The organism is Paenochrobactrum gallinarii (genome assembly GCF_014205685.1).
Classification (GTDB): domain Bacteria; phylum Pseudomonadota; class Alphaproteobacteria; order Rhizobiales; family Rhizobiaceae; genus Paenochrobactrum; species Paenochrobactrum gallinarii.
Genome location: NZ_JACIIU010000002.1, coordinates 173,014 through 288,356, shown reverse-complemented (window position 1 = coordinate 288,356; position 115,343 = coordinate 173,014). Strand labels below are relative to the sequence as shown.

Here is a 115,343-nt window from a genome sequence, read left to right as displayed (position 1 = left end):
TAGGAATTTTTGGCATTGGCAGCATTTTGATTAATGCGGCGGTGATTTTGTTTGGGTTAAGACCTCTGGATCGAGTGCGCCGCTCGCTGGCGGATATTCGCGAAGGCCGAGCACCTCGTTTGACCTCTGATTTGCCGATTGAAATTGCGCCGCTCGCGCAGGAAATGAACGCGCTCATTGAAAATAACGTGCGTATTATGGAGCGTTCACGCACCCAAGTGGGCAATTTGGCTCATTCACTCAAAACCCCATTAACCGTTTTGATGAATGAAGGCAGAGCTCTTGGAGGTGAACAAGGGCGCATTGTGACCGAACAATGTGAAGCTATGCAATTGCAAATCCAACATTATTTGCAACGCGCTCGTATTGCAGCCCAGCGCGACAGCGTGGTGTTCAGGACGCCGGTTACACCCGTTTTAGAACGGATTGACCGCGTAACGAAAAAGCTTAATCCACAGCTCGACGTTCGTTTTTCTAATCAGTTTTCTGGTGCTGTCTTTGCCGGTGAAAAAGAAGATCTGGAAGAAGTCATCGGTAATCTGATGGAGAATGCGGGCAAATGGGGGCACTCACAAATTCTGATGAGTTTGCAGAAGGCTGTAAATGATGCGGAGTTCATGATTATCATTGAAGATGACGGTCCCGGATTAGCAGCTGAGAAAATGGCTGAAGCTATGCAGCGCGGCCGCCGGATTGATGAAACAAAGCCGGGAACCGGCCTGGGACTTGCGATCGTGCAGGATACGGTGAAGGAATATGGTGGTCAATTTGTGTTGAAATCGTCACAGCTTGGAGGGCTTCGGGCGCAAATCACGCTTCCTCTTGTTAAAAATTGAATATTACCTGTTGTTTAACAAGATTAAGGCGCAATCTCTGCTATATAGAAAGCCATTGTCGTGCTTTGCTCTGTAAAACTTAGTGGCGGGCTTACGGGTTGTAAGTGGTAGGTGAAAGTCGGTGGTTATGAAAACTACGATGTCGTTCTTTAAGCCGTACTCGGGAAAGATCTTTTCCGTTATCATGCTTGTTGGTGCTTCTGCTGCGCTGAGCGCCTGCGGAACTGCTGGTAAAGCAGTACCTGATTTGCGCTTGCCAAGCACGGGCTTTCAAAAAAACGACACCGGCGTCCTGAGCGAACTGGGTAATGGTCTGCTCGGTTCAAATGCATTGCAATTGGCTGGTGAAGATCGCCGCAAGGCGCTTGAAGCTGAATATCGCGCGCTTGAATATTCTGCTGCCGGCAAGGCTGTTTCATGGAAAGCGACCGGCGCTTCGGCATCCGGTGAAGTGGTGGCTGCACAGCCTTATCAGGTTGGCTCGCAAAACTGTCGCCAATATACACATAGCTTCAATATGAACGGCGTGCCGCAAACGGTGCGTGGCACGGCTTGCCGCAATCCGAATGGTAGCTGGACACCGCTAACCTGATCATATCGGTACATTTATCTTAATTTGCGGCGAATTGACCTATTCGGTTAAAATCGCACAGTTAAGGTTGGATTTTATTATTGTTCAGCATAAGTCTGCATTATGGAATTTTGGCTTTTTTCTGCATGTTTAACCGTTATTGCGACACTGGTAGTTCTGATACCACTCTCGCGTAGCACTCACGCGTCTCAAACTGCCGATCAGAATGATCTCGAAGTCTATCGAGATCAGATGACGGAAATTGAAGCAGACGTTTCCCGCGGTATGATTGATATACAAAGTGCAGAGCAGGCGCGACTTGAAATCGCCCGCCGCCTTTTGAAGGCTGAGAAAAAAACATCTCTTGCACAAACAGTCAGCGACAATATCAAAGCGCATAAACTGATAGCTTTTATCTCGGTTTTGCTGGTCCCTTTATTGTCATGGGGGATTTATTCCTCCGTTGGTTCACCTGATCTGCCGTCACAACCTTTGGCACAGCGCGTGGCCAGCAATCCGGAACGTGCACCGGTTGAAGAGCTCGTTTCGCAGGCTGAAGCACATCTGGCGCAAAATCCGCAAGACGGACGCGGCTGGAATGTTCTGGCGCCTATTTATTTGCGCCTTGGTCGCGTGGATGATGCAATTAATGCATATCGAAATTCGATACGTTTGAACGGTGAGGATTTCGCCCGCAATTTAGGTTTGGCTGAATCGCTGGTGTTGAAATCCGGTGGATTAGTCACGGCTGAAGCCCATGCTTTGTTTGAAAAAGCCGCCGCCCAAAATCCGGATGATTATCGCCCGCAATTTTTCCTTGCGCGTACTTTGCTGCAAGATGGTAAAAATCAGGAAGCCAAACAATTATTGAATGCATTTTTGGAGCGTTCCAGTGCTGATGCGCCGTGGCGGGCACAGATTGAAGATGCCATTCGTCGTATTGATGGTGAAACTGCATCGGCACAAGCGCCTGCTACTGCAACACCACCTGCCAAAGGGCCAAGTGCTGCTGACGTGGAAGCCGCGGCATCTATGAGTAATGATCAGCGTAAAGAAATGATCGAGGGCATGGTTGCAGGCTTGCAAGCCAAACTGGAAGCCCAGCCGGATGATCTGGAAGGCTGGAAACGCCTGATCAGTTCCTATATGATTATGCAAAAAGGTGATGATGCAAAAGCTGCCTTGCAACAGGCGCTGAAATTGATGCCTGATGATAAGCGCAGTTTGCTGGTCGAGCATGCTAAAACATTAAATCTTGAAGTTGAGGGTGTTGAGCCATGAGTGATATTGCAGGGCGTCAACCATCTGCGGCAAAAGCTCAGTCAATTGCAAAGACAATGAGCCAGCGTAAGAAAAAGCGTTTGTATCTGGTGCTGGGGGCTTTGGCTGTTCTGGGCGTTGCTGTGGCGCTGATGCTGGTGGCCTTTAGTCAGGATATACGTTTTTTCCGTACTCCGGCCGATCTGACTGAAACTGATATGAGTTCCGGCTCGCGCTTTCGTCTTGGCGGGCTTGTGGAAGAAGAAAGTGTCCAGCGCAATGGCACTCAGTTGCGCTTTGTGGTGACCGACACCATTAAAACCGTTCCGGTGTTTTTCGATGGCATTGTGCCTGATCTTTTCCGTGAAGGGCAGGGCGTTGTCATTGAGGGGCGCTTTGACCAGAACAGAGTTTTTCAGGCTGATAGTGTGCTTGCGAAACACGATGAAAATTACGTGCCGAAAGATCTGGCTGATAGCCTGAAAGCTAAGGGCGTCTGGAAAGAGACTGAGTAGGAATAAAAAATGAGCGTCGAAATCGGACATTTTGCGCTGGTATTAGCACTGGCTCTTTCTATCATTCAATCATTTCTGCCGATCATTGGCGCACGTAAAAATGATACCCGTATGATGGCGGTGGCAGCTCCCACTGCCATTGCTGCTTTTGGTATGGTGGCACTGTCTTTTGCTGTGCTGACACAGGCTTATGTAGTCTCCGACTTTTCTGTCTTGAATGTTTTTGAGAACTCCCATTCAGCCAAGCCACTGATTTATAAAATTAGTGGCGTATGGGGAAACCATGAAGGCTCAATGCTGCTTTGGGTGTTGATTTTGACATTTTTTAGCGCATTGGTTGCAGCTTTCAGTGCTAATCTTCCCGATACACTGCGCTCCAATGTGCTGGCAGTGCAGGGTTGGATTGCTAGCGCCTTCCTGTTGTTCATTATTTTCTCTTCAAATCCGTTTATCCGCGTTTTTCCGGTGCCGATGGAAGGTAATGACCTTAATCCGCTGTTGCAGGATTTTGGTTTGGCTGTTCACCCGCCAATGCTCTATTTGGGTTATGTTGGTTTCTCGGTCTGTTTTTCTTTTGCGGTAGCGGCTCTTATTGAAGGGCGCATTGATGCTGCTTGGGCGCGCTGGGTTCGTCCCTGGACATTGACTGCATGGATTTTCCTCACCGGCGGAATTTCGATGGGCTCTTATTGGGCTTATTATGAGCTTGGCTGGGGTGGCTGGTGGTTCTGGGATCCTGTAGAAAATGCATCTTTCATGCCTTGGCTGGTGGGCACTGCATTACTGCACTCAGCACTCGTCATGGAAAAACGTTCTGCCTTAAAAATCTGGACTGTTTTGCTGGCATTGCTGACATTCTCATTGTCATTGCTCGGTACTTTCCTTGTTCGTTCAGGCGTGCTGACTTCAGTTCACAGCTTTGCAACTGATCCAAGCCGTGGTTTGTTTATTCTTGGTATTTTGACGTTCTTTATCGGTGGTTCATTGTTCCTTTTTGCACTTCGTGTGCAAAGCCTGACATCGGGAGGACTTTTCCAGCCTATTTCCCGTGAAGGTTCACTGGTCTTTAACAACCTGTTTCTAACGACAGCAGCTGCAACTGTTCTGATTGGAACGCTCTATCCGCTTCTTTTGGAGGCGATGACCGGTGACAAAATATCAGTTGGTGCTCCATTCTTTAATATGACGTTTGGCCCGCTGATGATCCCGCTGCTGATTGCAGTGCCTTTTGGGCCGTTACTGGCATGGAAGCGCGGTGATATTTATGCTGTGTCGCAGCGTTTAATGGCGGCTTTTGCCATTACTCTGGTTGTGGTTGCAATCGTGATTTGGTTCACCCGTGGTGAATCCGTTATGGCAGCCTTCGGTATAGGTTTGGCATTCTGGGTTATCTTTGGCAGCCTGACTGATCTTTACCTTAAAGCTGGTATTGGCAAAGTTGCACCAAAAGTTGCTTTCGCGCGTTTGGTTGGATTGCCACGCTCGGTTTATGGTACAGCATTGGCACATATTGGGCTTGGGATAACTTTGCTTGGTATTATTGGTGTCAGCACTTTCGGCACTGAGCGCGTGCTGACAATGGCGTCTGGTGATGTGACACCTGTTTCCGGCTATCAGCTTCGTTTTGAAGGTGTGACGCCGGTTAGCGGTTCGAACTATACGGAAAATCAGGGACGCTTCACGCTGCTCAACGAAGACGGCAAGCCTTTAAGCACCATTATTGCTGCTAAGCGTTTTTATCCTGCACGTCAGATGCCAACGACAGAATCCGGCATCAGTACTCGTGGGTTTAATCAGGTTTATGTCTCTCTTGGTGATGATGCGGCTGATGGTTCGATCGTCGTTCGTATCTGGTGGAAACCATTCGTAACGCTGATCTGGCACGGAACATTGGTGATGATGTTGGGTGGCTTTATTTCCCTTCTTGATCGCCGTCTGCGTGTTGGTGCGCCTGCTAAAAGCAAGGCTAAAAATAAAGCAGGCGGCAAAACAGCTGTGCGGAGTGCCTGATGGTTTTCTTTAGACATAAAAAAACGACAGCATTTTTTATCAGTCTGTTTTTGTCTTTGCAGATGGCGCCAGCTTTTGCGGTTAATCCGGATGAGGTTTTGTCTGATCAGGCATTGGAAAAACGTGCCCGCACACTCTCTGCGGGTTTGCGTTGCATGGTCTGTCAAAATGAATCTATTGATGATTCCAATGCAGAGCTTGCCCGTGATTTGCGCATATTGGTGCGTGACCGGCTGACTGCCGGTGATAGTGATCAGGACGTATTGGATTATGTCGTTGATCGCTATGGCGAATTTGTTTTGCTTAAACCGCGCTTGAATACACGCACGGTTTTGCTGTGGGGCTTTCCGGTAGTATTATTGCTGATTGGTGGCAGCAGCTTGCTGGTGCTTTCCAGACGTAAGAAAGTTGTATCCGTTAATGATGAACCATTGACGGAAGCTGAAGAGAAACGACTTAAGCAGATCTTAAAAGAGAATAAGTGAGATTTTTGCAAACCTTACCAAAATTTCATCTGTTGGAAATTGAGTGGTAAGGTTCTGCTACCTATATTGACTGACATAAGATTAAATCGGGATCCCTCCCAAGGAGAAGATTATGTCCATAGTCAAAAATTCTTACTTTCGTAAAAGCGTTGCCGCCATTGCACTGACTGCAACTGTGACAGGCGGCATTTTTGCTCTTCCTCCGGTCATTTCTGCCTACGCTGAACCAGTGACAGTTACCGCTGCTGCGCAGCCCGGCTTTGCTGATCTGGTTGAAAAAGTACGCCCTGCTGTTGTTAGTGTACGGGTGAAAAGTCAGGTTCAGCCAGTAGATAATTCCGGCCCTCAGTTTTTTGGTCAGGGCTTTGACCAGTTGCCAGACGGCCATCCGTTGAAGCGCTTCTTCCGTGATTTCGGCTTTGGCCCGCAGGGTGAAAAGCAGCGTCCGGACCAGCGTAAAGGTAAGCGTGGTGAAGGTCGCCCGGGTCATGCCCGACCTGTTTCACAAGGTTCAGGCTTCTTCATCTCTGAAGATGGTTATGTTGTCACCAACAACCACGTTGTGACATCCGGCGACTCTTTCTCCGTTGTTTTGGATGATGGTAAAGAGCTGGATGCCAAATTGATTGGTACGGATCCGCGTACAGATTTGGCAGTGCTGAAAGTTGATGAGCCAAAAACTAAATTTACCTATGTCGCTTTGGGTGATGACAATAATGTTCGTGTAGGCGACTGGGTTGTCGCTGTCGGTAATCCATTTGGTTTGGGTGGTACTGTAACTGCCGGTATCGTTTCGGCGCGTGGCCGCGATATTGGTGCCAGCGTTTATGATGACTTCATTCAGATTGATGCAGCGGTGAACAAGGGTAATTCCGGTGGTCCGACCTTTGGTTTAAATGGTCAGGTCATTGGTATTAATACTGCGATTTTCTCACCATCCGGCGGTAATGTTGGTATTGCTTTCGCGATCCCTGCGTCAACGGCCAAGCAGGTTGTTGACCAGCTGATTAAGTCCGGCTCAGTAGAGCGTGGCTGGATTGGAGTGCAGATACAGCCGGTCAATAAAGAAATAGCTGACTCTATTGGTCTTTCCGAAGCTAAAGGTGCCATTGTTGCTGTGCCGCAGCCTGATGGCCCCGCAGCTAAGGCCGGTATTCAAGCTGGTGATGTGATCACAGCAATCAATGGCGAAACCGTTGAAGATAGCCGTGATCTAGCACGTAAAGTTGGCAATATTGCACCAAAGGAAGTTGCTGAGTTCACCATCTGGCGCAACCAGAAAGCGCAGACCATTAAGGTAACCATCGGTGGTATGCCGGATGATCAGAAAAGCTCAGATGGTGCAGCAACACAAACGCCAAGCGAAGGTGAAACCCTTGATAGCTACGGACTGACTGTTGTTCCGTCTGAAAATAATGATGGTGTGGTAATTACTAATGTCGATCCGGACAGCGCTGCTGCTGACCGCGGCATTCGCTCTGGTGATGTGATTGCTTCTGTTAATAATAAGCCGGTCAAAACGGTTAATGATATCAATAATGCCATTGCAGAAGCAGTGAAATCCGGCAGAAAGGCTGTTTTGCTTCAGTTGCAGAACAACGATCAGAGCCGTTTTGTTGCGCTGCCTGTTGATCAGGGTTGATTGAACTGAAAATCAAATTGGCGGGCTTAAGTAGTCCGCCAATATTTTATGGGGATGTCTGGATATGAAAATTTTAGTCATTGAAGATGACAGTGAAGCTGCGCGTTATTTACAGAAAGCTTTTTCTGAAGCCGGACATGTGACTGAAATTGCCGGAGACGGTGAAACCGGTGCAGCTTTAGCTGAAACCGGCAATTATGATATTTTGATCGTCGACCGTATGTTGCCGCGTCGTGACGGATTATCGGTTGTTGCAGGCCTGCGGGCACAAGGCAACAAAACGCCGGTACTTATTCTTTCTGCCCTTGGACAGGTAGATGATAGGGTTACCGGACTACGTGCCGGTGGTGATGATTATGTCACTAAGCCATATGCTTTTTCTGAACTTCTTGCCCGCGTGGAAGTGTTGCAGCGTCGCTCCAATCCGCGTGAAGCAGAAACAATTTATCGCGTTGGTGATCTGGAACTGGATCGTCTCTCGCATAGTGCTTGCCGTGGCGGCGTTGATATTGCTTTACAGCCACGCGAGTTCCGCTTGCTTGAATATTTGATGCGTCATGCCGGACAGGTGGTGACCCGTACGATGCTGCTTGAAAACGTGTGGGATTATCACTTTGATCCGCAAACCAATGTGATTGATGTCCATATTTCACGCTTGCGCAGCAAGATTGAAAAAGGCTTTGATCAGCCTTTACTTCATACAATTCGTGGTGCCGGATATATGCTGAAGGCCGAAAACGCCTCACGTACAAAAGCGAAGTGATGATTTAAAATGAGTTGGTTTTCCGCGATTATGAAAACAACGGCTGCGCGTCTTTCTGCGCTTTATTTGCTGCTGTTTTTTGTCGGATCCGTTGTGATTATTCTTTATATGACGACGCTTTCAGCGTCTCTGCTTGAGGGGCAGACGCGTCAGGCATTGAATGAAGAAGTCATCAATATCGGCAAGACCTATAATCGCGGTGGTATTCCAGCCCTTGTTCGCAGTATTGATTATCGTTCGCGCCAACCGGGTGCTTATCTTTATCTTGTGGCTGATGTCAGTGGTCGCATTCTTGCCGGCAATGTGGAAAGCATTGAACCGGGGGTGTTGGATACGGACGGCTTTGTTGAGCGTTCATTCCTTTACAATCGGTATGGTGATCAGCTGACCGAGCGTCAGCATCGTGCCATTGCGGTGGTGATTGCATTGCCGAATGGCATGCGTGTGATGGTCGGACGTGACTTAAGCGATTCAGATCGTATCCGTGACATCATCCAGCGCTCGCTTATGCTCGCATTGGCGATCATGGGGATCGGCGCTGTTCTGATATGGTTCTTTGTCGGACGACAAGCACTTAAGCGGATCGGTGATGTTTCAACCGCGTCCCAACGCATTATGGATGGTGATTTGTCTGGCCGCTTGCCGGTGAATGGTTCCGGCGATGAATTTGATCGCCTTTCCGGCAATTTAAATATCATGCTGGCACGTATTCAGGAGCTGAATGAGGGGCTGAAACATGTCTCAGACAATATTGCCCATGATTTGAAAACACCGCTGACAAGATTGCGCAACCGTGCGGAGGCTGCACTTTCTGGCAAGAAGAAAACGCAGGATTATCGTGAGGCGCTGGAATCCATTATTGTTGAATCAGATCAGCTGATTTTGACCTTCAATGCTATTTTGATGATCTCGCGCCTTGAAGCTGGCTTCTCGGCAGAAAACCTTGCCGTTCAGCCGGTGGCTCCAATATTACGCGATGTGGTGGAAATGTATGAACCTGTGGCAGAGGATGCCGGTGTTCATCTGGCACTTGGTGATCTGAGCGAGGCACCTATTCGCTTTAACCGTGAACTTATAGCGCAGACCATCTCCAATCTTGTCGATAATGCGATTAAATATGCATCCTCCGATGATAGATCTGCCAAAGTGCATGTTGGTATGGATGTCGATGATAAGCTGTTGCGTATTTTTGTCGCCGATAATGGCCCGGGCATTGCCGCTGATATGCGTGAAAAGGTGACAGAGAGATTTGTGCGCCTGGAAGAAAGCCGCACACAACCAGGTTCCGGTCTTGGATTAAGTCTTGCCAAAGCGGTTATGAAATTGCACGGTGGCAGCCTGACACTTGAGGATAATGTGGCATCTGAAAGTGAGGGCGGATTGCGTGTGGTTCTGGAGTTTCCGCGTCACTCCGAAGGCTGAATCTTTAGCATAATTTGGTGATGAATGGCGTCAGACACGGCAGGGCATTTATTTTTTCAACGGTTACAGCGAGTTCTGACACCGGTAGATGAGCAGGCAGCGCAGCAATATTTAAATGAGCTGCAAAAGCGTGCGGAAGAAGAAAACCTTGTTGAGCTGAAAGCATTACTGGCCGATGAAATCGCTACAGGTTTTATTGGCTCGGTGCTTGATCTGTCCCCTTATATTCGGGACTATTTGCTGCGTTTTCCTGAAATTTTAGCACAGTTGGCAACGACATCGCCGGAGCTGATTTTGAGCGATGTCTTTGCTGATATTAAACAATGCGGCCGCGGTGAGGGGGCGACTGAAAACAGCCTGATGGCTGGCTTGAGACGGGGGAAAAATAAAGCGCATGTATTGATCGCACTTTGCGATCTGGCCGGACTTTTCAATACTGCGACAACAACCCGATGGATCACTGATTTAGCAGAAATGTGCCTTGGTGCAGCAGTGCGTTTTTTGTTGCGGGATGCCGCGGCCAAAGGCAAAATCACACTCTTCGATCCGGAAGATCCGGAGAAGGACTGTGGCTGGATCGTTTTGGCGATGGGTAAGTTTGGTGCTTGCGAGCTTAATTATTCATCCGATATTGATCTGATTGTCCTGATTGATGAGCAAAGCCCTTTTATCGGTGATCCGTACGAGTGTGTCGAAACATTTTCACGCCTTGCGCGCCGTTTGCTGCGCATCATGCAGGAGCGCACAGTTGATGGTTATGTTTTTCGCACGGATTTAAGATTACGCCCGGATCCGGGTTCCACGCCGCTGGCCATTCCGTTTGGCTTTGCCCTTCATTATTATGAAGGGCGCGGGCAGAACTGGGAACGTGCCGCGATGATCAAAGCGCGTCCTGTCGCGGGCGATATCAAAGCAGGTAACGCTTTCTTGCAAGAGCTTTCCCCTTATATCTGGCGCAAATATCTTGATTATGCGGCGATTGCAGATGTTCATTCCATCAAGCGGCAAATCCATGCCCATAAAGGGCATGGCCATATTGCGATCCACGGACATAATGTAAAATTGGGTCGTGGCGGTATTCGAGAGATCGAGTTCTTTGTACAAACGCAACAGCTGATTGCTGGCGGACGCTTTCCGCAATTGCGTGGCTCGCAAACTATTGCGATGCTGCAAACTTTAGCAGAATTCGGCTGGATTACCTTGCAGGCACGAGATGATCTGACAGCGCAATATAGCTTCTTGCGTGATGTGGAGCATCGCATTCAGATGGTGAATGATGAGCAAAGCCATACATTGCCGGAAGATGATGAAGGGTTGGCACGCATTGCCCATCTGATGGGGTATTCTGATGTTTCGGCCTTTACCAAAAACCTGCTGCATTGTCTGAAGACAGTTGAGAAACATTATGCTGTGCTTTTTGAAAAAGCTGCTGAGCTTGGCAATGACGCGGGCAATTTAGTTTTTACTGGCGAGGATGATGATCCGGGTACGATTGAAACCCTGTCGAAGATGGGGTTCCAACGGCCATCAGACATTTGCCGAATTATCAGGGGCTGGCATTTCGGGCGCTACCGCGCCACGCAATCGGCAGAAGCGCGTGAGCGTTTGACAGAACTCACTCCGGCCCTGTTGCAAGCTTTTGCTGAGACCAAACAAGCCGATGATACATTGGTGCGCTTTGATAGTTTTCTGCAAGGCTTACCTGCTGGTATTCAGCTTTTTTCACTTTTACAAACCAATCCGCGTTTGTTGAACCTGTTAGTTTTGGTGATGAGTGTTGCGCCGCGCATGGCTGATATTATCACGCGTAAGCCACATGTTTTTGACGGGCTTTTAGATCCGGCAATTTTTGCTGAAATGCCGACGCTGAACTATCTGGAAACGCGGCTCAAAGCCTTTTTGGGTTCAGCCAGTATCTATGAAGATATCTTGGATCGTTTGCGCATTTTTGCCGCCGAGCACCGTTTTTTGATTGGTATTCGCTTATTAACAGGTGCCATTGATGGCGTGCGCGCCGGTAAAGCCTTTTCTGATTTGGCAGAGCTGATGATTACGCGCGCAATGGAGGCTGTTGCGGAGGAGTTCGGCAGACGACATGGCAAGATTGCGGGTGGGAAAACCACTGTACTTGCTATGGGCAAACTTGGCAGTCGTGAATTGACCGGTAGCTCGGATGTCGATTTGATCTTGCTTTACGATCACCCCGAAGAGGTTGAATATTCGGATGGTGAAAAGCCATTGCATGTTTCACAATATTATATGCGTATGACACAGCGCTTGGTAGCGGCCTTATCTGCGCCGACTGCGGAAGGCATTTTATATCAGGTGGATTTGCGTTTGCGCCCATCCGGCAATAAGGGGCCCGTCGCAACACATGTGAGTTCTTTTGATAAATATCAGCGACAGGAGGCGTGGACATGGGAGCATATGGCACTCACCCGCGCGCGTCCTATTGCAGGTGATGAAGAGCTGACCTTACGGGTTGAAAACATCATCAGAGATGTTTTGTCGATGCCGCGTGATGGCGCTAAAATTGCTGAAGATGTGCAGAAAATGCGCCGCCTAGTGGAGGAGGAAAAACCTGCACGTCACATTTGGGATTTTAAATTAAAAACCGGCGGTATGATGGATTTAGAGTTCATCGCCCAGTATGCCGTATTAACGGGGCAGGTGACTGTGAAGCCGTCTGGCATGACAACACAGGCCATTTTACACCACATGAAGCTGGAGTTTGCCTCTGCGGATATGCGCGAAAAGCTTACGGAAATCTGTCAGCTTTACACCAATTTAAGCCAGACCATTCGCCTGTGCTTAGGCGACGATTTCAACCCTGAAGAATTCCTGCCCGGCATGGTCGAGCTTTTGTGTCAGGTCTCGCAATTGCCGGATTTAAGGGTGCTGGAATATCAGCTGAATGAATATTCAGCTGATGCCCGTGCAGCTTTTACGCAGCTTGTGTGATTTCGCTCTGAGCTGAACGGTCAGGGATACGCACGCAAACAATGGTGCCGACGCCTTGAGTGGAGCGGATACGAAGCGTGCCGCCATGGAGCTCGGCCAGTGAACGAGAAATCGCAAGACCAAGGCCAGAACCTGTGTGAGATTTTGTGAACTGGTTTTCCACCTGTTCAAATGGCTGACCGATTTTCTTCAATGCAGATTTCGGAATACCGCAGCCGGTATCTTGAATGGTGATGAAAAGAGCCGCCTGTGTTTGATGTGCGCGCACAGTGATATGGCCGTCATAACCGGTAAATTTGACCGCGTTGGACAACAGGTTAATCAGAATTTGTTTAACAGCGCGCCGATCAGCATGAAGTGCAAGACGATCAGCAATTTGGGTGTGAACCTGAATATGCTTCTCTTCTGCCTGTAGCGAAATCATACGAACGGTTTCGTTAATCAACGGGCAGAGATCAATCTTTTCATGGTCAAGCGAGAACTGACCAGCTTCAATTTTCGACATATCCAGAATGTCGTTGATCACGTTTAGCAGGTAGTTACCGCTTGAATGAATATCATTGATATATTCTTCATAGCGGTCAGAACCCAGCGGGCCGAATGTGCCAGCCTGAATCATTTCTGAGAAACCGATGATGGCATTCAAAGGTGTGCGCAGCTCGTGAGACATATTAGCAAGGAACTCGGACTTGGCGCGGTTTGCGCCTTCTGCACGTTCCTTTTCAGCGGCATATTTGCGTGCCAATTCAGACAATTCGCGGACACGGTCTTTTTCGCCTTTACGGGCAACTGAAAGATCGTGAATTGTCGCCATCAGCCTTCCTTCACTTTCAACCATGCGCTCCTGATGCAGCTTCAACTGGGTAATGTCAGTTGCGATTGAAACCAGTCCGCCATCTTGTGTCGGGCGTTCGTTAACCTGTAGCCAGCGGCCGTCACTCAATTGACGCTCATAGGTTTCGGCACCAGCACGATTATGTTCGTTGGCCATACGGCGTTCAAATGCGACTGGGCGGATTAATGGTTCGATTTGCTGGCGGATTACGCCAGGTCGCAAAGCTGAAGCCTCAAGTCCGGCATATTCATTATATTTGGAATTGGACATCACCAGACGGTCTTTAGCGTCCCAGAGAACGAAGGCCTCGGAGATATTTTCAATCGCTTCACGGATGCGCATATCTGCTTCTGCAGTAGCTTGCGCAAAGCGATGCTGTTCGCTGACATCAAATGCGATACCAACCAGATGCGGATCGCCTTCGGTTGCAACTTCTGCACGCACACGCATCCACACCCAAGAGCCATCGGCATGGCGCATACGCAAGACTTTGTCGACTTGCGAAATTTCACCGGCTACAGCTTGTTTGGCAATATCATAAAGATCGCCGTCATCGGGATTAACAATTGCTGCTACGGCACCAAATGCCAAAATGCTGTCTTGCGATTCATAGCCGAGCATCTCGTACATGGAGCGCGACCAATAGATGCGTCCGCGCACCATATCCCAATCCCACAAGCCACAACGTCCGCGAGCAAGCGCCATATCAATGCGCCACTGGATCTGTTGAGAAAGATCATCAGCTTCACGTGCGCGCGCTGCCTGACTGAAATAGGCATAAAGAATGGCAAGCATAACACCGGACGTGCCTGCAAAAAGTGTCAGGTTCAGCGAAGCTGTTTTACGCCACTCTGCAAAAATGGTTTGCTTTGGCTCATAAGCCAGCACGGACAGGTTACGCATGAAGGTTGGATGGGTGAGGGAAGCAAAGCTGGCCTCACCATCAATGCCGACTTCCATGACGCCGGCTTTGTCGCCAAAAAGCAGCAAAGGTTGCCCTTCGGATATTTGCTCCGCAATGTTTTTTAAGCCTTTGTTATGGATGCCTGAGCTGGTCAGTACCTGATTATTTTCATCAGCCACCACCAAATCAATCGCATTGCTGATATGTAGCGCGGAACGCGCTTCATCGAGCATTGCCTTGATTGAATTTGAATCAGGGGCGTCATGCGACTGACTGAGAAAGCTAGCGCGGTCAATATGCGCACTGACCTGCAAGCTTGCCAGCGCGATGGCAGAGCGACTGCTGCGCTCGATGTCATCGCGCCACGCCAGCAAGGAAAACAAGCGGGCAACTGCAAGAATAATCAGGAAAGAAATAATCAAGACGGGAACGACGCGGCGCAGCGTTGGTTCAAAGGATGCAAATTTGCGATAGGCAGGACCTGCCAGCAAGCTGACATGAGCGGAAAGACCACCTTTTTTTAGTTTCGGCCGTGCGGAAGAATTCTTCCCCATCGGCTCGCCATAGGCGTCCGTCCTAGCCATCGAGGCTCCCCATAATAACAACAACACTGAAAGTGATTCGCGACGCAACACACTCGCTAACCTAATGAATCAAAAGTGATTCGCGCTGTCCAGTCCTTTTGCTAATTATTTCTTAAATTCGATTCGTTTTTTGAGAATCGGTGCTGAAATGATTCTCTCTTGAAGCCCGCGATGCATATATGCTTCAGCCCATGCTCAACCGTTGTAATAAACCCTTCATCAACCATAGAGCGGATTTGATAATATATTTTTAACGCTTCCGGCGAAGGCACCAAAAAATACTCAATCAGAGGCATATCGAACTGGTTTTCGGTTAGAATCAGGCCTATGAGTGAAAAGGTTCTGAACTTGTTTTCTGTATGATTATAAAGGATTCGCGTATTGAGCGCCCCTTCGCAACCGTCCGTGAGCCCCGATCTAGATTACTCCCGCCCGATGTTGGGCATTGGGTTTAAAATAGCATCGGTTTCGGTTTTTGTTGCGATGTCTACTTTGCTGAAAGCAACGGACGATATTCCTGTTGGTCAGTTGGTTTTCTTTCGCTCCTTCTTCGCGATATTTTCTATTCTGTTTTATTTGTGGTGGCGCGGACAGCTTCAGGGTGCCTTTAGAACCAAAGAGCCAGCCAGCCATGTTTGGCGTGGTTTGGTTGGTGTGTCAGCTATGTTTTGCAGCTTTTTTGCGCTGACAAAACTGCCGCTGCCTGAATCTGTTGCCATCAACTATGCATCTCCTTTGATTGCCGTGATGCTCAGTGCTGTGGTTTTGAAAGAGTTTGTCGGCGTTTATCGCTGGAGCGCGGTTTTTGTTGGCCTCATTGGCGTTTTGATCATCATCTGGCCGCGTATGAGCATTTTTACGACAGGCCAAATAGGGCAGGAGGAAGCGTTTGGCGCACTTGCGGCGCTAGCAGGCGCAGCATTAGCGGCTGTTGCTATGGTGCTTGTCAGACGTCTTGTTAAAAAAGAACGCACCTCGACCATTGTGATTTATTTCACCCTGACCTCAACCGTTGCTGGCCTTTTGACACTGCCATTTGGCTGGGTGATGCCTAATTTACATCAGTTGATCATGTTGATCTGTGCAGGTTTAGCCGGAGGAATTGCGCAAATCTTGCTGACAGAATCTTATCGTCATGCGCCGATGTCGACGATTGCACCGTTTGAATATACATCGATGGTGCTTAGTCTCATCATCGGTTTTTTGATTTTTGGCGATATACCAACCGTCACTATGCTGATCGGCAGTGCTATTGTAATGATGGCCGGTATTTTCGTGATCTTGCGTGAGCGTAAATTGGCGCTTCCACCGCAAAAATCAAACTCACCGCAAACCATTCCATGATTTGCGTAACTGTTTGATCTTACGCGCCCAACTCTTGTAATTTGGCTTTAACGCTTAATAAGTCCTGCCATGCAAAGCGCTTTTGTGCAGGACTGCGTAACAGATAGGCCGGATGCAGGCTTGGCATAACAGGTATTTGCACGCCTGCCGCCGTTGCATGTGACAGCCAGTTCCCTCTTACCCGCAAAATCGTATCGGCAGCATTAGTGAGTAATTTGGTGACAGGGCCGCCAAAGCTGACAATAATTTTTGGATTTGCCAGTGCAATCTGCCGTTCGATAAATGGCTGGCAGAGTTCAATTTCCAATGGTGTAGGAATGCGATTGCCTGGTGGCCTCCAGCAAATCATATTAGCGAGGTAGGTTTGTTCTCGGGTGAGGCCGATTGCACTGAGCATATTGTCAAACAACTGACCGGTACGCCCTGCAAATGGCAGGCCTTCCATATCTTCATCGCGCCCCGGCACATCACCGACAAACATAATCGCAGCATCGGGGTTGCCGTCTTCAAAGCACAGATTTTTGGCTGTGAACTTCAGTCCGCAACCATCAAAAGCTGCAAGGCGCTCGCGCAACTCCTGCAATGTATTGGCACTGGCCGCACTTTCGCGCGCCAGAGCAATTTGCTGCGCGTCCGGCACTGCTTGGCTTGTGCTGGGCGCAAATACCGGCGTTGGTGCTGCTCGGGTTGCTGGTGCAGCATTTGCTGGGCGTTGATTTGATTGCGCTTGACGCTGCGCATTTTGCGGCTGTCTTTGTGCCGCCATCTGACTGAGCTGTTCTTTGCGCAGTCTTTCAGCCTTTTCGGATGCTGCAAACTGATCCACTGGCTCTTCAGACAAAGCTATGTCCAAGCCGGATTCTGCATAAAAATGCAGCAGCTCATCCATATCATATGTGATTTGTCCGGCAGTCATCAGTTTGGATCTCCAAAGCTGTCTATAGACAGGGGGTGGCAAATTCTGTGCGTTAATGCAAGTGCAACCTGTCTGTTGAGAGAAAAGTAATATCTTTAGTGAGACATGAGGTAAATGTGTCTGTACTGTTTAATACGGACGTTAGGACGCATAGGCGATTAATTCTAATTTTGCGATACCGTTAGTACAAAAAAACAAAAACAGCCTGACGAGGCAGCCCGCGCAGGGCGCAGACGACAAGAAAATAAATCGGAGGCGTAAATGACCGAAGCTGCTGAACTGCCTGAACGCGAGAGCATGGAGTTTGATGTTGTTATCGTGGGGGCAGGGCCTGCCGGATTGGCTGCGGCTATTCGTTTAAAACAATTATCGCCTGATTTATCTGTTGTCGTGCTGGAAAAAGGTGCCGAAGTTGGCGCACATGTTTTGTCCGGCGCGGTGGTTGATCCTGTCGGTATCGAAAAGCTGATCCCTGATTGGCGCGATGATCCTGATCATCCGTTTAAAACACCTGTGACAGCTGATCATTTTCTTTTGCTTGGGCCAGCAGGTTCGGTGCGTTTGCCTAATATGCTGATGCCGCCTTTGATGAATAATCACGGCAATTATATTGTTTCACTTGGCAATGTCGCACGTTGGCTGGCATCACGCGCCGAGGCGCTGGGTGTTGAAATCTATCCGGGCTTTGCAGCAACGGAAGTGCTTTACGATGAAAATGGCGCGGTCAATGGTGTTGCGACCGGCGATATGGGCATTGAAAAAGATGGCACATATGGGCCAAATTATACCCGCGGCATGGCCTTGATGGGCAGATATGTGCTCATTGGTGAAGGTGCGCGCGGTTCACTTGCAAAGCAGCTGATCGAGCATTTCAAACTGGATGCTGATCGCGAGCCTGCCAAATACGGCATTGGTTTGAAAGAGCTGTGGCAAGTTGATCCATCCAAACATAAATTGGGCTTGGTACAGCATTCATTCGGTTGGCCGCTTGATATGAAAACCGGTGGCGGCTCTTTCCTTTACCATCTGGAAGATAATATGGTGGCAGTGGGTTTTGTTGTTCACCTGAATTATAAAAATCCATATCTTTCGCCATTTGAAGAGTTCCAACGCTTTAAAACGCATCCTGCCATCAAAGATGTGTTTGAAGGTGCCAAGCGTGTTTCTTATGGTGCCCGCGCAATAACCGAGGGTGGCTGGCAATCCGTGCCAAAACTTTGCTTCCCGGGTGGTGCATTGCTTGGTTGCTCGGCAGGGTTTGTGAATGTGCCACGCATCAAAGGCAGCCATAATGCAGTTCTTTCAGGCATACAGGCAGCAGAAAGCGTAGTGGCGGCACTTGAAAATGGCCGAACCAATGATGAGCTAGTCGATTATGAAAATAGCTGGCGCAGTAGTGATATTGGCAAAGATCTGAAAAAAGTGCGCAATGTTAAGCCGCTCTGGTCGAAGTTCGGAACACTTGTTGGTGTCGGTCTTGGTGGCTTGGATATGTGGACGAACACATTGTTTGGTGTTTCTTTATTTGGCACGTTGAAGCACGGTAAAACCGATGCTGCTTCTTTGGAGCCTGCGGACAAGCATAAGAAAATTGATTATCCGAAACCTGATGGTGTGCTGACATTTGACCGTTTGTCATCAGTGTTTCTTTCGAATACCAATCATGAAGAAAATGAGCCGGTGCATCTACTGGTGCAGAATATGGCTTTGCAGGTGACATCGGAGCTCGGCGTTTATGACGGGCCGTCGGCACGTTATTGCCCTGCTGGTGTTTATGAGTGGGTGGAGAAGGACGGGCAGGAGACTTACGTGATCAATGCGCAGAATTGCGTTCATTGTAAAACCTGCGACATCAAAGACCCGAACCAAAATATCAATTGGGTACCGCCACAAGGCGGCGAAGGACCCGTCTACGCCAATATGTAAATATTGGCCGGAGATGGTGTCCGTCCCGACCGCCGTAAGATAATGTCGGCGAAGGACCCGTCTACGCCATTATGTAGATATTGACCGGAGATAGTGTCCGTCTCGACCGCCGTAAGATAATGTCGGCGAAGGACCCGTCTGCGTCATATGTAGATATTGACCGGAGATAGTGTCCGTCTCGACCGCCGTAAGATAATGTCGGTGAAGTACGCGTCTGCGTCATATGTAAATATTGACCGGAGAAGGTGACTGCCTCGACCGCCGTAAAGATAATGTCGGTGAAGTACGCGTCTGCGTCATATGTAAATATTGACCGGAGAAGGTGCCCGTCTCGACCGCCGTAAAGATAATGTGGCAGAAGGAACTATCTTCACGCTATTATAGTGTGGTTGACGGACTTATGCGCCATTGAACTATTAAATAAGCCGCGGTCAGGCGCTCTGACCGCGGCTTAGTTGTCATTTACGATAGCTTATGAGCTGGCTTTGAGACGTGCGTTGCAGAGACTGTAATAACCGCCGCCTTTTTGAATCCACTTCAGGCCATTCAAAGCGTTCTTATCTTTCAATGCATGATATTGTTCGAGGCAGGTATGCATACGTGCTTTACCCGCGCTTTCATGCGAAAACTTGGCAGAAACATTTCTAGGGAAAGTAACGCCGCGTGGTGCTGCGGTTGTTGGTGCTGGTGGCTCGCGCTCACCATCGGTGCTTAGAGCTGTTAAATCAGCACCCGGGCCACATTCAGCTTTGCGGAAATCATTCCATTTCATGCCATTATCAACACCGGCATCTTTAGCAGCCTGATATTTGGCACCACATTGCTGCATGGTGAGGCTTTTAGGCTCAGCAGCAGCTGCCGCTTTGGCAGGCTTTTTAGCTGGAGTTTCTTTTTTAGAGCTTGTTGACTTGGCAGGAGCTTCTGTGGCGGTGTCGCTGCCACACTCGGCTTTACGATACTGGTTCCAGTTAAGTCCGCCGAGGGTGCCTGCATCTTTAGCAGCCTGATATTTGGCGCTGCATTCTTGCATGGTCAGTGCATTTGCTGGTGCCGTTGTGGCCATTGCGGCAACGGTTGCCACCAGAGCTGTGCCTGCCAGACCTGCCAGTGAACGAATAAGCATAATAAAACTCCTGTTTTAAATTGCCGATATTATATGTACTTATCCTCAAGGACGACAAGATAGTCAGGTGTGAAATTCAATAATATATGCTGTTTTTCTATGAATTTTATTAAACAGAATTATGCATCTTGCACTCAACTATAAGTATTAAGCGTCTTTTATAAAATATATGCAGCATTCTTAATGCATTGTCATCCATTTGCGCGCTTCACGCAGTGCCGTTGCCAGTTCTGCTTTGGACATGGTGCCTGCCAGTTGTGTGCGCATGTCCGCAGCCTGTTTGTGGCCGCGAATGGCTGCAATATTCAACCATTTGTGCGCTTCAATAACATTAATATCGCAATCGCGACCAGTGGCGTACATGACACCCATTTCGAAGAGAATTTGCTCTTCCGTGACAATGTCATCTTCTTCAGCGGATTTTTCAAACTGTGCCATCGTTCTCAATTCCTGTTTTACAACAAAGCGTGGGGTATTGTTGTTTGACAGGCGGATCATAAAGGACAGGGTTTAAACTGGCGGTTAAATGACATGCTTAATACAAAGTGAGCAAAATTTCGTGGCCGGAAAGCCACAGCTCTTATTCAAGATAGGCGTGGTTGAAAAAAGCTGGTTTCGCTTCGGGCTGATAAAAAGCGCCACATGAATGTTCATATGGCGCTTTTAAAAAATCACGAAATCGCTGACGAATTATTTGGCTTTTTGCCCGAACAGAATGCTCTGTGCCTGTTTATCCGTGGCAAGATTGGATTTTTCACGCTCAGTTTTACCAAGTTCCATGCCGCGTTGAACCGCCGGACGGGTAAGCATCAGCTCATACCAACGCTTCAGGTTAGGGAAATCTTCCAGCTTCTGATCATAATTTTTGTACGCGCTAATCCAGCCGACACAAGCCATATCAGCGATGGAATAGTCACCTGCAATATAGTCTTTACCTTCCAGTTGACGGTTTAACACGCCATAGAGGCGGTTAACTTCATTGGTGTAGCGATCAATGCCATATTGTACTTTTTCAGGTGCATAAACGCGGAAATGACCTGCCTGACCGGACATAGGGCCAAGTCCGCCCATCTGCCACATCAACCACTCATCAACGGCCACACGAGCGCGTTCGTTCTCCGGATAGAAGCGGTTAAACTTACGGCCGAGATATTGCAGGATTGCACCTGATTCAAACACAGAAATCGGCTGACCATCAGGGCCTTCAGGATCAATAATCGCTGGCATACGGTTATTCGGCGCAATTTTCAAAAAAGATGGCTCGAACTGATCACCTTTGCCGATATTGATATATTTGACTTCATAAGGAATGCCCAATTCTTCCAGCATAATGCTGATTTTCCAGCCATTGGGGGTCGGCCAATAATAAAGCTCAATAGGTTTGGTTTGCGTGGTCATAAGGAACTCCCGATTATGGCGGTGATATAGCTTGAACATATGCCTTGTATTTTATCCTGCAAGGGGCGCTCGCAAGTTTTTAGACTTATTAATCAATATGAATGCTGCATGAATGGCTGCCTCAGGGAAGGTTCAGTCCGATTTTCTATGATGGTTCCATATCGTCAAAGAAGGGGATCAACATGCTCAACAAATCTGTTATCGCCATATTGTTATTTGCAGGGATTGTGCTGGTTTCGCTCAGCACTGTCGGTAAATTTGATCAAGGTATTCAGCATCTCGCCATGAACACTGCGAAGGTGCTGCCATGATGAGCTCTGTCTTCGCTTATTTTGCCCTGATGGTTCGCATGTTGATTTTTTGCACGGTCTTTATCGGCCCGCCAGCATCGTTCGCTTTATTAAATTCCGCTTATCCGCCCAAAATCAGCGCTGCCGGATTGGTTATTTTTGTTAGTCTGCAACGTGCAGCGTAAAAATATACTTCTATATACTCCCAGTTGTCATTCGACTCGCTATATAGTGAGCTATGACAAACAAAACCGATCTCCCTTTTCTTTCTGAAATCATGACGCCGCCTCTGGCAGCAGCAGAGAATTTTGACGATGCCCGTGCCGCCGTAGCGGCACTGCGCAAACTTTATGAACGTAATACTGCCTTTTTGCGTGATGCTTTTGAGAATGTAGCCTTGGGGAAAATGGAAGCGCGCCGTTATCGTGCCTTCTATCCGGAGCTGAAACTCTCAACCACCAGTTTTGCGCATGTTGATACGCGTTTGGCTTATGGTCACGTGTCTGCGCCTGGTGATTATACTGCAACCATCACACGCCCTGATCTGTTTGAGCACTATCTGATTGAACAAATCCGCCTGTTAATGCGCAATCATAATGTCAGCGTTACAGTGCAGGAATCATCAACACCTATTCCGCTTCATTTTGCTTTTCTTGAAGGCACTCATGTCGATGGTGCAGTGGCCAATGCTTTTGCACATCCTTTGCGTGATTTGTTTGATGTGCCGGATCTCAGCAGCACCGATGATAAAATCGCTAATGGTGATATTGATCTGATACCGGGTGAGGCAATGCCGCTTGCGCCTTTTACGGCGCAGCGCATTGATTATTCCTTGCAGCGTCTGGCGCATTATACGGCTACCAGCCCTGCACATTTTCAAAATTATGTGCTTTTCACTAATTACCAGTTCTATATTGACGAGTTTTGTAATTATGCCCGCAAGTTAATGGCGGAAGGTGGCGGCGGTTACACCCGCTTTGTTGAGCCGGGCAATCTCGTGACACTTGCTGGTGAAACGGCGCCATCCCTTGGCACTGCTGCATCGCGGCTGCCGCAAATGCCGGCTTACCATCTGCAACGCGATGATCATTCCGGTATCACCATGGTCAATATCGGGGTTGGGCCATCAAATGCGAAAACCATTACCGACCATATTGCTGTTCTTCGTCCGCATGCATGGCTGATGCTTGGCCATTGTGCCGGCTTGCGCAACAGTCAGCAATTGGGTGATTATGTTCTTGCGCATGCTTATGTGCGCGAAGATCACGTGTTGGATGATGATTTGCCCGTCTGGGTGCCAATTCCGGCTTTGGCCGAAATTCAGGTGCCGCTAGAGGATGCGGTGGAGGAAATTACTGGTCTGGAAGGCTATGATCTGAAGCGGATCATGAGAACCGGTACGGTTGCCACTATTGATAACCGCAATTGGGAACTACGTGATGAGCGAGGACCTGTGCAACGTCTTTCGCAATCGCGTGCCATTGCTTTGGATATGGAATCTGCCACTATTGCCGCTAATGGTTTCCGTTTCCGTGTGCCTTATGGCACTTTGCTTTGTGTTTCAGATAAGCCATTGCATGGTGAGCTGAAACTACCGGGAATGGCGACCGAGTTCTATCAGCGTCAAGTGGCGCAGCATTTACATATCGGCATCAGAGCAATGGAAAAAATTGCAGCAATGCCACAAGAGCGTCTGCATTCTCGTAAATTACGCAGCTTCTACGAAACTGCGTTTCAGTAATCAAAAACAATGTCGTCCGGGCTGTCTGGTTTCGCGCTGCTTATCAGCATTTTGATACCGGACGGCACGCCCTCTTATGAGAAGCCGATTTACCTGCTGGCTTACTCTCATCATCAGGAAAATCAGTTTCATGCGGACTTCCAAGAAAATTTCTTCATTGAGTTTTGCGGTTTTTATCATTGCCGTTCTTGGAACGGTGCCGCTGGTGCTTGGTTTTTTTGGTGAAGTTCATCCGGTTCTCGATGCATTTTCCCATTTGCGTGCGCATTTATCTGTTGCGCTTTTTCTGTTTTCCCTACCACTTTTGCTGTCAGGGCTTCGCCGTGAGGCGATAATGATCTGTTTATTTTGCATGTTAAGTTTTGCAACAACACTTGATGTCGTTCGTAATCAGATTTCAGGTGTTGAACTGTCGGAGCGGGTTAAGGTTGAAGGTGCAACTTATAGTCTGGTTCAGCTTAATCTGCTCTATGATCATCCGGAGCCGCAACGGGTTTTACAGATGATTGGCCGACAAAATCCTGATGTGGTTACATATCAGGAGGCGTCTAAATATTGGGAGCCTTGGCTCAGGATTTTGGAAGGTCGTTATCCTTATCACTTGCTTTGCAAAGATTATCCGGGTTCTTGGGGTGTTGGCATTCTGTCCAGAAGGCCATTTGTGCAAGATGCAGCGCGGTTATGTGTTGGTGATGGTGTATTGGCGTCAGCACAAATTGATTTTGGCGGGCAGGTTGCAACTATTGCATCGCTGCATCTTTCCTGGCCTTGGCCAATGCAGCAGCCTGCGCAGTTAAGTGAGATTGAGCCACATTTGCGGGCGATGAAACATCCGCTTATTATTGCGGGTGACTATAATGCGACCAGCTGGAGTCATGCTTTGGCACGCGTGGCTAAAGCCAACGATACATATGAGTTTAGTGGCCTTGGTGCTACATGGATGTTAAAGCAACTGCCAATCAGTTGGGTTAAATGGTTGGGTGTTCAGATCGATCATATATTAGTTAGCAGTAACGTTGGTGTTGATCAGGTAAACACATTAGATGAAGTCGGTTCGGACCATCTGCCTTTGCTGATAAAATTCACATTACCAAGCACTATGGAGCCAGAAGAAAGTGCGGACACAAAAGTAGTTCTGCGCTAATTTTCGTAATCTCTCTCGATAGCATGGCTTATTCAAGTCTCTGCCAATGCCTTTAGGTCGCCTTGGTATTTGTGAGAAGGCTGAGGAGGTGTGAAGGCTATTTACACTTCGACCAGCACGTCAACGACGTGATTAACCAGCCAAGAATTAGCACTGTGCCACCGGTTGGGGCGGCAAATGGGAATAAGCGGTCGCCTAGAAAATCACGCGACAGCAGATCGCCACAAAAAAGTATTAAGCCAATTAAAATCGCCGAGCCACCAATCGTTGCTGTGCGGCTTTGGCCACTTAAAATCGACAATGCAAGAAATGCCGGGGCATGGCCTAAGAGAATAGGGGCTACTATATTCAGATTGCCGGTATCGTTATGTGCAGCACCCGCATAGGTGATCAGGGCGAGGGCGCCGGTCAAGCCACCAATAGTCGAAAAATATCTATTCACCTGAAATGACAATTTATCCGGCCTTTCGACGCTCATTAATAATTAGTAGTGATCTATAACTACAACTCATATTCTCAATGCATATTAAAGCAATGCAGAAAAGAAATTCAATGATGAGCAGGTATTTTGATCGCAATAAAATATAAATTATAGGATCACTACGAGCGAATGAATTAAGCGTGATCATAGACTTATCGGGCTTTGTGCGTATTTGCATCGGTAAAAAACTAAGTGCGCTTGGATAAGGTTGCGCGTTGTTAGACAAGCTCTATAAATTAAGGCAGCTATTTTGTTCAGGATTGCTGGTGCTATTTGGCGGGCAATAGTGAGCGTCTTTATTATAAGTTTTAGTCGAAAAATGTTTCGCTTTAAAATTTAGCCACAAAAAAACGCCAGTGAAAAATCACTGGCGTTCTTTTTAATCAGATTAAGGTCTGATTAGAAGTTACGCTGGAAGCGAACGAAACCAGCCCATCCGTCTTCTTTTTGACCTTGGTATTTTGCTGACAGGTAGTTAACAGCCAGCTTGGTGTTGAAGCCTTTAACAACTTCGTAATCAACTGTTGCACCAGCGCTTACACCTTTGAGGCCGCTAACGTGAGCGATCTTGTCAAAGTACTGTGCGCCGATAGAAGCTTTCAGCTTGTCGTTGAATTTGTAGCCAACGAGACCACCAAGGCTCCACTTTGCGCCGAGGTTAGCTGATACGGAACCGAAGCCAAAATCTTTGGCGGTGATTACACCGTAGAAGTTGTGACCGGATTCGTAGGTTGCAATAGCTTCGAGCCAAACTGCATCGGTTACGTTTGCCTTAGCAATACCCTTAACAGCCCACTCTTTTGCAGTTGCATCATATGCAACCCAAGCGTCTACGCTGCCCCAGCCCTGTGTGAAGCCGAGCTTACCAACTACGTTTGGTTTGTAGTCGTAGTCGTAATCAGCTTCTTCAAGTGCCAAGGTTGCTGAGAAGCCATTTCCGCCAGCAAAGGTATAGCTCATGAAGTGAACGCGGGAACCACCGCCGCTATCAAATTCACCACTCAGGCCTGCATCGTAGAGTGTGTCTCGAAGACCCATTTCAAGGCCGCCAAGACCAATAAATGCTTCCTGAAGGCCAACATTACCGTTGTTGCCGTATGCTTTTCCTTTGAGCTTGTTAAAGTCTGTACCAGAGATACTAACTGCGGTATCACCAATATGACCACTATGTGATGTGGCGCGCAGTTTGATAAATGAACGCAGGGTGCCGAGTTCAGTTTCGTTACGTGCATCAAAGTTCAGTTCTGCACGACCGTATTTTTTCCAGCCATCATCTTCGCTTGTCCAATCGATCTGGTAACGAACCATACCGGAAACGCGCAGGCAGGTTTCGGTGCCTGGAATGTAGAAGAAGCCAGCGCCGTATGCATCGCAAACGCGAACATATTCAACTGCTTCTGGTTCTGGTGCGATGATTGCGTCGGCTGCGTTTGCGCCGGTAGCTGCTACGAGTGCCGCAGCGGAGCCGAGGAGAAGGCTCTTGATGTTCATTTCTGACCTCCAGTCAAAGTTTAAAAACGGGTTTGGGCATTTCTTTTTGGCTGAAGGACAACCTGTCCCCATCCCCTTGCTTTGAAAAAGTCGCCCCGAAGCGCGCCTTCTTCTGATGTGAAGATACTCAGGCCAGATTTTGATGCAACTGGGAAAACCACTCTGATGCCTTCCGGATGTCTCTATGAAAGGGGCTTGTTGCAGAAAAGACACGAATTTCATGTTGCCGGAGGTGTTCATTAAGGGTTTGGTAATGAAAATAAACAGTTTTTAACAGTTTTGCGTCAGTTGAGACTGAGTAAGTGATTTGATTTGCATCGGAATCAGGCAAATCACTTGTGTGCGGGAATGCAAATCACAGCACATCGGCGATGAGTTATATGAGCGGATTTTGGTATTATATACATTATTATATATGCAGTGTGTGGCTACCGATTGGTGCCGGGGAGCGTCATGTATCGTTAACACCTGCCACTTCTGACAAGTTTATGTGTGTGATGATAAAATTTTTGAAGATAAAGCGTTAAATTGCTTGAACTTAGTGAATTAAAAAGCTATCTGGCCTGTACCGGAGAGGTGGCCGAGTGGTCGAAGGCGCTCCCCTGCTAAGGGAGTAGACCCGTGAGGGTCTCGTGGGTTCGAATCCCATCCTCTCCTCCATTTTCCTTATATTTAAATATCTTTAATGCCCATACGGGTGTTGGATCATTGTGCCCTTCTTTAACCGATTTCAAAAATCAGTTGATTCGGGCGTCTATAAACAGTTTTTCAAAGTGATAAACTGGATTCTCTTAAATGATCTCCTTAATGCTTGAATTGTCTTAGAATCATCGAGAGAAGGGGTGGTTGAGTTGAAACAGTGGTTTTGGCCCGGCTGGGTTTGCACCGTTACCCTGACCGCAGTTGCTTTGTGGTTTGGCATTAAGCCATTGGAAGCCGAACTCTCATTGCGGGCACAGAATGATTTGCAGGCCTATGACTGGACAAGTTTCAGTCTTGAGGGACGCGATCTCACTTTGCGCGGTGTGGCGCCTGACGAAGAATCACAGATCGCGGCGATAAAGGTCGCAAATGCGATTGAAGGGATTCGCGTTGTCGATGATCTGACGTCTTTATTACCGCTTGCAGCGCCTTACACGTTTCAGATCGAGAAAAACGGCGATGGTATTATTTTAAGTGGCTATATTCCGACAGCGCCGCTTCGTGACGAGCTGATGCTTGAAATGGAAAAACGGGCTGGTGGCGTCTCTGTGATGGATGAAATGGCTTTGGCTCGCGGACAAGCGCCAAACTATATTTCTCTGGTTAAATTTGCTATTTTGCAATCTGCTTATCTCAAATCAGGTAAAATCGCTCTGATTGATATGCGTCTGAATATTGATGGCGATGCGAATGACCGGCTTGATTATTACCGCTTGCAGAATGCATTGAATAATTCACTGCCAGAAGGCGCAAGTGTAGGGCAGCGTTTCATTGCGCAGCCTTAAATTTATGTTTTAAAAGCGTTCGTCGGATTTTTTGAGATATTTAAGCATTGGTCATAAGACACGAAAGGTCATTTATGCTCTATCTTGTTCAGACATTTTGGTTTGTGTTGTTGCTGGCTTTATGCGTTGGTTTTCTGGTAGGCTGGATGGCAGTTGGAAATAAAAAGTAAAATAGTTTTATTTGCGAAGCATCGGCGGCTCGTAAATTATGAAGCACTATCTCGCTCTGACTTAAATATATTAATCCGGGGGAAGAAATAATGCCTCACCTTATTTTGCAGCTCGCTTTGTTGATTGCTGCGGTGTTCGTGATTGGTAGCTTGGTTGGTTCTTTCGCACGTAAGCGAAAAGCTAAAAATGAGCCTGTGCTACCTGAGCCCGAACAACAGGTTGAGGCCGTGAAACCTGCTCCGGAAAAGTTAGAGCATAAGCTTCAGACACCGGTTCCGGCTATACCTGAAGCAAATGTTATTGCTCAGGAAGCTGCTGCTGAGAATGATGATGCAGTGGCAGAGCCTGTAAAGGCCGAAGAGACTGCAATTGAAGAATCAAGCACAACTATAGCTGAAGTGTCGGGCGATGCGGCAGCTGAGGCTATTGCGGAGCCTGTCGCGATTGAAGAGCTGCCGGTTGCTGAGCCTGTGATAGCGAAAGAACCTGAACCTGTTGTTGAGCCTGGTCTGCCGCCATTGCTGGATGCAGCACGCGATGGCAAGCCGGATGATTTGTTGAAGATTAAAGGCATTGGCCCAACATTACAGCGCAAGCTTTATACGCTTGGTGTGTATCATTATGACCAATTGGCTGCATGGAATACCGACAACGCTGTCTGGATTGGTAAAAAGCTTAATTTTCGTGGTCGTGTTGAGCGTGAGGAGTGGGTGGAGCAAGCGATGGCGCTTGTTAAACTCGGTGAAAAAGAACGCGCGAATAAAACAGCTAAAAAATCACCGGCAAAAACAGGTGTAAAAAAAGCGACAGCCAAGGCAGCCTCTGTGAAGGCGGCAGTTAAGAGAGCGCCGGTCAAAACAGCTAAAAGCAAAGCGAAAACGGCGACTAAAAAAGCAGATGTGTGATTGATTTTTTACCAAAACGATTGATTAAAAAGAGCGGCTTCGGGGAAACCTGAAGCCGCTCTTTTGTTATTATCTGCGACCGTTGATCAGGTCGGCTTTGATATTTGCTGTGCCGGTTAGGCGCGCTTTGTAAACTTCGTAGTTTTCCATAACCCGCTGCACATAGTTGCGGGTTTCAGGGTATGGAATGCGTTCAATCCAGTCGACGACGTCTTCAATGGAGCGGCCACGTGGGTCGCCATATTTGGCAATCCATTGATTGGCGCGTGTTGGCCCTGCATTGTAACCGGCAAAGGTCAAAATATAAGAGCCGTCAAAGCGGCCAAGTTGTTCGCTCAAATAATGGGCGCCAAGCGTCGCATTATAGGCAGAATCATTGGTGAGTTTGGCATGGGTAAAGGCAATGCCTGCGCGTGTGGCAACACCTTTGGCGGTACCTGGCAGCAATTGTAACAGGCCAAGCGCTCCGGCACTTGAAACGGCTGAGGCGTTGAACTCGCTTTCCTGACGTGCAATCGCATATGCGAGCGCTTTGCCGGAGCCGTTAATATTAGCGTGGCTTGGAATGGCGCCTAACGGGTGTGATAATGCGCCGACATCAAGGCCGCGGGTTGCAGCGGTTTTGCCGATACGCAATGCCAGAAAGTGATTGTTCTTTTGCTCAGCCATAACGGCCAGCAGGGCTAATTCACCAACACTGGAAATCTCTTGTGCCAGATTACGATAAAGCGCATCGGCGCGTGAGCTGTAACCAGCTGCTTCCAACCGCTTGATTGCCTGCACCGCAGGACGATTGGCGAAATTGGTACGATCTGCGTTGCTCGGTTTAGGGTAGGGCAGTTGCAAGGTGGACTGTCCAAGCTTAGCTGCGGCCAGCTGACCGTAGAATGTGGTGCCATAATGCGCAGCGCGCTGATAATAATTGCCGGCATTGCCGCCTGCGCCGGCTTCTGCTGCACGTCCTAACCAATAATAAGCGCGCGATGCTGAAATCGCACCGGATGAAATTTCCGCAATACGGGCAAAGTGTTTTGCGGCAGTCTTAGGGTCGTTTAATGAGCGAAGTGCATACCAACCGGCATGGAACTCAGCATCCGCGGCCATTGTTGGTGATTCTGCTGCATGGGCGGCGGCCACCTGATAGGCCAGCTTTGCTTTGCCGATATCCAGCAATTCACGTGATAATACGCGACGTTCTGTCCACCAGGCATCCGGATCAATCAGTGCTTTAGCGTCTTTTGGCGCTTTAATCATAATGTTTGCCGCGTCGCTGAAGCGTTCAGCGCGACGTAAATAGCGGGCTTTCACAAACAGGAAAGACGGATGCGAATGCCATGATTTGTCAACGGCATTGATTCTCTGCGCTGCATCATTGCTGTTCTTTGAAACAGCAAGATAAGCCTGATAAAGTGACTGCGCCTGTGCAGGTCCTGCCAGATTGGCAGCCGATTGCATGCGGCCGTTGTAAAGCGAGCGGATCAGGCGATTAAGATGGTCGTCACGCGTCAGAGTATCGGAAAACTCACGCAAGACAGACTGCTCTTCGGTCTGTGAAAGGCGTGCTGTTGCCCACCAGGGTGCCAGCAATTGTCTGGCCTTGGCATTATTGCCGCTCGCTTTATGAGCGCGCGCCAATGTCATAATGCCTTCAGTTGTTTGCGGGCGGCTATTGCCAAATGCGCCAATCACCTGACCCGCTGGCAGTTTTTCACGCGCCAATGCACGTTCGGAATTGTTGCGAATAGCGCCCATACCAGGCCAGCCCTGCAATTCGGCAGCGGCAGCGGCAATCTCCGCGCTTGTGATGCCTTCAGCGTTGGAGGTTGCGATCACCCATGAGAGAATCTGCCGGTCAATACTGCCTCGTGCCATGTTATTTTTCATGGCAATTGTACGGGCGGCATTTTTGTTTTCCAGTGCGTCAAGGGCAGCTTTCAACGTGCCGCTGACAATGGCCGGATTGGCTGCCCGCGGAACACTGGACGTAATGACCTGATCCTGCAATGTCGGTCGCTGGCTTGGACGCGGGCTTGGGGTTACCAGATTCATCGGTGACTGGCGCGTGGCGGTCGGTGCAAACGGTGTTGGCTGAGGCCGTGCAAACGGGGTCGGAACATCGGGAGGCGGGACGGGCTGCGCAATTGCTGTGGCTGTTGGCAGGCAAAGCATCAGGCTGCACCCTGCAAGCAGGATATTACGCCAAATCGGTGCTCTTTGATCAACTTTACGCATATCGAACCAAACCACATTGCTTTTGCTCTGATCGGTTGTCTCGCATAAAATGAATTTCATTTGAAAGCTGCGGGACGTGTCAGGGTAGAGGAACTTTTTTACTTTTCTATTATAATTTTTATCAGTGAAGGCATCGTTAACAATCCATTATGAGTGAGATCGGATAACTAACGTCCATTGGGTCGTAAAATTGCTTGCTCCATTCTTATGGCAATACTATGGTGCGACCGCTTTCGTCGGGTTTTCCGGCGTTTATTAACATTTCATCTCTCAGGAGTTTATTGATGCTGAAGGGCTCAATCACCGCACTTGTTACGCCATTCGATCGTGATGGTGCATTTGACGAGAAATCCTTCCGCTCCTTCGTGAATTGGCAAATTCAAGAGGGCACCAATGGATTGGTGCCTGTCGGTACAACCGGTGAAACACCTACGCTCTCGCATGACGAGCATAAGCGGGTCATTGAAGTCTGTATTGAAGTCGCGGACAAGCGCGTGCCGGTCATTGCAGGTGCCGGTTCAAACAATACACGTGAAGCGATTGAGCTGGCGCAGCACGCTGAAAAAGCAGGCGCGGATGCGGTTCTCATTGTGACGCCTTATTACAACAAGCCTAATCAGCGTGGCCTTTATGAGCATTTTGCGGCTATCGCGCGTGAAATCACTGTGCCGGTAGTTATTTATAATATCCCTGGTCGCTCGATCGTTGATATGCTGCCGGAAACCATGGGTCGTCTGGTCGCTGACCACAAAAATATCGTTGCCGTTAAAGACGCAACCGGTCGTATTGAGCGCGTGTCTGAACAACGTGCGGTTTGCGGTAAAGACTTCGTCCAGTTGTCGGGTGAAGATGCAACAGCACTGGGCTTTAACGCCCATGGTGGTCATGGCTGCATTTCAGTGACTTCAAACATTGCGCCACGCCTTTGCGCTGAGTTTCAGGCCGCGTGCCTGAGTGGCGACTATGCAAAAGCACTGGAATATCAGGATCGCTTGATGCCATTGCATAAAGCATTGTTTATCGAGCCGAATCCGGCTGGTCCTAAATATGCTTTATCGCGTTTGGGGCTGATGGAGCCGGTTGTGCGCTCGCCGATGGTTCAGGTGGAAGAGTCCACACGCCTCATCATTGATCGTGCCATGCAACATGCTGGCCTGATTAATTAATTTGTGACAAATAGAAAAAGCGTCTTTATTTTTAAAGACGCTTTTAATCTGTGTGACAGGTATTATATAACCTTATTATGAATAAGCCAAAAACACCGACAGTGCGCAAAATTATCGCGGAAAACCGCCGTGCGCGCTTTAACTTTGAAATTGTGAGCACGCTGGAAGCAGGTCTGGTTCTGTCGGGGACGGAAGTGAAGTCACTTCGCGCCAATCAGTCAAATATTGCCGAAAGCTATGCAAGCTTTGAGAATGGTGAGTTTTGGCTGATCAATTCGTATATTCCTGAATATACGCAAGGCAATCGCTTCAATCATGATCCGCGTCGACTGCGTAAATTGCTGGTCAGCCGTCGTGAAATGGCGCGTTTGTTCAACTCGGTTTCGCGCGATGGTATGACCGTCGTGCCGTTGAAGCTTTATTTCAATGATCGTGGTCGTGTTAAGCTGGAATTGGCGGTCGCGCGCGGTAAGAAGCTACATGATAAGCGCCAGACCGAGAAAATGCGCGACTGGAATCGTGAAAAGTCACGCTTGCTGCGCGATAAAGGCTAAACTCATCATCATTGATTGTTGAAAAATGCAGATGCTGGCAGGTTAATTGCCAGTGTACAGATAGTTGCGCACATTCGTGAAAACGTCGCGGAACATTTTTTCAGTTAAAACACCGGTATTGGTGTTGTAGCGTGAGCAGTGATAGCTGGAAAAAATCCTGATCCCGTTAATGTCCGTTTCCTTGCCATGGCCAAATTTATGCTTGGAAACAGGTTCGCCTAAGGCGCGGATCGTGGATTGATGCGCGATTGTGCCAAGAGTGACAATGGCGCGCAAATTATTGAAGCCGGAGAGGGCGGGCTTTAAAAACTGGCGGCAATTGTTGATTTCGGATGCTGTTGGTTTGTTTTCCGGCGGCACACAGCGCACAGCATTGATAATCACCGTATTGAGCAATTCGAGACTGTCATCAATACGTGCTTCAAACTTGCCGCGGGCAAAGCCTAAATCAATTAAGGTGCTGTAGAGAAGCTCGCCTGCGTAATCGCCGGTGAAAGGGCGGCCGGTGCGGTTTGCGCCGCGTAAACCGGGTGCAAGCCCGATAATCATCAGGCTGACGCTATCCTCACCACCCACAGGCATGAATGGCGGAACCGGAGCATTGTTCCATTCCGGTTCTTTTGCGCGCCATTCTTGTAAAAAGTCATGCAAACGCGGACAAATCGCGCAATCATGTGAAGGATGGATCATCTTTACCCTTCAGAAGAGGCGACGACGATCAATAATCGTCGTCTTCCATATCATCAGTGACGAAGCGCGGTGCCTGCTGCTGCGGGCGCTCGGACATTTCACGGCCGATTTCTGATTTCAGCGATACGAGATCAATGAAATGGTCTGCCTGACGGCGCAATTCATCGGAAATCATTGCTGGCTGAGTGGTCAGCGTCGAAACGATAGAAACTTTGCGGCCCTTGCGCTGCAAGGCTTCAACCAATGAGCGGAAGTCGCCGTCGCCAGAGAAGATGACGAAATGGTCGATGGCATCTGTCAGCTGCATCGCATCAACGGTCAGCTCGATATCCATATTGCCTTTGACCTTGCGGCGTCCGGTTGCGTCGGTAAATTCTTTGGCGGCTTTGGTGATGACTTTGTAGCCGTTATAATCCAGCCAATCAATCAAAGGTCTAATTGACGAGTATTCCTGATCTTCTACCAATGCTGTGTAATAATAAGCACGCAGCAAATAGCCGCGATTCTGAAATGCTTTTAGTAATTTGCGGTAGTCAATGTCGAAACCAAGTGTTTTGGAGGCTGCATAAAGATTAGCGCCATCGATGAAAAGGGCGATCTTTTCACGGGAATCGAACATATGTAAAAATCCACTCTACAGGCATGGGCCTAAAAACCAGTTTAACTGGATGGCCTTCGTGAAACATATAAATGGCGACGTCAAAAGAACTTTTTGGTGCAACTTACGTCTTAAATCTATTTTCTAAGGGGAAAGTACAGAAATACAAGCAACCTTAGGTTGATTTGCCCTATTTGTAATGGCTTAAATGTTGATAATTGAACTATTTTTTATCAGAATGAAACGGATGCTTGTCTGCTTGCTAATAAAGTCTCTGGCTGGTATTCTGAGATAAGAATATAAAAATCTGTTATGCGCATCGGTGCGGCTTACAAAAATGAGGGCGTGCGAGTTGTTTCGCGCGGCTTTTACTTGTTTTTTTTCGTCTTTCGCGTTATGTGCAGACAAATTTAGTCAAAGATCGTATTATGAAAGGGACCCGCTGATGGCCCGCGTCACCGTTGAGGATTGCGTAGACAAGGTAGACAACCGCTTTGAGTTGGTTCTGCTTGCCAGTCATCGTGCACGCCAGATTTCGCAAGGCGGACAGATTACCGTCGATCGCGATAATGACAAAAACCCTGTTGTTGCATTGCGTGAAATTGCCGATGAAACACTTTCACCAGATGATCTGAAAGAAGATCTGATCCATTCGCTGCAGAAGCATGTGGAAGTTGATGAGCCGGAAGCTGCACCAACTGCATTGCTGACCGGTAGCGTTGACGCCGCCGCTGAAGGCATTGCCGAAGCCGGTGAAGATGAAGCAATCGTCTTCGATCAGATGTCTGAAGAAGAGTTGCTGGCCGGCATTGAAGGTCTGGTTGCTCCGGAAAAAAGCGACGACTTCTAAACATTTGCCCGACCGGTTATTGCCGGTTACTGAATTTTTGATATGCGTCGCAGCTTTAAAGTTGTGGCGCATATTTTTTAACCGCTATTGTTGCTCATAAGCGGCATAAAAAAACTTATATAATAATTACGCGCTGACGTTGAAAATTATACTTGTCAGCAAAAATGCATGGTTTACTTTAAAAGCACTGATGTGTTTGTTTTTGTATAGGAGTTCCTGTCGATGATGCGCCAATATGAGCTTGTGGAACGCGTGCAGCGATACAAGCCAGATGTAAACGAGGCGCTCCTCAACAAGGCCTATGTTTATGCCATGCAAAAACACGGAAGCCAGAAGCGTGCTTCCGGTGATCCTTATTTTTCCCATCCTTTGGAAGTGGCGGCAATCCTCACCGATATGCGTCTTGATGAAGCAACCATTGCGATTGCACTGCTGCATGACACAATCGAGGATACGGACGCAACACGCGCCGAGATTGATCAGCTTTTCGGGCCTGAAATCGGTAAGCTGGTTGAAGGGCTGACCAAGCTTAAAAAGCTTGATCTGGTTTCCAAAAAAGCCGTACAGGCCGAGAATCTGCGTAAATTATTGCTGGCAATTTCGGATGATGTGCGCGTACTTCTGGTCAAGCTTGCTGACCGCTTGCACAATATGCGTACGCTTGGCGTGATGCGTGAAGATAAACGTCTTCGTATTGCGGAAGAAACCATGGATATTTATGCACCGCTTGCCGGTCGCATGGGTATGCAGGATATGCGTGAAGAGCTTGAAGAGCTGGCTTTCCGTTATATTAATCCGGAAGCATGGCGGGCGGTGACCGATCGTCTGGCTGAACTTTTGGAAAAAAATCGCGGTATCTTGAAGAAGATTGAAAGCGATTTGTCTGAGCTTTTTGCAGCAAACGGCATTAAAGCCAGCGTTAAAAGCCGGCAGAAAAAGCCTTGGTCAGTTTTCCGTAAGATGGAAACCAAAGCGCTGTCTTTTGAGCAGCTCTCCGATATTTTCGGCTTCCGTGTGGTGGTTGACACGGTTGAAGATTGTTATCGCGCATTGGGTATCATCCACAGCACATGGTCGATGGTTCCCGGTCGCTTTAAAGATTACATCTCAACGCCGAAACAGAACGACTACCGCTCCATTCACACCACCATTGTCGGGCCGTCGCGCCAGCGTGTAGAGTTGCAAATTCGCACCCGCGCCATGGATGATGTGGCGGAATATGGTGTGGCGGCGCATTCGATTTATAAAGATCGTGGCAACGGCACACCAACCAGTGGCGGCAATTCTATTTCGATGGAAACCAACGCCTATGCATGGCTGCGTCAAACCATTGAAGCCCTGTCGGAAGGCGATAATCCGGAAGAGTTTCTGGAGCACACCAAACTGGAACTGTTTCAGGATCAGGTTTTCTGCTTCACCCCGAAGGGCAGGCTGATTGCTTTGCCGCGTGGCGCAACGCCAATTGATTTTGCTTATGCGGTGCATACCGATGTGGGCGACAGCTGTGTGGGCGCTAAGGTCAATGGCCGCATTATGCCGCTGATGACCAAGCTGAAAAACGGTGATGAAGTGGAAATCATCCGCTCCAAGGCACAGGTTCCGCCAGCGGCATGGGAATCACTGGTTGCAACCGGTAAGGCACGGTCGGCTATTCGCCGCGCGACCCGTTCGGCTGTGCGCAAACAATATTCCGGCCTTGGGATGCGTATTTTGGAGCGGGCTTTTGAGCGTGCCGGAAAACCGTTTAGCAAAGACATTTTAAAGCCTGGTTTGCCGCGTTTGGCACGCAAGGATGTTGAGGATGTGCTGGCCTCGGTCGGCCGTGGTGAATTGCCGTCTTCAGATGTGGTGAAGGCGGTTTATCCTGATTATCAGGATACGCGCGTCACTAGCCAAACGCCGCCTCAGACAGGCGAAAAAGGTTGGTTTAACATTCAAAATGCTGCCGGAATGATCTTTAAGGTTCCGGAAGGCGGCACGGATGTGGACGAAGAAAAGGACACTGCCAAGCCTGGTAAAAATGCTTTGCCAATTCGTGGCGCGAATTCTGATCTGCCAGTACGCTTTGCGCCTGAAGGCGCTGTGCCAGGTGATCGTATTGTTGGTATTTTGCAACCAGGGGCAGGGATTACCATTTATCCGATCCAGTCACCGGCATTAACTGCTTATGATGATCAGCCGGAACGATGGATTGATATCCGCTGGGATATTGACGGCGAAATGCATGAAAGATTTCCGGCACGTATTTCAATCTCGGCAATCAACTCGCCGGGTTCGCTCGCCGAAATCGCACAGATTATCGCAGCTAATGACACCAATATCCACAATTTGTCGATGATCCGTAAGGCACCGGACTTTACTGAGCTGCTGATCGATGTAGAAGTCTGGGATTTGAAACATCTCAACCGGATTATTTCACAACTTAAAGATAGCGCTTGCGTTTCCAGCGCCAGCCGCGTGAACGGATAGGAAAATACATGAATACCGATGACGTTTTGGCCGTTTTTCGCGAGGCGGGCGGCATCCTTGAAGGCCATTTTATCCTCACCTCAGGTTTGCGTAGCCCTGTTTTCTTGCAAAAAGCACGCGTCTTTATGCATGCTGACAAGACAGAAAAACTTTGCAAAGCCTTGGCTGAAAAGATTAAAGCAGCTGACCTTGGCCCGATCGATTATGTGGTCGGCCCTGCAATCGGCGGATTGATCCCTTCTTATGAAACATCGCGCCATTTGGGTGTGCCATCCGTTTGGGTCGAGCGTGAAAACGGTGTTTTCCGCCTGCGTCGCTTTGATGTGCCAAAAGGCTCGCGCGTTGTTATCGTGGAAGATATTGTGACGACCGGTCTTTCTATCCGCGAAACAATTGCTTGCATGGAAGATATTGGCATCGAAGTGGTGGCTGCTGCTTGTATCGTTGATCGCTCAGCCGGTAAGGCCGATGTTGGTACACGCTTGATTGCATTGGCAGAATATGAAGTGCCTGCTTATCCGGCAGATGCATTGCCGCCTGAATTACAGGCCATTCCGGCTGTAAAACCGGGTAGCCGTAATATTTAACTACGGCATTTTTTTACTAAAATATTGAAAACAAGAGTTGCGGGATAAAGATTTATCTCGCAATTCCTTGTGCTATCTGACAAATTGCCAGAGTAATGGTACTTGTATTCAATGAAAATAGCATCATTTTTTAAAAGTCATACAAGGGTCAGTAAATAGTGTCTTCAGCTCTACCGTGTCATCCAGCCGAAAAACCAAAACGTGAAACATGCAGCATCTGTGCAGATTGCTGTGTACGTCATCTTGCGGTTTGTGCAGCTTTGGATGGCGATGAGCTTGATGCACTGGAAGCGATTATGAGCTCGAAGCAGCTTGGCGCCAATGAAATGCTGGTGGAAGAGGGGCAGGAGAAAACCCGCGTCTATAGTTTAACCTCCGGCATGTTGCGTCTTTATACATCGCTGCCCGATGGTCGTCGTCAGATTTCAGGCTTTTTATTTCCTGGTGGCTATCTGGGGCTTGCGGATGATGAAGTGCATTCGCAAACGGTGGAGGCGGTTGTGCCTTCAGTTTTATGTTCATTTTCAGATCGTGAAATGAATGCTCTGATGGAGCGTTATCCGCAACTGAAAGAGCGCCTTTACGAAATGACCAAATTTGCGCTGCGTCAGGCGCATGATAATCAGATGATCCTTGGCCGCTTGGCGCCCGTGGAAAAACTGGCAAGCTTTTTGCTGCTTTTGGCCAACCGTCCGCAGGCAGAAACGACAAGCAATCCGGTGCATCTGGCGATGAACCGTACCGATATTGCTGATTATTTAGGGCTCACGATTGAAACAGTCAGCCGCAGCTTTACCAAGCTGAAGACGCAGGGACTCATCCGCCTCATTGATGCCAACACGGTCGAGATTACTTCTTACCGTTCATTGGCTGCTGTAGCAGGGTTGGATATTACCCATCTGATGAGCACCGCGAACGCTTGATCGCTCCGGCAGTATTTGTTTCCCCACAGATTAATTATATTTAATATTATTGCGTCTGCATGATTGATTATGATCAATGCTGATTATGTTCGCGCTGGCTACTATCATCACATAATTTCCCTGATAGCAGGAAATTGAATCCGGCTTTGATACATCATTACTGCCGGAAAGGATTTTTATAGTCTGTACGAGGCTGGTGATGACATTCTGGGCTGCCATGATTTTCATAAATCTTCTTGGGTTCTCCGTGCTTAGCTTTGGTCATCCGGTGCCTTTACTGGCAAAGGTCAAGAAGTCGGTGCGCTAAGATGCAAGAAGAAATCGTCCGTCATTATGCTTCGTTGGCTGTTCCTAGATATACATCTTATCCGACAGCCGCAGATTTTACGCAGCAGGTCACGCCAACACATATGAGCAGCTGGCTGCGCCAATTGGGGCCGCAAGAAGCTGTTTCACTTTATTTGCATATTCCTTATTGCCGTCAGCTTTGCCATTATTGCGGTTGTCATGCGAAGGTCGCGCGCCGTGATGATGTGATCGATAATTTTGTGCAGGATTTACTGGCCGAAATCCACCTTGTCGGCCGGCATTTGTCATCACGTCCTCAAGTCAAGCATTTGCATTGGGGCGGCGGTACACCTTCTATTTTACATGCGCAGCAGTTTGAAAAAATTATTGCTGCATTGCGTGAGCATTTTGATTTTGATCCGCATATGGAACATGCCATCGAGCTTGATCCGCGCACAGTCACGGCTGAACTGACCAAAGTACTGGCCGCGCAGGGCGTAAACCGTGCTTCACTGGGCGTGCAGGATGTTGATCCGGAAGTTCAGAAAGCTATCGGGCGTGTGCAGCCATTATCTGTAGTAAAACAGGCGGTGGATAATCTGCGTGGTGCCGGCATTGAACGGATTAACTTCGATCTTATTTACGGTCTGCCTTTGCAGACAGAAGAAACATTGCGTCAGACATGTCAGAGCGTGCGTGAATTTGCACCTGATCGTATTGCTTTTTACGGTTATGCACATCTGCCGCAGCGCCGCGCCAATCAGCGTTTGATTGATAATGCCGCGCTGCCGGATGCAGATGCGCGCTATGCACAGGCAGCCGTTGTGCGCCAGTGTTTTACAGACTTCGGCTATGAGGAAATCGGCATAGATCACTTTGCCTTATCCGATGATCCTTTGGCTGTTTCAGCACGGGAAGGGCGGTTAAACCGCAATTTCCAAGGTTACACAGATGACAACTGCCCAACTTTGATTGGCTTCGGACCTTCATCTATTTCACAATTCTGGGGCGGTTTTGCGCAAAATATATCCGATATTAAACAATATGGCCTCTCTGTCAGAGAGGGTCGACTGGCGACGCTGCGTGGGCATATTATGCGCGATAGAGATCGCACTCGTGCTGACGTTATATTGGCACTGATGTGCAATTTTCAGGCAGATCTGAACAAGCTGGCCTTAGGTGTTGATTTTTCAGATGAAATGGCTCTATTACGGCCATTGATTGCTGATGGTATCGTGACTGTCAGAGATGGCATCGTGGCAATGTCGCGTCAAAGACGACAGCTTATTCGGCCAGTTGCTGCAATATTTGATGAATTCCGCAGGGGAAATGTTCACGGCTTTAGCTTCGCCGTTTGAGCTGGACTTGTGGGGTAGCCGGCCCGTGCATTTATGCGGGGGGAGCGGCAATGGGCATCGCACTCAGTGGGGGCTGAGTGCGATGCTTTCATTTTAAGCGCTTATTTCAGGCTTTGTGTTTATGTAGTTTCGGCAGGAAAATGGCTGTAAGTCCCAGGGCTGGCAGGAACGAGCAGACATGATAAACATATTCAATGCTTTTTGCGTCCGCTACAATACCTAAGAGCGCTGCCGCAATACCGGCAATACCAAAGGCAAAGCCGAAGAAAAGACCTGAAACCATACCCACACGACCCGGCAATAATTCCTGCGCAAAAACGATAATCGCAGGAAAAGCTGAGGCCAGCACAAAGCCGATTACCATTGTCAGCACGGCTGTCAGCGGCAGGTTGGCATAAGGCAGGATAAGGGTGAAAGGCAGAATACCTAAAATTGAAACCCAAATCACAGTGCGGGTGCCGATCTTGTCGCCAATCGGGCCACCAACAATGGTGCCTGCTGCTACTGAGCCCAAGAATAAGAACAGCAGAATTTGCGATGTCTGCACACTCACACCAAAATGGCTGATCGTGTAGAAAGTGTAATAGCTGGTGAAGCTCGCCAGATAGATATATTTGGTGAAAATCAGCACAGCCAAAACACCAATAGCAAAAGCCACCTTCTTGCCCGGTAGTGGCAGTGCCTTATCAGCTTGCGGTCGCTTTGCATTGGCCAGACGATAGGCCGTGTACCATTGACCGACACGCCACAGCACATACATGCCGATGAGCGCTGCAATCGAGAACCAGCTCACACTTCCCTGACCAAATGGCAGTACGATAAAGGCTGCAAGCAAGGGACCAAGCGACGAGCCGATATTGCCGCCGACCTGAAACAGCGATTGGGCAAATCCGTGTCGGCCACCTGAGGCAAGGCGCGCAACGCGCGATGATTCAGGGTGGAAAATTGAGGAGCCAAGACCAACCAAGGCGGCGCCCAGCAGCAACATGTTAAAATTATGCGCATTGGCAAGCACAATCAGGCCGACAAAAGTACAAGCCATAGCAAGGGTGAGCGAATAAGGCATTGGTCGTTTATCGGTATAAATGCCGACAACAGGCTGTAAAATGGAGGCAGTCAGCTGAAAGACAAAGGTCAGCAAGCCAATCTGCCAGAATGTCAGGCTATAATTAGTCTTCAAAATCGGATAAATCGCCGGTAGCAGCGATTGCATCATATCATTGAGAAAGTGGCCGAAACTAACGGCCAGAATGATGTTGATTGCAGTTGTTTCGGATGGCCTGTTAGAGCCCAGGCTGGTCTCATCAGCCGTATTCATCGTCATAGTCGTGCTCCGGAGGCGCATATTTGTAATATAATAACCTAGTCTACTTTAGTTATTGAGCAAGCAATGGCTAGTCAAATTAAAAGGATTGATCGTCTCATTCATATTTGTCGGAATTTCCGGTACGCTGACATGATGCGAGAAATGACCGTGGAGTGAACTTTCCGGTTAATATTTGTATATTTGACTGTGCTGGGCTATATTTGTTAAGCATTTAGTAATTGTTTCAGGGCGCAAGCCCGGGTATGACAGCAATATGTTGTTTCGCTCTCGTCACAAGCCGAGTTTCAGTGAGAAGACCCGTCTTCTATTGTGGCCTCGCAGATCATTTTCCCGATCATTCCGCTATTATGGCAAGCGGATTATGCGGATTACGGCTTCCCCGCATGCAATTGCGGCCGGGTTGGCTATTGGCGTATTCGCAGCCTTTACGCCGTTTTTCGGCTTTCATTTTATCATTGCGGTCATCTTGGCCTATCTGCTTGCCGGCAATATTGGCGCGGCAGCTTTAGGAACGGCTGTTGCTAATCCTTTGACCTTGCCCTTCATTTGGGGCGGCACCTATGAGCTTGGCCGTTTTGTGATTAGTGGCGGTAATGCTGATGGGGCAGGTTCGCTCAATCTTGTGCGCGCGCTTGAAACCATGCGGTTTACCGAAATCTGGACACCACTGATCAAGCCGATGCTGTTAGGCTCGACTATTTTAGGCGCTTTATTTGCAGTGCTTGTTTATGGTGTGACACGGGTTTGCGTGACGGGATTTCGTAAAAAGCAGGCTGAAAACCGCATGAGCCGTCAATTGATGCGGCGTGAGAGCAGGATATCTTAAACAGATGATTATTGGTATCGGCAGTGATCTGATCGACATTCGCAGAATTGAAAAAGCGCTTGATCGACATGGTGATCGTTTTAAAACGCGCGTTTTTACCGATCTTGAGCAGAAAAAATCAGAAGGTCGCAAGCAAAAAGCTGCCTCTTATGCCAAGCGCTTTGCGGCCAAGGAAGCATGTTCCAAAGCATTGGGAACGGGGCTTGCACAAGGAGTTTTCTGGCGTGATATGGGGGTGGTTAACCTGCCTTCCGGCAAGCCGACGATGAAGCTGACCGGTGGCGCTTTGGACGCTCTCCACAGAATAATGCCGGATGATTGTGACTTTGCCATACATCTGACAATTACCGATGATTTTCCTCTCGCGCAGGCTTTTGTGATTATTGAAGCAATAAAGCGGCCTGCTTAATTGCATTTCGGTGATTTCTTTTTTAAGGCTGGGTTGGTGACGGGCGAAGTTGATTTGACCGTTAGCCAATTGCTTCGGGTTTTAGCTGCTTGACCGGCACTTTATCGGTTATTTTATGCAGCATAATGATTGGGATTGTGCGTTACATCAGTTTTGATACGCATAATGTTAAAAATGCCATATCCAATACGGAGATCGTAGAACGTGTCGAGCAAGAACAAAGTTAAAAAATCCGGTGGTATCGGCGAAACCATCATGGTTATCGTCCAGGCACTTTTGTTGGCGCTGGTCATCCGGACAGTTTTGTTCCAGCCGTTTAGCATTCCTTCAGGCTCTATGCGCCCAACCTTGCTTGAGGGCGATTATCTCTTTGTTTCTAAATTCTCCTATGGATTTTCGAAATATTCTCTGCCTTTGTCACCGGATTTATTTTCCGGCCGTATCTGGGGCTCGGAGCCAAAGCGTGGTGATGTGGTTGTTTTCAAGCTCCCAAGCGACACCAATATTGATTACATCAAACGTGTGATTGGCTTACCGGGTGACCGCGTTCAGATGCGCGGCGGTGCACTTTATATCAATGATGAGCCGGTGCAGCGCGAGAAAATCGGCACGATCAGCAATCCGGATGTGACCGAGCAGAACCGTCCTGTTGATGTTTATCGCGAAACCCTGCCAAATGGTGTAAGCTATGATACGCTGGATCTGGCGCAGGGCACCATGGGTGATGATACCCGCGTGTTTGAAGTGCCGGAAGGGCATTATTTCATGATGGGCGACAATCGTGATAATTCTCTCGATAGCCGCTTTGGTGTAGGCTATGTGCCTTACGAAAACCTTGTTGGCCGTGCCAATATCATCTTCTTCTCGATTGCCGGTAAGGCAAGCCCGCTGGAAATCTGGAAGTGGCCATCCGAATTGCGTGGCAGCCGTTTGCTGACCTCGGTCAACGGTAAGCCGGATACAGAAGTTACAGCGCCATAATAGTTGAGCATATCATGCCGTTAGATGCACAAAACCTTGCGCTCCTTGAAGAGCGCACAGGCCATAAATTCGCTAATCTTGAACGATTGGAAAAGGCTTTAACCCATTCCAGCGTGCAGGTGCAGGCGGGCGAAAGTTATGAGCGGCTGGAATTCTTAGGCGACCGCGTGCTCGGGCTTTGCATTTCAGAAATGCTCTATACGGCATTTCCGGATGCTGCTGAAGGTGAATTGTCGGTACGTCTGAATGCGCTGGTAAATGCCGAAACCTGTGCTGCCATTGCCGATGAATTGGCGCTCGGTAATATTATCCGCACCGGTGCCGATATTAAAACCGTGAAGGACAAGCGCCTTGCCAATGTGCGCGCCGATGTGATTGAAGCGCTGATTGCCACCATCTATCTGGATGGCGGTCTGGATGCAGCGCGTGGCTTTATTGATCGTTATTGGAAAACCCGTTCACAGCAAACCGGTGCCGCGCGTCGTGATGCGAAAACCGAATTGCAGGAATGGGCACATCAGCAGGGCAATTTGCATCCGGTTTATGAAGTGATTGGCCGCAGCGGCCCTGATCATGATCCGCAATTTACGGTGGAAGTCACGATTGCAGGCTTCCCGTCAGAACGTGGTGATGGCCGTTCCAAGCGATTGGCGCAGCAAGTGGCCGCTGAAAAAGTGCTTTTACGCGAAGGCGTATGGAAACAGGATTGAAATCTGCATTAATGATGAAATATGCAGATAATCAGGTTATAATGAAGCAGTTGGGATGCGTGTGACGCGTCACAGCTGCTTTTATATTGGAAGAATAAGAAGCCGGATTTTAAAGTCTGAGCGTGCCGGAAGGGCAGAAAATGGAAAATAACAATAAGACTGCGCCGGATGGACAAGAAAATTCTGCGCCAGAAAATGCTGAAAGTCAAAATCAGGCATTTGAAAATATGACAACGCGTTCGGGCTTTGTTGCACTGATTGGTGCGCCAAATGCCGGTAAATCGACACTGGTTAATCAGCTCGTTGGTACGAAAGTTTCAATCGTCACCCACAAGGTGCAGACAACACGCGCGCTGGTACGTGGTATTTTCATTGAAGGTGACAGTCAGGTTGTGCTGATCGATACACCGGGTATTTTCCGCCCGAAGCGTCGTCTTGATCGCGCGATGGTGACCACCGCTTGGGGCGGCGCTAAAGATGCCGATATTATTCTGGTTATCATTGATGCACAGGGCGGCATGAATGATAATGCTGTTGCGCTGCTGGAAAGCTTTGAAAATGTACGCCAGAAGAAAATTCTGGTGCTGAATAAAGTGGACCGCGTTGACCCGCCGGCATTGTTGAAGCTGACAGCCGCTGCCAATGAAAAAGCCAATTTTGATCGCACTTTCATGATCTCGGCGCTGAATGGTTCGGGCTGTAAAGATCTGACCAAATATCTGGCTGATGCTGTGCCGAATGGCCCTTGGTATTATCCGGAAGATCAGATTTCCGACATGCCGATGCGTCAGCTTGCAGCAGAAATTACCCGTGAAAAGCTTTACCTGCGCTTGCATGAAGAGCTGCCATATTCTTCAACCATCGAGACCGAGCGCTGGGAAGAACGCAAAGACGGCTCTGTTCGTATTGAACAGGTGATCTATGTTGAGCGCGACAGCCAGAAGAAGATTGTGCTTGGGGCTAAAGGCGAGACAATTAAAGCTATCGGCCAGTCGGCACGTAAAGAAATTGCAGACATTCTGGAACAGCCGGTGCATCTCTTCTTGTTTGTGAAGGTACGTGAAAACTGGGGCAATGATCCGGAGCGCTACCGCGAAATGGGTCTGACTTTCCCTAATTCATAAACCTGACATCATAAGGTTTGAATTCAGATGGAATGGCGTGATGAAGGTATTGTCCTTGGCACACGGAAACACGGCGAAACCAGTGTTATTCTGGAGGTCATGACCCGTCATCACGGACGCCATCTCGGGCTTGTCCGTGGCGGGCGTTCACGCCGGATGCAGCCTTTGTTGCAACCGGGTAATCACGTTTCGATTCATTGGTGGGCGCGCCTTGATGAACATATGGGCGCGTTCCAGATCGAGCCGTTGGGCTTTGCTGCGGCACGGCTGATTGAAAGCCCGATTGCGCTTTATGGCATTCAGCTTGCAGGTTGCCATTTAAGATTATTGCCGGAGCGTGATGCGCATACAGGGCTTTATGAGACACTGGGGCTAATTATCAATCATTTTGACGATGCCTTTGCCTCGGGCGAATTATTGTTGCGCTTTGAGCTGATGCTGTTGGAAGAACTGGGCTTTGGTCTGGATCTGCGCAATTGTGCTGCGACCGGTGCGGTTGATGATCTGATTTATGTTTCGCCTAAATCGGGCAGGGCAGTGTCGCGTGAAGGCGGCGCGCCATGGGCAGATAAACTGCTAAGCCTGCCGGAATTTGTCGTGAGTAATCAAATCAGACCATCTTGTCTGGACGACATACAAAGCGCTTATAAATTAACCGGCTTTTTTCTGATGCGACATGTATGGGAACCACGCGCGCAAGTGCCGCCAGAAGCGCGCGCCGGTTTTTTGAATGCTTTGAACCGACTTTTAAACGTCACAGAGCCAGCTTAAAAACAGAGCCTTCAAAGGCATCCGCACCGCGGCCAATATTTTGAATGGCCTGACGCATTGCACCTTTGCGCCCTAAGATTTCATCGGCCAATGCAACAAGCCGAATATTGGGCGTGGCTGAAGGCGCTAATTGGCGCAAAACCAATGCCATTTCATGTTCACTCAATGCTGGTTTCAATGCACACATCAGAATGTAAGCTGCTGCCGTTGAGCGTGAAATACCGGCAAAACAATGAATAAGCAGCGGTTTTTCACCATTCCAACTGGCCGCAAAATTTAAAATTGCATGAATATGTTCAGCTTCCGGCGCTACAAATCCATCGCGTGGTTCGGTAATATCATTGAAATTTAAACGCAAATAATCGTCGGCACTTAATGTGACCGGCAAAGACACCTGCGCATCAGGGCTTACCAAAGTGATGATTTTTTGCGGAACATATTGCGCAATTGCTTCAGCAAGCTTTGATTGCGGCGTGACAATGATTTCCGCCATTTAAATTTTCCGCTTGCTTTCAAGATCGGCAAAACGGGCAAGAAATGCTTGCTGCACCTGACCAGTCGGTTGTGGCTCAAGCCTGATCATTTCAGGATTGATCCCGCGCGGGCGGCCGAAATAACGCACGGCCTCTTGTTCAGTAAAACCGGCAAGCTGCACCGCTTCATAAAAAGCCGCAATGCGATCAGACTGTTTGATGAGCTTTTTTAGCGGAACCGGTATTTTGGCAGGCAGTGAAAAGCGCAAATGAATGGCGGTTTCCAGACGGTTCTCGATCTGCTGATAGTCGCCGCCCATCACCGCTTTAAACGGTGAGATCATATCGCCAATGACATATTCAGGCGCATCATGCAAAAGAGCAAGCAATTGCCAGTCAATATGGGCATCGGGTTTGATATGATTGAAAATCTGCTCAACCAACAGCGAATGCTGCGCTACAGAATAGGCATGTTCACCAAGGGTCTGGCCGTTCCAGCGTGCCACACGCGCAAGGCCATGGGCAATGTCTTCAATCTCGACATCAAAAGGTGAGGGGTCGAGCAGGTCAAGTCTGCGCCCTGACAACATACGCTGCCATGCACGAACCTGACCGGCACTTTGATCTGCTGCCGCCATGTCGGATTATTCCTGATCTTTAATCGGCATTGTGTATTTTGCAGTTGGCGGAATGGTAAGACTTACCTCCACTTCCCCTGCCATGATCGGGGTTTGGCTGTCCAATGCGTCCTGCACACGGTCAATACGCACAAAGGCGATGGCTTGATTGCCGCATGTTTCTCCAAGATTACCGATCTCACGCGCACTAACAGTTAAAGCCGTGCCTTTTTCCGGCAAATTGCTGGTGGAACTTGCCACCATTGCGCGTCGGCGTGCTGTGCCGCGATGCTGCATACGGGAGACAACTTCCTGCCCAATGAAGCAGCCTTTAGTGAAGGAAACGCCGCCGAACTGATCGAAGTTGGCATCATGCGGGAAGAGGTCATTATAGGCAAAGTCATTGCTGCCTTCGGCGATGCCATTGGTAATGCGTAAAGCTGTCCAGCCTTCAATATTATTTTCTTCACATTGCTGGCCATAGATACGGCGCACATTCAGGCTTTCAGGAAAACGGCAATCACGCTTGCTTGAATCACTTTGTGAAGAAGCGAAGGTATCTTGCCAAGAAACAGCAATAAGTGATTCAGAACTTTGTGTAATTTCCGCTTTTGAGCGCAAACGATAAAGCATCAAACGCTTCATCAGGCTTTCAGCAATTTCTTCCGGCATATCCAATCGCAAGCCGTTTTCAACCCGCGACACCAGAAAATCAAACATGATTTTTCCCTGCGGTGTCAGCAATGCACCGGGTTTCAGCTCATCCGCACCAAGAGAGCTCAGGTCAGTCGTAATCACAGCCTGGAGAAATTTTTCTGCTTCTTCACCTGTCACCAGCACCAAAGCGCGATTTTCTAAATTTGCGGATTTTCCGGAGAGAGTCATGTCTTCTTCCTTGCCTTTGCCATAAGTCTTACGTAAGCCGCATTGACGACAGCCGCAAGACCGGAGTGTAAACATGGCACAGACCTTTGATACCATCCTTAAAAATGCAACGCTGGTAAATCACGATGGCACCGGCCAGCGTGATATTGGTATTGTCAACGGACGCATCGCGGCGATTGGCTCGTTGCAGCATCATTCTGCCGGAGAGGTAATTGATTGCACCGGCCTGCATATTTTGCCAGGCGTGACCGACAGTCAGGTGCATTTCCGCGAGCCGGGTCTTGATCATAAAGAAGATTTGGAAACCGGTTCTAAAGCGGCAGTCCTTGGTGGTGTAACCACTGTTTTTGAAATGCCAAACACCAACCCGCTGACCACAACGCCTGAAACATTAGCGGATAAAGTGCGCCGCGGCCATCATCGCATGCATTGCGATTTTGCTTTCTGGGTTGGCGGCACGCGCGAAAATGCCAAGGATGTGGCTGAGTTGGAGCGTCTGCCGGGTGCTGCCGGTATCAAAGTGTTCATGGGTTCTTCAACCGGTGATCTGTTGGTGGATGACGATGAGGGCGTGCGCTCCATCCTTAAAAATACCCGCCGCCGCGCTGCATTCCATTCGGAAGATGAATACCGCTTGAAAGAGCGTGAAAATTTGCGCGTTGCGGGCGATCCGTCCAGCCATCCGGTCTGGCGCGATGAGATTGCAGCTTTGACCTGCACGCAACGTCTGGTGCGCATTGCCAAAGAAACCGGCGCACGCATCCACGTGCTTCACATTTCGACAGCGGAAGAAATTCTGTTTTTGCAGGATCACAAAGATGTGGCAACCTGCGAAGCAACACCACATCACCTGACCTTGTCGTCTGATGATTATGCAACGCTTGGCAATCTCATTCAGATGAACCCGCCGGTGCGTGACCGCCGCCACCGTGATGGTGTCTGGCATGGTATTGAACAGGGCATTGTTGATGTGCTGGGTTCTGACCATGCGCCGCACACATTAGAAGAAAAGGCCAAGCCTTATCCGGCGTCCCCATCCGGCATGACCGGTGTGCAGACCTTGGTTCCGATCATGCTTGATCATGTGAATGCCGGTAAATTGTCACTGGAACGCTTCGTTGATCTGTCCAGCGCTGGCCCGAACCGCATTTTCGGTATGGCCAACAAGGGGCGTATTGCCGTTGGTTATGATGCTGACCTGACCATTGTGGACATGAAGCGCGTTGAAACCATTACGCATGCACAGGCTGGTTCCAAAGCTGGCTGGACACCTTATGACGGCAAGAAAGTGACCGGCTGGCCGGTTGGTACATTTGTGCGTGGCCACAAAGTGATGTGGGAAGGCGAAATCGTCAATCCGTCACTGGGAGAGGCGGTTGAGTTTTTGGAAGCGCTGCCAAAGCGCTGATGCAAGATATTAAAAAAGCCGGATCAATGATCCGGCTTTTTTATTGGAACTCTTAAAAAAATCAGTGCAGCGGGCGTGTTGATAAAAAGCCGCCTGCAATAATCTGTTCTTTCATCTTCTCAATCAGGTTCAGCGCTGCATCTTCGCCAGCATCACGGATCAACTCTGTCAATGCAGTGGCAAAGGCAGCCTCCGCCAAAATTTCTGATTCTATGCCTTCCGAAATACCATCAGCCCAGGCTTCGTTTTGGTATTCAATCGCAGCCAGCTTTTTTTCTTCTGCAATCAGTTCATCAAGATCAGTCGTAGTATGCTGCATAGATATCACCTCGGCTTACGCCATTTCCCTGAAAAATTACGGTGCTGATGACACGTACGATGCACATGTTGCGACCATCATTTTTTAGCTCTTCTAACACATTGCCCGCGATATGAATCAAAAAAAACCGACAATTCACGTATGAATTAATTGATAGTTAATTCCCGTATCGGGATACCAATTCTTTCGAGAGTGTTGCACCTTCTTTCAAGTAGCTGTCGATAGCAGCCAGCGCAGAAGGCGTGCATTTGCTGTAGGTATCGCTGTAACCACGATAGCCACGGTTGAAATTTGAAATCAGTCGAAGACGTTCAGCTTCGGCGGGGTTTTCTTTGGCAATCAATTCATCCATCTGTTCACGCCAGATTTGTGATTTTTCACCACATAAGTTACGCAAAAAATGCAAAGAGCCTAACACTTCGGCAATACGCAGCATTTTTCCTTCATAAGGGGCATCATTGGCTTGTGCCGAAATCACCGTGCCGTTTAGCAGGCAGACTATAGCGACAACAACCACGCCAGAACTAGCTCTATAACCCCATTGAGGATTGGCCCATTTCTTGATTTTATTGAACATGAGCTGTCCTTTTCTGATCACTATTTGATGTCTAAACACGGCAAGTTCAAGGCGAAATGCTAAAATTATCCCGCATTGGTTGAATTTTCTGCCCGCAAAACTTTTCGGGCAACGTCCAATGTGCTGGGTGTTACCAGCAAACTGTCCATTTCTTCTACTGTCAGCCAATGCAGGGATACCGCATCATCGCCTGCCATTTCATTGCCCGAAATTTCATGAGCACAAAAAATAGCCAGATAATAGCTGCGATCATAAGCACCCGCATCCAGAGCTAAATCCACGGTGATAAAATGTCTGAGGTTTTTGGCATGAAGCGCTGTTTCTTCTTGCAATTCACGCAGCGCAGCCTGTTCAGGTGTTTCACCTTGTTCAACACTGCCGCCCGGAAAGGCAAGCCAGCCTTTTTTAGGTTCTTTGCCGCGCTTAACCAGCAGAAAACGTTCCTCACGACGGCAGATGACAGACACACCTTCAATCGGAGAGACATCATATAAAGGTTTGGAGAAGATTTCACTGATCATCGACAAGTCACATCACTCTTTCTGCTCGGTCATTTTCGGTTAAATCATATATTCGCTTGACCCGCATATCAAAAAACGGAACATCACCGTCATGTGCGGAAGATTTTCACTAATAGCAACACGGGAAGAGGTGGAGGCATTTATTGCCGCCATTATCGAAGCGGAATTTCCGCCCCGTTATAATATTGCCCCGACGCAGCCAATCATGATGGTGGTGGCGGGAGAAACGCAACCGGAAGGCAGCAATCTGCCAGACCGTAAAAGCATTTTGGTGCGTTGGGGGTTTATTCCTTCATGGGTAAAAGACCCCAATAGCTGGCCTTTGATGATTAATATGCGTTCGGAAACCGCCGTGCAGAAAAATTCATTTCGCATTGCGATGAATCACTTTCGCGGGCTTGTGCCGGCTTCCGGTTTTTATGAATGGCGCAAAGTTGATAAAAATAAGCGCCAGGCCTATTGGATCAGGCCGCGCAAAGGTGGTGTCGTTGCTTTTGGCGCTTTGATGGAAACTTGGAGCGGTGCGGACGGTTCACAGGTCGATACGGGCGGACTGCTGACCACCAAAGCCAATAAAGCGCTTGCGCCCATTCATGATCGTATGCCGGTGGTGATCAAGCCGGAAGATTTCAGCCGCTGGCTTGATTGCAAACATTATTTGCCGCATGAAGTAGAAGACCTGATGCAGCCGGTGGAGGACGATTTTTTTGAGGCTATTCCGGTGTCGGATAAGGTCAATCATGTGGCCAACATCACGCCGGACATTCAGGAGAGGGTGGAGGAAGATCTGGCACCGCAAAAATCAGAACCTAAACGGAAAAAGAAAACCGATAACGGCGATGATTCTGGCGGGCAGTTGTCGATGTTCTGACCGAAAAATGTGCCTTTAAAACCAGTGGCAGCTTTGCCTCAGGTTAATTTCATCAATCAGGGTGATTATGCTTTTTTCTGCTGCACTATCGGGTTTTTTGCTCGGCGCTTCATTGATCATTGCCATCGGGGCTCAAAATGCCTTTGTTTTAAGGCAAGGGCTGTTGCGCCAGCATGTCTTTATCATTTGTCTGATTTGCGCATTATCTGATGCCCTGCTGATTACCGCAGGTGTGGCAGGTCTTGGCACGCTCATCAGCCAGTCACCTCAGCTTATTACGGTAGTTACTATCGGTGGTGCGGCTTTTCTGTTTTGGTATGCTTATGGTGCGTTTAAACGCGCTCTTCATCCTGAAGCCATGCATGCGAATAAGCAAACAGGCGGTAGTCTTAAAACCGCTCTTATGACCGCGCTTGCCCTGACATTTCTCAACCCGCATGTGTATCTGGACACGGTGGTGCTGCTGGGCAGTCTGTCTTCCCGCTTTGAAGGCGAGAGCCGCATAGCCTATGGCGCTGGTGCGGCAATTGCATCTTTTGTCTGGTTCTTTGCACTGGGCTATGGCGCGAGATTACTGCAACCCATCTTTGCAAAACCTGCTGCCTGGCGTGTGCTGGATGTGATCATCGGCGTTATTATGAGCCTGATTGCACTGAGCCTGCTCAGCCGCTTTTTTTGATAAATTCAGACTGGCTCAGCCGTTACGGCTGAGCACAAAGGTCAGAGCCTTCTGGCTATAATGACTATATCCGATATGCGGGACTTTATTGCGCGATGACATATGGCGCACGGCTGCCAGAATGGCCGGTGAGCCGATTTTGCGGTAATGCGCTAACAAGTGATCGGCTTGCTTATTTGAGCGCTGGTGTTGGGTGCTGGTCATTTCAAAATACCTTTGGGAGGAGGTGGTGATGATTTGCTGGCTGCTAATTTCACCAAAGAATTAGTCTGAAAAAAGGTTTCTTGGAGCCTGATTTAAGGTGTTTCTATGAAATTCGTAACAATTTGAAATTGCGCACAATCACAGATGGCTGCGGCATCTTAGATCACAACCAGGCATCAGAAATCACTTGACGAAAGCCGGTGCGGCAGAGATAAGTGACTTTATGAAAACGATAAACGCCACCACCACTTGTATTTGTGCGATTATTATTAGCTAGCATTCTGCTGGCTCGGCCGTTTTCGTCTCCTTTTTACATCCAAGATGACAACGTTCCGGCCAGCGGGCTGTGACAAGTACGTTTTTGTGTTGCTTGCATCTTGTGTGATGCTTTTAGGGGACTGATCAATGACTGCCCAAAATATAGAATTAAGACTGTACAATACGCTGACCCGCTCAAAGGAAACCTTCGTTCCGATTGATGCGGAAAATGTGCGTATGTATGTCTGCGGGCCGACAGTTTATGATTTTGCCCATATCGGCAATGCACGTCCGGTTATCGTTTTTGATATTCTTTTCCGCTTGTTGCGTCATGTTTATGGTGAAAACCATGTCACTTATGCGCGTAACATCACGGATGTGGATGATAAGATTAATGCGCGTGCGGTGCGTGATTATCCGGATTTGCCGTTTAACGAAGCCATACGAAAAGTAACGGAAAGCACCAATGCACAGTTTCAGGCGGATGTAACAGCGCTGGGTAATCTGGCGCCCACCCACCAGCCGCGTGCAACCGATCATATGGATGAAATGCGCGCGCTGATCGACCGTTTGGTGGCCCGTGGGGTGGCTTATGTGGCCGATGATCATGTGCTGTTCTCACCATCAGCAATGAACGAGAAGGCAGGTTCCGGTTATGGTGCCCGTTATGGCGCACTGGCTCGTCGCTCACTGGACGAAATGCTGGCAGGCGCTCGTGTTGATGTCGCTTCCTATAAACGCGACGAAATGGATTTTGTGCTTTGGAAACCTTCAAAGCAGGGTGAACCGGGCTGGCCGTCACCGGCTGGTATCGCGGTTAATGGTCGTCCGGGCTGGCATATCGAGTGCTCTGCCATGGCGATGGCTAAATTGCTTGAGCCTTATGGCGGTGGTTTGCAGTGCGATGATCCGGAAAAGAATATTTTTGATATTCATGCCGGTGGTATCGATCTGGTCTTCCCGCATCATGAAAACGAGATTGCCCAGACATGCTGCGCATTTGAGACGCAGCGCATGGCCAATATCTGGATGCATAATGGTTTCTTGCAGGTTGAAGGACAGAAAATGTCCAAATCGCTTGGCAATTTCATCACTATCCGAGATGTTTTGAACAGTGATCTGGCGGCTTTCTCACATCTGGAAAAAACAGATGCGACAGCGCGTGAACGTGAACAATGGGTGGGCTTGGCTGCGCGCTTCTCCATGCTGCAGACGCTTTATCGTGAGCCGATCAACTGGACGTCACAGCGTCTGGAAGAATCAAGCGATGAATTGCTGCGCTGGTATCGTTTACTGCGTGAAGAAGGCTTTGGCCTGACTGCAGAGCTTGATCAGGTGTCTGAACTGGTTGAAGCGCTTAGCGATGACATTAACAGCTGGGCAGGTATCACTGTTCTGCGCAAAGCTTATAAGGATAAGAACATTGCGCTGCTTGGACAGGGATTGGCTTTGCTTGGCCTTTTTGATCCGCTGTTCATGGCAGAAAATGCAACACTTTTTGCTGAGGTCAAAGCCGATCAGGCTGATGCGATTGAAGCCAAAATCAATGAGCGTCTGGCTTTGATTGCAGCTAAAAACTGGCCGGAAGCAGATCGAATTCGTGATGCCTTATTGGCTGAAGGAATCCAGTTGAAAGATGGCAAAGATCCGGTCAGCGGTGAACGTGTCACCACATGGGAAGTGGTGCGATGACCGGCGGAAATAATAATGGGGGAGAGCCAGTGCGCAAAGAACGCATCTATATCTACGACACGACCTTGCGTGACGGCCAGCAGACGCCGGGGGTTGATTTTTCGGTAGAAGACAAAAAAGCCATTGCAGTTTTGCTGGATGATTTCGGCATGGATTATATTGAGGGCGGTTATCCGGGCGCTAACCCTACCGACACCGCCTTCTTTGAAGCCAAACAGACGAAAAAGGCAAAATTTGCAGCCTTCGGCATGACCAAGCGGTCAGGGCTTTCCGCTTCCAATGATCCGGGGCTTGCGGTTTTGTTGCAGGCAAAAAGCGATAGCCTGTGCTTTGTTGCCAAAGCATGGGATTACCATGTGCATTTGGCACTTGGCTGCACCTTGGATGAAAATCTGGAATCCATCACGGCATCTGTTCAGGCGGCCTGTGATGCAGGGCGTGAAGCGCTGGTCGATTGCGAACATTTCTTTGATGGCTTTAAGGCTAATCCTGAATATGCACTGGCTTGTGCTAAGGCGGCCTATGATGCGGGCGCGCGCTGGATTGTGTTGTGTGACACCAATGGCGGCACGCAGCCTGCTGAAATTCATGATATTATTCAAGCCGTTATGGAGGTGGTACCGGGTGATCACCTCGGCATTCACGCCCATAATGACACTGAGCAGGCGGTTGCTGTTTCCTTGGCTGCCATTGATGCCGGTGTGCGTCAGGTGCAGGGCACATTGAATGGTATTGGTGAACGTTGCGGCAATGCTAATCTGGTGACATTGATCCCGACTTTGATGCTTAAGCCTTATTGGGCTGATCGTTTTTCGCTTGGCATCAATGATGAAAAACTGAAAGACCTGACCCGACTTTCCCGCGCTTTTGATGATATTTTAAATCGCGCACCAGCAGAACAAGCGCCTTTTATCGGCAGCTCTGCATTTGCCACCAAAGCCGGTATTCATGCGTCCGCACTGTTGAAAGAGCCAAAGACCTACGAACATGTACCACCTGAAACAGTTGGCAATCATCGGCGGGTGATGGTGTCCGATCAGGGCGGAAAATCCAACTTTCTGGCTGAGTTGCAACGTCACGGCATCAAGGTTTCTCGTGATGATTCACGTCTTGATATGCTGATATCGCTGGTGAAGGAGCGTGAAGCGGAAGGCTATGCCTATGAAGGCGCAGATGCCAGTTTTGAACTGCTGGCACGCAATAGCCTGATGCCGATCCCTGAGTTTTTCAAAGTCGATTCGTTCCGTTGTATGGTGGAGCGTCGCTTTGATGCCACCGGCAATCTGATCACCGTTTCAGAAGCTGTTGTTAAACTTCAGGTGGATGGTGAGCAGAAAATGTCGGTGGCCGAAGGGCATGGGCCGGTCAACGCGCTTGATATCGCATTGCGCAAAGATTTAGGCTGTTATCAGGATGAAATTTCTGATCTGGAGCTGGTTGATTTTAAAGTGCGTATTCTCAATGGCGGTACGGCTGCTATCACCCGTGTTTTAATTGAATCAGGTGATGCAAGCGGTGCCCGCTGGCGTACGGTTGGGGTTTCCGACAATATTATTGATGCATCTTTTCAGGCATTGATGGATTCGGTGATTTATAAACTGATGAAAAACCGCTCATTGGCCGGTATCGGACTGGTCAATTAGCTTTTTGCAAATTATGGATAGCCACCGGTTGTTTTTAAATCGGTGGCTGTGAGCAGATAGCCTTTTGACCTGCTCGGATTGTTTGGACATTCATGACAAAGTCACCATCATCATCAACGAGCAGTGATAGCGCGCGTGGATTTTTCTATGCGTTAAGTGCTTATGCTTTATGGGGCGCATTACCACTTTATCTCAAGGCTGTGAGTTATATTCCAAGCCTTGAAGTGGTTGTAAACCGTGTCATCTGGTCATTGCCGGTGGCTGTTATATTGCTTGCTTTATCAGGGCAGCTGAAAGAAATGGTAGCTATTCTGCGCCAGCCTAAATTGGTTGGAATGGGGTTGGTCACCGGTCTTTTAGTCACTTCAAACTGGCTGATCTATGTCTGGGCTATTGAACATGGCCAAACAGTTGCGTCAGCGCTGGGCTATTATATCAATCCGCTGCTGAATGTGTTGCTGGCAAGCCTGTTTTTGAATGAGCGTTTGAACAAAACGCAGTGGGTTTCCATTGGTTTTGCCGCTGCTGCTGTTGTTTTGCTGGCCATCAGCCATGGTGGCTTGCCGTGGATTTCGCTGGCCTTGCCACTGACATTCAGTCTTTACGGTTTCTTCCGCAAGTCGATGCCAGTTGCTGCATTGCCGGGCTTTACGCTGGAAATTATGATCGTCTTTCTGCCGGCATTTATCTATTTTCTGATGCTGGTTGGCAAAAGTCAGGATCATTTTGTGCATGGCACGTGGACAGATATTGGCTGGCTGGTACTGGCAGGCCCGTTTACGGCAATTCCGCTTATTCTCTTTGCCAAGGGCGCTAAATTACTGCGCTATATGACATTGGGTCTGATGCAGTATATCGCGCCGACTTTGATGTTCCTGATCGCGGTTTTTGTCTTCAAAGAACCATTTGCCAAGATTGATCTCGGCGCTTTTGTGCTGATCTGGATCGGGCTGGTTATTTATAGCTGGTCAAGCTTTACGCAATATCGCGCAAACAAACAGGCTGAATAATTCAGCCTGTTTGATCTGTCTGTTACATACGGCTGATGATATCGGCATCGCCGGACTTATCACGGCCGTTTTGTGCTAAAATTGCCGGAACAATATCTTTAACTTCATCAATCACCAAAGGCTGTAGCTGGTGGTTGGTATGGATGAAGCCCTCATTGCGCATATGGTCAATGAGGGTCAGCATGGGCTGCCAGAACTGGTTGATATTAGCAAAAACCATCGGCTTTTTATGACGGCCAAGCTGCGCCCATGTCATCATTTCCACGATTTCTTCCACTGTGCCGATACCGCCCGGCAAGGTTACGAAAGCATCAGAATGCTGGAACATCAAATGTTTGCGCTCATGCATGTCTTTGGTGACAATCACTTCGTTTAAATGTGTGATGCCTGCATCGCTGGCTTCTTTGGCAATCAAAAATTCCGGAATAATTCCAAGTACTTTGCCGCCATTTTGCATCACGCCTTCGGCAACAGCGCCCATAATGCCTTTGGTGCCACCGCCATAAACAAGGCGGATTTTATGTTCGGCCAGCGAGCGACCCAAGGCAAGGCCAGCCTCACGATAGGCAGGATTGTTACCGGTTGATGAACCGCAATAAACACAGATAGACTTAATCTCGGACATAGTATTCCTGAACTTCTATGAGTATGAAAATTGGAAGCTTTTATAACTGTTTAAATGGCAAGGCTCAAACATAAAGCGGATAGTTTATGTTGTCGATGTGCAGCTTTCTTGTAGTGTTGAGAAAAAGACTGTAAACCACTGTAAAAGCGGCCGTGTGAAGGATAAAGAAAAATGCAAAAGAGCCGATATGCCTTGGTAGGTTTTGCTGTTGTTGTCATTCTTGGTGGAGTGCTGGCATTTTGCGGTTTTCCCGTTAAAAATACGCCTGTTAAAGGCACGGATGTATCGCAGCCGGTGACACAAGCACCTGTTGAGACAAAAACAGCACCTGAAGCAACTGCGCCACAAGTGACAGAACCTGCACAAAAACCAGTAACTGAGCTAAAAATTGTTGAGCCTGCTGCTGTGGAACCACAAAGCACAACAGAGAACAAAGAACCGGCATCTGCGGATAATACCAATGCGACAACGCTTGGAGTTGAGGTGCCGGTGTTTGATCTGGTGCGCGTCGAGCCGGATGGCGGTGTGGTGATTGCCGGAAAATCCTTGCCCGGCGCTGCGGTTGATGTTCTGTCAGGTTCGCGCGTTTTAGGTTCTGTCAAAGCCACCGAAAATGGTGATTTCGTCATTGCTTTTGATGAAGCGCTGAAGCCGGGTGATCATAGTTTGGTTCTGCGTAGCACGAGCACTGATAATAAAGTGGCGACTTCTGCGCAAACCGCCATTGTTTCTATTCCCGATGCTGTTAATGGTCAGGTGCTGGCACTGGTGGAAGAGCCGGGGCAGGCGAGCCGCATGATCACCAGGCCGCATACGGATGACGTGAAAACTCAACCTAATGATGGCGAACAGGCAGCGCAAATCAATGATAAAGATGCATCAGATGCTGTGAGCGATGCTTCCGCTAAGGACGCACCGATTGCCGTCGAGGCAGTAGAAATTGAAGTCAATACTATTTACATTGCCGGTCAGGCCATGCCTGATCACAGCGTGATTGTTTATGCCAATGAAAAAATGCTTGGCCGCAGTGCTGTCTCACCGGAAGGGCGTTTTCTGGTGGAAAGTCAACAGCCCTTGGCTGTGGGTGATTACATCATCCGCGCCGATCTTTTGAATAAAAGCCAGAAGGTCATTGCCAGTGCGCGCGTGCCGTTCCGCAGAGAGGCTGGTGATAATATTTCTGCTGTTGCACCTTCCTTGAAAGCGCATAAGGCAGCAAATCAAACGCCTGATAATGCTCAAGAACCAGCCAATGCACCAATGCAGGCAAGTGAAGTGACTTCGCAAACACCGGCTTTGGAACATGTCAGCGGTTCGGTTATCATCCGTAAGGGCGATAATCTCTGGACAATTTCCAAGCGCACTTATGGCAAAGGCACACGCTACACCACAATCTATCTGGCAAACCGCGATCAGATCCGTAACCCTGACCTGATTTGGCCGGGGCAGGTTTTCACTATGCCCGATCAGCCTTTGTCTGACACGGATGCAGCCAATGCATTGCGTGAGACTAATCCAAAGCCTTAAATAGGCTGATAGCAAAAAGCTTGTAATTTGATCCTTCATCGTATATCGACGATTTACGATGAAGGATCAAAGCACCCAAGCCTGTTCATTGGCTAACTATAAAATTGAGGATGAAGAGGCGGCGCGCATTTATGCAGCGCTGGCGCATCCGGTTCGTTTAACCATTTTGCGGCAGTTGAGTCTGCATGAGGCTTGCTGCAAAGACATTGTCGGCGGGCATGACCTTGCCCAATCAACCGTCTCTCAGCATTTGAAAGTTTTGGTACAGGCAGGGCTGATTGATTTCCGCGCTGACCGGCAGAATTCGCGCTACAGCGTCAATCATGCACGGCTTGATTATATCAAAGATCATTTTTCTCAATTGTCACTTTTATGCGTAAAGCCGCCGACCTGCGATTAAGCCTCGTATTTAATCGCTTCCATGAAATTCCCTGCCTGCGATTAAGCCACGTATTTAATCACTTCAATGAAATTCCCTGAAAGATAATCTTATGAATAATGGCAAAACGGTTTCTGCGGAATCCGGACAGACTTTCCGGACATTGCGCAACTTATGGCCTTATATGTGGCCGGCAGAGCGTCCTGATCTGCGTATGCGGGTGATCTGGGCGAGTTTCTATCTGGTGATTGCCAAGCTGGTTCTGATCTCCGTGCCTTATTTTTTCAAATGGGTCACCAATGCATTGAACGGTCAGTTAAATGCACCGGATTTTATTCCTGCGATTTTGGTAGGTGCGGTGATGTTGGTGGTGGCTTATAACGCTGCACGCATCATTCAGGCTGGTTTGAACCAGTTGCGCGATGCGCTGTTTGCCAGTGTTGGCCAATATGCCGTGCGTCAACTGGCTTATAAAACATTTGTGCATATGCACCAATTATCTTTGCGCTTTCACTTAGAGCGCCGCACCGGCGGGCTGTCGCGCGTGATTGAGCGCGGCACCAAGGGTATTGAAACCATTGTTCGCTTTACCATTCTCAACACCGCGCCAACGGTGCTGGAATTTGCGCTGACAGCGATCATTTTTGCTTATGCTTACGGCTTTTCTTACCTTGCCGTGGTTGCTGTAACCGTTTGGGCTTACACATGGTTTACCATCAAAGCCAGTGACTGGCGCATCAATATCCGTCGCGAGATGAATAATTCCGACACGGAAGCCAATACTAAAGCGATTGATTCCCTGCTGAACTTCGAGACCGTGAAATATTTCGGCAATGAAGCGATGGAAGCCAAGCGCTTTGATAGTGCCATGGCGCGCTATGAAAAAGCAGCTACCCAGACATGGACATCACTTGGCTGGCTCAACTTTGGTCAAGCGGTCATTTTCGGTGTTGGTATGGCCATCGTGATGGTGATGTCAGCAATGGAAGTGAAGGCCGGAACGCAGTCGCTGGGTGATTTTGTCTTCATCAATGCGCTTTTGATGCAGTTGTCGATACCGCTCAATTTCATCGGCTTTATCTATCGTGAAATCCGTCAGGGGCTGACCGATATTGAGCAGATGTTTGACCTTCTGGATGTCGATCAGGAAGTGCAGGACAAACCGCAAGCAAAAGCACTGGAAGTGCGCGATGGCGCCATCCGTTTTGATGATGTGCATTTTGCCTATGATCCGTCCCGTCCGATTTTGAAGGGCATCAGCTTTGAAGTGCCTGCCGGTAAAACTGTCGCCATTGTCGGGCCATCAGGTGCTGGTAAATCAACTTTGTCACGCTTGCTGTTCCGCTTTTACGATATTCAGTCGGGTGCGATTACCATTGACGGGCAGGATGTGCGGGATGTGCAGCAGGAAAGCTTGCGTCATTCGATTGGTATGGTGCCGCAGGATACTGTGCTTTTTAACGATACGATTGCCTACAATATCCGCTATGGCCGCATGTCTGCGAGTGAAGAGGAAGTGGAGCGCGCGGCGGAACTAGCGCAAATCTCCGGCTTCATCAAACATTTGCCTGAAGGTTATCAGTCGATGGTGGGTGAGCGCGGTTTGAAATTGTCGGGTGGCGAAAAACAACGCGTAGCGATTGCCCGTACCATTTTGAAAGCACCGCCAATCCTGATTTTGGATGAAGCGACATCAGCTCTTGATACCGCCACCGAGCAGGAAATTCAGCAGGCGCTTGATCTCGTCAGCCGCGACCGCACCACTTTAGTGATCGCGCATCGTCTCTCGACTGTGATCAATGCTGATGAGATTATCGTGCTGAAAGAGGGCGCTATTGCTGAAAAAGGCACGCATCGTCAGTTGCTCGCGCAAAAGGGGCTTTATGCTTCGATGTGGGATCGCCAGCGTGAAGCAACCGAGGCAGAAGAACGTCTGCGTCAGGTTCGCGAACGTGATGATCTGGGTATTTTGTAAGCAGAATCTCTTTCTCAAAATATTGAGCTAAATATCTGATAAAAGGCGGTTTTCGTGGGATTTCTCATGATGGCCGCCTTTCTTTTTATTCTGATTTGCATGGGCGTGAGGGGCGCAGTTATAAAAAAGCACCATGAACGGGGATAATGTTCAGTAAAAATGGTTCAAAATGCACGAATATTGCTGCATTTATGTGAAAGAATGTCACGAAACGTGAATAGCTGCCGAAATGGTTTTGTTTTTGGCCAGAATGCAGTAAGTATCTGCAAAACTCGAGGATGAACTGATGAGCCTTGCCGATTCAATTCGAAATACATTTGTCCCTATCCACCGTGAGGGATATCCCTTCATTGCTGGTTTTTTCGTTGTCTCCCTGATCTTGGGCTGGCTGTGGAATCCGCTTTTCTGGGTGGGTATGGTTCTCACCATCTGGTGCATTTATTTCTATCGCGACCCTGAACGGGTAACGCCGATGGATGACCGGCTGGTTATTAGTCCGGCCGATGGTAAAGTGTCCTTTGTCGGCCCTTATGTGCCACCTGCGGAACTTGGTCTGGGTGATCAGCCGCGCATGCGCATTTCCGTGTTTATGAATGTGTTTTCTGTGCATATCAACCGTGCGCCGGTGCGCGGTCAGATTGAAAAAATCATTCATCGTCCGGGCAAATTTTTAAATGCGGAGCTGGACAAGTCCAGCGCGGAAAACGAGCGAAACAGTGTTCTGATCGATAGCCCGAAAGGTAAAGTGGCTGTTGTGCAGGTTGCAGGTCTTGTCGCCCGCCGCATTGTTTGCTGGTCAAACGAAGATGACACATTGTCAGTGGGTGAGCGCTTTGGTTTGATTCGCTTCGGTTCCCGTCTGGATGTTTATTTGCCTGAAGGTGCAGTGGCGCGCGTAGCAGTTGGTCAAACCGCTGTTGCCGGTGAAACAATCTTGGCTGAATTTGACACCGACCATTCAGAACCAACAGTACGGATTGGTTAAGTCAAATGGAAACAGAGTTTCCGGAAGCAGATCGCGGTGCTGGTAAATCAGCCGGACAAAATAGCACTCAGACCGATACCGTCATTATAGAAAGTCGGGGACCCCGACTTTCTCAAATTCCGCTACGCATCATTATTCCGAATATCATCACGGTTCTGGCAATTTGCGCTGGGCTGACCGGTATTCGTTTGGCGTTTGAAAACCGTTTCGAACTTGCCGTGATGATGGTGTTGATTGCAGCCTTCCTGGATGGTCTTGACGGCCGCGTTGCGCGGATGATGAAGGGCTCTTCCAAATTCGGCGCACAGATGGATTCTCTTGCCGATATCGTCAATTTCGGCGTGGCTCCGGCCTTGGTGCTTTATTCTTTCATGCTGGATCAGGCGCGTTCTTTCGGTTGGACGGCAGCGCTTTTATATGCGATCGCCTGTTGTCTTCGTCTTGCGCGCTTCAACGTGATGACAGAAGACCCGAACCGGCCTGAATGGCAGAATAATTACTTTATCGGTGTTCCGGCACCTGCGGGCGCTATGTTGGTGTTGCTGCCGGTCTATTTAGGCTTTTTGGGGTTGGTTCCAACTAAGACCCTTGCCTTTATCGCGGCCGGCTTCACTGTTCTGGTGGCTTTTTTGCTGGTCAGCCGCTTGCCGGTTTATAATGGCAAAACGGCTGGCAGCTATATTCGGCGTGATTTGGTGGCACCGCTTATTTTGTGCGTGGTGATCTATGTTGGTTTGCTGACAAGCTACACATGGTACACCCTGACCGTGACAGCTATCGCTTATACCTTCATTATTCCGATAAGCTGGATTGCATGGAACCGTTGTGAAGCATCGGCAAAATGCAGCGGCGGTGTAACTGCCGCAACAGATGATCCGGACAGTATCATTTAAAAGAATGCATTTATAAAAAAGGCTCTGTGAAAACAGAGCCTTTTTTATTGAGTTTGATTCGTCTGTTAGAGCGACCTTCGCTTGCCAAGTATGGCACACGGGGCTTTAGTCAGGCAGATGGTAATCAAGGAAACGATCTTTCGGCACATCAAACAATTTGCCGGTAAGTGTCAAAGCCGGATCGGCAAGCGCTACAATCTTTTTGGCCACATCATGGGGATGCGGCAGGCTGTCAGGATCTTCACCTGGCATGGCCTGTGCGCGCATTGCAGTGCGGGTAGCGCCCGGGTTAACGGAGTTGACCCGCAGCGCACTGTTTTTGGTTTCATCTGCCCAGCTACGCGCCATCACCTCGACAGCCGCCTTGGAAGCTGCATAAGGCCCCCAGAATGCGCGTGCAGTGTGCGCAACACCTGACGACAGCACAATGGCACGTCCGGCATCAGAGGCGCGCAAAAGCGGATCTACTGAGCGGATGAGGCGCCAAGTACTGGTGACGTTGATATTCATAACCTTTTCAAAGGTTTTGGCTTCGACATGACCGATAGGTGAAATGGTGCCAAGTACACCGGCATTGGCAACCATAATATCCAGCTTGCCCCAGCGCTCGTGAATAGAGCCGCCCAAGCGGTCAAGGGCAGGGAAATCGGTCAGATCAAGTGGTACGAGCGTCGCGGAGCCGCCGTGCTTGCGGATTTCATCATCCAGTTCTTCCAACCCGCCCACCGTGCGGGCAACTGCAATCACATGTGCACCAGCTTTTGCAAGTTCCAGTGCGAGGAAATATCCGATGCCGCGCGAAGCGCCCGTCACCAGAGCCAGACGGCCATTAAGGTCGATGCTCATACCAATCCTGTCATATGTTAGAAGATTACTGGCTAGTTTTACCCGTTCATTTTAACCGTTGCTGGCCAGTAGTGATAAATTATGGATGTTGCTCTCATTGTCCTGATCAAGCAGGCGTGTCGGATAGTCTCCGGTGAAATAGTGGTCAGTAAATTGCGGACGATCATTGTTGCGCGGTTCGCCGCCAACAGCACGGTAAAGACCGTCGATCGAAAGGAATGCAAGCGAATCCGCACCAATATAGCGGCACATTGCATCCATATCGTTATATTGGTTAGCGAGCAGCTTTTCGGCATCCGGTGTGTCGATACCGTAGAAGTCCGGATAGAAAATCATCGGGCTGGCAACGCGGATATGAACCTCTGCTGCACCTGCATCGCGGATCATCTGCACAATTTTCACGGAAGTTGTTCCGCGCACAATCGAGTCATCAACGAGGATAACGCGCTTGCCTTCAATAATCTCACGATTAGCCGAATGTTTGAGCTTCACACCTAGCGCACGAATTTGCTGGGTTGGCTCAATGAAGGTACGGCCGACATAATGGTTACGGATAATGCCAAGCTCGAAGGGAATGCCGCTGGCCTGTGCATAGCCGATAGCAGCAGGGGTGCCGCCATCCGGAACCGGCACAACCACATCTGCATTAACATGCGATTCTTTGGCCAGATTGAAGCCCATGTTTTTGCGTGCATTGTAAACATTACGGCCACCGACAACGGAATCAGGGCGGGCAAAGTAAACATATTCGAACATGCAAAGACGTTCAGGCTGCGGCTTTTCCGGTTTGATGGATTGGGTGGTGATAGAGCCGTCCGGCTGCAATTCACACACAATCACTTCACCATTTTCAACATCACGCACGAAAGTCGCGCCGATAATATCGAGCGCACAGGTTTCGGAGCAGAAAATCGGCTTGCCATCAAGCTCCCCCATAACCAGCGGGCGAATACCGACCGGATCACGGGCGGCGATCAGTTTGGTGCGGGTCATGGCGAGAACGGCATAGCCGCCTTCAACCTGACGGATGGCATCAACAAAGCGATCAATCGATGAAGTATGGCGCGAACGTGCAAAAAGATGCAGCACGACTTCGCTGTCGGAAGTTGATTGGCAGATAGCACCGGCTGCAATCAGCTGGCGGCGCAATGTCAGACCATTGGTGAAATTACCATTATGTGCAATCGCAATACCGCCCACTTCCAGCTCGGCAAAAAGCGGCTGCACATTGCGCAGTATGGTTTCGCCAGTGGTGGAGTAGCGCACATGGCCGATAGCCAGATCACCCGGAAGCTGCGCCAATGTTGCAGGATCAGTAAAATGATCGCCGACCAGTCCCATATGACGCTCTGAATGAAAGCGATTATTATTGAAGGTAACAATACCTGCCGCTTCTTGTCCGCGATGCTGAAGGGCGTGCAGGCCGAGCGCTGTCAGTGCAGCTGCATCCTTATGGCCTAGAATACCAAAGACACCGCATTCTTCATGTAAAGAATCTTCATCCACCATATGGGGAGTTTTGTCAGCATTATTGTATGTCATTGCCGCAAGGCCTTTCGATTGCAAAGCAATTAAAAACACTCTCTATCACATAAGAGCTTTTGATTGGAAGCAAAGAGTTGCCGCCTCAAAAAGCTTTTAATCTGCGGAGCCGGTAGTGTTTTCTGGTCAATTTGATATCTGGTTTGTTCTTAAAAGTGCGGAAAAGCAAAAAAGCCACAGAAAGTGATTTCCATGGCTTTTTTTTGGAATTGAGCTGTTTATTGCGCAGTTTCTGCTTCAGGCGCAGGGGCAGCGTTTTGATCATTGCCTGCCGGTTCTGCATTGTTTGGTTTCAGCTTGTCGATAAAGCTGGTGTCCGGATCAGCTGGGAGCAGTTCAACCAGTTTCTCGCCTAAATTATCAAGAAGTGCTTTGGATTTGGCATTGGCAACCCATGCCGGCTGGTCGGATGTGACGAGCCAGTTGAAGAACAACATGGCGACAACCATCAGCAACAGGCCGCGTGCTGCACCAAACAAAAAGCCCAATGTGCGGTCAAGCGCACCAATACGGCTGTCGATGATGAAATCAGCAATTTTCATGGTGATGATGGAAACAATGATCAGCGCCACTAGGAAAACCGCTGCCAAAGCTGCAATTTTCGCCAATGTGTCACTGGTGACATATGGCTGGATGAACGGGATCACCTGCGGGTAGAAGATATAAGCGGCAGCAGCTGCTGCTGCCCACGAAGCGACCGAAAGCACTTCTCGTGAAAAACCCCGTACCATCGCCAAAACCGCGGATACGAGCGTTATCCCAATAAGAATTCCATCAAGAAGGGTGATTGGCATTCGGCCTGTCCTTAATCTACTTAAACTCTATCCTTGCATGCCTGCGGCGTTTTGCAAGTCAGCTTTCCTGTGTCGGGTGACTTATGCACCCAGTTTTTAACCGTTCTTCTGTGCTTGGCCAGAGGCGGCAATATCGACAACCATGTCGGTCAGCGCAACCTTTTCGGTTAAGCGGAATTGGGCGTTTTTCCACAACTCGCTACTGCCACCGGGTACGACTGCATGCCTGAAACCAAGTTTCTCTGCTTCCTTCAGGCGCTGCACGGCATGAGACACCGGACGAATAGCGCCAGAAAGACTGATCTCGCCGAAATAAACGCTATCGGCGGGAAGGGCAATAGCTGCAATAGAGGAAACAAGTGCTGCAGCCACTGCTAAATCGGCGGCAGGCTCCGAAATACGATAACCACCGGCCACATTGAGATAAACATCATGCTGGCCGAAGCGCACACCGCAATGGGATTCAAGTACGGCTAGAATCATTGAAAGGCGGCTGCCGTCCCAGCCAACCACCGCGCGGCGCGGTGTACCAAGGCTGGACGGGGCAACTAGTGCCTGAATTTCTACCAATACAGGACGCGTTCCTTCCATGCCGGCAAAAACGGCCGCTCCCGGGGATTTTTCATTGCGTTCGCCCAAAAATAATTCGGACGGATTGGCAACTTCGCGCAAACCCTTATCGGACATTTCAAAAACGCCGATTTCGTCGGTTGGGCCAAAACGGTTTTTGACGGTACGAAGAATTCGGTAATGATGGCCGCCTTCACCTTCAAAATAAAGAACGCCGTCCACCATATGTTCAACCACGCGCGGGCCGGCAATCTGACCTTCTTTGGTGACATGGCCGACAAGCACCACCGCTGCACCTGTCTGCTTGGCATAGCGGATCATCGCTTGTGCAGAGGAGCGCACCTGCGTCACGGTTCCGGGCGCACTATCGGCCAAATCAGTCCAAAGGGTCTGGATGGAATCGATAATCACCAGATCAGGGCGCTTATTACCGGCAATGGTTGCCAGAATATCTTCGACATTGGTCTCGGCTGCCAGTTCCACAGGTGAGGAGGCAACGCCTAAACGCTGGGCGCGCAAGCGAATTTGTGCAACCGCTTCTTCACCCGAAACATAGACAATGCGATGTCCCTGATTGGCAAGGGCTGCTGCGGCCTGGGTCAAAAGGGTGGATTTGCCAATGCCCGGATCGCCGCCGATCAGAAGTGCGGAGCCGCGCACAAAACCGCCGCCGGTGGCGCGGTCAAGCTCGGCAATGCCGGAGGAAATGCGCGGTGCATCTTCAATCTCACCGTCAAGCGAGGTGAGGGTGACGGCGCGGCCCTTGCGGGCACTGCGCAAAGATGATGGGCCGCTGCCGATGCCACTATTGGTGCCTTCTTCCACGAGTGTGTTCCACTCGCCGCAACTGTCGCATTTTCCGGCCCAGCGCGTATGCACGGTGCCGCAGTTTTGGCAGATAAACTGCACTCGGGCTTTGGCCATCAACTATACCTTTTGAGAGAATACCTGTGCTGGCATTGGCATTTTGTACCTATTCGTCATATTGCTCAGGCACATAGGACCCTTCGGCCAGATCCGCAAAGCGGGTAAATTCTGACTGGAAGGCGAGTTTAACAGTACCGGTCGGCCCGTGACGCTGCTTAGCAATAATCACGTCAGCAGTGCCTTTGACCTTTTCAAACTGCATTTTCCATTCGTCATGTTTCGGATCGAATTCATCACGCGGTTCAAGGTTTTTGACATAATATTCTTCACGGAAAACGAAGAGCACAACGTCCGCATCCTGCTCAATCGAACCCGATTCACGCAAGTCAGAAAGTTGCGGGCGTTTGTCATCGCGACTTTCCACCTGACGGGAAAGCTGTGAGAGCGCGATAATAGGCACGTTCAGCTCTTTGCCCAAGGCTTTCAGACCAGTGGTGATTTCGGTAATTTCCTGCACGCGGTTTTGTGCGGATGCTTTTGAAGAACCAGTCATCAGCTGGACGTAGTCGATCACCAGAACATCAAGGCCGCGCTGGCGCTTCAAACGGCGCGCACGTGCAGCGAGCTGGGCAATAGAGATACCACCCGTCTGGTCAATATAAAGCGGAATTTTCTGCATCACTTGCGAACAAGCAACCAGTTTTTCAAAGTCGGTTTCGGTAATATCACCACGGCGGATTTTGGAGGACGATACTTCCGTCTGCTCGGAGATAATACGTGTAGCCAGCTGTTCTGCCGACATTTCGAGCGAGAAGAAGCCGACAACACCGCCATTTAAGGCTTTGATGCTGCCGTCTGCCTGCTGTTCGCCCTCATAGGCATTGGCGATATTGAAGGCAATATTGGTCGCAAGCGAGGTTTTACCCATACCCGGACGCCCCGCCAGAATGATCAGGTCGGAAGGCTGTAAGCCACCCATTTTCGCATCAAGTGACTGGATGCCGGTTGAAACACCGGACAAATGTCCGTCACGCATAAAAGCTTGGTTAGCCATATCGACAGCTGTGGTAACAGCATCTTTAAATGCCTGAAAACCACCGTCATACCGGCCGGTTTCGGCCAGTTCGAAGAGGCGGCGCTCGGCATCTTCAATCTGGCTTTGCGGTGCCATATCAACAGGCGCATCATAAGCGACATTGACCATTTCCTCACCAATATTGATGAGCGAGCGGCGAGTAGCCAGATCGTAAATCGCGCGGCCATAATCTTCGGCGTTAATAACGGTCACCGCCTCAGCGGCAAGGCGCAGCACATATTGGAAAACGGTCAGATCACCGACTTTTTCTTCTGCCGGAAGAAATGTTTTCATCGTCACCGGATTAGCCATTTTGCCAACACGGATCAGATCGCTGGTAATTTCATAAATACGTTTGTGCAGAGGTTCATGAAAATGCGTCGGCTTCAAAAAGTCCGAAACACGATAAAACGCATCATTATTAATCAAAATCGCGCCGAGAAGAGCCTGCTCAGCTTCAATATTGTTTGGCGTTTCACGGTAAAGCCCGCCTTGACCATCGCGGCCATCGCCCCGTGGTTCGGTTAGTTTGTGTACCGTTGCTTCCGCCATAATCTCATGCCCTATATTTTGAAAAATCCGGTTGAAAATCTCGGAGCCAACCGGATTACCAATATATGTATCTCATCTGATGTGATGAGGGTACAGGCGATAGCATGATTCACACTGATTCACAGGGGGTATGTGACAACTTCCGCTCATTCTGTGTGAATGCATGATTGCGGTTTTCAGTATTAGCGCTTGCGCGCTTACTATCAAGCCGACGTAACCGCTTTTCTTCTGCTTCAATATAATTGCGGGTGAGAGGCACCGATTCTTGCCGATGGGCAATTTGAATATGAAAGACCATCATATCCTGCCAGCGGAAAGCACTTTCGGAACCGGCCAGATAAAATTCCCACATTCTGCAAAACCGCTCATCATAAAGCGCTTTGGCTTCATCGCGCCGCGCCATAAAGGCTTCACGCCATGCTTTGAGCGTTTCAGCATAATGCAAACGCAGAATTTCAATGTCGGTGACAATCAATCCTGCTTTTTCAATATGAGGCAGAACTTCTGAAAGAGCAGGGATATAGCCGCCTGGAAAAATATGATGGCGAATAAAAGGGTTAGTTACGCCTGGGCCGTCACTGCGGCCGATGGAGTGCAATAAAAATACACCGTCTTTTTTGAGCAGTCGCGCCACGTGTTGGAAATATTCGGCAAAATGCCCCACGCCCACATGCTCGAACATGCCGACAGAACTGATCCGGTCATAGCTATCGGTTAAATGGCGGTAGTCTTTGAGTTCAAACTTGGCGCTATGGCTTAAATTATCCTGTGCTGCCCGCTGATTGGCAATCGCATGCTGTTCTTCTGAAAGCGTAACTCCCGTGACATCGGCTTTAAGGAATTTTGCCATATAAAGGCCAAGCCCGCCCCAGCCGCAGCCGATATCCAGCAGTTTGTCGCCTTCATTAATCAGAAGCTTGGCAGCGATGTGACGTTTTTTGGCAAGTTGTGCTTCGGCCAGTGTTGCTTCAGGTGTTTCAAAATAAGCGCAGGAATATTGCTTGTCGGGATCAAGAAACAAATCATAAAGCGCACCTGAAAGATCATAGTGGCTTTTGATGTTTCGCGACGAGCGCATGATGGTGTTCATCTGTTGCAAACGACGCAGACTACGGCGCGCAAAGGATAGTGCTTTCATCCATGGTTGCGTGGCGGCCGTGGGGCCGGTATTTTCAAAGACAAGCTGTAAGAGCCCGTAAATATCCCCCTCAACCACATCCAGCTCGCCATCCATATAGCACTGGCCGAGTTTCAGTTCAGGGTCAAAGGCAATGGCTCGCTCAGCGTGTGCTGTATTGAATTTTATATGGATATGTGCGCCGCTGCCGTCACCGTAACGGCTGGTTATCAGTTTAGAATCTGTCACCGACAGATTGCCGGTTTTGACTATGCGTTTCAAAACCGTATGTAAAAGTCCATTCATCGCCAATCTCCCATTTAGAAGGACTGGAGGATGAAGTAGTGCTGATCCGCGTGTTTCATGTGTCAGGGCGATTGCGGATTGCCCCACTTGCACCTTAAACAGTCTGCTACTGCTGCACAGGATAAGCACTTTTTTGGTTCTGAAAAGAGAAAATGCCCGACATTTCTGCCGGGCACTTTCTTTTTACTTAAAAAACATCAGGAACGAGCCCGAGTTCTGAAGCAATTAAGCCTGTTCTTCTTCGTCTGAACCGTCGAATTCTTCTTCGTCGATTTCTTCAGATAAAGGCTCTTCTTCAATGCCATAGATGGCTTCGATTGAAGTCAGGTCTTCGCCTTTTTCCTGACGCTCAGCTTCTTCAGCAGAACGAGCAACGTTAACAGCAACAGTGACTTCTACTTCTGGATGAAGCACGATCAAAACATTGTGAAGGCCAATGGTTTTGATCGGGTTGTTGAGTTCAACCTGGTTGCGGTGCAGTGAGAAGCCCGCTTCTGTGATGATGTCAGCGATATCACGGGTTGAAACTGAACCATAAAGCTGACCGGTTTCACCAGCTGAACGAACAACAACAAAGCTGTTGCCTTCGAGCTTGTCTGCAACTGCCTGAGCTTCGTTTTTACGTTCCAGGTTCTGTGCTTCGAGCTGAGCGCGCTGGCCTTCGAACTTCTTCAGGTTTGCTTCGTTCGCACGCAGAGCTTTGCCCTGTGGGAGAAGGAAGTTACGGGCGAAGCCGTCTTTAACTTTTACAGTGTCGCCCATCTGGCCGAGGCGGGCAATACGTTCCAGGAGAATAACGTCCATGGGATATTCCTTTCGAGTTTGTGTGTAAAATTACGATTGATCAGTTTTTTGTCTCTTGGAAACCGGTGCAGTTCGGGTTGTGTCGAACAGGCCGATAACAAAGAAAATGAGAAGTAGTGGCGCCAGCAACATGATGCCGACATAAGACAACCACAGAATCAGCGGGCGCAGGCTCATGCCACGGGTGCGCTGATGCACAATGGCAAAGCCGGAAAATAAAAATCCGGTGCCGATTGCCCCCACAAAAACGAGGGCGGCTTGTGCAGTACCAGCACCAAAGAAGGACAGTGCCAGTGCAACGGCAAAAACACTGAGTGCGGCAACCGGCATACGCAAAGTGGTTGGCCAGTCATCGCGCGGGCGTTTCAGACGGCCGGATGCGCCGGTCAAACGCAGTGCGAGATAAAGATTGCCGATGAGAGCTGCCAGTGCGATGGCTGGCTGCATGGCAGGCAAAACCACCATTAAAATGGCAGCCAAAGCGGCCTGCATTTCAGCGTCCGACTGATAGCTTGGATCGGCAGCCTGCAAGCGTTCCATTACCTGTGCGGTTAATTCACGCACCATGTCTTCGCCAAAGCCGATGAGGTAGCCAATGATGATAAAGCTGACCGCAACCATCAGTGCTAAACGGAAGATGATGTCGGAGAGAGGGTACCAGACTAAAATATTGGCAGAGCCGCCCATATCACTGGCGGGACGCGCTAAACCTGAAAGATAAGCGCCGATTGCTGCCGGAATAAAGCTGGTAAGCGCAATCAGCACAGCGGCCATTGGCACGCTAACGATGCTGACTGTAGCTGTGGCTGCAACGGCTGCAATGATTCCGGCATTGGAACCCCAGCCAAGCGCTGCCATGAAAATTGGTAATGGTGTCAGGAAATACAAAACCATCGCCATGCCCGACTGGGCAATGACGCCGGAAGACATTAATGCAGAAGCCAGTCCTGCAAGTATGCCTACGCCAATGATGGTTTTATCGAATTTCATAAGTTCCGCTGTCCTGCGTGCAAGAATTTGAGCGCTCTTGCCTTTTTGCAGTTAGAGGTTCCGGTTTAAACCGCTTCAACCCCAACTCGAGTTTTAAAGTGAACCTGACCCGTGCTCATCACGGAAGGTTTTATGCGTATAGTCTGGAAGTGATTTGCGGGCAATGCAAAAAAACACTGCCCGCAAAACAAAACTTATTTCACTACATATGGCAGCAGGCCGAGGAAACGTGCACGCTTGATTGCTTTAGCAAGTTCGCGCTGTTTCTTCTGGCTCACAGCTGTGATGCGTGAAGGAACGATTTTACCGCGTTCAGAAATGTAACGCTGCAAAAGCTTGATGTCCTTGTAATCGATCTTTGGTGCATTTGGACCAGAGAACGGGCAAGTTTTACGACGACGATGGAACGGGCGGCGTGTTGGGATCTGATTGATATCAACCATTATTATGCTCCTTCGCCAGCTTCGTTGTCACGTGGACGACGTGGACCGCGTTCACGGTCACCGTCACGCGGACGACGTGGACGATCATCATCACGGCCGAAGCGATCGTCGCGTTCACGACGGTCATCACGGCGTGTCAGCATTGCCGACTGGCCTTCTTCGTGTTCTTCTACACGTACTGTGAGGAAGCGCAGAACATCTTCATTGATGCGCATCTGGCGTTCCATTTCAGCAACAGCTGCCGCAGGGGCATCGATGTTGAGAAGTGTGTAGTAAGCTTTACGATTCTTTTTAACGCGATAAGTCAGGGGACGAAGACCCCAGTTCTCAATGCGCCCGACTTTACCGCCGTTAGCTTCGAGGACACCCTTGAACTGTTCAACGAGGGCATCAACTTGCTGCTGCGTAATATCCTGTCGGGCAAGGAGCACATGTTCATAAAGAGCCATTGGCTTTGCCTTTCTTCTGTTTCTCATTAGCTCGAAATCAGCGGCTAAGCCTCTGCGACTTCTCCTTAACCGCTATTGCGGGAAGAAAGGACGCTGGTCGAGACGATCGAGAGCGGAGACACGGGAGATGAAGCATTTTCTCGCTTCTCACGTCATTGTTGCAAGAGCAATTGACATGATCCTCCGTTCAGCCCCCAGCTGATGCCGAGCAATGAATGTCTGGCTCTTAAGCGTTTTTCCCCGTCTTTGCAAGCCGCATTAGTGCTTATGCGTGACAAAAGCTTGACTTGTGCGCAGAGCAAAGGCACATCGCGAGATAGAAAAAATAAAGTTTATGCAGCTTTTGGTGTTCAGGCAGGGTGATAATCCGTCATTGAATACCTATAAATCTCATATAAACTGCTCATTCTTATATGGGCTTTGACATGAGATTGTATCGCCGCATTATATATAGAGTGAGGTATTTATGACCGTAGCATTTACTTTTCCCGGCCAGGGCAGTCAGGTTGTTGGCATGGGCAAAGCGCTTGCTGAGCAATTTGCAGAAGCACGTGCAGTTTTTGCCGAAGTTGATGATGCACTCGGGGAAAAGCTTTCAGCGACTATGTTTGAAGGTCCTGAAGATGTGCTGACGCTCACAGCCAATGCGCAGCCTGCTTTGATGGCTGTGTCGATGGCTGTGTTGCGAGTGATGGAATCACAGGGTTTTTCTTTGAAAGATCAGGTTTCCTACGTTGCCGGTCATTCGCTGGGTGAATATTCAGCCCTTTGCGCCGCCGGCACATTCTCACTTGCTGATACCGCCCGTTTGTTGCGTATCCGCGGTAATGCCATGCAGGCCGCAGTTCCTGTGGGGCAAGGCGCGATGGCTGCCATCATTGGTCTGGAACATGCGGATGTAGAAGTTATCTGTGCAGATGCCGCTTCTTTGGGTGCGGTGCAGATTGCCAATGATAATGGTGGCGGTCAGCTGGTAATCTCCGGCTCGAAGGCGGCCGTTGAAGCCGCTGCTGCCAAAGCCTCTGAAAAGGGCGCAAAGCGCGCGATCATGCTGCCGGTTTCTGCACCTTTCCATTCAAGCCTGATGTCACCTGCGGCTGATGCCATGCGTGAAGCACTGGCCAATGTGCAGAAAAACGATCCGGTAGTGCCATTGATCGCCAATGTGCGTGCGGCTCCTGTTACATCTGCCACTGAAATTGCTGATTTGCTGGTTGAGCAGGTCACCGGACAGGTGCGCTGGCGTGAAACTGTTGAGTGGTTTGCAGCTAATAATGTTTCGACACTTTATGAAGTTGGTTCAGGCAAAGTTCTGACTGGCCTTGCACGTCGTATTGCTAAAGAAATCAACGGTGTTACCGTTGGTTCCGCAGAAGATATTGAGGCAGCATTAGCTGCGTTTTCAAAGTAATTAAAAATGCACCTCAAAAACTGCAAAGCGGATTTTGTAAGTAAGGTGCGCGGTAAATAATAAAAGGATCTCAAATGTTTGATCTGACTGGCCGTAAGGCTCTCATTACCGGTGCAACCGGCGGTTTGGGTGAAGCAATTGCCCGTGCGCTCCATGCACAAGGCGCAATTGTTGGCCTGCACGGTACCCGTAAAGAAAAGCTTGATTCTCTGGCTGCAGAGCTTGGCGAACGCGTTTTTGTGTTCCCTGCAAACCTCTCCGACCGTGAAGAAGTGAAAGCTCTTGGCCAGAAGGCTGAAGAGGAAATGGGCGGCATCGACATTCTCGTCAACAATGCCGGTATTACCAAAGACGGCTTGTTTGTACGTATGAGCGATGAAGACTGGGATGCGGTTTTAAATGTCAATCTGACATCCGTGTTCAACCTGACCCGCGAAATTACCCATCCGATGATGCGCCGCCGTCATGGCCGTATTATCAATATTTCTTCGATCGTTGGCGTGACCGGCAATCCGGGTCAGGCAAACTATTGTGCATCCAAAGCCGGCTTGATCGGTTTTTCGAAATCACTTGCACAAGAAATTGCCAGTCGTAATGTAACGGTCAACTGCATTGCTCCAGGGTTTATCGAATCGGCTATGACCGATAAGCTCAATGAGAAGCAAAAAGACGCGATTATGAGCTCAATTCCGATGAAACGCATGGGGACAGGCGCTGAAATTGCTGCTGCTGTTGTTTATTTGGCAAGCGATGAAGCAGCTTATGTTACCGGCCAGACTGTCCATGTTAATGGCGGAATGGCAATGATTTAAGCCCTTTATGTGCCCGAAAAGCCATAAAGGGAGGGCAAGAAGCAGATGATTGGGCAAAATCTGCTTTGCCTTGCTCAAGAAGCATGGTAAATGCCGCGCCCAAGAAACAAGACGCCTCGCTTGAAGCGTCTTAATCTCGTTCCGTAAGGAATATCCACAGGATGTATGCTAAAGGATGTAAAGACTACAGTTGGCATATATCTTATAACTTGATTACAATCATGCATACCGCTAACCAAAGCGTTGCAACTAAACACAGGTCGAGGTCACGACATGAGCGATACCGCAGAACGCGTCAAGAAAATCGTTGTTGAACATCTGGGCGTAGATGCCGACAAGGTCACGGAAGGCGCGAGCTTTATCGATGATCTCGGTGCAGACAGCCTTGATACAGTAGAACTGGTCATGGCGTTTGAAGAAGAATTCAGCGTTGAGATCCCTGATGATGCAGCAGAAACCATCCTTACCGTTGGTGACGCTGTTAAGTTCATCGACAAAGCTTCTGCTTAATATTTGAAAATACGGGATCGGAATGCTCCGATTCCGTATTTTTCATACACAGCGTCAAAAAAATGCAAAGCAGTTTTGAAACAGTGTGTATCAAGCAAGTCGAGAGAGCATTTTCAATTTTTAAAATTAAGCTGTAAGTGCTCTTGATGAACCGGTTATCTAATCGGTTTATTTTTTATAGACTAAATTTAAATGTAACTTTTAGGCGTACCGGCGCCTTAAAACCTTACAAAAAAGGTTTAGCCCGGCGCGCATTCAAGGCGACAAATCATCTTGCCCGCTTGCAAGCGGAACATAGTTTGAGATTGTCATACTCGAAGGAGTGAATATGAGGCGTGTCGTTATCACCGGTTTAGGTCTGGTGTCACCGCTGGCAAATGGCGTTGAAGAGACATGGAAGCGTCTTCTTTCCGGTCAAAGCGGCGCTCGCCGTATTACAGAGTTTGAAGTTGACGATCTGGCTTGTCAGATTGCCTGTCGCATCCCTGTAGGTGATGGCAGCAACGGAACATTCAATCCTGATTTATATATGGAACCAAAGGAACAGCGCAAAGTTGATCCTTTCATCGTTTACGCTGTGGCTGCGGCTGATCAGGCGCTGGATGATGCCAACTGGCATCCGGAAAGCGACGAAGATCAGGTGGCAACCGGTGTATTGATCGGTTCCGGTATCGGCGGTATCGAAGGTATTGTTGAAGCTGGTTACACATTGCGCGATAAGGGCGCACGTCGTGTTTCCCCGTTCTTCATTCCTGGCCGTCTGATCAATCTGGCCTCCGGCCATGTGTCCATCAAACATAAATTGCGCGGTCCTAACCACTCTGTGGTCACGGCTTGTGCAACCGGCACCCATGCTATTGGTGATGCTGCCCGTATGATCGCTTTGGGCGATGCGGATGTCATGGTTGCAGGTGGTACTGAATCACCGGTCAGCCGTATCTCGCTCGCAGGCTTTGCTGCTTGTAAGGCGCTGTCGACCAAGCGCAATGATGATCCGACCGCTGCTTCGCGCCCTTATGACGATGACCGTGATGGTTTCGTGATGGGCGAGGGCGCTGGTGTTCTCGTTCTGGAAGAGCTGGAACATGCACTGGCACGCGGCGCGAAAATCTACGCGGAAGTGACCGGTTACGGCATGTCCGGTGATGCTTATCACATCACCGCTCCAAGCGAGAATGGTGAAGGTGCGCAGCGTTGCATGGAAGCAGCGTTAAAGCGTTCAGGCATTACACCTGACCAGATCGACTATATCAACGCACACGGTACATCCACCATGGCGGATACGCTGGAGCTGGGTGCTGTTGAGCGTGTGGTTGGTGATGCTGCATCGAAGATTTCGATGTCGTCAACCAAATCATCGATCGGCCATTTGCTTGGTGCTGCCGGTGCTGCTGAAGCAATCTTCTCGATTCTGGCAATCCGCGACAATATCGCGCCTGCTACAATCAATCTGGATACACCGTCTGTCGCCACCAAAATTGATTTGGTGCCGCACAAACCGCGTGAACGAAAAATCGATACCGTACTTTCAAATTCGTTCGGTTTTGGCGGAACAAACGCATCGCTGGTGATGCGTCGTTACCAGTAATTTTGCTCTTTTAATCAAGAGTCGGGGATAAGCAGGACGCCAGTGCAAAAAACATTGGCGTCCTTTGCGTATCTGGGGATGATAGCTGCATCATGGCGGCATTTCTTGGTGAAGCTAAAAGTAGTTCATGCAATTGGACTGCTTTATTGGTTAAATCCTGTAACAATATTTTTGTGTGCTTCGCCCTAAAGATATCCATTATTTGAGCTATCAAGGATATCTTGCTGCAATTGCATTAGGCGTTTAAGTGCTGTTTGTAGCGAAATGATAAAAATGGATCGCTGGAGTTTATAAACTATCAGTGACGCTGCATCAAATTTGGATCGAGGTGATCGAGTGAGTTCAGACGATAAAAATCCGAAATCTCAGGAAACAGATGTTTTTGAAACATCTGCGGATGCAGCTAAGGTTGCGGATGATGCAATAAAAATTGCAGATCAGGACACTCCTCAAGAAGCCGTCGCATCTGAGATTGAAGTGCAGCCGCAAACGGTTCAGGCTGAACCGGTCATTGATGAACCAGTTGCACAAAGTGCGGCTGAAGCAGAAGTAGCAGTTAGCGATACCGTTGCTGAGCCGGTCAAGCCATTCGTGCCAAAATCCGCAGCTGAAGCATTGCGTCCGCAGCCCGGACCCAAGCCACCTAAAAAGCGTTCGCGTGCTGCCCGCAGCCAGATCGTTATATTTGCAAATTTTATGCTGTCACTGCTGGTTTTGACCGTTATTGCAGGATCTGCACTCTTCTACTTTGGCAAGTTGCAGTTTGATGGTCAGGGGCCATTGCAGGAAGAAACCGCCTTTTTGGTCAAGCGGGGCTCCGGTATTTCCGAAATTTCCGATAGTCTGGAACGTCGTGAATTCATCACGGATGCCCGTATTTTCCGTTATGGCGTGCGCGCTTACGGCCATGAAAATGATATGAAAGCCGGTGAATATATGATCCCGGTCGGCGCTTCTATGCGCGATATCATGAGCATCCTGATCAGTGGCAAGTCGATCATGTACCCGATGACCATTCCGGAAGGTTTGACCGTCAATCAGATTTTTGATCGTCTTGATAAGAATGAAATCCTGACCGGCGCTTTGCCAAAAGAAATGCCGGCAGAAGGTTCGCTCTTTACTGATACACTGCACTTCACCCGTGGCACTACCCGTGCTGAGATGGTTGAGCGTATGCTTGCTTCGCAGAAGAAGTTGGTCAATGAAATCTGGGCGACCCGCCAGAAAGATTTGCCGGTTAAAGATATCAATGAATTTGTGACCTTGGCGTCGATCGTTGAAAAAGAAACCGGTATCGCGGCAGAGCGTCCGCATGTGGCATCGGTTTTTGTCAACCGTCTCAATCAGGGCATGCGATTGCAGTCTGATCCGACCATTATTTACGGCCTGTTCGGTGGTTTGGGTAAACCGTCCGATCGTCCGATTTATAAGTCAGACATTGAAAAGCCGACACCATATAACACCTATGTTATCAATGGCTTGCCGCCGACACCAATTGCCAATCCGGGTCGCGCTGCTTTGGAAGCTGTTGCAAATCCGCTGGCAACCAAGGATGTGTTCTTTGTGGCCGATGGTACTGGTGGTCACGTTTTTGCCGAGACATTGAAAGAGCATAATGAAAATGTTCGTAAATGGCGCGGTATTGAGCAGCAAAAACGTGATGCAGCTACTGCACCTGTTGCTCAATAAACACTGGTAAAACAGGTCTAATCATCAAGTGAAACGGGCACATTGTCCGTTTCACTCACTTTTATTTCCGGTTTTTCTCGATTTTAAAGCCGGACTCTAATGCCAAAGGTCGCGTCTCATGACATTGCAAAGCATGACTGGGTTTGCCCGTTATAGTGCAACACATCAAAATGGTGGGTTGGTGACGAATTTCACTTGGGAAATACGCTCGGTGAATGGCAAAGGGCTGGATGTGCGTTTGCGTCTGCCGCAGGGTTTTGAGGGGTTGGAGCATAATATTCGCGGCCTTGTGGCAAAAAGCTTTACCCGCGGCAATATGCAGGTGTCGCTGACGATCGATAATGGCACCGAGCGTCATGATATCTCGATTAATCATGCATTGGTTGAAAAGCTGCTGGAGGCGTCGCAAGAATTGCAGAGCCGCTTTGGCGTGGCACCCTTAACACTTGATGGTTTGTTTGCCCTTCGTGGCATATTGGATCAACCGCAAGAAGCCGTATCTGAAGAAGATGAGGCAGCATTGAAGGCCGCCGTTCTTGATGGCTTGCGTGCGTTATTGCTGCAATTAAAAGAGACACGAGAGCAAGAGGGATCAGCGCTCAAGCGGATCTTTGAAAAGCATGTCGAAGAGATTGCCACTTTGACAGAAAAAGCACGCCTTGATCCGGCGCGTGGTGTCGAGGCCATCAAGAACCGTTTAGCCGCGCAGGTTTCTTTATTGCTGGATGCGTCACAAGCGCTTGATAAAGATAAGCTCCACGCGGAAGCGGCCTATCTTGCCACCAAGGCGGACATACAAGAAGAACTGGACAGACTGGACACTCATGTGGCATCTGCCAGAAAATTATTACAAAACGGCGGTGCAATCGGGCGCAAGCTTGATTTTCTGTCGCAAGAATTTAACCGTGAAGCCAACACACTTTGCGCGAAATCCAATGCAGCAACGATAACAGCCATCGGTCTGGAACTCAAAGCGACCGTTGATCAGTTTCGTGAACAGATACAAAATCTGGAGTAATTCATATGGCCATCTCATCAACGGAAAATGGCGTTTCCCGTCGCGGGCTTATGCTGGTGATTTCCTCGCCGTCCGGTGCAGGAAAGTCCAGTATTGCAAGATTATTATTGGAAGACAGAGAGATGAATTTGTCTCTTTCTGTCAGTGTCACCACCCGTGCCCGCCGCCCGAGCGAAGTCGAAGGCGTTCATTACCATTTCATCAGCGTGGCTGAGTTTGAACGCTTGCGTGACAGCGATGCGCTGATTGAATATGCAGAGGTGCATGGTAATTTCTACGGCACATTGCGCGCAACCGCCGAAGATGCACTGGCTGATGGTCAGGACATGCTGTTTGATATTGATTGGCAGGGGGCAGACCAGTTGCAGGCAAAAATGCCGGCTGACGTGGTTTCCATTTTTGTGCTGCCGCCATCAATGAAAGAGCTGCAATCGCGCTTGCATCGCCGTGCAGAAGACAGTGTTGAGGTAATTGAAACACGTCTGCATAATGCGCGCGTAGAAATTCAGAAATGGTCGAAATACGATTATATTGTGATCAATGAAGATCTGAACCGCTCTTATACTGCGGTCAAAGCTATTGTCACGGCTGAGCGTTTGCGCCGTGACCGACGTCCGGGTCTGTTTGATTTTGTTGATCAGTTGCTGAACGAACCGGCTGCGCAATAAGTACGCAAATAAAAAACGCCGGAAGTGACTTCCGGCGTTTTTTTTATCAGTCAAGAGCATTGGCAAGCGCTACAAACTCTTCGATGTTTAATGTTTCTGCGCGTCTTGTGCCATCAATGCCGGTAACCTCCAAGAGCTTGGCACCATTGACGGGCTTGAGGCTTTGACGCAGCATTTTACGGCGCTGGCCGAACGCAGCTTGTGTAATGCGTCCAAGCTTTTGCGCATCGCATGGCAAAGGCTTATCAAGCGGTGTGATATGCACCACAGAAGACATGACTTTGGGCGGCGGTGTGAACGCCTGTGGCGGTACGTCAAAGGCAATGCGTGATTGTGTGCGCCAGCCGGCAAGCACAGCCAGACGGCCATAATGGTCGGTATTGGGCGCAGCAACAATACGTTCAGCCACTTCACGCTGGAACATCAGGGTCATTGACTGATAGTAGGGCGGCCAAGGTTCGCTCAACAGCCAGTTAATCAGCAATTGCGTGCCGACATTATATGGTAGGTTGGCGACGATGCGCGGCTTGTTGCCATCAGGAAACAGTGCTTCAAAATCCTGTTCCAGCGCATCGCCGGATATCACTTTCAACCGTCCCGGATAGTGGCTTTCAATCTCGGCCAGAGCTGGCAGGCAGCGTTCATCCCGTTCAATTGCTGTCACCAATGCGCCTTGAGCAAGAAGCGCACGGGTCAACCCGCCGGGGCCAGGGCCTACTTCAATTACCGGCTGGTCTTGTAAAGCGCCTGCTTGACGGGCAATTTTGGACGTCAGATTGAGATCGAATAAAAAGTTCTGGCCTAAAGATTTTTTAGGCATCAGATCATATTGTTCAAGCACTTGGCGTAATGGCGGCAGATTATCAATGCTCATCAGGCAGATTCTTTCAAGGCTGTGAGGCTTAAAGTCTGCGCCAGCTTTAAAGCGGCAAGCAGACTGTCGGGACGGGCAATGCCTTGCCCTGCAATTTCAAATGCGGTGCCGTGATCCGGCGATGTACGGATAAATGGCAGGCCGAGTGTGACATTGACGCTTTCATCAAAAGCCAGCGCTTTGGCCGGAATGAGCGCCTGATCATGATACATGCAGATAGCGACATCATAATTTTGGCGGGCACGGGCATGAAACATCGTATCAGCTGGTAAGGGGCCTTTGATATCCATGCCTTTCGAACGCAGCTTCATAACCACTGGCAATATGACACTCTCGTCCTGATGACCCAAAGCACCATTTTCGCCCGCATGCGGGTTGAGGCCGGAAACCGCGATACGTGGTTCTTTAATGTCAAAACGTGTCCGCAAATCACGCTCTGTGATTATAATGGTTTCTTCAATCAGTTGAGTGGTTAGCTGTTGAGGAACATCATGCAATGGGATGTGAATAGTCACTGGCACAGCACGCAAATCGGGGCCTGCAAGCAGCATCACTGGCATGACCGGATGGCCAAGATGTTGCGATGCAAGACTTGCCAAAAACTCCGTATGACCGGGATGTTCAAAACCAGTATCATAAAGGGGCTTTTTGGAAATAGGGCAGGTTACCACAGCAGATGTGTCTCCTGCCAATGTCAACGCGACTGCTTGCTCAATCGCTTCAATAATGCCGGCAGCATTTTCTGATAACGGCGTACCGATATTCTCGATGAGTTTATTTTTCAGAGGTTGCACTGGCAGAAAGTGTTGAAAATCTGTCTTTGCATTTGCAGGGTTTGAAATTTCAATCGGCGCATCAAGTTGCAAATGCTTGGCGCGTAAGCGCAATTGTTCCACATCACCTAATACCAGAAACTCCGGCACGTTAAGCTGACGGCGCTGCGACCAAAGCGATAATGCAAGATCAGGGCCAATACCGGACGGATCACCAATGCTGAGCGCTAAGGGTTTCATGATACAACCATCGTTAAATGCAACTGCCATTTCAGCTTAATAAAAAGCTGAAATGGCAGTAAATAAGGCGTTAGAAAATCTGTATGCCTGAAGTCTAAGCTCACGCGAACAATGCTTATCGATTAACGATACGGCCCTTTTTGCGCAATTCATCCAAATATTGTTTGCTCAGCTGTTCGGCTTTTTGTTCCTGCCCTTTAGCAGTTTGCGTACCTTCAAGCGAGAAGACCATCTGTGCGACACGGTCATCCGAGACTTTGCGAGTTGAGCAAACTGCAAGAAACTCGACACCTTTCTCAGTGTCATGTGGCTTTGTGGTACTGCCAGCAGAAGCTGCTTTGACATCTTTTTCCCATTCGCCCGGCAATTGCGGTTCTAAAATGCGACCCAGATCACGCACAGTCACATCCAGCATGCCTTTTGCTTGGCTACGGGTTGTCGCGCAGTTGTTAAAGCGCGAACGGAGCGTGTTTGCGTCCTGACGGCGCTTGGCCATCAAAGCGGGAGAACGCTTGGCAGAAGGGACAACGAAAATAACTTGCTGCAGGTGATATTCTGTAGCAACCGGTTTGCGCCCACCATCTTTCAGCATGCGCTGAACAGCATCTGATTCAGAAATAATACCTTCTTCACGGAAGCGGGAGCTGATAAGACGACCCCAGCCCATTTGCACCATGATATAAGTTTTGAAATGTTCAGGCGTGATGCCAGCCTGATTCATCATCTGGTTCATCTGTGCGACGCTCATCCGGTTGCTGGATGCAAAATTAGCGTAGGCCGCATCAATTTCTTGCTTTGAAATGTTGACGCCACGGGTTTTCATTTCAACGCGCTTAAGCATTTCATCGGTCAGCTCAGCACGAGCCTGACTGGTCAGATTACCTTTTTTGCCCTGTACTTTTAAGAAGGCGGCACGTTTTTGAATGTCGCCTGAGGTAATGGCATTGCTGTTAACAATGACTTTAACTTCAGTGCCGCCAGCAGCGGCATAAGCGGGCTGAGGTATAGTTAAGGCGCCAACAGCTGTCAGGCAGAGTGCTGCACTGAAGAAAGATGCAATTATTGGCTGCTTAAAAATCATAACTTATTTCCCGGGTCTTACGTTGGTTTTACAACGTCTCGATAGAGTTCAGCACTTGCTAGATCAAATTTTTGTTACTTTATAGCCAAACCGATGCGGCAAAACAATGACATCAGGGCAAACTAACGGCCAAAAGATTATACTTACCAGAAGGTTCACTACTTAATATAGTGAACCTTTCGATAAGTTGCTGGTGCTGCCGAAATCACCCAATGTGCGGAAGCTGATCTTAAAGCCAATACTATGATCTGGTTTGGTCACGGTGCTTGGCGGCGCATTGCGTGACTGACTATAGGTCATCGAATAGCTGAAACATTCATCATCATAGGCAAGGCCAGCTGACGCACGAACAAGCGTGTTGGAGACCAGCTCATACGTCGTGCCGCCGAAGACACGCCAGTTTTCATTAACACGTGCTGATGCGGCCAGCGACAATTCCTGACGGATATGATTGTATCCGTAAGTCGGTTGTGGTGCGATATAAGCATAACGAGCGCTTACGCTCAGGCGTGACCAGCTTTTTTGAGCTTCTATTTCACCACGTTGCAGTGAGAAGTCTTTGCGATCAAAACGACCGCGACCAGCCAGACTGAAACCTTCATTGTCCGAGATGCCAAGCATGGCCACATAATCTGATCTGCTATTTTGCAGACCGGATTCTGCTCCAACATTAACAAAATCAGGGCTGGCAAAAGAGTTGCGGCCAGCTAACTGGAAAGATTGACCTGCGAGACCGTAAACACCCCAGCCACTGTTCAGATTGCCGGAATAACGAAGACCAAGATTGGCGCGGGTGCCACCTTCTACGCGGTCGTAGCCAGAGAATTTATCACGCTCAAACAGATTGGTTGCGTCAAAAACAAAGCTTTGCGCATCTTCATTCGGTATTGCGCCGGCATAGGTTTCGTTATTGCGCACAAACAATTGCGCTGTCGGCTCGATAATATGTGTGCTGCTGGTGGATGAGAAAAGGATCGGCCAACGCACCTCCATGCCGGCGGTTGCCATGGCACGGAAAGCCTGCGAGCGGGTTACATCAATAGAGTTACTGTTCACGCCGATCGCATCGCCACGCAAAGCCAGAATTGGTGTGATGACTACGCCATTAGGTGTGATGAAGTTTCGCTTCCACTCGGCTTCTGATGTGAAACGTGCATTGGTGCCGCTCGCACCTGGTACACGATAATTATCCGAGCCGCGTTGGATAAAGCTATTTGTACTTGGAACTAAACTTGCATTATCATATTGGTTTTTACGATAAAGAACCTGAAGATTGCTGGTGATGCTGAATTCACCGCCATAAACGGCATCGGGCGCTATATATAAATGGTCAAGACTTGGAAAAACCCAAGGCTGTTTTGAATCGACTTCATTTTCATGAGAAGATGACTTATCTTCCTGCACATTAAAGCGATAGAAATTTAGGTCAAAATGACTACGCTCACCAATGCCAGTCAGATAAATATTAGACGTCTGTGTTGATGATGAATAGCCTTCGATATCGTAGGTGCGGCTAAAGTTTTTATCGCTTTGCGCCATCACATCCCAGCCATATTTCCAGCGGGAGTTGATTTCAAAGTCACCTTTGGAGGCGATCATGCCACGATTTTTATTGTCCGCATCAATCGTATTGGAATTAAAATCACCAGACTTGAACTGATGAATACCAGCAATACGTAAATTATAGCTGCCGTTTTCAAGGCGATGGCGCCACTCAGCTTCGCTCAAAAAACCTTGCTTGGTGTAGCCAGTTGTTGAAGCAGTTAGATCGTAATTCGGTGCCAGATTCCAGAAATAGGATGCTTTAACACCAAAACCGAGCTTGTCTTTGTAGGCAAATCCCGGAAAGAGAAAACCGCTTTTGCGCTTTACGCTCGGGTCAGCCATTTCAAAGGCTGGTAAGAAAGCGATTGGCATGCCGAATAGTTCAAACTGGCCGCGCTCAAACCGCACAGATTTGCGGGCACCATTCCAGATGATTTTTTGGGCTTTAATCTGCCAAAGGACAGGTTTGTCAGGATTTTTAGTGCAGGCCTGACAGGCAGTGTAAACGCCATTATTGAATGTGGTGATTTCACCGCCGCTGCGTTCTGCGCTTTCAGCGACAAAACGGGTGTCATCTGTGGTCTCAACGCGGAGGCCGTTTACAAAGCCGTCGCGGAAATCATCAGTCACATCCATTTCATCAGTGTAAATTGTATTGCCGTCTTTTTCGACTACCTGCACATTGCCGGATGCAGACATACGGTTTGTCTGGCGGTTATAGGTCACTTTATCAGCAACCAGCCGGTTACCATCATATTCGATTTGGACAGCACCTTGCGCCACGACAGTTTGCATGTCGCGGTCATAAACAAGCTCATCTGCCTGCAAAAGCATACGTGCATCAGGATTGGTTTTGAAGCCTTCGCCCAATGCATCCTGCGCCAAAACAGGGGAGGTAGTCGCAGCCATAGGTACAATGCTTAATAAGCACGCAATAGCAGTCCCGCGAACGAGCTGTGAGAATATATTTGGCAGTATCAAGCGTGCTTTACTCAACTCACTAACCATCCTCCTTATGCAACAAAAAGGAGACCCCGAAAAATGTAGCGATAACAACAGGTACCCATGCTGCCACAAAAGGCGGCACGAATCCGGCATTACCGAACGCCTTTACTAAAACCGTAACCACATAAAGCACGAAGCCAGCCATCACGCCACCCAGAATCATCGTTCCCGACTGACCAAAGCGCACAAATTTGAGGGAAACCGTTGCTGCAATTAAAGTCATTGCCATCAAAAGGGCCGGTAAAGCCAGTAATGACTGGAATTGCATGTCAAAAGCATTGGCTGAATAGCCGAATGAACGGGCCACATTAATTGTGTGGGGAAGTTGGAAAAATGGAATCGTTTCAGGTGAAGCCAGCTTTTCCTGAACAAATTCAGGACGCAGCTGTGTCGGTATCTCGATTGATTTATATTGAACCGGCTCTTCTGCCAGCGCAAAACGTGTAACATCGGTCAGTTGCCAGACCCCAGGTTTAAGGTCTGCCTTGCGGGCATCAAAACGCTCTTTGATACTCTTATCGCTGTTGAACAGAATGAATGTCGCATCGGCTAAGGTCGCCCCTTGATTAAGGATTGATTTGGCACCGATGATCGTTTCACCTTCATCTGTTTTCTGACGTAACCAAGGGTCGCGCAGTGCGGAAACGGCAGTAACCTGACCGGTCTTCCAAGACATTGCGATTTCTTCCGCTTTATTAAAGCCATAGGCTGAAAGCGGGTTAACGATGATAATGGTTGCAAGCCCGAATAAAAATGCACCGAAGCAGGCCGGTAATAAAAACTGCCATGCTGAGACGCCAACAGAGCGTGCAACAACCAGTTCATAGCGTCTGTTGAGAGAGATGAGTGTCGCCATTGCGGAAAAAAGCGCCACAAATGGAATCATCTGCTGCATCAAAAATGGAATGCGCAATGCTGAAACCAAAAAAGCCTGCATGACGGAATAATTAGGCAGACTCGACATGCGATTGGCATTTTCAGTGAAATCCAACAACAGAGCCAGAGCAAAAATACCCAGCAAAAAATAGCAGGTAATACGCACATAGCGCATGAAAAAATAACGGGCGAGGGTCCAGCCAATCATTTTGCACCTCCGTTTTCATATTTGGAAGTGCCATTAATGCGTGAACGTAGATTCTGGATCACAGTCCATAACCGGCTGAATACAGCATTGAGTGGTTTGGCTATTGTGTCAGGTAGGCCAAGTCTGCGACCGCTAATCAGCAAATAGGCGCAAATCAGCATTGCAGAAATGGGAACAATATAGGTGATTTTGATATAGGCTTCTTCTTTGGAAGCGCCTTCGGTGAAATAATATCCGCACCAATAGACCGCAAGTGCTAGGCTAATGGCCGAGAAGGATGCTGAAACGCGCGCTTCACGATGCGAGCGTGAATCTCCGGCAAAAACCAGTGCAATAAAGGCAAAGACTACAGGATAGAGCCATTCTGTTAAACGGCTGTGCAACTCGGCTTTATAGGCGAGAGGACGCGTCTGTACTGTTGGATCATTTGGGTCGGGATTGAGCAAATAAGTCAATGGGCGATCTTTGGCGTAATAGCTGACATCGCCGCCGCCTTCAGTGAACTGGCTGAGATCAAAAGAATAAGAATCAAATTTGATGATCGAAACATTGCCGGTTTTAATATCACGGCGCTGCACTTCGCCTTGTTTCATCAGGATCAGATCCTGCGTGCCATTATTGGCAATCACACCATCTGCCGCATAATAAATCAGATCAATCTGCGGGTCGCGGCTGTCAGCAATAAACAGGCCGCCAATGCCGCCATCAGGCTTGCGCTCAGCGATTTGCACATAAAGATTGTCACTGACTTTACGGAAAGTGCCTTCCTGAATAATCACACTCAACATATCAGAGCCAGCCCCCTCAAGCATGGCACGCATATTCATGCGCGAATATGGATCGATAAAATTTGAGATCACAAAGGAGGACATTGATACAAGTAGCGCTAGCAGCAAAACAGGGCGGACAACGGCTGCACGGGATGCACCGGATGCATTAATAACAACCAGTTCCGAATCCTGATTCATCGTTGAAAGCGTTTGCGTGATTGCAATAATCAGTGCAAAGGGCAGCACGATCGGAATGGCGGCAGGCAACAAAAGCGAACTGAATGTGAGAATCGTCGTAAAAGACTGGCCACTGGTGGTCAAAAAGTCGATGCGTTTTAAAATCTGTACGATCCAGGTAATGCCGACGGTGGAGCCGAGCACTGCAAGAAGCATAATCGCAACACGGCGAAGGATATACCATTCTATCAATCGCATAGTTTGCGTTTACATCCTGATCTTAAAAACAAGGAGATGAGACAGACTCACCCCTCTATATACGGGAATACAGATTGTTACCAATTTAGCTGTAAATCACTTTGGCTAAAATTAGCCGAATAAAACTGGTTAACCAAGTGTTAATTCAGTATTTGACAATTAATGCGTTCAATTAAATGTTTAGGCCTGTTTTTCATCGTCTTGCTGTCATAGATATAGAATACGCTGATGAAAATTTTCATGCTTACCGGAGTTTATAATGTCTAAGCGTCCTTCCATTGAATTTTCCGATTTTACTGCACCAAAGTCTGGTGCGTCTGTTGTGCTGGTAGCAAAAGGCGGGGGCTTTGCTGAAGAGGCGGCATCATTCGCCGGTGGTGCAGAAAAAATCCGTAAACTGATCGAGCTTTCTGGTTTTAACGGTAAACTGGGCACTACTGCCGAAGCGATCAGCACTGAAGAGGGTGGCGTTGAGCGTCTGATTCTCGTTGGTGTCGGCAAGATCGAAAAGCTCGGCAATGATGACTGGCTGCGTATTGGTGGTGCAGCATTCTCGAAAATCGGCAAATCAACTGATGTAGCTGTTGCACTGGCTTTGCCGGAACAAACCATTGCTGATGATGAAGCTGCTGATTTCGCACTCGGCATGCTGCTGCGCTCTTATGAGTTTGATAAATACAAAACTAAAAAAGACGATAAAGACGGTGGCAAGAAGCAAACCGCAGCGACCGTGAAAATCAGTGTTGCATCACCGGATACTGCAAAAGCTGCATATAAAACCGCAGAAGCCGTGGCTGATGGTGTGATTCAGGCGCGTGATCTGGTCAATGAGCCGGCAAATATTCTGGGGCCTGTTGAATTTGCGGATGAAGCCGCAAAGCTTGAAAAACTTGGTGTGAAGATTGAGGTTCTAGGCGAAAAAGAACTGAAAAAACTCGGCATGGGCGCACTTCTCGGTGTGGCGCAAGGCTCTGTTCGTCCGCCACGCGTGGTTGTCATGCAGTGGAACGGCGGCAAAGCTAAAGACAAGCCGGTTGCATTTGTTGGTAAAGGCGTTGTGTTTGATACCGGCGGTATTTCCATCAAGCCTGCGCAGGGTATGGAAGATATGAAGGGCGACATGGGCGGCGCAGCTGCTGTGACCGGCCTGATGCGTGCGCTTGCCGGCCGTAAGGCAAATGTAAATGTTGTTGGTGTTATCGGCTTGGTTGAAAACATGCCTGACGGCAATGCACAACGCCCGGGCGATATCGTCACCACCATGTCAGGCCAGACTATCGAGGTCATCAATACTGATGCGGAAGGCCGCCTCGTATTGGCTGATGCACTGCATTACACCGCAGATCGTTTCAAGCCACGGATTATGATCAATCTGGCGACACTGACCGGTGCGGTTATGGTTGCGCTCGGTGTCTATAATGCTGGTTTGTTCTCCAATGATGATGAACTGGCCGATCAGCTTTATGATGCCGGTCAGGCATCGGGTGAAAAACTCTGGCGCCTGCCGTTGGGCAAAGAATATGACAAGATGATCGACTCAACTTTTGCCGACATGAAAAACTCATGTGGTCGTTTGGGTGGTTCCATCACTGCTGCTCAGTTCCTCAAGCGTTTTGTTGGTGATACACCGTGGGCGCATCTCGATATTGCAGGTACGGCAATGGGCTCACCTGCAACTGAATACAGCCAGGGTTGGGCTTCCGGCTTCGGTGTGCGTGTGCTGGATCGTTTGGTACGTGACCATTACGAAGCATAAGCCTTTCTATTGGTATTAAGTGAATAAACGAAAACGGGTCGGATTTTCCGATCCGTTTTTTTATGCTTTTCCGTTCACAATATTGTGTTTAGCGCGGACTGTTAGTGGCGGCTGTAGTTTCATAAATATGTAACAGTTTATATTTTGAAATTTGCACAAGGTTTAACAGTTGCAGCCACGAAATACATTTACGGCCGTTTACCCATCCCGTAATTTCATCGTAATTACAGGCCTTTTTATGCTTGTAAATGTGATCTTTTTTTATGCGATTTTAGACCCGCAGAATATTGATTTCCAGATGAGTGAAGAAGGACTGCTGGAACAGATGCAAAATGTGTATCTGGCTTTGGCAGCAGTTGCTTTTTTCATTGGCGGATTGAAACATAAAGCCGAAAAACGGATGTTCTATATCGCCATGTCATGGCTGATGGTGCTGTTTTTCTTTCGTGAAATGGTGCTTGAGCCGCATGGACCGATTTCATCCTACATTCATTCGCACCAGTTCCGTTGGCACGAGGCTATTCTGACCGTCATTATTGCCGCTGCCTATGTCTGGATGCGTCCGTCTTACGTCAAGCCAATCGTGCAATATGTTCTGAGCCCGAAATGCTGGCTTTATTTTTTCGCGGCCTTCTTGCTGGTGATGGGTGAAATCTTTGAGCATCAGACCCAGTGGTATTATAATCAGTTTTTTGAAGAGCTGAGCGAGTGCCTTGGTTATATTATTTTACTGTCTTTGGGTCTGCGCAGCATTTTGACAGCGAAAGCAGAATAGTAACCTGAATCACTTTATCAGATCACTATTGCAACATATTGAAATTATATAGTTTTATTGTAATTTTAAGTTCAAAAGCGGTGCTGGGATTTTCAGCACTGCTTTTTTATTTGGTCAAAAAATCCACACACAAAGGTCACGCTATGGGGAACTGCCTTGCAACTCATCTGCACCCATGGCAAAGCTGTTGCAAGAGATTGTGAACAAACAAGTATCCGGAATTTATGGCAGAAATCCTGTTTTACCACTTAACTGAATCAACGCTTGATGAAGCATTGCCCGGCCTTGTGGAGCGCTCACTCGGGCGTGGTTGGCGTGTCACTATTCAAGGGGTTAATCAGGAGCGGCTCGAAACGATTGACAATCTATTGTGGACTTGCTCCGACGTTTCTTTTCTGGCGCATGGTTTTGAAACTGATGAGCTTGCCGCTGAGCAGCCGATTTTATTGACGCTCAGTGAGGGGAACCAAAACAATTCAACCGTTCGTTTTTTGGTTGAAGGTGCGGAGCTGAATGATGTCTCTGGCTATGAACGTCTGGTGGTGATGTTTGATGGTCACAATCAGGAACAGCTTGAAAAAGCGCGCCAACAGTGGAAAATATTTAAAACAGGCGATAATCAGCTGACCTATTGGCAGCAGAATGCCGATAAACGCTGGGAACGTAAAGCATGATGCGTGCGATTTTTGTAGCTCTGATCATCGGTGGCTTGGGCGTCGGTATTATCTATCCTTGGTATTTGAACCATTTTTCAGGTAGCGAAATCGGCCGCTGGGTTATGCAGGAATCACGCGGAGCAGCGCTGAAAGCACCGGTTGTTCAATTACAGGAAGATGATGCGCCGGTTCGCATTTTCGTAGATATGACGCCGTTGAAAGATTATACATCATCAGTGCATCGTTCTTCATTGCGTTTAGCGGTCAGCCGTGATGGTCATCCGCTTTTATCCGAAGTGTTATCATATCAAAAAATTGCCAGTGATAAATTGCAATCGCGCAGTCAGGACGAAACGATCATGCGCGCTACTGCGGGTGATCTTAATCCTGTGATTACTGGTAACTACATATTTAGCGTCGCACCGGCGGATGTTGATGGTTTGCAGGTCGGCAAGATTGAATTGGTTTTGCGCCGTGCTGCCAAACCGGTTAATGAAAATCTGATTTCTGCCGGTTTGATTGCTGTCGTGCTAGGGGTCTATGGATTAGTGCGTGGCCGGCTTTATCGTCGTAAGATATAAAATCTGGCAATAAAAAACGCAGGTTCTAAAACCTGCGTTCTTTCATTCTATGGATGCTGCTTTACTCAGCCAATGCCTCTTCATATTCAGTTGAAAGTTCAAGCCAGATATCTTCAGCGCTTGCCAGTTTCACGCGACGCTCATTAATCTGCTTGGTCAGTTCAACGGATTTCTGCGGCTCTTTTTCATAAAGTGCGGGATCTTCCAGTTGCTCTGTCAGAGATTGAATCTCTTTCTGCAGTTTTTGCATTAAGCTTTCGGAATCTTTGACTTTTTTCAACAAAGGCTTCAAAGCATCACGCTTTTGAGCTGCCAGTTTACGCTGGTCGGCTTTGCTGATTTTCGGGCCTTCTTCTTGTACCGGTTCAGATGATGGCTGGCCGGAATTTTTAGCATCCGCCAGCACCAGTGAACGATATTCGTCCAAATCACCTTCAAAAGGCTGAACAGTACCATTGCGCACCAACCATAGGCGCTCCATCGTTGCTTCGATCAAATGGCGATCATGCGCAATCAGGATAACGGCGCCCTTAAAGCTGTTAAGTGCGTGCACCAGTTCTTCACGACTATCAATATCCAGGTGGTTGGTCGGCTCGTCGAGGATCAAAAGGTTAGGGCCGTCAAAAGTTGCAAGTCCCATCAGCAGACGGGCTTTTTCACCACCGGAAAGATCTTTGGCCGGTGTCAGCATTTTTTCAGTAGAAAGCCCCATGCGGGCAACACGGGAGCGCACTTTTGCCTCCGGTTCACCGGGCATTAATTTGCGCACATGTTCGATGGCATTATCTTCCGGCACCAGATCATCGAGCTGATGCTGGGCGAAAAAGGCAACTTTCAGGTTGGGTGATACAGTCAGAGAGCCTGTTTCAGCATCAAGCCTGCCGCCGATCAGCTTAGCTAGGGTCGATTTACCATTACCATTGGAGCCAAGCAGCGCAATGCGGTCATCATTATCGATGCGCAAAGTGAGGTTTTGTAAAATCGGCTTGCCTGGCTGATAGCCAACATCGGCCTGTTCCAGTGCGATGATTGGTGAAGCCGCTTTCTTTTCCGCATCAGGGAAGGTGAAAGGCTGCACGTTGGTTTCCACATAAAGCTCGATCGGCTTTAGCTTTTCCAATGCTTTCAAACGTGATTGCGCCTGTCGGGCTTTGGAGGCCTTGGCACGGAAGCGGTCAACAAATGCTTCCATATGTTTGCGGTGGTGCTCTTGTTTGACGTGAGCCTTTTGTTGCAACTCAAGTTTTTCCAAACGCTGACGTTCAAACTGATCATAGTTACCACGCCAGAAAGTGAGCTTCTTCTGGTCGAGATGCATGATCGAGCTGACAGCCGAATTCAGAAGGTCGCGATCGTGACTGATGATGATGACAGTGTGCGGATAACGGCGCACATAATCAATCAGCCACAACACACCTTCCAGATCGAGATAGTTGGTCGGTTCGTCAAGCAGCAACAAATCTGGTTCGGAGAAGAGCACGGCCGCCAGTGCCACGCGCATACGCCAACCACCGGAGAAGGAGGAGGCGGGACGGCGCTGCGCTTCTGCATCAAAGCCAAGGCCTGCCAGAATGGCACCTGCGCGAGCTTCGGCTGAATGCGCGTCAATATCGGCAAGGCGTATATGAATTTCTGCTATGCGTTCCGGATCAGTAGCCGTTTCAGCTTCTGCCAATAATTGGGTGCGTTCCACATCCGCTTTCAGCACGATGTCGATGAGCGGATCTTCAGTGCCCGGAGCTTCCTGCGCTACCTGACCGATGCGGGTTTGCTTCGGCAGCGAGATGCTGCCGGTTTCAACCGCGAGGTCATTGGTAATGGCGCGAAAAAGTGTTGACTTGCCGGTACCGTTACGACCGACAAATCCGGTTTTGGAACCGGCAGGGAGTGTCACACTTGCGTGATCAATCAGCAGGCGCCCTGCAATGCGGATGGATATGTCATTAAGAATAAGCATGATAAAAAGCGCTTTCGCATGGCAGACTAGTGATTAGCAAGTGGTGATTAGTGTTTCGTGGGTTAAATATTCGGCTCTGCCCAAGGTTTATGTGACTTTTAAATGAAACTTCTCATCGGTTGCACGCTCAGCTATTGGCATTTGCGCCGCAGCCGTTTATGAGAACATCACTCATCATTTCTCTTTATACAAGGTTTTTGAAATGGCAATTGAACGTACATTCTCGATGATCAAACCAGACGCAACCAAGCGTAACCTGACCGGTGCTATCACCGCTAAGCTTGAAGAAGCTGGTCTGCGCGTTGTTGCATCCAAGCGCGTTTGGATGAGCCGCCGTGAAGCAGAAGGCTTCTACGCTGTTCACAAAGAACGTCCTTTCTTTGGCGAACTGGTTGATTCAATGACTTCCGGCCCGACCATTGTTCAGGTTCTGGAAGGCGAAGGCGCAATCCTGAAAAACCGTGAAGTTATGGGCGCAACCAACCCGGCTGATGCAGCTGAAGGCACAATCCGCAAAACCTTCGCTCTGTCGATCGGCGAAAACTCAGTTCACGGTTCAGATGCTCCTGAAACAGCAGCAATCGAAATCGCTTACTGGTTCTCCGGTACAGAAATCGTTGGCTAAAGCATGTCTCCCAAAAGTGGGAACCGGTTTTGGGATAAAGACATGCGAATAAAAACAAGCTGTTAAAGCATGTCTCCCAAAAGTGGGAACCGGTTTTGGGATAAAGACATGCGAATAAAAACAAGCTGTTAAAGCATGTCTCCCAAAAGTGGAAACCGTTTTGGGATAAATGCAGGCGTTTAAATAAACTGTTAGAGCCGGTGCAGTGAATATTATTAAGTGTGACAGGCTCTAACGGAATGTGGTCTCAAGCAGTTGAGGCCATTTTAGCTTACGTTAATAACAAAAAGGCCGGATCACTGATCCGGCCTTTTTGTTATATTCAATTAAATTTTAGATGTTTGGAGCAAAGGTGGCAATTTTTTCATCCTGCTCATCAAGCAGCAGAAGTTTACCAAGCTCAATTTTGTAGCTCTTGGTGTTGGTCAAGACGTCGAAAAATTTGCGTTCCTGATTCATCAGGGCAGGCGGGCACATCATGAAAGTGCTTCCCATCTGGCCGAAGCTCAGCTTATTTTCATTGACCTCTGCGGTGCCGAAATAACGGTTGCAGCTACCCGAGCCACTGACACTGCCATCTTCCTGTACTGTCAGCGTGGTTTGCGCATTGTCAATCACGCCACCATTTTGCAGATCTTCCGCGAGCCATTCCTTGCCAAACAGGCCGGTCGCTTCGCCGGATGTTTCACTGCGGCCAACCATTACAACCTGAATGTCATATTTTGACTGGAGCTGCTCTGGATCAAAGCTGTGGCGGCTTTCGTTGACGAACCACAATGTATCACCGGCAGAAATTCTGGCCTGTAGCGCATAGGTGTGGCCAGGCTCTAATTTACTGCTGTCGTAATCAATTGAAAAGGGAATTGGCGGGCCGCTGATCGGGTCGATGGTGACATCGCCAATAATTTTGGCGGGTGCATCTGCCAGTGAAACATCAGCCAATTCGACAATAAGTTTGGCTTCTGGCGGCAGCGCAATACGCTCACGATAAATCACATCGCCTTTAATGGTTTTTTCTGCGGCGATACTGACGGACGGCATGGAGGTGGTAAATACCACAGCTGCCGTGCCCGTTACACCCAAGCCCACAAGTACGGCTACTGTAACAGCAAAGTTTTTCTTCAAACTGCTTTGCATATTATCACTCAAGCTGAAATTTCCCCGCGTTGAATTATGATTCCATTTTATTATAAATGGTTAATCTTCATGTATAAATTATGGCAGATCAAGTTAGGTAGCCATAAAATTAAACATAATCGCATTTTATTTAAAATAGTCTTGCACTACTCTTCGTTCCAGCGCTTTTTTGCCTGATCGTCACTGGCGCGGGATGAGACCCAATGACCCGATGCACCGTTTTTCAAATGTTCTTTTTTCCAGAACGGCGCATTGGTTTTCATGTAATCCATTAGAAAGCTTGCGGCCTCAAATGCGGCATTACGATGACGTGAGGCGGCTATAACCAGAACAATATTTTCGCCGGGCTTTATCATGCCGAAGCGATGGATAATCCGCACCGCATCAAGCGAAAAGCGCTCCTTGGCGGAGAGTGCTATTTTCTCAATTTGTGCTTCTGCCATGCCTGGATAATGCTCAATCTCTAAAGCGTCCAAACGGCCGCTTTCATCACGGCAAAGGCCGGTAAAGGAAACCAAAGCTCCGATATTCTTATTTTGAGCCAATAGGTTAGCTTGTTCGTGTGTGATGTCAAAATCATGATTTTGAACCGAGATATGGACGCAGCCCTCCATATCAACCGCCTGTCATTGGCGGAAAAATCGCGATCTCGTCACCAGTCTGAATGGTGGCATCACTATCAGCATGCTCATGGTTGATGGCAGTGCGCACAACGCCTTCTGCTTCCAGCGCATAGGCGTAATTTTCGCCTAAGTTTTGCAAGTAATTTAGCAAGCCGCCAATCGTTGATACATTGGCGGGCAGGGTAATGGTTTCCGCTTCCCTGCCGATCCGCTCACGCACCCATGCGAAATAAACGAGCCTGACATCCATGAGTTTAGTCCATCATGTGTTTCAGACCAGCTCTGAAATAATCCCAGCCGGTGTAAAGGGTCAGCACAGCCGAAATCCACAAGAGCGTGATGCCGATTTCCGTGGTGTAAGGCAGAATTTTATCACCGGCAGGGCCTGCCAGCAAAAAGGCAAGTGCAATCATCTGCGTTGTGGTTTTCCATTTTGCCAGCTGTGAAACCGGTACGCTGACTTTCAGCTCGGCCAGATATTCACGCAACCCCGAAACCAGAATTTCGCGGCAGAGAATGATGATGGCCGCCCACAGGCTCCAACCGGCAATGGTGCGGGCAGGATCGGCGGCAAGCAACAGCAAACAGGTGGAAACCAGCAATTTGTCGGCAATCGGGTCAAGCATACGACCGATTGTCGAGGTTTGTTTCCATGCACGCGCCAGATAGCCGTCAAAAAAGTCGGTAATACTGGCAATAACGAAGATCGCCAAAGCGCTCCAGCGGGCAAAATCGCTAGAATGCAGGCGTCCCTCTATAAAGAAACACAGTGCCACAAGCGGAACGGCAATGATCCGCCCGTATGTCAGTATGTTAGGAAGGGAAAATGCATTCTTACTCATAGATACCGCCACACCCATTAAAATTACATCCGCAGGGATATGATAGAAATCAACAGCCGCTTCAGTCTTGTCTCATCATTTCATGACATTAGCATGATTTATTAAAGAACCGATAGGGTTCTGCGTTAAATTACCCGCTTCATTCATTTCTGAAGTGGTCATAAATCTGCTTCGCCATCGCTTCGGAGATGCCATCAATCTGCATTAAATCAGACAACGCCGCTCCGCTGACAGCTTTGGCAGTTCCAAAGTGATGAAGCAAGGCACGTTTTCGTGCGGGGCCGATTCCGGCGATTTCATCAAGCGGATTTTTGACAAAAGCATTCTTGCGCTTGGCGCGGTGCGTGCCGATGGCAAAGCGGTGTGCTTCGTCGCGCATCCGCTGAATGAAATAAAGCACCGGATCACGCGGTGGCAGGGTAAAATCCGGCTTGCCTTCAACAAAAAATCTTTCACGCCCTGCATCGCGATCCACACCCTTGGCGATACCAATCGCAATGACCTGATCGGCAATGCCCATTTCGCCAAGAATTTGACGAACAGCACCAACTTGCCCCTGACCACCATCAATGAGGATCAGATCAGGCCATGCCGGAAAACTATCCGTAACACTTTCAAGCAGTTCTTCTTCCGATGAGGTGGTGGCCACATCCTCTTTTGTATCCCGAAGCCCGTGCTCTTTAACCAGGCGGCTAAAGCGGCGCTCAATCACTTCGCGCATCATGCCAAAATCATCGCCCGGTGTGATGTCGGTGGAGCGGATGTTGAATTTGCGATACTGGTTTTTCACAAAGCCTTCAGGGCCTGCCACAATCATGCCGCCCACGGCATTGGTGCCCATAATGTGGGAGTTATCATAAACTTCAATACGCCGCGGCACGCTCGGCAGTTCAAATGTTTCAGCCAATGCTTTCAACAGACGTGCCTGCGATGAAGTTTCAGCCAAACGACGCCCCAGAGCTTCGCGCGCATTGGTGAAGGCATGGTCAACCATGTCTTTTTTCTCACCGCGCTGCGGCACATTGATATAGACCCTGTGACCGGACGTGGCTGACAAGGCTTCTTCAATCAAGGATTGATCTTCCACTTCTTCGGAAAGCAGAATGAGTTTCGGGCAAGGTTTATCAGCATAAAACTGTGAGAGAAAAGCGCCCAGCACTTCCGCTGCTGTCAAAGAGATGTCGGCCTTCGGGAAATAGCTGCGATTGCCCCAGTTTTGTCCGGTGCGGAAGAAAAACACCTGAATACAGGTCATGCCGCCTGCCTGATGAATGGCAAAAACATCTGCTTCTTCGACAGTTTGCGGATTGATGCCCTGATGTGATTGCACATGAGAAAGCGCTGCCAGGCGGTCGCGATAGACAGCGGCATGTTCAAAATCCAGCTCTTGCGATGCTTTTTGCATGGCTTCAGAGAGGTGTTTTTTCACCGCCTGACTTTTGCCTGAGAGGAAGGATTTGGCTTCGCGCACCAGTTCATGATAATTTTCATCGGAAATTTCATGGGTGCATGGGCCGGCACAACGCTTGATTTGATAAAGCAGGCAAGGGCGGCTGCGGTTTTCTAAAAAAGAATCAGTGCAGGTGCGCAGCAAAAAAGCGCGCTGCATCGCATTGATTGTGCGTGTGACAGCCGTAGCCGAAGCAAAGGGGCCAAAATAATTGCCATCTTTAGAGCGTGCGCCACGATGTTTGAAAATGCCGGGTGCGCGATGATTGTTGGAAATCATGATGTAAGGGAATGATTTATCATCCCGCATCAACACATTATAGCGCGGGCGCAATCGCTTGATCAGATTGGCCTCGAGCAGAAGCGCTTCTGTCTCGGTGCGGGTGACAACAAATTCCATTGTCACGGTTTCATGAATCATCCGTGCAATGCGGTTGGTGTGACCGGTCGGGCGGGCATAATTGACCACGCGTTTTTTCAGATTGCGTGCTTTGCCAACATAAAGCACATCGCCGTCTTTATTAAACATGCGATAGACGCCCGGATCATTGGGCAGACGTTTGACAAATTCATTGATAACCTCGCCACCGGTTAAACCGGCAGCGGTTCCGTCATTTTCTTGTAAAGCCGAAGCCCAGACAATCGCATCAATAGCTGTGTTGTTGACAGGATCAGCCACCGTTTCCGGCGAACCGTCATCACGTTCATCCAAATCCTGTGGGGGCAGATCTTGGAAAGGAGTCTTCATTCATTAATGCCTGCAATGTCGGGTGTCTCCCATGCAAGGTGCTGGCCGCCATCTAGGCATAGCATCTGACCTGTCACGGATTTCAAATCCCATAAAGTTCTGATCGCTTGTCCGAATTCGTCTAAATCCGGCGCACGCTGCAACAAGACCTTGGCGACCTGCTCATTAAAATCACGCGGGTCTTGTCGTTCGCTCGGTAAAGTCGGGCCGGGAGAAACAGCATTGACGCGAATGCGCGGAGCCAGACTTTGAGCCAATGTGCGGGTTGCCGTCCATAAAGCGGATTTGGACAATGTGTAAGAGTAAAATTGCGGGTTCAGTTTCAAAACACGCTGGTCAATCATATTGACGATCATGCCTGTTTGGTCTGCTGGTAAAGCTTGCGCCATGCTTTCAGCCAGAAAAACCGGTGCCTTTACATGCACCATAAAGTGGCGATCCCATAAGGCTTCATCAAGGTGGCCAATCTGATCATTTTCAAAAAGCGACGCATTATTAATAAGAATACCAATAGCGCCGAAAGGTTCAGAGGCTTTTTTGATTAAGGTGCGCACATCCGGCATGGATGTGAGGTCGGCTTTTACGATCTCTGCCTGACCGCCGCGCGAGATAATCTCTTGTTTGAGTGATTTAGCGTCCGTAACAGAATCATTACAATGGATGATGACGGGAAAATTATGTGCAGCCATATCTTCAATGATAGCTTTTCCGATGCGGCGCGCGCCTCCGGTCACCAAAACTGGCGGGTTATGACTATCATCACTTTGAAATCTGGATAACACGGTAAACAAACCCTTACATTTGTCAGGCGTTCAAATCAGGCACATTAAACGAATATTTATCTACCACAAAATGCTGGTGTGAAGCTATTGCTTGCAAAATAATGCAATAAATTCAGCCTCTTTGTGAAATCTACCTGCAATATTTGATATAGCTCTGTGCGAGTGGTTTTACAAAAACAGTCATTAATTTCTTTGTTGCTAAAATAACACATCACATTTCAGCCATGCTTTTGTCAGTTTTCTGTCACCAAAGGGGGCACAAGACGCCTTATTTAGAAACGATGTTGCGTTTGTGACAGCGAGCACATGTCGATCGGATCAGACATTCCCAAGAGCTGATGTTTCGATATGGGGTTCGTCAACGAGTTTGAATATTATCAAGGAGAATGCCATGCGCACTCTTAAATCAATTCTTATTGCTTCTGTTATTGCACTCCCAATCGCTGCGCCGGCACTTGCTGCTGATGCTATCATGGAACAGCCTCCTGTTCCTGCACCAGTTGAAGTTGCTCCACAGTATGGTTGGGCTGGCGGTTACACCGGTCTTCACCTTGGTTATGGCTGGAACAAGTTCAAAACTGACAATGCCACTGTTGGCAACATCAAGTCCGACAAGTTCAAAATGGGCGCATTCGCTGGCTGGAACTTCCAGCAGGACAACATCGTATACGGTGTTGAAGGTGATGCAGGCTACTCATGGGCCAAGAAGACCGTAGGCAACATCGAAGCCAAGCAGGGTTTTGACGGCTCCCTGCGTGCACGTCTTGGTGTAGATATGGGCGTTGTCATGCCTTACCTGACCGCTGGTGTTGCCGGTGCGCAGATCAAAGTAAGCAATGCAACAAGCAGCTCAAGCAAGTTCCGCGCTGGTTGGACTGCTGGTGGTGGTCTTGAAGCCAAGCTGACCGAAAACGTTCTGGGTCGTGTAGAATACCGCTACAGCGATTTCGGCAACAAGACTTTCGCACTTGATTCAGGTGACATCAAGTCCAAGCTGCAGACACATGACGTTCGTCTCGGCGTTGCATACAAGTTCTAATTCTTGAAATTCAAGACTTAGTGAAAAGCCGGACAGGAAACTGTCCGGCTTTTTTTATTGCGTTTGAATAAGAAAAGCCCGCTTGAAACAGGCGGGCTTTTAAAATCTTATACGGCGCGAGGCAAAAATTCAGCCAGATCCGGATGCAGATCATTGAAGCGCTTTTGCCAGCGCTTCAATTTTGGATATTTCTTTTCCCAGCGACCTTCAAAACGCAAAGCCAGATAGCTCATGGCTGCGGCAAGTGCGATATGGCCGCCATGAATGCGCTTGCCGATGCGTGGCGGCGTTTCGTCAAGCATGGCGAGTACGCGTTCGGTTTTCTCCCACTGTTTCTCAAGCCAGGGGATATGTACTTTTTCTTCCGGGCGAAAGCGGCGCTCATAGATCTGCGTAATCAGCACATCGCAAAGACCATCTGCCAGTGCTTCGAGCTTTTCAGCATCAAGACGTTTTTCGCTCTGGCGCGGAAACAATTTTGAACCGGTCACGCGGTTGATATATTGGGTGATGCAGCGGCTATCGAATACCGACTGACCATCGACGGTAATTAAAACCGGAATTTTGCCCAATGGATTTGCGGAAATCAGATTTTCTGGCGCAACAGATGTGTTGACCATAACGCTTTCAAATTCCAAACCGGCATGCTTCGCCGCCATGCGCACTTTGGCACTATAGGGCGAGGTGGGGGAATAAAGGATTTGAATCAAGGCTATACCTTTTCTTCTTTGTTTAGCGTGTGGCCGGAAGCGTGATAGACCGGCTGCGGCATGAGGCGCGATCAACTGCTGCACAAGACCGCAATTGCAGGTCTTTTGTCATGCAGATGCGCACTTCCTGTAAGTAGTTTTTCTTACAGGTTACAGAAATTCCGTTGTTTTTCATTGTCGGATTGTCGGCAATGAAAGCTTTTTCGATGAGAGCCGGATCGACACTACGTGTGGTGCTGACATTTTGCAGGCTTGGCGGAATGACAATCTTGTTAAATGCCTGCCGAAGCGTGGAAAAATAAGCCTCTTGGTTCAAGCCCGAACAGGTGCCGTGTTTGCGCCATTGATGGCGGACTAAACCGGCAGAAGGCATGATGTCATGTAGGGAGGCTGTAATCTGGCGAGGCACGTAATTGCGCTGTCTGGCATTGCTGCCGATTGCGCAATCTTTCGGATAACCATTTTCATTTTGTGGCCAAAGACCATGTACGAGAAACCCGTCACGTCGATTGATATTGCATTGTTCGCTATTTCCGCCTCTGCTATCTGTCGCGCAAAAACTTGGCGACCAAGAGAGCGAAAGCACATAAAAGTCGAAATTTTGTTGAGCTGATGGTGCTGGCAGACGATCTGAGGGCAGGCGGTTATTGTCATTTTGCGCCTTCGGGCGCACCAACGACCAGTCCGGCTTCAATACCGGTTCTTGTGCTTGCACAAAGGAGGTGCTGAGCAGTGCTGTGCTGATAAGCAAAAGACCGCCTTTCAAAGCGGTCTTGAAATGCCATGGGCAGGACTTCACCTGCTTGAGACGGCTGATAAGCATAAGGATTAAAGTCCGCGAGCCTTCAGAACACTGCATGAGGCATTATAGACATACCATTTGTCATAGCCATCAACGCAGAACTCGACATTGGAGCCGAGAGTGACAAAACCTTGGCGCTCTTCAACCAGATACCAGACTTTGCGCTGCTGGCCATCAGACATCACAGCAGTTGCATCGCAATAAGTGCGCGCGATCTGTGATGGATTGATCTTTGGCTCAAAACGCTTGAGACGAATGTCACCCATTGATGAAATGGCTGTCATTGGCATGTCAGGCACATGTTTGACCTGATAATCAAAGCGCGAAACAATATGCTTTAATACACTTTGCTGCGAACAGACAGAGGCATCAACGGCTACAGGTGCTGTTCCGATATAATCAGCAGCCTGAACTGGCATGACGGAAAGCCCGAGGAAAACTGTTGTCACTGCTGCCGAAGCGGTGCGTGCGAATTTCGTAACACTAAGTTGCATGCCTGACATGTACAATCCTGTTTTCCAATTTTGCAGTTAAGCAATCACTTATCCTGCCTGTCTTTATAAGGAGCGGGTTTGAAGAACCCTTTATCAGTCTATTTTGCGGCAGCTTAGCAAAATGATCAAGCGCCGTCACCTTCTTTGCGTATCCAGTTTAACCGGTAACCGGCACCTTTATCCTCACACAAAAGTTTTACCAGCATCGGCAGAATGAGTTTTAATTCCTTTTCCAGCACATAAGGCGGATTGACGATGATCATTCCGGTGCCGTCAAGGCGTGGCTCAAGCGATGGTGCGCGAATCGATAATTCAGCCACCATAATTTTCTGGATGCCGGTATCGTAAAGTGCCTGATGGAATTTCTTCACTTCGCGGTGATCTTTCACCGGATACCAAAGCGCATAAGTACCGCCGGAAAACTTCTTGTGCGCTTTTGCCAGATTGCTGACGAGGCGATCAAATTCACCGCCGATTTCAAACGGCGGATCAACCAGCACTACGCCTCGTTTTTCTTTTGGCGGCAGATGGGCACCCATCGCCAGCCAGCCATCCAGATGCGTGACACGAACCTGATAATCGCCATCGAAAAGTTTGGCCAATGTTTTCACATCATTCGGGTGCAGTTCAAGGGCCGACAAGCGGTCTTGCTTACGCAGTAAATGACGGGTCAGTAATGGCGAACCCGGATAATAGCGGATATCGGATGTGGTGTTTTCGGCTTTGACGGCATTGATAAACGGTGCGATCAGCGCAGTCGTTTCAGCATCAAGCTCATTATTGTCTACGGCTTCCATCAGGCGGAAAATGCCGGATTTCCATTCAATCGTTTTTGCAGCTTCCGGCCCCATCAGATCATAGAGGCCAATGCCTGCATGGGTGTCGATAACCCGAAAAGCGGCATCCTTTAATTTCATATATTCGAGGATGCGCGTCAGAATGATGTGTTTGACCACATCGGCAAAATTTCCAGCGTGATAAGCGTGACGATAATTCATGGGAGTGCTTGTTCCACGGCGCAGCATTTTCAGCAAGAGGTGAGTTGCGTGAAGGTGAATTTCAGTGCAAATAAATGACAGATTTCTCGTTTATTTAGCCGACTGCTTTTTATTCTCTTCCGTTTTACAGGCGATAACCCAAAATGGCACGCTCAACAGATATTCTGATTGCGCATTCTGCATGTCCGCATGATTGTCCTTCAACCTGCGCTCTGGATGTGGAACTGCTGGATAGTAAAACCATCGGCCGCGTCAGAGGCTCGAAGGAAAACACTTATACGGCCGGTGTTATCTGCGCCAAAGTGGCCCGTTATGCCGAACGGGTGCATCATCCTGACCGGCTGAAAAAGCCATTGATCAGAGCGGGTGCCAAAGGCGAAGCGGTGTGGAAAGAGGCTTCATGGGACGCAGCGCTTGATCTGATTGCTGAACGCTTCATCAAAGCGGAAGAGCAATATGGCAGCGAAACGGTCTGGCCATATTATTATGCAGGAACGATGGGGCAGGTGCAGCGCGATTCGATCAATCGTTTGCGTCATGCCAAAAAATATTCCAACCAGTTTGATAGTTTCTGCACCAATCTGGCATGGACGGGCTATTTTGCCGGAACAGGTAGTCTGACCGGGCCTGATCCGCGCGAAATGGCAAAATCGGATTGTGTGGTGATCTGGGGCACCAATGCGGCTGCCACGCAGGTTAATGTGATGACCCACGCGACACGCGCGCGCAAAGAGCGCGGCGCGAAAATTGTGGTCATTGATATTTATGCCAATGCAACTGTGCGACAGGCCGATATGGGCATTGTGCTGAAACCCGGCACAGATGGCGCTTTTGCCTGTGCGGTGATGCATGTTTTATTCCGCGATAATCTGGCTGATTGGGATTATCTGGAAAAATACACCGATGATCCGAAAGGGTTGCAGCAGCATCTGACGTCTAAAACGCCAGAATGGGCAGCGCAGATCACTGGTTTAACTGTTGCCGAGATTGAAGCCTTTGCGCATCTGATTGGCAAAACAAAAAAGACCTTTTTCCGGCTGGGCTATGGTTTTACCCGCCAGCGCAATGGTTCGGTTGCCATGCACGCGGCACTGTCAATTGCGGCGGTTACGGGCGCATGGGCACATGAAGGCGGTGGCGCTTTCCATTCTAATTCCGGTATTTTCAAGCTGGATAAGGCTGAAATTGAAGGTAAAAGCTTTAAAGATACTTCTATTCGCTCACTCGATCAGTCAAAAATCGGACGTATTCTTACCGGTGACAGCGAGGCTCTTTATAATGGCCCGCCCGTGACTGCACTGCTCATTCAAAATACCAATCCGATGAATGTAACGCCGGAGCAGCGTTTAGTGCGCCAAGGTTTTGCGCGTGAAGATTTGTTTACAGTCGTGCATGAGCAATTCATGACCGATACGGCTAAAATGGCTGATGTCGTTTTGCCGGCCACAACTTTTCTTGAGCATGACGATATTTATCGCGGCGGTGGCAATCAGTATTTATTGCTGGGGCCAAAGCTGATTGATGCGGTGGGGGAAGCCAAGCCAAATCTTTATGTTATCAATCAATTAGCTGATCGTTTGGGTGTCGGTCATTTGCCGGGCTTTAATATCGGCGAGCAGACATTGATTGACAATATGAATGAGAAAAGCGCCTTGCCGGATTTCAGCTATATGAAGGAATCGCGCTTTCTGGATTTGCAGCCGCCATTTGAAGAAGCCCATTATATCAATGGCTTTAAGTGGCCGGATGGCAAATTCCGCTTCAAACCGACATGGTTACAAAATGCAGCGCCTAATCGCCCGCCGGAAAGCATGGGCATTCAGGGCCCTTATCAAACTTTGCCGGAATGGCCTGATCATTGGGAGGTGATTGAGGCGGCTGATAAGGAACATCCGTTCCGGCTGGCAACTTCGCCTTCGCATAACTTTCTCAATTCGTCATTTACGGAAACACCAACATCACAAGCTAAAGAAATTCGGCCGCAATTGCTGATCCATCCGCTGGATGCGGCCGATCTTGGCATTGAAAATGGGGAGCGGGTGGAAATCGGCAATATGCGCGGTGAAGTGGTGCTGCATGCGACATTGCGAGAAGGCCAAAAGCGCGGGGTGGTGATTTCAGAAGGCTTGTTTCCAAACTCCGCCTTTGAGCGCGGCGAGGGGATCAATACACTGACCGGTGCCGATGCGTCTGCGCCTTATGGAGGCGCTGCTTTTCACGACACCAAGGTTTGGGTCAGGAAATGTGCCTGATTGTTAAGTGAACACATCCATAAAAAAGCCTCCGGCGAGCTATCACCGGAGGCTTTTTAATCGTGATACCTGAAAAGGCTGATTAGCCGTTATATTTCAGGCGGAAGTTGGTGACGCCAACTGCAAGGTTCAGACCCTTCTGACCCTGAAGTGAAATTGGCTGCAGGGAAATGGTTTTCCATGAACCGCCGGTCAGGATGTTTGTGCCGGCACCAACACCGATGGCTGCATTAGCCGATGCGCCAACATATGAGCCTTTCAATGCGCCTTCAGGGCGAACAGTTGGAGCCCAAACCGCCCAAGCCAGCTGGCCGCCATTAGTGAAGCCGATGTCGAGCCCGATTTTAGTGATCTGGCCGGAATATTGCTCAACTGCTGCACCGCGAGCGGCTGGTTTGAATGTGCATTCCAGCTCCTGACGGCTACCGATAATGACGCCGATACCAGGTGCTATATCGCAAGTCAGCATGCCGACCTGTGAGTAGGGCTGCGTGGTTGCACTGCGTGCAGGCTGAACATAGTCAGCTGCCTGAGCAACTGCACCCATTGCAAAGGTCATGCCAGAAACAGCGACAGCAGCGGCAATAAGTGAAGTCTTGTTTTGGGAGGACATAAGGTGATCCTTAAAATCTTGTGTCGTAAAAACTGCTCAAAGTCATTTTGGTCTCAATCTTTATAAAGACGAGGCCATCATTTCCTGTTGAGGCAATGCGTTTTTTTCACATAACTTTAAGGCAATATTTTGCAGGTTAAGACTTTATTAACATTTAAATAGCTCAAATACTGAGTATTTGTTGCCTTTCTGCATCAGTGGCAGAAGTAAATGTTCCATTGATAAAGTTCTTCAGGGCTAATGGGTAGATTTGATGCTCGACCGTTAAGACACGGGCGCCAAGTGAGTCTTTATCATCATCATGATAAACAGGCACTGCGGCTTGTGCGAGAATAGGGCCTTCATCCATCCCTTCAGTGACCAGATGCACAGTGCAGCCGGCAATTTTCATGCCTGCATCAATCGCGCGCTGGTGGGTATCAAGGCCTGCAAAAAGCGGCAGGATTGACGGATGAATATTAAGAATACGGCCAGTATAGGGCTTGATGAAATCAGCCGAAAGCAAACGCATATAACCGGCAAGACAGATGATGTCAGGGTTGAGAGCGGCCAGTTGTTGTAAAATGGCCTGCTCATGCTCTTGCTTGGAGGCAAAGTCCTTGCGGGCGAAAACATATGTTGTGACACCGGCGGCTTGCGCTTTGGCAATGCCGCCAGCTTGTGGTTTGTCGCTAAAAACCGCGACAATTTCGGCAGGATAATCAGGCGCGCTGGCAGCTTTAATCAGCGTCTCCATATTGGAGCCGCCACCGGAAATAAAAATGGCAACGCGCTTCTTGATCATAGTGCCAGTTTACCCTGATAAACAACGCCTTCAGCTTCACGCTTGACCATACGGCCAAGCTTGGCAACTTTTTCGCCCTGCTGTTCCAGGATTTTTGTCACTTCGTCGGCTTTTTCAGGTGTGACTACAACAATCATGCCGATGCCGCAGTTAAAGGTACGCAGCATTTCGTGCATTTCAACGCCGCCAACCTTGGCAAGCCATGAGAATACGGCTGGTACGTCAATGCTGGTCAGATCAACCTCGGCAGCCAGACCTTCCGGCAGAACGCGTGGAATATTGTCAGGAAAACCACCACCGGTGATGTGTGCTAATGCTTTGATACCATCAGAAGAGCGAATGGCTTCCAGCAAGGACTTTACATAAATGCGGGTAGGGGTAAGCAGTGCCTGTCCCAATGTTTCACCGGCTTTAAACGGTGCCTCGTCTTTCCAGCCAAGGCCGGAAAGTTCAACAATGCGGCGCACCAGTGAAAAACCGTTGGAGTGAACGCCGGAAGAGGCGAGACCGAGAATAACATCGCCTTCAGCAATATCACCACGCGGCAACAGATTGTCACGTTCAGCCGCGCCAACTGCAAAACCGGCCAGATCATAATCGCCGTCTTTATACATACCTGGCATTTCGGCAGTTTCGCCGCCGATCAATGCCGCACCTGCCTGACGGCAGCCTTCAGCAATACCGGCAACAATGGCAACGCCCTGTTCCGGTTCCAGTTTGCCGGTGGCAAAATAGTCGAGGAAGAAAAGCGGCTCGCCGCCCTGAACCACCAGATCGTTGACGCACATAGCAACCAGATCAATGCCGACAGTGTCGTGCTGGTCTGCATCAATGGCAATTTTCAGCTTGGTGCCGACGCCGTCATTAGCGGCAATCAGAACAGGGTCTTTGAAGCCTGCAGCTTTAAGGTCAAACAAGCCGCCAAAGCCGCCGATTTCACCGTCAGCGCCGGGACGACGGGTGGAGCGTACCAATGGTTTGATTTTTTCGACCATCAGATTGCCCGCGTCAATATCAACGCCAGCCTGCGCATATGTCAGTCCGTTTTGACCGGTTGGCTTGTTTGTCGCTGTCATGGGATGCTCCTGAAACAGGTTCGTTGCCGCACACTGGGCCGTCAGGCTGGTTATTCAGCAAAGGCACTTGGACGGTGTCTGATACGGAATTAAGGATTTCGCTTGGGCAAATGCCATGAGATGACTTTTCCTGCAAGTGCCATCAGCGTCGCAAGGCTATAAAAAGCGTGTTTAAACCCGCCGGCGGGCAAATTAAACACATTATGACACATATATGCATATGTTCGGATGCGATTAAGCATGCAAGCGTCAAAAAGAATATATATGGTGGGCACGATTGACGCGGAGTGCACGAAGCAGTCTAACTAGATCTTGCCAGTAATTTAAACCAATTGCCCATCGCCATTAACGGATTTCAATGAGCAAAGCACCTGAGACCACAGCAAAGAAACCGGCTCGCACACCAGCACGCGCAACCAGAAGAAGTGCGGCACCCTTGCAAGGCATGCCGCCAGCTGAAATGGCAGGGATGATGCGCAAGCAGCTGACCTTCTGGATCGGCACCGTTTTGGTGTTTGTGCTGTTTTTGCTGATGTTCAGCTCAATCCTTCTGCCTTTCGTGGCAGGGATGGCGCTGGCTTACTTCCTTGATCCGGTGGCGGATCGATTGGAACGTTTCGGCATGTCACGACTGATGGCAACAATTGTGATCCTGTTGCTGTTTTTGGTGGTGTTGGTGCTGGCATTGATGATCATGGTGCCAATTCTGGCAACACAGCTTGCCGATTTTATCTCACGCTTTCCGCTTTATGTGACACAGCTTCAATCGCTGGTGGCGAATGAAGATTCGGCATGGCTGCAAAATTATCTCAACATCGATAGCAATGTTATCAAGGAAAACCTGAGTACTTTGCTGCGTCAAGGCGCTAGTTTTTTATCCACATTGCTTCAGTCCCTGTGGAATTCGGGGAAATCTCTGGTCGATATTGCAGGGCTTTTTGTGGTCACTCCGGTAGTTGCTTTCTATATGCTGCTAGATTGGGACCGCATGATTGACAGTATCGATTCATGGATACCGCGCGCTCATCTGGAAACTGTGCGCGGCATCGCGCGTGAAATGAATGACGCTGTGGCCGGATTTATCCGCGGTCAGGGCACATTATGTTTAATTCTTGGCACTTACTATGCGGTCGGTCTGACGCTCACAGGGCTCAATTTTGGCCTTCTTATCGGTCTTTTTGCCGGTTTTATCAGCTTTATACCTTATATTGGCTCATTTGTCGGGCTGGCGCTGGCCATCGGAGTTGCACTGGTTCAGTTCTGGCCGGATTGGGTAATGGTCACCGTGGTGGCCTGTGTGTTCTTTGTCGGTCAATTTATTGAAGGCAATATTTTACAGCCTAAACTGGTTGGTTCGTCTGTCGGCTTGCATCCGGTATGGCTGATGTTTGCATTATTTGCCTTCGGTTCGCTGTTCGGCTTTACCGGAATGCTGGTTGCAGTGCCTGCCGCTGCTGCTGTAGGTGTGCTTGTGCGATTTGCTTTGAACAGCTATCTCCATTCACCAATGTATGATGCTTCGCTGATAGAACAGCAGGCTCCTGCAAAAACAGATGTAACCACTGCTAAAAACTAAGGACAACCGGCATTTAACATGAGTGAGGCGCGACCACGGCAATTGCCGTTCGAATTGAAACATCAGCCTGGTTATGAGCGCGATAATCTCATTGTTGCGGGCTCGAACCGTGCTGCCGTGGATTTGGTTGACCGCTGGCCGGATTGGGTGGCGCCTGTGGTTATTCTGGCGGGGCCGACCGGCTCGGGTAAAACACATATGGCGCAGGTCTGGCAGGAAAAAACCGGAGCTTTGCTGGTTGATCCGTCCAATATCAGTGCCGACATTCAGGAGCGTGCCAGTATTCAGCCGATGCTGATCGAAGATATTGGTGACGTAACCTTGGATGAAACAGGTTTGTTTCACCTGATTAATTCGGTGCGCCAGCATGCGGCACAAGGGCCGGGGCCATCGCTTTTGATGACATCGCGCCTGTGGCCTGCTGCTTGGGGTGTAAAATTACCTGATCTTGCTTCGCGTTTGAAGGCTGCCACAGTTGTTGAAATTGCAGCACCTGATGACATGCTGCTCACTTATGTCATTCATAAGCTCTTTGCTGATCGTCAGGTGGATGTTGAACCTTATGTAGTGAGCTATCTGGTCAGCCGCATTGAGCGCTCGCTGAATGCCGCCATTCGTGTGGTGGATCAGCTTGACCGTGTTGCTTTGGAACAAAAAAGCCGCATCACCCGCATTCTAGCGGCGCAGGTTCTCAATAGTCCTGCCTTGGCCGATATTGTTTATAGCGGCGATAAAGACGATCCTGTGGAAAAACCAAGCACAAAATGATGAAAAAAAGGCACTCTTTGGAGTGCCTTTTGTTTATACGTAAGATTTAAGTGCTTATGCTTAGTTGCCGACATTGCTTTTTGGCACTGGATGGCTGGTTTCCGCTTTGGCAGCAAAAGGCATTGGCTTTACAGGCACTTGCGCTTTGATGGCGCCGGTGGTGAGCGGTGCAGATACTTGCGCATTCTGCTTGGCGCTTTTGTTCACGATTACCAGCATATCCTGATGCACCCAGCCGATCATATCAGTGGCCGGTACCACAACACGGTGCCATTTGCCTGTCTGGCCATAAGAGCGTAATTCGCGGCCTTTTTCGACTTCGCCCATTGAGGGAGATTTATCCCATGCGGTTTTATGTACGGTTAGTTTCTGTCTGGCATAAACCATTTTCGGCGTAGAGCCGGCACGGTTTTCGCCACGTGGCGGCAGGTTTTTTGTGGCAGAGGCTGGGGGTGTGATGGCTGCTGCCATTTGATTTGGTTTGGTCGCAGGCGTGGCTGTTTGCGTCGCAGTCTGCGGGCGAGCTGCCGGTTGAGGCGCGATCGTCACTTTGGTTGATCCAAGGCCGATTTCTGGACGAGGTATCGGCGCGGTAGCAGTTGCGCGGCCTGTTACTTTTTCTTCTGCGCGATTGGGGCGGGCAGGTTGCTTTACCGGTTCTTTAACCTGAGTGCTGGTTGCCTGTCTTTGTGGGGGCGTGGTTGCGCGGCTGGTGTTTGATGTACCATTAAAAAGATTCGAAATGGCAGTTTGCGGACTTTTGTGCTGTGACGCTGCCCAGATGCTGACCGCGCCTAGCGCAACAATCGCACCAAGAGCCAGAACCGACGCAACTGAAGCCCCGCTGTTCTTTTTTGCTGATGTGCGTTTTCTTGCGCTTGAAGCCGTGCGTGGTTTGCGTTTTGCCGTTGCCATGAGAAATCCTGTTCTCTCTTTTCAGTTCTTCTCTTTCAATGACCGTCATGTCAGTCGAATCGTGTTGAAAGCAGATTAACTGGCTTTCCTTGGGATTTGGTTACTTTGGTTTCACACGCGCTTTGTGAGTGTCATAGCTGTTGAAAGCATATGCTGCTGAACGGCGTAAATTTGGTGATATTTTTTATTAGTCAAAATGCGCAGTTGCATTTTCGCCACAATGCGTTGCATGAATGCAACTTAGTCTTTTAATATGATTATAGAACAGTAACGAATCTGATCGGAACAATTTTCGAGATGAATGAAACGTCGCCCGCAATTCAAGGCTCTGCCGCAAATGGCAATGACTATGCCGAGCCACGCCGTTTATTGGCTTTGCCGGGGCTGATTACTGTAGTCGCAGCCCTTGTAACTGCAACGCTTTCTTTTGCTATATTAATTGGCATTACCCCGATTAATCCGGATCGAATTGTTACGCTGACACTGACCGTGATTAATGTGGCATTGATTGCCTGTTTGATCGGCCTGATCTGGCGCGAAATTTACCGTATCATTCTGGCGCGCCGTCATGGCCGCGCTGCCTCGCGGCTTCACGTGCGCATTGTGGCACTTTTCTCATTGATTGCCGCTGTTCCGGCGATTGCGGTAGCAATCGTGGCGGCTGTGACCCTGAATTTAGGGCTTGATCGCTGGTTTGATACTAATACCCGTGAGATTGTAAATTCATCTAACAGTCTGGCAAAATCCTACATCACCGAAACTGCGCGCAATTTGCAGGGCACATCCTATTCGATGTTGCAGGATCTGGATGCACAGCGCACGCTTTATAGTTTGGATCGCTCCGGTTTTGTGCGGCTGATGTCGTTGCAGGCACGTGGTCGTGGGCTTTTGGGTGCCTATCTCGTACGCGAAGACGGC

108 protein-coding genes, 1 tRNA gene and 2 pseudogenes (2 of these 111 only partly in view) are annotated in these 115,343 nt (G+C 49.0%); 60 read left to right on the top strand and 51 right to left on the bottom strand.

The genetic code is table 11. From position 1 onward, the window contains the following. The 10 genes from FHS77_RS04060 to FHS77_RS04015 all read left to right on the top strand — a co-directional run. Window positions 1–836, top strand: partial view of an ATP-binding protein gene (locus FHS77_RS04060; RefSeq protein ID WP_343060948.1) — the 3' portion only. It extends 502 nt beyond the left edge of the window; only the last 836 of its 1,338 coding nucleotides appear in the window; the start codon falls outside the window, past its left edge; its stop codon occupies window positions 834–836. A gap of 139 nt (window positions 837–975) precedes the next feature. Then, a complete protein-coding gene (locus tag FHS77_RS04055; protein ID WP_210307030.1) occupies window positions 976–1,428 on the top strand; it encodes a hypothetical protein in 453 nt (150 codons plus the stop codon). A 102-nt stretch (window positions 1,429–1,530) separates the two neighbouring features. After that, window positions 1,531–2,688: a c-type cytochrome biogenesis protein CcmI gene (ccmI, locus tag FHS77_RS04050; protein WP_184220363.1), complete on the top strand. Its 1,158-nt coding sequence runs from the start codon at window positions 1,531–1,533 to the stop codon at window positions 2,686–2,688. Further along, window positions 2,685–3,182 (top strand): cytochrome c maturation protein CcmE, encoded by a 498-nt coding sequence (gene ccmE, locus FHS77_RS04045; protein WP_184220360.1) that lies wholly within the window; start codon window positions 2,685–2,687, stop codon window positions 3,180–3,182. Before ccmI ends, ccmE begins: the two co-directional genes overlap by 4 nt. A 9-nt stretch (window positions 3,183–3,191) precedes the next feature. Continuing rightward, on the top strand, window positions 3,192–5,192 hold the full coding sequence (locus FHS77_RS04040) for a heme lyase CcmF/NrfE family subunit (RefSeq protein ID WP_184220357.1): 2,001 nt from the start codon (window positions 3,192–3,194) through the stop codon (window positions 5,190–5,192). After that, window positions 5,192–5,677, top strand: a complete 486-nt coding sequence (locus FHS77_RS04035) for a cytochrome c-type biogenesis protein (protein WP_281383562.1) — start codon at window positions 5,192–5,194, stop codon at window positions 5,675–5,677. The genes FHS77_RS04040 and FHS77_RS04035 overlap by 1 nt, the downstream gene beginning before the upstream one ends. Before the next feature lie 112 nt (window positions 5,678–5,789). Continuing rightward, window positions 5,790–7,319 carry a Do family serine endopeptidase gene (locus FHS77_RS04030; RefSeq protein ID WP_184220354.1) on the top strand — a complete coding sequence of 510 codons (1,530 nt, stop codon included), beginning with the start codon at window positions 5,790–5,792 and terminating at the stop codon, window positions 7,317–7,319. Window positions 7,320–7,383: 64 nt separating this feature from the next. Beyond that, window positions 7,384–8,082, top strand: coding sequence for a response regulator transcription factor (locus tag FHS77_RS04025; protein ID WP_184220350.1), 699 nt, complete (start codon window positions 7,384–7,386; stop codon window positions 8,080–8,082). Window positions 8,083–8,091: 9 nt separating this feature from the next. Next, a complete protein-coding gene (locus tag FHS77_RS04020; RefSeq protein WP_184220347.1) occupies window positions 8,092–9,504 on the top strand; it encodes a sensor histidine kinase in 1,413 nt (470 codons plus the stop codon). 24 nt (window positions 9,505–9,528) lie between these two features. Then, on the top strand, window positions 9,529–12,465 hold the full coding sequence (locus tag FHS77_RS04015) for a bifunctional [glutamine synthetase] adenylyltransferase/[glutamine synthetase]-adenylyl-L-tyrosine phosphorylase (RefSeq protein ID WP_184220344.1): 2,937 nt from the start codon (window positions 9,529–9,531) through the stop codon (window positions 12,463–12,465). On the opposite strand, the pseudogene FHS77_RS04010 reads toward FHS77_RS04015, so the two are convergent. Both FHS77_RS04010 and FHS77_RS16465 read right to left on the bottom strand, forming a co-directional pair. Continuing rightward, window positions 12,449–14,299, bottom strand: a pseudogene (locus tag FHS77_RS04010) (PAS domain-containing sensor histidine kinase); the annotation flags it as partial. The gene FHS77_RS04015 and the pseudogene FHS77_RS04010 sit on opposite strands and share 17 nt — an antisense overlap. Window positions 14,300–14,547: 248 nt before the next feature. Beyond that, a pseudogene (locus FHS77_RS16465) lies at window positions 14,548–14,788 on the bottom strand (PAS domain-containing sensor histidine kinase); the annotation flags it as partial. Between the two features lie 435 nt (window positions 14,789–15,223). Between FHS77_RS16465 and FHS77_RS04005 the strand changes: the two are divergent. Next, the gene (locus FHS77_RS04005) at window positions 15,224–16,132 is read left to right on the top strand and encodes a DMT family transporter (RefSeq protein WP_184220615.1); all 909 of its coding nucleotides are present in this window, start codon (window positions 15,224–15,226) and stop codon (window positions 16,130–16,132) included. A gap of 19 nt (window positions 16,133–16,151) precedes the next feature. Here FHS77_RS04005 and FHS77_RS04000 read toward each other — a convergent pair whose 3' ends face one another. Next, complete coding sequence (locus tag FHS77_RS04000; protein WP_184220339.1) at window positions 16,152–17,048, bottom strand: uracil-DNA glycosylase; 897 nt, start codon at window positions 17,046–17,048, stop codon at window positions 16,152–16,154. A gap of 261 nt (window positions 17,049–17,309) precedes the next feature. On the opposite strand from FHS77_RS04000, the gene FHS77_RS03995 reads away from it, so the two are divergent. Continuing rightward, window positions 17,310–18,974: an electron transfer flavoprotein-ubiquinone oxidoreductase gene (locus FHS77_RS03995; protein WP_184220337.1), complete on the top strand. Its 1,665-nt coding sequence runs from the start codon at window positions 17,310–17,312 to the stop codon at window positions 18,972–18,974. Window positions 18,975–19,446: 472 nt separating this feature from the next. On the opposite strand, the gene FHS77_RS03990 is transcribed toward FHS77_RS03995, so the two are convergent. The 3 genes from FHS77_RS03990 to FHS77_RS03980 all read right to left on the bottom strand — a co-directional run bounded on the left by FHS77_RS03990 (window position 19,447) and on the right by FHS77_RS03980 (window position 21,495). Next, window positions 19,447–20,097: an antifreeze protein gene (locus FHS77_RS03990; protein ID WP_184220334.1), complete on the bottom strand. Its 651-nt coding sequence runs from the start codon at window positions 20,095–20,097 to the stop codon at window positions 19,447–19,449. A 180-nt stretch (window positions 20,098–20,277) separates the two neighbouring features. Beyond that, a complete protein-coding gene (locus FHS77_RS03985) occupies window positions 20,278–20,535 on the bottom strand; it encodes a sel1 repeat family protein (RefSeq protein WP_184220331.1) in 258 nt (85 codons plus the stop codon). 252 nt (window positions 20,536–20,787) lie between these two features. Then, the gene (locus FHS77_RS03980; protein WP_184220328.1) at window positions 20,788–21,495 is read right to left on the bottom strand and encodes a glutathione S-transferase family protein; all 708 of its coding nucleotides are present in this window, start codon (window positions 21,493–21,495) and stop codon (window positions 20,788–20,790) included. A gap of 182 nt (window positions 21,496–21,677) precedes the next feature. Between FHS77_RS03980 and FHS77_RS16360 the strand changes: the two genes are divergently transcribed. The 4 genes from FHS77_RS16360 (at window position 21,678) to FHS77_RS03965 (ending at window position 24,670) form a co-directional block, all read left to right on the top strand. Continuing rightward, complete coding sequence (locus FHS77_RS16360; protein WP_281383560.1) at window positions 21,678–21,806, top strand: hypothetical protein; 129 nt, start codon at window positions 21,678–21,680, stop codon at window positions 21,804–21,806. Further along, complete coding sequence (locus FHS77_RS03975) at window positions 21,803–21,970, top strand: hypothetical protein (RefSeq protein ID WP_184220326.1); 168 nt, start codon at window positions 21,803–21,805, stop codon at window positions 21,968–21,970. Before FHS77_RS16360 ends, FHS77_RS03975 begins: the two co-directional genes overlap by 4 nt. A 53-nt stretch (window positions 21,971–22,023) precedes the next feature. Further along, entirely contained in the window at window positions 22,024–23,526 is a 1,503-nt protein-coding gene (locus tag FHS77_RS03970; protein WP_184220323.1) for an AMP nucleosidase, read from the top strand. Between the two features lie 130 nt (window positions 23,527–23,656). Further along, complete coding sequence (locus FHS77_RS03965) at window positions 23,657–24,670, top strand: endonuclease/exonuclease/phosphatase family protein (RefSeq protein ID WP_184220321.1); 1,014 nt, start codon at window positions 23,657–23,659, stop codon at window positions 24,668–24,670. Window positions 24,671–24,767: 97 nt separating this feature from the next. Here FHS77_RS03965 and FHS77_RS03960 read toward each other — a convergent pair whose 3' ends face one another. After that, the gene (locus FHS77_RS03960) at window positions 24,768–25,124 is read right to left on the bottom strand and encodes a DUF423 domain-containing protein (RefSeq protein WP_374786197.1); all 357 of its coding nucleotides are present in this window, start codon (window positions 25,122–25,124) and stop codon (window positions 24,768–24,770) included. Window positions 25,125–25,550: 426 nt separating this feature from the next. Then, entirely contained in the window at window positions 25,551–26,642 is a 1,092-nt protein-coding gene (locus FHS77_RS03955) for a porin (protein WP_184220315.1), read from the bottom strand. A 570-nt stretch (window positions 26,643–27,212) separates the two neighbouring features. Between FHS77_RS03955 and FHS77_RS03950 the strand changes: the two genes are divergently transcribed. The 3 genes from FHS77_RS03950 to FHS77_RS03940 all read left to right on the top strand — a co-directional run bounded on the left by FHS77_RS03950 (window position 27,213) and on the right by FHS77_RS03940 (window position 29,205). Next, window positions 27,213–27,302, top strand: a tRNA-Ser gene (locus FHS77_RS03950). Between the two features lie 191 nt (window positions 27,303–27,493). Continuing rightward, the gene (locus tag FHS77_RS03945) at window positions 27,494–28,129 is read left to right on the top strand and encodes a hypothetical protein (protein WP_184220312.1); all 636 of its coding nucleotides are present in this window, start codon (window positions 27,494–27,496) and stop codon (window positions 28,127–28,129) included. A gap of 260 nt (window positions 28,130–28,389) precedes the next feature. Beyond that, window positions 28,390–29,205 (top strand): NADH-quinone oxidoreductase subunit E, encoded by an 816-nt coding sequence (locus tag FHS77_RS03940; RefSeq protein WP_184220309.1) that lies wholly within the window; start codon window positions 28,390–28,392, stop codon window positions 29,203–29,205. A gap of 69 nt (window positions 29,206–29,274) precedes the next feature. Here FHS77_RS03940 and FHS77_RS03935 read toward each other — a convergent pair whose 3' ends face one another. Continuing rightward, on the bottom strand, window positions 29,275–31,374 hold the full coding sequence (locus FHS77_RS03935; RefSeq protein ID WP_246431223.1) for a transglycosylase SLT domain-containing protein: 2,100 nt from the start codon (window positions 31,372–31,374) through the stop codon (window positions 29,275–29,277). Between the two features lie 347 nt (window positions 31,375–31,721). Here FHS77_RS03935 and dapA point away from each other — a divergent pair, with 347 nt between their 5' ends. Both dapA and smpB read left to right on the top strand, forming a co-directional pair. Beyond that, window positions 31,722–32,603 (top strand): 4-hydroxy-tetrahydrodipicolinate synthase, encoded by an 882-nt coding sequence (gene dapA, locus FHS77_RS03930; protein WP_184220306.1) that lies wholly within the window; start codon window positions 31,722–31,724, stop codon window positions 32,601–32,603. Between the two features lie 77 nt (window positions 32,604–32,680). Then, on the top strand, window positions 32,681–33,157 hold the full coding sequence (gene smpB / locus FHS77_RS03925) for an SsrA-binding protein SmpB (protein ID WP_184220296.1): 477 nt from the start codon (window positions 32,681–32,683) through the stop codon (window positions 33,155–33,157). A gap of 42 nt (window positions 33,158–33,199) precedes the next feature. Here the strand turns inward: smpB and FHS77_RS03920 are convergent, their stop codons facing one another. After that, on the bottom strand, window positions 33,200–33,847 hold the full coding sequence (locus FHS77_RS03920) for a uracil-DNA glycosylase (RefSeq protein WP_184220293.1): 648 nt from the start codon (window positions 33,845–33,847) through the stop codon (window positions 33,200–33,202). Between the two features lie 28 nt (window positions 33,848–33,875). Continuing rightward, window positions 33,876–34,466: a LabA-like NYN domain-containing protein gene (locus FHS77_RS03915; protein WP_184220290.1), complete on the bottom strand. Its 591-nt coding sequence runs from the start codon at window positions 34,464–34,466 to the stop codon at window positions 33,876–33,878. A gap of 424 nt (window positions 34,467–34,890) precedes the next feature. Here FHS77_RS03915 and rpoZ point away from each other — a divergent pair, with 424 nt between their 5' ends. The 5 genes from rpoZ to hemN all read left to right on the top strand — a co-directional run bounded on the left by rpoZ (window position 34,891) and on the right by hemN (window position 40,920). Then, the gene (gene rpoZ, locus FHS77_RS03910) at window positions 34,891–35,295 is read left to right on the top strand and encodes a DNA-directed RNA polymerase subunit omega (RefSeq protein ID WP_184220287.1); all 405 of its coding nucleotides are present in this window, start codon (window positions 34,891–34,893) and stop codon (window positions 35,293–35,295) included. Between the two features lie 222 nt (window positions 35,296–35,517). Beyond that, window positions 35,518–37,764: a RelA/SpoT family protein gene (locus tag FHS77_RS03905; RefSeq protein WP_184220284.1), complete on the top strand. Its 2,247-nt coding sequence runs from the start codon at window positions 35,518–35,520 to the stop codon at window positions 37,762–37,764. A gap of 8 nt (window positions 37,765–37,772) precedes the next feature. Then, window positions 37,773–38,351, top strand: a complete 579-nt coding sequence (pyrE, locus tag FHS77_RS03900) for an orotate phosphoribosyltransferase (RefSeq protein ID WP_184220281.1) — start codon at window positions 37,773–37,775, stop codon at window positions 38,349–38,351. Between the two features lie 158 nt (window positions 38,352–38,509). Next, window positions 38,510–39,274, top strand: a complete 765-nt coding sequence (locus tag FHS77_RS03895; RefSeq protein ID WP_343060947.1) for a Crp/Fnr family transcriptional regulator — start codon at window positions 38,510–38,512, stop codon at window positions 39,272–39,274. 308 nt (window positions 39,275–39,582) lie between these two features. Continuing rightward, window positions 39,583–40,920, top strand: coding sequence for an oxygen-independent coproporphyrinogen III oxidase (hemN, locus tag FHS77_RS03890; protein ID WP_184220278.1), 1,338 nt, complete (start codon window positions 39,583–39,585; stop codon window positions 40,918–40,920). 106 nt (window positions 40,921–41,026) lie between these two features. On the opposite strand, the gene FHS77_RS03885 is transcribed toward hemN, so the two are convergent. Then, window positions 41,027–42,238 carry an MFS transporter gene (locus FHS77_RS03885; protein ID WP_374786200.1) on the bottom strand — a complete coding sequence of 404 codons (1,212 nt, stop codon included), beginning with the start codon at window positions 42,236–42,238 and terminating at the stop codon, window positions 41,027–41,029. Window positions 42,239–42,500: 262 nt separating this feature from the next. Here FHS77_RS03885 and bspA point away from each other — a divergent pair, with 262 nt between their 5' ends. The 6 genes from bspA (at window position 42,501) to recO (ending at window position 47,068) form a co-directional block, all read left to right on the top strand. Further along, the gene (bspA, locus tag FHS77_RS03880) at window positions 42,501–43,073 is read left to right on the top strand and encodes a type IV secretion system effector BspA (RefSeq protein ID WP_184220272.1); all 573 of its coding nucleotides are present in this window, start codon (window positions 42,501–42,503) and stop codon (window positions 43,071–43,073) included. 4 nt (window positions 43,074–43,077) lie between these two features. Then, a complete protein-coding gene (acpS, locus tag FHS77_RS03875) occupies window positions 43,078–43,482 on the top strand; it encodes a holo-ACP synthase (protein ID WP_184220270.1) in 405 nt (134 codons plus the stop codon). Between the two features lie 255 nt (window positions 43,483–43,737). Next, the gene (lepB, locus tag FHS77_RS03870) at window positions 43,738–44,463 is read left to right on the top strand and encodes a signal peptidase I (protein WP_184220606.1); all 726 of its coding nucleotides are present in this window, start codon (window positions 43,738–43,740) and stop codon (window positions 44,461–44,463) included. Window positions 44,464–44,477: 14 nt separating this feature from the next. Continuing rightward, the gene (rnc, locus tag FHS77_RS03865) at window positions 44,478–45,173 is read left to right on the top strand and encodes a ribonuclease III (RefSeq protein WP_184220267.1); all 696 of its coding nucleotides are present in this window, start codon (window positions 44,478–44,480) and stop codon (window positions 45,171–45,173) included. Between the two features lie 140 nt (window positions 45,174–45,313). After that, window positions 45,314–46,297 (top strand): GTPase Era, encoded by a 984-nt coding sequence (gene era, locus FHS77_RS03860; RefSeq protein WP_374786198.1) that lies wholly within the window; start codon window positions 45,314–45,316, stop codon window positions 46,295–46,297. 27 nt (window positions 46,298–46,324) lie between these two features. After that, complete coding sequence (recO, locus tag FHS77_RS03855; protein WP_184220264.1) at window positions 46,325–47,068, top strand: DNA repair protein RecO; 744 nt, start codon at window positions 46,325–46,327, stop codon at window positions 47,066–47,068. Here the strand turns inward: recO and FHS77_RS03850 are convergent. From FHS77_RS03850 to ygfZ, 3 genes are read right to left on the bottom strand one after another with little or no spacing between them, the layout of a single operon-like run. Next, the gene (locus FHS77_RS03850) at window positions 47,052–47,561 is read right to left on the bottom strand and encodes a tyrosine phosphatase family protein (RefSeq protein WP_184220262.1); all 510 of its coding nucleotides are present in this window, start codon (window positions 47,559–47,561) and stop codon (window positions 47,052–47,054) included. The two genes, recO and FHS77_RS03850, sit on opposite strands and share 17 nt — an antisense overlap. Continuing rightward, window positions 47,562–48,179, bottom strand: a complete 618-nt coding sequence (locus tag FHS77_RS03845; protein ID WP_184220259.1) for a YfbR-like 5'-deoxynucleotidase — start codon at window positions 48,177–48,179, stop codon at window positions 47,562–47,564. A 6-nt stretch (window positions 48,180–48,185) separates the two neighbouring features. After that, on the bottom strand, window positions 48,186–49,043 hold the full coding sequence (gene ygfZ / locus FHS77_RS03840; RefSeq protein WP_184220256.1) for a CAF17-like 4Fe-4S cluster assembly/insertion protein YgfZ: 858 nt from the start codon (window positions 49,041–49,043) through the stop codon (window positions 48,186–48,188). Between the two features lie 73 nt (window positions 49,044–49,116). Here ygfZ and FHS77_RS03835 point away from each other — a divergent pair, with 73 nt between their 5' ends. Beyond that, window positions 49,117–50,451 (top strand): dihydroorotase, encoded by a 1,335-nt coding sequence (locus FHS77_RS03835; RefSeq protein ID WP_184220254.1) that lies wholly within the window; start codon window positions 49,117–49,119, stop codon window positions 50,449–50,451. Window positions 50,452–50,512: 61 nt separating this feature from the next. Here FHS77_RS03835 and FHS77_RS03830 read toward each other — a convergent pair whose 3' ends face one another. The 3 genes from FHS77_RS03830 to FHS77_RS03820 form a co-directional block, all read right to left on the bottom strand. Then, a complete protein-coding gene (locus tag FHS77_RS03830) occupies window positions 50,513–50,770 on the bottom strand; it encodes a hypothetical protein (protein WP_184220251.1) in 258 nt (85 codons plus the stop codon). A gap of 157 nt (window positions 50,771–50,927) precedes the next feature. Next, entirely contained in the window at window positions 50,928–51,347 is a 420-nt protein-coding gene (locus FHS77_RS03825) for a TIGR02301 family protein (RefSeq protein ID WP_184220248.1), read from the bottom strand. 65 nt (window positions 51,348–51,412) lie between these two features. Beyond that, complete coding sequence (locus tag FHS77_RS03820; RefSeq protein ID WP_184220600.1) at window positions 51,413–51,868, bottom strand: NUDIX hydrolase; 456 nt, start codon at window positions 51,866–51,868, stop codon at window positions 51,413–51,415. A gap of 91 nt (window positions 51,869–51,959) precedes the next feature. Here FHS77_RS03820 and FHS77_RS03815 point away from each other — a divergent pair, with 91 nt between their 5' ends. Then, window positions 51,960–52,739, top strand: a complete 780-nt coding sequence (locus FHS77_RS03815) for an SOS response-associated peptidase (protein WP_184220245.1) — start codon at window positions 51,960–51,962, stop codon at window positions 52,737–52,739. Window positions 52,740–52,806: 67 nt separating this feature from the next. Next, window positions 52,807–53,418 (top strand): LysE/ArgO family amino acid transporter, encoded by a 612-nt coding sequence (locus tag FHS77_RS03810; RefSeq protein ID WP_184220242.1) that lies wholly within the window; start codon window positions 52,807–52,809, stop codon window positions 53,416–53,418. Window positions 53,419–53,433: 15 nt separating this feature from the next. Here FHS77_RS03810 and FHS77_RS03805 read toward each other — a convergent pair whose 3' ends face one another. Beyond that, window positions 53,434–53,622, bottom strand: coding sequence for a hypothetical protein (locus FHS77_RS03805; RefSeq protein WP_184220239.1), 189 nt, complete (start codon window positions 53,620–53,622; stop codon window positions 53,434–53,436). 405 nt (window positions 53,623–54,027) lie between these two features. On the opposite strand from FHS77_RS03805, the gene cysS reads away from it, so the two are divergent. From cysS to rarD, 3 genes are all read left to right on the top strand, one after another. After that, a complete protein-coding gene (cysS, locus tag FHS77_RS03800; RefSeq protein ID WP_184220236.1) occupies window positions 54,028–55,572 on the top strand; it encodes a cysteine--tRNA ligase in 1,545 nt (514 codons plus the stop codon). Between the two features lie 29 nt (window positions 55,573–55,601). Then, complete coding sequence (cimA, locus tag FHS77_RS03795; RefSeq protein ID WP_184220233.1) at window positions 55,602–57,215, top strand: citramalate synthase; 1,614 nt, start codon at window positions 55,602–55,604, stop codon at window positions 57,213–57,215. 92 nt (window positions 57,216–57,307) lie between these two features. After that, complete coding sequence (gene rarD / locus FHS77_RS03790; RefSeq protein WP_184220230.1) at window positions 57,308–58,225, top strand: EamA family transporter RarD; 918 nt, start codon at window positions 57,308–57,310, stop codon at window positions 58,223–58,225. Between the two features lie 22 nt (window positions 58,226–58,247). Here the strand turns inward: rarD and FHS77_RS03785 are convergent, their stop codons facing one another. Beyond that, the gene (locus FHS77_RS03785) at window positions 58,248–58,850 is read right to left on the bottom strand and encodes an LOG family protein (protein WP_184220229.1); all 603 of its coding nucleotides are present in this window, start codon (window positions 58,848–58,850) and stop codon (window positions 58,248–58,250) included. 171 nt (window positions 58,851–59,021) lie between these two features. On the opposite strand from FHS77_RS03785, the gene FHS77_RS03780 reads away from it, so the two are divergent. The 5 genes from FHS77_RS03780 (at window position 59,022) to pssA (ending at window position 64,609) form a co-directional block, all read left to right on the top strand. After that, window positions 59,022–60,377, top strand: coding sequence for a LysM peptidoglycan-binding domain-containing protein (locus FHS77_RS03780; protein WP_184220226.1), 1,356 nt, complete (start codon window positions 59,022–59,024; stop codon window positions 60,375–60,377). A 58-nt stretch (window positions 60,378–60,435) separates the two neighbouring features. Further along, window positions 60,436–60,777, top strand: a complete 342-nt coding sequence (locus FHS77_RS03775; protein WP_184220223.1) for an ArsR/SmtB family transcription factor — start codon at window positions 60,436–60,438, stop codon at window positions 60,775–60,777. Between the two features lie 91 nt (window positions 60,778–60,868). Further along, window positions 60,869–62,731 carry an ABCB family ABC transporter ATP-binding protein/permease gene (locus FHS77_RS03770; protein WP_184220220.1) on the top strand — a complete coding sequence of 621 codons (1,863 nt, stop codon included), beginning with the start codon at window positions 60,869–60,871 and terminating at the stop codon, window positions 62,729–62,731. A gap of 286 nt (window positions 62,732–63,017) precedes the next feature. Further along, the gene (locus FHS77_RS03765; RefSeq protein WP_184220218.1) at window positions 63,018–63,716 is read left to right on the top strand and encodes a phosphatidylserine decarboxylase; all 699 of its coding nucleotides are present in this window, start codon (window positions 63,018–63,020) and stop codon (window positions 63,714–63,716) included. Window positions 63,717–63,721: 5 nt separating this feature from the next. Then, window positions 63,722–64,609, top strand: coding sequence for a CDP-diacylglycerol--serine O-phosphatidyltransferase (gene pssA / locus FHS77_RS03760; RefSeq protein ID WP_184220215.1), 888 nt, complete (start codon window positions 63,722–63,724; stop codon window positions 64,607–64,609). Between the two features lie 105 nt (window positions 64,610–64,714). Here pssA and FHS77_RS03755 read toward each other — a convergent pair whose 3' ends face one another. From FHS77_RS03755 to rpsF, 10 genes are all read right to left on the bottom strand, one after another. After that, complete coding sequence (locus FHS77_RS03755; protein ID WP_184220212.1) at window positions 64,715–65,455, bottom strand: SDR family NAD(P)-dependent oxidoreductase; 741 nt, start codon at window positions 65,453–65,455, stop codon at window positions 64,715–64,717. A 51-nt stretch (window positions 65,456–65,506) separates the two neighbouring features. Then, window positions 65,507–66,997, bottom strand: a complete 1,491-nt coding sequence (purF, locus tag FHS77_RS03750; RefSeq protein WP_184220209.1) for an amidophosphoribosyltransferase — start codon at window positions 66,995–66,997, stop codon at window positions 65,507–65,509. A 218-nt stretch (window positions 66,998–67,215) separates the two neighbouring features. Further along, window positions 67,216–67,791, bottom strand: coding sequence for a CvpA family protein (locus tag FHS77_RS03745; RefSeq protein WP_184220206.1), 576 nt, complete (start codon window positions 67,789–67,791; stop codon window positions 67,216–67,218). 96 nt (window positions 67,792–67,887) lie between these two features. Next, entirely contained in the window at window positions 67,888–69,285 is a 1,398-nt protein-coding gene (radA, locus tag FHS77_RS03740) for a DNA repair protein RadA (RefSeq protein WP_184220203.1), read from the bottom strand. A 49-nt stretch (window positions 69,286–69,334) separates the two neighbouring features. Next, on the bottom strand, window positions 69,335–70,855 hold the full coding sequence (locus tag FHS77_RS03735; protein WP_184220200.1) for a replicative DNA helicase: 1,521 nt from the start codon (window positions 70,853–70,855) through the stop codon (window positions 69,335–69,337). A gap of 109 nt (window positions 70,856–70,964) precedes the next feature. Next, window positions 70,965–72,278 (bottom strand): cyclopropane fatty acid synthase, encoded by a 1,314-nt coding sequence (locus FHS77_RS03730; protein WP_184220197.1) that lies wholly within the window; start codon window positions 72,276–72,278, stop codon window positions 70,965–70,967. A gap of 225 nt (window positions 72,279–72,503) precedes the next feature. Next, window positions 72,504–73,082: a 50S ribosomal protein L9 gene (gene rplI / locus FHS77_RS03725; protein WP_184220194.1), complete on the bottom strand. Its 579-nt coding sequence runs from the start codon at window positions 73,080–73,082 to the stop codon at window positions 72,504–72,506. 30 nt (window positions 73,083–73,112) lie between these two features. Then, a complete protein-coding gene (locus FHS77_RS03720; RefSeq protein ID WP_184220192.1) occupies window positions 73,113–74,072 on the bottom strand; it encodes a DUF2232 domain-containing protein in 960 nt (319 codons plus the stop codon). A gap of 194 nt (window positions 74,073–74,266) precedes the next feature. Next, the gene (gene rpsR / locus FHS77_RS03715) at window positions 74,267–74,515 is read right to left on the bottom strand and encodes a 30S ribosomal protein S18 (protein WP_094506475.1); all 249 of its coding nucleotides are present in this window, start codon (window positions 74,513–74,515) and stop codon (window positions 74,267–74,269) included. Window positions 74,516–74,517: 2 nt separating this feature from the next. Then, window positions 74,518–74,964 (bottom strand): 30S ribosomal protein S6, encoded by a 447-nt coding sequence (rpsF, locus tag FHS77_RS03710; RefSeq protein WP_184220189.1) that lies wholly within the window; start codon window positions 74,962–74,964, stop codon window positions 74,518–74,520. Window positions 74,965–75,430: 466 nt separating this feature from the next. Between rpsF and fabD the strand changes: the two genes are divergently transcribed. From fabD to gmk, 7 genes are all read left to right on the top strand, one after another. Then, a complete protein-coding gene (gene fabD, locus FHS77_RS03705; RefSeq protein WP_184220186.1) occupies window positions 75,431–76,375 on the top strand; it encodes an ACP S-malonyltransferase in 945 nt (314 codons plus the stop codon). A 74-nt stretch (window positions 76,376–76,449) separates the two neighbouring features. Continuing rightward, window positions 76,450–77,187, top strand: coding sequence for a 3-oxoacyl-[acyl-carrier-protein] reductase (gene fabG, locus FHS77_RS03700; RefSeq protein ID WP_184220182.1), 738 nt, complete (start codon window positions 76,450–76,452; stop codon window positions 77,185–77,187). A gap of 273 nt (window positions 77,188–77,460) precedes the next feature. Next, window positions 77,461–77,697 carry an acyl carrier protein gene (locus FHS77_RS03695; RefSeq protein ID WP_184220179.1) on the top strand — a complete coding sequence of 79 codons (237 nt, stop codon included), beginning with the start codon at window positions 77,461–77,463 and terminating at the stop codon, window positions 77,695–77,697. Window positions 77,698–78,025: 328 nt separating this feature from the next. Further along, on the top strand, window positions 78,026–79,285 hold the full coding sequence (gene fabF / locus FHS77_RS03690) for a beta-ketoacyl-ACP synthase II (RefSeq protein ID WP_184220174.1): 1,260 nt from the start codon (window positions 78,026–78,028) through the stop codon (window positions 79,283–79,285). 510 nt (window positions 79,286–79,795) lie between these two features. Beyond that, a complete protein-coding gene (gene mltG, locus FHS77_RS03685; RefSeq protein ID WP_343060951.1) occupies window positions 79,796–80,974 on the top strand; it encodes an endolytic transglycosylase MltG in 1,179 nt (392 codons plus the stop codon). Window positions 80,975–81,092: 118 nt separating this feature from the next. Further along, window positions 81,093–81,992 carry a YicC/YloC family endoribonuclease gene (locus FHS77_RS03680; protein WP_184220171.1) on the top strand — a complete coding sequence of 300 codons (900 nt, stop codon included), beginning with the start codon at window positions 81,093–81,095 and terminating at the stop codon, window positions 81,990–81,992. 5 nt (window positions 81,993–81,997) lie between these two features. Beyond that, window positions 81,998–82,660 carry a guanylate kinase gene (gmk, locus tag FHS77_RS03675; RefSeq protein WP_184220168.1) on the top strand — a complete coding sequence of 221 codons (663 nt, stop codon included), beginning with the start codon at window positions 81,998–82,000 and terminating at the stop codon, window positions 82,658–82,660. Between the two features lie 46 nt (window positions 82,661–82,706). Here the strand turns inward: gmk and rsmA are convergent, their stop codons facing one another. The 6 genes from rsmA to lptF all read right to left on the bottom strand — a co-directional run bounded on the left by rsmA (window position 82,707) and on the right by lptF (window position 90,467). After that, window positions 82,707–83,534, bottom strand: a complete 828-nt coding sequence (rsmA, locus tag FHS77_RS03670; RefSeq protein WP_184220165.1) for a 16S rRNA (adenine(1518)-N(6)/adenine(1519)-N(6))-dimethyltransferase RsmA — start codon at window positions 83,532–83,534, stop codon at window positions 82,707–82,709. Then, the gene (pdxA, locus tag FHS77_RS03665) at window positions 83,534–84,547 is read right to left on the bottom strand and encodes a 4-hydroxythreonine-4-phosphate dehydrogenase PdxA (RefSeq protein WP_184220162.1); all 1,014 of its coding nucleotides are present in this window, start codon (window positions 84,545–84,547) and stop codon (window positions 83,534–83,536) included. The genes rsmA and pdxA overlap by 1 nt, the downstream gene beginning before the upstream one ends. A gap of 115 nt (window positions 84,548–84,662) precedes the next feature. Continuing rightward, window positions 84,663–85,628, bottom strand: a complete 966-nt coding sequence (locus FHS77_RS03660) for a peptidylprolyl isomerase (RefSeq protein ID WP_184220159.1) — start codon at window positions 85,626–85,628, stop codon at window positions 84,663–84,665. 162 nt (window positions 85,629–85,790) lie between these two features. Continuing rightward, on the bottom strand, window positions 85,791–88,181 hold the full coding sequence (locus FHS77_RS03655) for an LPS-assembly protein LptD (RefSeq protein WP_184220157.1): 2,391 nt from the start codon (window positions 88,179–88,181) through the stop codon (window positions 85,791–85,793). Continuing rightward, entirely contained in the window at window positions 88,174–89,262 is a 1,089-nt protein-coding gene (gene lptG / locus FHS77_RS03650; protein WP_184220154.1) for an LPS export ABC transporter permease LptG, read from the bottom strand. The genes FHS77_RS03655 and lptG overlap by 8 nt, the downstream gene beginning before the upstream one ends. Continuing rightward, a complete protein-coding gene (gene lptF / locus FHS77_RS03645) occupies window positions 89,259–90,467 on the bottom strand; it encodes an LPS export ABC transporter permease LptF (protein WP_184220151.1) in 1,209 nt (402 codons plus the stop codon). The genes lptG and lptF overlap by 4 nt, the downstream gene beginning before the upstream one ends. A 259-nt stretch (window positions 90,468–90,726) precedes the next feature. Between lptF and FHS77_RS03640 the strand changes: the two genes are divergently transcribed. The 4 genes from FHS77_RS03640 (at window position 90,727) to FHS77_RS03625 (ending at window position 94,235) form a co-directional block, all read left to right on the top strand. Continuing rightward, window positions 90,727–92,223, top strand: coding sequence for a leucyl aminopeptidase (locus tag FHS77_RS03640; RefSeq protein ID WP_184220148.1), 1,497 nt, complete (start codon window positions 90,727–90,729; stop codon window positions 92,221–92,223). Window positions 92,224–92,461: 238 nt separating this feature from the next. Further along, complete coding sequence (locus FHS77_RS03635; protein ID WP_184220145.1) at window positions 92,462–92,998, top strand: hypothetical protein; 537 nt, start codon at window positions 92,462–92,464, stop codon at window positions 92,996–92,998. Between the two features lie 224 nt (window positions 92,999–93,222). After that, on the top strand, window positions 93,223–93,672 hold the full coding sequence (locus tag FHS77_RS03630; RefSeq protein WP_184220142.1) for a DNA polymerase III subunit chi: 450 nt from the start codon (window positions 93,223–93,225) through the stop codon (window positions 93,670–93,672). Continuing rightward, window positions 93,669–94,235 (top strand): hypothetical protein, encoded by a 567-nt coding sequence (locus FHS77_RS03625; RefSeq protein WP_184220139.1) that lies wholly within the window; start codon window positions 93,669–93,671, stop codon window positions 94,233–94,235. Before FHS77_RS03630 ends, FHS77_RS03625 begins: the two co-directional genes overlap by 4 nt. A 61-nt stretch (window positions 94,236–94,296) precedes the next feature. Here the strand turns inward: FHS77_RS03625 and FHS77_RS03620 are convergent, their stop codons facing one another. Next, window positions 94,297–96,192, bottom strand: a complete 1,896-nt coding sequence (locus tag FHS77_RS03620) for an ABC-F family ATP-binding cassette domain-containing protein (RefSeq protein WP_184220136.1) — start codon at window positions 96,190–96,192, stop codon at window positions 94,297–94,299. A 202-nt stretch (window positions 96,193–96,394) separates the two neighbouring features. On the opposite strand from FHS77_RS03620, the gene ndk reads away from it, so the two are divergent. After that, a complete protein-coding gene (ndk, locus tag FHS77_RS03615) occupies window positions 96,395–96,817 on the top strand; it encodes a nucleoside-diphosphate kinase (protein ID WP_184220133.1) in 423 nt (140 codons plus the stop codon). A gap of 333 nt (window positions 96,818–97,150) precedes the next feature. Here the strand turns inward: ndk and FHS77_RS03610 are convergent, their stop codons facing one another. The 6 genes from FHS77_RS03610 to FHS77_RS03585 all read right to left on the bottom strand — a co-directional run bounded on the left by FHS77_RS03610 (window position 97,151) and on the right by FHS77_RS03585 (window position 102,407). Further along, window positions 97,151–97,954: an META domain-containing protein gene (locus tag FHS77_RS03610; protein ID WP_184220593.1), complete on the bottom strand. Its 804-nt coding sequence runs from the start codon at window positions 97,952–97,954 to the stop codon at window positions 97,151–97,153. Between the two features lie 146 nt (window positions 97,955–98,100). Next, entirely contained in the window at window positions 98,101–98,568 is a 468-nt protein-coding gene (locus FHS77_RS03605; protein ID WP_184220131.1) for a molybdenum cofactor biosynthesis protein MoaE, read from the bottom strand. A 1-nt stretch (window position 98,569) separates the two neighbouring features. Continuing rightward, window positions 98,570–98,827, bottom strand: a complete 258-nt coding sequence (gene moaD / locus FHS77_RS03600) for a molybdopterin converting factor subunit 1 (RefSeq protein ID WP_184220128.1) — start codon at window positions 98,825–98,827, stop codon at window positions 98,570–98,572. A gap of 4 nt (window positions 98,828–98,831) precedes the next feature. Next, entirely contained in the window at window positions 98,832–99,419 is a 588-nt protein-coding gene (gene pgsA / locus FHS77_RS03595; protein WP_184220125.1) for a CDP-diacylglycerol--glycerol-3-phosphate 3-phosphatidyltransferase, read from the bottom strand. Between the two features lie 139 nt (window positions 99,420–99,558). Further along, on the bottom strand, window positions 99,559–101,616 hold the full coding sequence (gene uvrC, locus FHS77_RS03590) for an excinuclease ABC subunit UvrC (RefSeq protein ID WP_184220122.1): 2,058 nt from the start codon (window positions 101,614–101,616) through the stop codon (window positions 99,559–99,561). Next, window positions 101,613–102,407 (bottom strand): SDR family oxidoreductase, encoded by a 795-nt coding sequence (locus FHS77_RS03585; RefSeq protein WP_184220119.1) that lies wholly within the window; start codon window positions 102,405–102,407, stop codon window positions 101,613–101,615. The genes uvrC and FHS77_RS03585 overlap by 4 nt, the downstream gene beginning before the upstream one ends. Before the next feature lie 382 nt (window positions 102,408–102,789). On the opposite strand from FHS77_RS03585, the gene FHS77_RS03580 reads away from it, so the two are divergent. After that, complete coding sequence (locus tag FHS77_RS03580; protein WP_184220116.1) at window positions 102,790–103,437, top strand: outer membrane protein; 648 nt, start codon at window positions 102,790–102,792, stop codon at window positions 103,435–103,437. 107 nt (window positions 103,438–103,544) lie between these two features. Here FHS77_RS03580 and FHS77_RS03575 read toward each other — a convergent pair whose 3' ends face one another. The 4 genes from FHS77_RS03575 to FHS77_RS03560 form a co-directional block, all read right to left on the bottom strand. Beyond that, window positions 103,545–104,147, bottom strand: a complete 603-nt coding sequence (locus FHS77_RS03575) for a glutathione S-transferase family protein (RefSeq protein ID WP_184220113.1) — start codon at window positions 104,145–104,147, stop codon at window positions 103,545–103,547. A 22-nt stretch (window positions 104,148–104,169) separates the two neighbouring features. Beyond that, on the bottom strand, window positions 104,170–104,970 hold the full coding sequence (locus FHS77_RS03570; RefSeq protein ID WP_184220110.1) for a ribonuclease T2 family protein: 801 nt from the start codon (window positions 104,968–104,970) through the stop codon (window positions 104,170–104,172). A gap of 5 nt (window positions 104,971–104,975) precedes the next feature. Beyond that, on the bottom strand, window positions 104,976–105,452 hold the full coding sequence (locus FHS77_RS03565; protein WP_246431209.1) for a phage portal protein: 477 nt from the start codon (window positions 105,450–105,452) through the stop codon (window positions 104,976–104,978). A gap of 116 nt (window positions 105,453–105,568) precedes the next feature. Next, a complete protein-coding gene (locus tag FHS77_RS03560) occupies window positions 105,569–106,441 on the bottom strand; it encodes a 23S rRNA (adenine(2030)-N(6))-methyltransferase RlmJ (protein WP_184220108.1) in 873 nt (290 codons plus the stop codon). A 143-nt stretch (window positions 106,442–106,584) separates the two neighbouring features. Between FHS77_RS03560 and FHS77_RS03555 the strand changes: the two genes are divergently transcribed. Next, on the top strand, window positions 106,585–108,693 hold the full coding sequence (locus FHS77_RS03555) for a molybdopterin oxidoreductase family protein (RefSeq protein WP_184220105.1): 2,109 nt from the start codon (window positions 106,585–106,587) through the stop codon (window positions 108,691–108,693). Window positions 108,694–108,775: 82 nt separating this feature from the next. Here the strand turns inward: FHS77_RS03555 and FHS77_RS03550 are convergent, their stop codons facing one another. The 3 genes from FHS77_RS03550 to purM form a co-directional block, all read right to left on the bottom strand. Next, complete coding sequence (locus FHS77_RS03550) at window positions 108,776–109,306, bottom strand: DUF992 domain-containing protein (RefSeq protein WP_184220102.1); 531 nt, start codon at window positions 109,304–109,306, stop codon at window positions 108,776–108,778. A 163-nt stretch (window positions 109,307–109,469) separates the two neighbouring features. Beyond that, window positions 109,470–110,090, bottom strand: coding sequence for a phosphoribosylglycinamide formyltransferase (gene purN / locus FHS77_RS03545; protein ID WP_184220099.1), 621 nt, complete (start codon window positions 110,088–110,090; stop codon window positions 109,470–109,472). Then, complete coding sequence (purM, locus tag FHS77_RS03540; RefSeq protein WP_184220096.1) at window positions 110,087–111,166, bottom strand: phosphoribosylformylglycinamidine cyclo-ligase; 1,080 nt, start codon at window positions 111,164–111,166, stop codon at window positions 110,087–110,089. The genes purN and purM overlap by 4 nt, the downstream gene beginning before the upstream one ends. Window positions 111,167–111,611: 445 nt before the next feature. Here purM and FHS77_RS03535 point away from each other — a divergent pair, with 445 nt between their 5' ends. Together FHS77_RS03535 and hdaA are read left to right on the top strand one after the other, a co-directional pair. Next, window positions 111,612–112,742, top strand: coding sequence for an AI-2E family transporter (locus FHS77_RS03535; protein WP_343060950.1), 1,131 nt, complete (start codon window positions 111,612–111,614; stop codon window positions 112,740–112,742). An 18-nt stretch (window positions 112,743–112,760) separates the two neighbouring features. Continuing rightward, window positions 112,761–113,510 carry a DnaA regulatory inactivator HdaA gene (gene hdaA / locus FHS77_RS03530; RefSeq protein ID WP_184220091.1) on the top strand — a complete coding sequence of 250 codons (750 nt, stop codon included), beginning with the start codon at window positions 112,761–112,763 and terminating at the stop codon, window positions 113,508–113,510. A 60-nt stretch (window positions 113,511–113,570) separates the two neighbouring features. On the opposite strand, the gene FHS77_RS03525 is transcribed toward hdaA, so the two are convergent. Beyond that, window positions 113,571–114,425, bottom strand: coding sequence for a hypothetical protein (locus FHS77_RS03525; protein WP_184220088.1), 855 nt, complete (start codon window positions 114,423–114,425; stop codon window positions 113,571–113,573). Window positions 114,426–114,722: 297 nt separating this feature from the next. On the opposite strand from FHS77_RS03525, the gene FHS77_RS03520 reads away from it, so the two are divergent. Further along, window positions 114,723–115,343, top strand: partial view of a sensor histidine kinase NtrY-like gene (locus tag FHS77_RS03520; RefSeq protein ID WP_184220085.1) — the beginning only. It continues 1,644 nt past the right edge of the window; 621 of the gene's 2,265 nt are visible here — the first part of the coding sequence; the start codon lies at window positions 114,723–114,725; the stop codon falls past the right edge of the window.

Coding starts and splice junctions, on each gene's coding strand:
- FHS77_RS03980 (WP_184220328.1), bottom strand. CDS start 21,495: ATGACCACGCAAACCAAACCTATTGAGCTTTATTATTGGCCGACCCCC.
- FHS77_RS04015 (WP_184220344.1), top strand. CDS start 9,529: ATGGCGTCAGACACGGCAGGGCATTTATTTTTTCAACGGTTACAGCGA.
- FHS77_RS03970 (WP_184220323.1), top strand. CDS start 22,024: ATGACAAACAAAACCGATCTCCCTTTTCTTTCTGAAATCATGACGCCG.
- uvrC (WP_184220122.1), bottom strand. CDS start 101,616: ATGAAGACTCCTTTCCAAGATCTGCCCCCACAGGATTTGGATGAACGT.
- recO (WP_184220264.1), top strand. CDS start 46,325: ATGGAATGGCGTGATGAAGGTATTGTCCTTGGCACACGGAAACACGGC.
- FHS77_RS03825 (WP_184220248.1), bottom strand. CDS start 51,347: ATGTTCAATAAAATCAAGAAATGGGCCAATCCTCAATGGGGTTATAGA.
- FHS77_RS03730 (WP_184220197.1), bottom strand. CDS start 72,278: ATGAATGGACTTTTACATACGGTTTTGAAACGCATAGTCAAAACCGGC.
- ccmE (WP_184220360.1), top strand. CDS start 2,685: ATGAGTGATATTGCAGGGCGTCAACCATCTGCGGCAAAAGCTCAGTCA.
- FHS77_RS03525 (WP_184220088.1), bottom strand. CDS start 114,425: ATGGCAACGGCAAAACGCAAACCACGCACGGCTTCAAGCGCAAGAAAA.
- FHS77_RS03955 (WP_184220315.1), bottom strand. CDS start 26,642: ATGAACATCAAGAGCCTTCTCCTCGGCTCCGCTGCGGCACTCGTAGCA.
- FHS77_RS16360 (WP_281383560.1), top strand. CDS start 21,678: ATGCTCAACAAATCTGTTATCGCCATATTGTTATTTGCAGGGATTGTG.
- FHS77_RS03765 (WP_184220218.1), top strand. CDS start 63,018: ATGAGCCTTGCCGATTCAATTCGAAATACATTTGTCCCTATCCACCGT.
- acpS (WP_184220270.1), top strand. CDS start 43,078: ATGATTATTGGTATCGGCAGTGATCTGATCGACATTCGCAGAATTGAA.
- FHS77_RS03805 (WP_184220239.1), bottom strand. CDS start 53,622: ATGACCAGCACCCAACACCAGCGCTCAAATAAGCAAGCCGATCACTTG.
- rsmA (WP_184220165.1), bottom strand. CDS start 83,534: ATGAGCATTGATAATCTGCCGCCATTACGCCAAGTGCTTGAACAATAT.
- FHS77_RS03905 (WP_184220284.1), top strand. CDS start 35,518: ATGATGCGCCAATATGAGCTTGTGGAACGCGTGCAGCGATACAAGCCA.
- FHS77_RS03845 (WP_184220259.1), bottom strand. CDS start 48,179: ATGGCGGCAGCAGATCAAAGTGCCGGTCAGGTTCGTGCATGGCAGCGT.
- pssA (WP_184220215.1), top strand. CDS start 63,722: ATGGAAACAGAGTTTCCGGAAGCAGATCGCGGTGCTGGTAAATCAGCC.
- FHS77_RS04005 (WP_184220615.1), top strand. CDS start 15,224: ATGTTGGGCATTGGGTTTAAAATAGCATCGGTTTCGGTTTTTGTTGCG.
- rnc (WP_184220267.1), top strand. CDS start 44,478: ATGCCGTTAGATGCACAAAACCTTGCGCTCCTTGAAGAGCGCACAGGC.
- FHS77_RS04025 (WP_184220350.1), top strand. CDS start 7,384: ATGAAAATTTTAGTCATTGAAGATGACAGTGAAGCTGCGCGTTATTTA.
- FHS77_RS03810 (WP_184220242.1), top strand. CDS start 52,807: ATGCTTTTTTCTGCTGCACTATCGGGTTTTTTGCTCGGCGCTTCATTG.
- rpsF (WP_184220189.1), bottom strand. CDS start 74,964: ATGGCTCTTTATGAACATGTGCTCCTTGCCCGACAGGATATTACGCAG.
- FHS77_RS03605 (WP_184220131.1), bottom strand. CDS start 98,568: ATGGAGGGCTGCGTCCATATCTCGGTTCAAAATCATGATTTTGACATC.
- pgsA (WP_184220125.1), bottom strand. CDS start 99,419: ATGAGTAAGAATGCATTTTCCCTTCCTAACATACTGACATACGGGCGG.
- gmk (WP_184220168.1), top strand. CDS start 81,998: ATGGCCATCTCATCAACGGAAAATGGCGTTTCCCGTCGCGGGCTTATG.
- FHS77_RS04020 (WP_184220347.1), top strand. CDS start 8,092: ATGAGTTGGTTTTCCGCGATTATGAAAACAACGGCTGCGCGTCTTTCT.
- FHS77_RS03965 (WP_184220321.1), top strand. CDS start 23,657: ATGCGGACTTCCAAGAAAATTTCTTCATTGAGTTTTGCGGTTTTTATC.
- rarD (WP_184220230.1), top strand. CDS start 57,308: ATGACAAAGTCACCATCATCATCAACGAGCAGTGATAGCGCGCGTGGA.
- FHS77_RS03660 (WP_184220159.1), bottom strand. CDS start 85,628: ATGATTTTTAAGCAGCCAATAATTGCATCTTTCTTCAGTGCAGCACTC.
- FHS77_RS03570 (WP_184220110.1), bottom strand. CDS start 104,970: ATGCTTATCAGCCGTCTCAAGCAGGTGAAGTCCTGCCCATGGCATTTC.
- FHS77_RS04040 (WP_184220357.1), top strand. CDS start 3,192: ATGAGCGTCGAAATCGGACATTTTGCGCTGGTATTAGCACTGGCTCTT.
- FHS77_RS03680 (WP_184220171.1), top strand. CDS start 81,093: ATGACATTGCAAAGCATGACTGGGTTTGCCCGTTATAGTGCAACACAT.
- FHS77_RS03975 (WP_184220326.1), top strand. CDS start 21,803: ATGATGAGCTCTGTCTTCGCTTATTTTGCCCTGATGGTTCGCATGTTG.
- ccmI (WP_184220363.1), top strand. CDS start 1,531: ATGGAATTTTGGCTTTTTTCTGCATGTTTAACCGTTATTGCGACACTG.
- fabF (WP_184220174.1), top strand. CDS start 78,026: ATGAGGCGTGTCGTTATCACCGGTTTAGGTCTGGTGTCACCGCTGGCA.
- FHS77_RS03555 (WP_184220105.1), top strand. CDS start 106,585: ATGGCACGCTCAACAGATATTCTGATTGCGCATTCTGCATGTCCGCAT.
- lepB (WP_184220606.1), top strand. CDS start 43,738: ATGGTTATCGTCCAGGCACTTTTGTTGGCGCTGGTCATCCGGACAGTT.
- lptF (WP_184220151.1), bottom strand. CDS start 90,467: ATGCGATTGATAGAATGGTATATCCTTCGCCGTGTTGCGATTATGCTT.
- FHS77_RS03535 (WP_343060950.1), top strand. CDS start 111,612: ATGCCGCCAGCTGAAATGGCAGGGATGATGCGCAAGCAGCTGACCTTC.
- FHS77_RS03885 (WP_374786200.1), bottom strand. CDS start 42,238: ATGAATACGGCTGATGAGACCAGCCTGGGCTCTAACAGGCCATCCGAA.
- FHS77_RS03620 (WP_184220136.1), bottom strand. CDS start 96,192: ATGCTTATTCTTAATGACATATCCATCCGCATTGCAGGGCGCCTGCTG.
- ygfZ (WP_184220256.1), bottom strand. CDS start 49,043: ATGACTCTCTCCGGAAAATCCGCAAATTTAGAAAATCGCGCTTTGGTG.
- purM (WP_184220096.1), bottom strand. CDS start 111,166: ATGACAGCGACAAACAAGCCAACCGGTCAAAACGGACTGACATATGCG.
- FHS77_RS03655 (WP_184220157.1), bottom strand. CDS start 88,181: ATGGTTAGTGAGTTGAGTAAAGCACGCTTGATACTGCCAAATATATTC.
- FHS77_RS03935 (WP_246431223.1), bottom strand. CDS start 31,374: ATGCTTTGCCTGCCAACAGCCACAGCAATTGCGCAGCCCGTCCCGCCT.
- FHS77_RS03920 (WP_184220293.1), bottom strand. CDS start 33,847: ATGATCCATCCTTCACATGATTGCGCGATTTGTCCGCGTTTGCATGAC.
- lptG (WP_184220154.1), bottom strand. CDS start 89,262: ATGATTGGCTGGACCCTCGCCCGTTATTTTTTCATGCGCTATGTGCGT.
- FHS77_RS03780 (WP_184220226.1), top strand. CDS start 59,022: ATGCAAAAGAGCCGATATGCCTTGGTAGGTTTTGCTGTTGTTGTCATT.
- FHS77_RS03625 (WP_184220139.1), top strand. CDS start 93,669: ATGATGCGTGCGATTTTTGTAGCTCTGATCATCGGTGGCTTGGGCGTC.
- FHS77_RS03755 (WP_184220212.1), bottom strand. CDS start 65,455: ATGAGCATCGACCTTAATGGCCGTCTGGCTCTGGTGACGGGCGCTTCG.
- cysS (WP_184220236.1), top strand. CDS start 54,028: ATGACTGCCCAAAATATAGAATTAAGACTGTACAATACGCTGACCCGC.
- FHS77_RS03635 (WP_184220145.1), top strand. CDS start 92,462: ATGCTTGTAAATGTGATCTTTTTTTATGCGATTTTAGACCCGCAGAAT.
- FHS77_RS03995 (WP_184220337.1), top strand. CDS start 17,310: ATGACCGAAGCTGCTGAACTGCCTGAACGCGAGAGCATGGAGTTTGAT.
- FHS77_RS03915 (WP_184220290.1), bottom strand. CDS start 34,466: ATGTTCGATTCCCGTGAAAAGATCGCCCTTTTCATCGATGGCGCTAAT.
- FHS77_RS03560 (WP_184220108.1), bottom strand. CDS start 106,441: ATGAATTATCGTCACGCTTATCACGCTGGAAATTTTGCCGATGTGGTC.
- fabG (WP_184220182.1), top strand. CDS start 76,450: ATGTTTGATCTGACTGGCCGTAAGGCTCTCATTACCGGTGCAACCGGC.
- rplI (WP_184220194.1), bottom strand. CDS start 73,082: ATGGACGTTATTCTCCTGGAACGTATTGCCCGCCTCGGCCAGATGGGC.
- purF (WP_184220209.1), bottom strand. CDS start 66,997: ATGACATACAATAATGCTGACAAAACTCCCCATATGGTGGATGAAGAT.
- FHS77_RS03720 (WP_184220192.1), bottom strand. CDS start 74,072: ATGAAATTCGATAAAACCATCATTGGCGTAGGCATACTTGCAGGACTG.
- FHS77_RS03990 (WP_184220334.1), bottom strand. CDS start 20,097: ATGCTTATTCGTTCACTGGCAGGTCTGGCAGGCACAGCTCTGGTGGCA.
- FHS77_RS03985 (WP_184220331.1), bottom strand. CDS start 20,535: ATGGCACAGTTTGAAAAATCCGCTGAAGAAGATGACATTGTCACGGAA.
- radA (WP_184220203.1), bottom strand. CDS start 69,285: ATGGCCAAAGCCCGAGTGCAGTTTATCTGCCAAAACTGCGGCACCGTG.
- hemN (WP_184220278.1), top strand. CDS start 39,583: ATGCAAGAAGAAATCGTCCGTCATTATGCTTCGTTGGCTGTTCCTAGA.
- rpoZ (WP_184220287.1), top strand. CDS start 34,891: ATGGCCCGCGTCACCGTTGAGGATTGCGTAGACAAGGTAGACAACCGC.
- dapA (WP_184220306.1), top strand. CDS start 31,722: ATGCTGAAGGGCTCAATCACCGCACTTGTTACGCCATTCGATCGTGAT.
- FHS77_RS03835 (WP_184220254.1), top strand. CDS start 49,117: ATGGCACAGACCTTTGATACCATCCTTAAAAATGCAACGCTGGTAAAT.
- bspA (WP_184220272.1), top strand. CDS start 42,501: ATGTTGTTTCGCTCTCGTCACAAGCCGAGTTTCAGTGAGAAGACCCGT.
- FHS77_RS03630 (WP_184220142.1), top strand. CDS start 93,223: ATGGCAGAAATCCTGTTTTACCACTTAACTGAATCAACGCTTGATGAA.
- FHS77_RS04035 (WP_281383562.1), top strand. CDS start 5,192: ATGGTTTTCTTTAGACATAAAAAAACGACAGCATTTTTTATCAGTCTG.
- FHS77_RS03940 (WP_184220309.1), top strand. CDS start 28,390: ATGCCTCACCTTATTTTGCAGCTCGCTTTGTTGATTGCTGCGGTGTTC.
- FHS77_RS04055 (WP_210307030.1), top strand. CDS start 976: ATGTCGTTCTTTAAGCCGTACTCGGGAAAGATCTTTTCCGTTATCATG.
- FHS77_RS03695 (WP_184220179.1), top strand. CDS start 77,461: ATGAGCGATACCGCAGAACGCGTCAAGAAAATCGTTGTTGAACATCTG.
- FHS77_RS03745 (WP_184220206.1), bottom strand. CDS start 67,791: ATGCCAATCACCCTTCTTGATGGAATTCTTATTGGGATAACGCTCGTA.
- FHS77_RS03640 (WP_184220148.1), top strand. CDS start 90,727: ATGTCTAAGCGTCCTTCCATTGAATTTTCCGATTTTACTGCACCAAAG.
- rpsR (WP_094506475.1), bottom strand. CDS start 74,515: ATGGTTGATATCAATCAGATCCCAACACGCCGCCCGTTCCATCGTCGT.
- FHS77_RS03580 (WP_184220116.1), top strand. CDS start 102,790: ATGCGCACTCTTAAATCAATTCTTATTGCTTCTGTTATTGCACTCCCA.
- FHS77_RS03815 (WP_184220245.1), top strand. CDS start 51,960: ATGTGCGGAAGATTTTCACTAATAGCAACACGGGAAGAGGTGGAGGCA.
- FHS77_RS03735 (WP_184220200.1), bottom strand. CDS start 70,855: ATGGCGGAAGCAACGGTACACAAACTAACCGAACCACGGGGCGATGGC.
- ndk (WP_184220133.1), top strand. CDS start 96,395: ATGGCAATTGAACGTACATTCTCGATGATCAAACCAGACGCAACCAAG.
- fabD (WP_184220186.1), top strand. CDS start 75,431: ATGACCGTAGCATTTACTTTTCCCGGCCAGGGCAGTCAGGTTGTTGGC.
- moaD (WP_184220128.1), bottom strand. CDS start 98,827: ATGGATGTCAGGCTCGTTTATTTCGCATGGGTGCGTGAGCGGATCGGC.
- purN (WP_184220099.1), bottom strand. CDS start 110,090: ATGATCAAGAAGCGCGTTGCCATTTTTATTTCCGGTGGCGGCTCCAAT.
- smpB (WP_184220296.1), top strand. CDS start 32,681: ATGAATAAGCCAAAAACACCGACAGTGCGCAAAATTATCGCGGAAAAC.
- FHS77_RS03785 (WP_184220229.1), bottom strand. CDS start 58,850: ATGTCCGAGATTAAGTCTATCTGTGTTTATTGCGGTTCATCAACCGGT.
- FHS77_RS03550 (WP_184220102.1), bottom strand. CDS start 109,306: ATGTCCTCCCAAAACAAGACTTCACTTATTGCCGCTGCTGTCGCTGTT.
- FHS77_RS03830 (WP_184220251.1), bottom strand. CDS start 50,770: ATGCAGCATACTACGACTGATCTTGATGAACTGATTGCAGAAGAAAAA.
- pyrE (WP_184220281.1), top strand. CDS start 37,773: ATGAATACCGATGACGTTTTGGCCGTTTTTCGCGAGGCGGGCGGCATC.
- FHS77_RS03610 (WP_184220593.1), bottom strand. CDS start 97,954: ATGCAAAGCAGTTTGAAGAAAAACTTTGCTGTTACAGTAGCCGTACTT.
- hdaA (WP_184220091.1), top strand. CDS start 112,761: ATGAGTGAGGCGCGACCACGGCAATTGCCGTTCGAATTGAAACATCAG.
- FHS77_RS03850 (WP_184220262.1), bottom strand. CDS start 47,561: ATGGCGGAAATCATTGTCACGCCGCAATCAAAGCTTGCTGAAGCAATT.
- era (WP_374786198.1), top strand. CDS start 45,314: ATGGAAAATAACAATAAGACTGCGCCGGATGGACAAGAAAATTCTGCG.
- FHS77_RS04030 (WP_184220354.1), top strand. CDS start 5,790: ATGTCCATAGTCAAAAATTCTTACTTTCGTAAAAGCGTTGCCGCCATT.
- FHS77_RS03820 (WP_184220600.1), bottom strand. CDS start 51,868: ATGATCAGTGAAATCTTCTCCAAACCTTTATATGATGTCTCTCCGATT.
- FHS77_RS03775 (WP_184220223.1), top strand. CDS start 60,436: ATGAAGGATCAAAGCACCCAAGCCTGTTCATTGGCTAACTATAAAATT.
- FHS77_RS04000 (WP_184220339.1), bottom strand. CDS start 17,048: ATGACTGCCGGACAAATCACATATGATATGGATGAGCTGCTGCATTTT.
- pdxA (WP_184220162.1), bottom strand. CDS start 84,547: ATGAAACCCTTAGCGCTCAGCATTGGTGATCCGTCCGGTATTGGCCCT.
- FHS77_RS03565 (WP_246431209.1), bottom strand. CDS start 105,452: ATGTCAGGCATGCAACTTAGTGTTACGAAATTCGCACGCACCGCTTCG.
- FHS77_RS03770 (WP_184220220.1), top strand. CDS start 60,869: ATGAATAATGGCAAAACGGTTTCTGCGGAATCCGGACAGACTTTCCGG.